The organism is uncultured Lutibacter sp. (genome assembly GCF_947493565.1).
GTDB lineage: Bacteria > Bacteroidota > Bacteroidia > Flavobacteriales > Flavobacteriaceae > Lutibacter > Lutibacter aestuarii.
Genome location: NZ_CANLRG010000004.1, coordinates 1 through 115,343, shown reverse-complemented (window position 1 = coordinate 115,343; position 115,343 = coordinate 1). Strand labels below are relative to the sequence as shown.

Sequence of the window (115,343 nt, the reverse complement as noted above, 5' to 3'; positions counted from 1 at the left end):
CATTATCAGTGAAATAAAAGATTGTCCCTGCAGTAATATCTTCTAAAGCTACAAATGAGAATCCTTCAGTAGTATCGTTATTGACTCCAGTAATAGCTATTGAAGGAGTGATTGTAATTGAGTCATCATTTACAATTGTAGCAGTTGCAATGCTTGGGCTTCCAGCATCATAACCACTGCCAGCTGTTAAAGTAATTATGATATCTTCATCAGGTTCTAAAGTAGAATCACCTGTTGGTGTAATTGTTATTGTTTTTGAGTTGGTTCCACTAGCAATTACAGCGGTTCCAGTTGAAGCATTAAAAGTAGTAGCTCCAGATTGAGTATAATCAGTATTTAAAATTGCAGATCCACTAACTGAAAAATTTATAGTTGTATTTGTAGTTGCATTCGTATTTAAAGAAAAAGTGTAAGTAAATGATGAGCCACTATTTTCATTTAATGAAGTTGGAGAAACAGTTATAGTTGCTATTGGGTTTGCTCCAGATAAATTTAAATTTGTAAAAGGTACAATAGATAAATCTTGACTAGAAACGTTCCATAAATAATTGGTTGGGTTTTCAAGTGATGTTTTACTTACAGCATCTCTTAAAGAAGCAGGATTGAATTTGTATTCCACTCTATCGGGTCCAATATTAATATCTCCATCATCAGGAAATCCATCTACTACTATAGCATTAGGATGGTCTCCTCCCTGTGTAGGATTTTCATTAGCTGGGATAGTTCCTCCATTTTGACCAGGAGCTTGTCCTGAACCTGTAAATAGTACGGCATAAATTTCTCCAATTCCATTAATAGGATTGTCATCAGTATCAGTATATGCATAAATGCTATCTCCATTAGTAGCCAATTGAAAACTTTCAGTTGCTGCAGGAAATGTTGCAGTTCCACAAGCTCCTCCTCCGGAACAACTAACAGTAAATACATCGGTTGATGTGCCTGTTTCATCAACAAAAATGACCGTTCCTTTACTAATAATTGAAGTTGTAGTAAAAACAACTACTCCTTCACCTGTTGCAGCTCCGTTAAAGGTAAAAACGTTTGCAGTTGCATCGTATTCATTTGAAGTAAAATAAATTACTTCTCCTGAAGGCAAATCTTCCAAAGCAACAAAACTAAAACCATCAGTATTTGGAGATGATGAGTTATGATTGATACCAATAACTGCAACTTTTTGAGAAAATCCATGAGTTATTCCTATAAAAAGAACAACCATTAATGTAATAAAAGTATTTTTTTTCATAATAAATTTTTTAGGTACAGATATAAGGATTTTGCCAACCTGTTAGAGGTGACTTTTCAAGTTTTTGATACAAACTTTTATTTAATAAAGTATCTAGAGTTTTTATAACTGTATTTAGATAAGTAGTTTTATGATATTCAAATTTTAGGGGTTTAAATTGTACTATTAGAGATTCATTAAAATTATTGTAGATTAATGAATCTCTAGTTGTTGAAATTATTTTAGATTGCAAATATTTAGTAATTTTTATATGAAAATGATTTGAAGTATTACCAATACTTTCAATAATTAAAGTAGGAATATTATTTCCATTATTAGGATGATTCAAAGCTTGTTGTAAACCATTTAAAAAGTTTAACTCAAGTGATGGAAACATATCCGATTTAGGTAGTAATATTTCAACTTTAAAACTCATATAATTTTTAATCTCTAGAAGGGAAAATTCCGACAAGAGCTATTACAAAATTAATAGCTAAATAAGGTTGCATATTTGTATGAGGTTGATTACTCCCAGTAGCACCAATAGTTAATCCATTTAAATTGCTTCCAGAAGAAGATTCTTCACTAAATGCTCCAGAGTGAGCAGCAATATACTGACCAGAAGGGTTAGATTCACCACCTGTGCTAGTACTAACTGCAATTTGCCCATTATGACTATGGTTAGGCATTTGAGTTTGGTTTAAAGTTACGTCTTGCACGCCTCCTCTTTGTCCCAGAGGTCTAGGTGAAAGGCCAGGACCTGCACTTCCACCTCCAGAGTTAATAGGTACTCTACCACGTAAATCTGGTAAGGCAAAAGTAGTTATTCCATCTCCACCATAGGTAGTCCCTAAAATTGAAAATAATGCGCTGTTTTGTGAGATAGCTAGTAGTTGTCCGTTACAAAAAGCCCAACCTCTTGGGGCAAAGTTCCCTCCAAACATCATAATTTGTCCTAAAAATGGCTCCATAATTTTAATTTTTTAATAGTTAATAATGTAATTTTTATTTAATAATAAGTTCTGGCATGGCAATAGATATAAGAGTTCCATTAGACGTTGAAAGGGAACAGGTGCCATATTGGTCAATTACCGCTGTTAACTCTCCTCCTCCTTCATATCGGTAATAAGCTTCAACAGTACTGGTTCTTACCAAAACACCCCAAGTTTCTTTAATAAAAGGGTATCCAGCAATTTTTTTATCGCCAAGATCAATAAACGCCATTTCACCAATTCCAGGAATAGTTACATAAGAATTGCCTTGATTTTTTAAACAAGCAGAATCTCCTTGATCGTTAATAATTTTGTTTCCATTAACAGTGATTGCCCATGGATAGTTGTTTTTAATGTTTAATGTGTACATAAATCATTTATTTAAATAGTTAATATGAATGTCAATTTTTATGACAGTTTTTAAAATTTAATTAAAGAGTTATGTTAAATGTTATAGTTGAAGAGTTTTCAAATTCTTCAGTTATGGGAAAAAGGTGTTCATCTAGTAGTTGGTTGTCATACCAATGTTTATCTGTGATATGAGCTCCTGTACTATTTATGACTAGTTCTGTGAAATAATAAGTTTCACTATTAGAAATTTTAAAATATATTCTAGAAGATTTTCCATATTCTTTATTTGGAAAATCGGTAATAAAATGATAATTGCCTTTAGTATCTGTTTTTAATTTAGCTCTATGCTTATAGCTTTTAGAGTTTGGAGATAAATGCCAAACTTCAATACAAACATTTGGTAACAAATTAGTTCCAGTTTTATCAAAAATTTGACCTTTGATTGAAATTTGTTTACCAGATAAAAAAGGATTCCTTAAATCATTTTTTTCTTCAGCATATGAATTGTAACCTTCAAAAGGGCAATTAGAAAAAGAAAATGCATTTGCAAGTTGAATGTTTGAGAGTAGCGCTATGCTTGTAGAAGCTAAGACAGTTTTTTGCAAAAACTTCCTTCGGGAAGAATATTCCATAGTTTTTTTAGTTAGTTTGGCTAATATAAAAAAAAATTTAATAAATAATTGATTTTTAAAGTAATGTGTTAATAAATTAGATGCTTAAGATTAAAAAAAGAGCCTCAATTTTGAGGCTCTTTTTTTGTGAAATAATATAATATAATTATAATCTACTTAGGATCTAAAATTCCATCTATACGTTTAGCAATATCTTGCAAGTGGTATTTTTTTATAGTATTTGTTGTAGCATTTGCAGCTCTTTGTGCATCTCTTTTAATTCTGTTAAGCTCTCCACGAACCACAGGAATAATATCAGATTGTTTTACAGTTACTGCTGTACTTTTTATATAACTTGAACCTTTAAAACTTTTTGAGTCTTTAGCATTCATCAAATACGCTAATCTTTCAACATGTGCTCTTTGAAGATTTCTTCTATAAGTATCAATATTTTTTCCAGTACGTAACTCAGACCAAATTCCATTTCGTAAATCAGACATCATTGAAATTAGCGAATAGGCTTCAGAACCATTCAAAGTTTCATTTTCAATCATACGCATCATTCTTCCTAAAGAAAGAATATTGTTTAAAGTTCTAACTTGAATACTTCTAATTCTTTCAGTAACTCCAGAATATTCAGTTCTGCCAATTATATTTTTATCGATAAGCCAGGTTGGAGTATCAAATAATTCTGTATTGATAAATTTTAAACAGTTTTTTTGATGTGCTTTATCTACATGCGTATATACATTTCCTTCTTGGTCATAGGTTTTATAATTTTCATAAACACCACCTAAATTAGAAGAAACATGTCCCATATATCTATTAAACTGAGAAACTACATGTCCATACATAGTTTCTAAATCATCGTAATTTTTACCTTTTTCAGCAGTCCAGTTAATTAAATTTGGAACAATTCTTTTTAGGTTAGCAATTCCATAAGAGCTAGCTTTAATGGCATCGTCTCCTAAATCTTCTGTTTGAGAACTTGGGTCAACAACATCACCAGCTTGTTGATGTCCAAAACGATATAATGGATCTCCAGCATGTTCTAAAATCCAGCTATCTAAAGTTTCTTTTTCATCTTCTGGTGTTTCTGCATCTAAAATTGGTCGATATCCCCATTTCATAGCATATTTGTCATATACCCCAATATTAGGATTCATTGCAACTCCTTTGTCTCCAGGTTGTGCAACATAATTAAAACGTGCATAATCCATAATAGATGGAGCAGTGCTATATTTTTGGGTAAATGTTGCTGAACGTAAAGAATCTACGGGGTAGGAAGCACTACTCCCCATATTATGAGGTAAACCTAAAGTATGACCAACTTCATGAGAAGAAACAAAACGAATTAAACGCCCCATAACTTCATCTTTAAATTCAGTAGTTTGAGCCTCAGGATTAATAGCTGCAGTTTGAACAAAGTACCAACCTTTTAATAAACTCATTACATTATGATACCAGTTGATATCAGATTCTAAAATTTCACCAGATCGAGGATCGCTCACGTGTGGACCATTTGCATTTGGAATAGGAGAGGCTAAATATCTTACAACAGAATAGCGGACATCTTCAGGACTCCAATCTGGATCTTCTTCTTTTGTAGGAGGGTCTTTAGCAATGATGGCATTTTTAAATCCTGCAGCTTCAAAAGCCACTTGCCAATCTTCAATACCATCTTTTATATATTGTCTCCATTTTTCAGGAGTTGCTCTATCAATGTAATATATAATTGGTTTTTTTGGTTCAACTAATTCACCACGTTTAAATTTCTCAATATCTTCATCTTTTACTTCCAATCTCCAACGATCTAAGTATGTTACTTTTTCACTTTTTTGAGCTTCAGAGCCATAATCAACTTGTGAGGTTGTAAACCAACCAACTCTTTCATCAAAAATTCTTCGTTTCATTGGAACTTTAGGTAATAGAATCATTGAATTACTCATTTCAACAGAAATAGTTCCAGTGCTTGAATTGGATGGAGGCGATCCTGCAGCATAAGTTTTTACGTGTCTTGTTTCAATATTTAATGGGTAGCTTTTTACACTTTCAATAAATGATTTTTTGGTATCTAATCGTGTAATTTTATAACCTTTTCTTTTATAGCTTGGTAAACCTAAGGCTTTAACATCTGTTGAAAATAATTCTGTTACATCAATTACAGTTGAAGTTTTATCATCATTAAATGCAGCTATTGGAAAAGCAAAGAGTACAGGTTCAAAGTTAGAGTTTACTACGGCTTCATGAATTGGAAGTTTTTCATCAGCAACTACATTATGAGAAACAACTCTTAACAAAATTTGTTTTCCTTTTTTTTGCCAACGCAAAACTTGTGTATTTGCTTTTTGACCTCCAAAATCACTATTATTTGAAGTGTTTTTTGCAATACGAGTTACCATAAGCATTTCTCTTTCTAATAATGAGTCTGGAATTTCAAATAAATATTTATCATCAATAGAGTGAACTTTAAACAAACCTTCATCGGTTTTTGCATCTTTTGTTACAACCTTATTGTAAGGTTGAATGGCGCCCTTTTTTGGTTTTGGTGGTGGAGTAGGAGCAACAGTTTGATTTTTCTTTTTTTTCTTTTTTTGTGCTTCTGCATTAGAAGATACTCCAACTATTAACAGCACTGTTAATAGGCTAGTAAGAAGTTTTTTGGTCATTTTGAATATTAGTTTTTGTTTTGTAAAAATAATTCGACTAATATATCAAACCCAAATAAAAAACTTCTTAAATATATGTTAAAGAAAAACCCATTAATATTGCTATTAATGGGTTTATTAAGTACTTAAATAGAAGATTAAGTTTTATTTCTTTTTAATTGTTTTTGAATTTTTTTGATGGCAGCTTCAATAGGTTTTTCGGGCTCTATTACATTGTATTCTCCCCAAAATTCAGCATCTTCAAAACCAGATGCTTCATCGCTCATTATTACCGAAGATTTTAATCGGTCTTTTAATTTTATAGGTCTATTAGTTGTATTTTTTTCCCAGTTAGTAATGGCCATTTCAATGGTTGAGTAATAAACAGAGTTAAATAATTTTTTATCATAATCAACCTTAAACCCAAGTTGAATTCTACTGTAGCCATAATACCATTTGTTATTTGTTACTTTGTAATTAACCTGATAGCTAGCTTCAATAGGTATTACATTTGCCTTTCTAGGCTTTTTAAGTATAAATAACTTACCAGCTTTTTCTGGATTGTCTAAGTTTACTTTAAATTTAGCACTTGTTAGAGCTAAGGATTGTGCATCAATATATAATTTTCCGTAAAAAAAAGGTTCTGAAACAGATGATTTTTGTTTAAAATTAATTACATAAATAGGCCTGTTATCTATTTTGGTTGATTTATCAAAAGTGAATGTATAAATTTGACCCATATCTTCTGTAAAAATTAAATGTGGATTTTTCATAATATCCAAGTGCAAAGTACTAAAGGGACCTCCCCTTAATTTTAAAGCTATGGTGTCTAGTTTTCTATAATCGGTACTTTTTCTAGATTTATATAGTTTAAGTAAATCACTTCTAGAGGTATTATATGGTTGTTTATGTATTTCTACAACGGCTTCAGATAATGATACATAAGTTCTTCTTTTTTTGATGGTTTCTCTATAGAAAGCTGTCATATTAGTATCATCATTAAAATAGTTTTCACCACGACGTTTTAATGCTTCTTTAACCAAGGAAAGGGCATCTTTAGTGATAATTTTAACTTCAGATAGCTCCTCAATATAGGTGTCTAATTTTATGACATTATTTTTATTTTCAAGATTTTTTAGATTTATGACTTTACTAGTATAGCCCAAAAAAGAAACGGTTATGTGCTGTGAATTAATTTTTTTAGGAATTTTCAATAAAAACTTTCCTTGTGAGTTTGTTACTGTGCTTATATTAGTTCCATTAACAGTTATAGATGCAAAAATTAATGGTTTTTTGTGTTTACTATCCAAAACAATACCACGATATCTGTTAACACCTACGGTATCAATATAAGTTTTAGATGCGTAGCTGAATTGATAGCAACCAATTAATAATAAAAATATAAGAATTGGTTTAGCCAATTTTTTTACAAAAGGTATAGTATTAGTTACCATGGCTTTTTAAATTTAGTATTATAAGTATCTAAGTTACTAATTTTTAAATGAATGTAAAAGAAAAAAGGAGCTACATAACTGTAACTCCTCAATCTCTTTAATATTTGGGCTATTTTGAAGGAACTGGAAAGCCTCTGTCACGCATTAAGGCATCAATTTTAGCATCACGACCTCTAAATTTTCTATAGGCTTCAGCTGGATCCATTGAGTTTCTAGGAGCAAATAAATATTGTACCATTTTGGCAGCTAATTCTTTGTCATAAAAACCACTAGGAGCTTCTGCAAAAGCTTCAGCGGCATCAGCTGTTAAAACATCTGCCCACATATAACCATAATAAGCGGTTGCATATCCTTCTCCAGAAAATACATGCCCAAAATGAGGTGTTCTATGTCGCATAACCAATTCTTTTGGCATATTTAGTTCGTTTAAGGTTTCTTTTTCAAAAGCATCAACATCTATATTTGATGGATCAGCCATGTGAAATTTCATATCCATTATTGCAGAAGCTAAATATTCTGTAGTTGAAAATCCTTGATTAAAAGTTGAAGCTTTCTTAATTTTTTCAACCAATTTTTGAGGAATTACTTCTCCAGTTTTGTAATGAACTAAAAACTGATTAATTACTTTATCAGTAGATAACCAACGTTCTAATACTTGTGATTGGAATTCTGTATAATCTCTAACACCACTGTTTAAAGTTGGGTATTTTACATTAGATGAAAAGAAGTGTAAAGCATGTCCAAATTCATGTAAAAAAGTAGTCGCGTCATCCCAAGAAACTAAAAGAGCTTCACCAGGAGCGGGTTTTACAAAGTTTGAATTATTTGAAGCAAGTACTGTCTTTTTTCCATCGAATGTAGTATGACTTCTATAAGTTGTAGCCCAAGCTCCCGATCTTTTTCCAGGGCGTGCAAATGGATCTAAATACCACAATCCAATATGTTTGTTAGTTGATTTATCAGTAACTTCCCAAACTTTAACATCTTCCTGAAAAACAGGAACGCTTCCTTCAGCAACAGGAGTAAAATTATAATCAAACAATTCTCCAGCTACAAAAAATAAAGCTTGAGTTAATTTATCTAATTGTAAATATTGTTTAACTTCATCCGAGTCTAAATCATATTTTTGTTTTCTAACTTTTTCAGCATAAAATCTATAATCCCAAGGTTCAATAGTAATATTATCTCCTGCAGCATTTGCAACATTTTGCATATCTTTTACTTCTTCATGTACTCTAGCAATAGCTGCTGGCCAAACAGCATTCATTAAATTCATAGCATTTTCAGGAGTTTTAGCCATTCTGTTTTGTAAGCGCCAATCTCCAAAATTATCGTAACCCAATAAGCCTACACGTTCTTTTCTTAATTTTAAAATTTTAGCAATATTTTCATTATTATCAAATTCATCTCCATTGTCGCCTCTAGAATAATAGTTTGTCCAAACTTGTTTGCGTAATTCTCTTTCTGTTGAATAGGTTAAAAATGGATCCATATAAGATCTTGTGTTTGGAACTGCATATTTACCTTCTTGACCTTTATCTGAAGCGATTTTAGCCATAGATTTTATCATGCCTTCAGATAAGCCTCCAAGTTGATCTTTAGTTAAGTACACTACATAGTTTTCTTCATCTGCTAAAATGTTATTAGAAAAATTGGTATATAGTGTTGAAAGCTCTTTGTTGATTTCAGCATAACGAGCTTTTTTTTCATCATCAAGCTCAGCACCATTCATGGCAAATCCTTCATAAGTAAGCTGAACTACACGTTGTTGATCATCTTCTAAAGGAGTTTTTAATGAATTGTCATACACTGTTTTTATACGTTTAAAAAGCGCCTTATTTTGCGATATTTTTGAGTTGAATTCTGATAAAATAGGTGCCATTTCACCTTGAATTTTTCTAAACTCTGCAGAAGACGTATTTGAGCTCCAAATACCATAATAACTAAACACTCTATCTAAGGTTTCCCCAGCCTTTTCTAAAGGAACAATAGTGTTTTCAAAAGTTGGGGTTTCTACATTACTAGTGATGTCATCAATTTCTTGTAAATTTTCTTCCATTCCTTTTTCAAGCGCAGGCTTAATGTCATCAATGTTCATTTTATCAAAAGCAGGAACTCCACCGTAAGGTCCTGTCCATTCTTGCAATAAAACATTTTGAGTTTGCATTTTTTCTTCTTTTTCTTTGGTTTGATTGCAGCTTATTAAAACAGTTACCATACTAAAAATGGTAATTGTTTTAAACAGCGTTGCTGTTGTTTTTTGTATCATAATTATAACTTGTTTAAATAGATTGATTGAATAACATCAAAATTAACCATTTAGCCATTAAAAATTAAGTAGTAACCCCACTTTAGTGCGTATTTTTAGTTAATGAAATGTTAATTTTTAATAAAAAAGAAACTGCTAAAAAGTAATTCCTTTTAAATAAATTAGGTTATGGATTTATTGGAGGTAATGGATTAGGTACTAGATTTTCAATTGGTGGTGTAGAGTTTAGATATTCGAAAATCGATTTTAATTCATCGACAGTCATAGCGCTATACAATCTCCAGATCATTATCTTAAATGAAATTTTGGAATAACTTTATATTAAAAGAGGAATTACAATTGTAGTTCCTCTTTTTAGATTATAAATTATACTTTTTTAGCATCTAATTTTTCAATTACTTTACCATAAACAATTAATGAAATTGCCGAAAATAAGGCAATTCCAGCAAAGTAATACCATATATAATGTGCGTTTACAGAAGCTGCTTGCCAAGCTTCGTGAGTTTCAAATAATTTAGGTTCTGGACAATATTTTGAAAGTAAATATCCAGACAAACCAAAACCTACAACAGAAGAAATAAATGAATGTAAATGGCTGAAACCTAAGTACAATCCTTCTTCTCCTTTTGGAGCTTGTAAAGAGAAAAATTGTAAAAATCTAGGAGAAATAAACGATTCTGCTAAACCTTGTAAAACAATTCCTAAAACCATCATAAGAGCAATTGGATGCATGCTAATTATTCCAAGATCAATATCAGCTCCACTCATCAAATTTCCAGAAGCCATAACAAGTGCTGAAAGAGGCATAATAAACATACCAACAGTCATAGAAAATAAAGGAGTTTTACTAGCCATTAATCTTGTTACTAATGTAACGGTAAGTACTACAACTAGTGGGTTAACGTTGGCGTACCAAGATGGAGAAGCACCCTCTCCAGCCATTCTTAACACATATTTTGGCATAGTTGCATACAATTGATGTTGTACCATCCAAAAGCCGGTTATAATTAATATCAATGTTATTAATCTACCATTAGTAACTACTTTAATTAATGCCGTCCAAATTTCTTTAAGCGTTTTTCCTTTTCCTTCGGTTTTAGAAGATTTGTAGAAAAAAACAATCATAATTAAAGCAATAAATGTCATAGCTGCAGAGAAATAATTTAGGTAAACTAATCCCATATCTCCCATAGAAACTCGTAATGGTTTTACAATGGTCTTCCCAGAAAAAGCACCAATATTTACCATCATATAAAATATAGAAAACCCTAAAGCTCTGTTATTTTCTGTAGTTTCTTTTGCAACTGTTCCAGTAATTACAGATTTAATGAAGGATCCACCAATCATAATTACCAACATTATTGGTACAATAGACCATCTTTGTGCTGATTCTAATAAACCTGTAAATTTGATTCCGTCAGAATAATCAACTAATCCAATAGCTTCTAAAGTAGTTGGTAAAACCCCTAATCCAAAATATCCGATGCTTAATAATGTGAATGCTATTATTAAAGAAGATTTAAACCCAATTTTATCTGCCAATGCACCTGTAAAAGTTGGTAATAAATATAAACCTCCAGAAAATATACCAGAAATTAATGCGGCTTCTACATCAGAAAAGCCTAAAATTCTTGATAAATACAAAGTGATTACAATGAAAACACCATAATATGCACCTCTTTCTAAAAGTTCAACAATATTTGCTGTCCAAAAGGCACGCGTAAATCCTTTTAATTTTTTAAACATTTTTTCTAATTTTTAATAAACTGTCGCCGAAGATAAGAATTTATGGATAATTATTATTGTGTTTACAGTAGTTTAGATTGATTATAAAAAAATATAAAAAAAGGAACTACAGTTACGTAATTCCTTTTATTTTTATTTTGAAACTCTAAAGATTTTAAGATGTTATTTCAACAAATAAACCTTCGTCAGTATTATTAACCTTAGCTAATTTATGTTTGGTTAAACCTTTCATTGTTTTATCCCACTTTTTGTTGCTTAAACCACTTTGAGTTTTTAATTCTGATAACTCAATTTTTTCTGTTTTTTTAAGAATTTCAAAAACGGCTTTTTCATCGTCGTTTAATTCAACTGTAGGAGCTTTCTTTTCAGGTTTCATTTGTGGGAAAAATAGGACTTCTTGAATAGAGCTATTGTTGGTCATAAACATTGTTAATCTGTCTATTCCAATTCCAATTCCTGAGGTAGGAGGCATACCATATTCTAATGCACGTATAAAATCTTGATCAATAAACATGGCTTCATCGTCACCTTTTTCAGATAATTTTAATTGATCTTCAAAACGTTCTTTTTGATCAATAGGATCATTTAATTCAGAGTATGCATTTGCTAATTCTTTACCATTCACCATTAATTCAAAGCGCTCAGTTAATGCAGGGTTTGTTCTATGTTCTTTGGTAAGAGGGCTCATTTCTTTAGGATAATCGGTAATAAAAGTTGGTTGGATATAATGATGCTCACATTTTTCTCCAAATAATTCATCAATTAATTTTCCAACACCCATAGTTTCATCAACTTCAATACCAACTTTTTTACATACCTCTCTTAGTTCTACTTCATTCATTCCAGCAACATCATATCCTGTATGGATCTTTATTGCCTCTAAAATAGGCACTCTTGGATATGGAGCTTTAAAGCTTACTTTATTTTCACCAATTTGAACTTCGGTTGTACCGTTAGTGTCAATGGCAACTTTTTCTAATAAGTCTTCCGTCATTTTCATCATCCAGTTGTAGTCTTTATATGCAACATACAATTCCATTACAGTAAACTCTGGATTATGAGTTCTGTCCATTCCTTCATTTCTAAAGTCTTTAGCAAACTCATAAACAGCATCAAAACCACCAACAATTAAACGCTTTAAATATAGCTCATTAGCAATGCGTAGGTATAAAGGCATATCTAACGTGTTATGGTGAGTTATAAAAGGTCTTGCAGCAGCTCCACCTGGTATTGGTTGTAATATTGGAGTTTCAACTTCTAAATAACCACGGTTGTTAAAAAACTCACGCATTGAGTTGGTTATTTTTGTACGTTTAATAAACGTTTCTTTTACATGGTCGTTTACAATTAAATCTACATAACGTCTTCGATATCTTTGTTCAGCATCTGAAAAAGCATCATGAACTTTTCCATCGGCATCTGTTTTAACAACAGGTAAGGGTTTTAAGCTTTTAGAAAGAATAGTTAATTCTTTTACATTTACAGATTCTTCTCCTACTTTAGTTTTAAATACTTCTCCTTTTATACCAATAATATCTCCCATATCCAATAATTTTTTGAATACAGTATTGTATAAAGTTGCATCATCCTCATTGCAAATTTCATCTCTATTGATATAAATTTGCATTCTTCCACTAGAGTCTTTCAATTCAGCAAAAGAGGCTTTTCCCATAATTCGTCTACTCATCATTCTTCCAGCTAAAATCACTTCTTTACCTTCAAATTCATCAAACTTTGTAAGAATGTCATTTATGGTAGCTGTTGTTTTAAATTCTTCTGCAGGATAAGGATTGATACCTAATTCACGAAGTTTTTGTAATGATTCTCTTCTAACTATTTCAAGTGGTGTTAATTGCATACCTTGCTTTTTATAATTCGTTTATTAACAGTTTGCAAAGATACAATCAATTCAGAAATAACAGTAATTTAGAAAGAAAAAGTATTTAGAATTTGTAATCAAATAAAAATTTATATATTTGCCTATCGCTTCGAAAGCGATTTAGTTGTGTTGTTTGACGTTTAAAAGCGTCATGGTTTTTAAAACCGATGGAAAGCTTCCCGAAAAACCGGGACGCTTTTTTTATTTTTAAAGCTTTTTTAAACTAGAAAAATAAGCTTCTGTACTCCCAAAATATAGAAATATAGAAAGAGGTAAATACTACTGCTGCTACAAATTTTATAAAAGCTGAGGTTAAAAAACCAATAAAACTACCAAAGGCAGCTTTTAAAGCTTTTTTAGTATTGTTAGCATCTTTTATTAGTTCACCTATAAAAGCGCCAGCAAAAGGACCAATGATAATTCCAAAAGGGCCTAGAAACAAAATTCCGATGATTAATCCAACCATAGTTCCAATAACTCCATAGCGAGTACCTCCAAACTTTTTAGTTCCCATAGCAGGAATAAAGTAATCAATTAGCCAAATTAATATAGCAATAGCAAGGGTAATTCCCAAAAATGTCCAATTTAATGGAACTACATTGGTTAAATGAAGCAATAATAATCCAATCCAACTGGTAAAAGGGCCTGGCAAAACTGGTAAAAAGGAGCCAATAATACCTAACAGAGCAAATAAAAAACCTATGATTAAAAGAAATATGTCCATATAAAATTTATGTTTTCAAATATATAAAAGAAATTGAATTATCAATAATTGTGCAAATTTTTCAACTAAAAAATTAGTTTAAACTAATTTTTTAGTTATATTTGTTGTGTTGAACTAAAAATTTAGTTGAAAAATGGAGAAACAATTAACAAAAGCAGAAGAACAATTAATGCAAGTTTTATGGGACTTGGAAGAAGCATCTGTAAAAGAAATTATAACACAATTACCAACGCCAAAGCCGGCATATAACACGGTTTCAACAATTATTAGAATATTGGAAAATAAAAATTTTGTTGCTCATAAAGCCCAAGGAAGAGGGCATATATACTATCCTTTAATTAAAAAAACCGATTACAGTAATCAGAGTTTAAATAAACTTGTGGATGGATATTTTGGAGGGTCTTTTAAAAGTATGGTATCTTTTTTTGTGAAAAAAAATGATATTGATATTGTAGAACTAGAATCAATATTAGATAAAATTAATGACAAAAAGACAGAGAAATGATAAATTATATAATTCAAGTGCTACTTTTTCAAGCCTTATTTTTGGCAGTTTATGATTTCTTTTTGCAAAAAGAAACCTTTTTTAAGTGGAATAGAGTGTATTTATTAGTAACACCAATAATCTCTTTTTTAATTCCTTTTTTAAAATTTCAAAGCATTCAAAAATCCATTCCTCAAGACTATATTGTACAGTTGCCAATGGTATTTATAAACCCACAAATTGTTATTGAACAAAGTGTAACAAATAATTCATCAGTAAATTATATACTCATAGCTTTTTACATTGGGGTCACGGTTTTTACTATTTTATTTTTTACTCGTTTGTTAAAAATTGGTAAACTAATAGCTTCTAGCCAAGTAATAAAAAGAGAAAATTATAATTTAGTGATACTGAATGAGAAGCAGTCCGCTTTTTCATTTTTCAACTATATTTTTATAAATAAACATCTTTTAGAAAACAAAGAGCTAGATATTATTAAACACGAAATAGTTCATTGTAGAGAAAAGCACACCGTTGACTTATTACTATTTGAATTGCTAAAAATTGTGCTTTGGTTTAATCCAATAATATATGTATATCAAAATAGAATTACGCTTTTACATGAATACATTTCTGACAGTGAGGTAGTAAAAGAAACCGATAAAAAAACATATTTCAACAAGTTATTATCAGAAACTTTTAATGTTGAACATATTTCATTTGTCAATCAATTTTTTAAACATTCATTAATCAAAAAGAGAATCGTTATGATCGCTAAAGAAAAATCACAAAAAATGAAACAATTAAAGTATTTATTAATTATTCCGTTACTATTTGCTATGCTAATTTATACATCTTGTTCAGATGCTGAAAAAGATGAGTTATTAGAAATGGAAGAAGTTTTAAATAATAATAAAGATGTTACTGAAGGTAAATATTTGGATTTAGAGTTAGGAAAAGTTTTTGTTGGTAAAAATTTAAAAGGTAAAATTATTCCTTTTGATGAGTATACTAAAAAGGAGCAAGAAATGCACTCGAAGTTTAAAAGTATTGAAAATTCAATTTTTGATTTTTTAGTAGTAATTGATGAAAATGGAGAACGTATTCATTTTTTTAAAACTAATGAAAATGCTGTGCAACGTAAAACTAATTGGGAATATGTAGAAGGAGAAGATGTTCCATTTTCTGTGGTACAAAATGTGCCTGTATTTCCAGGTTGTGAAGGAACAGAAGAAGAACTAAGACAATGTTTACAAGAAAAAATAACAAAGCATGTAAATAAAAATTTCAATTTATCTTTGGCAAAGGGGTTAGGTTTATCAGAAGGTATTAAGAAGATTTTTGTAATGTTCAAAATTGATAAAGAAGGCAATATAGCAGAAGTTAAAGCCAGAGCTCCACATCAAGCATTAGTTGATGAAGCTAAAAGGGTTGTAAATTTATTGCCACAAATGAAACCAGGTACTTATAATAATAAAAGTATTGGAGTAAAATATAGTTTACCAATAGCTTTTAAGGTTAATTAATCATAATCTCTATGAAAAAGATTTTAGTACCATTATTATTTTTATTGGTAGTTTTAAAAACCGAAGCGCAATCTTCGGTTTTTACAGTTGTAGATAGCTTATTAATAAAAGGAAATTATCAATTAGCCATAGAGCTGTTAACTAAAAGCAAGCCCCAAACTTTTGAACTGTTAGAAAAAGCAGCAAGTATAAACCAAACTATTGGAAATGATACAAAGGCTATAGAACTCTATAAAAAAGCACTTACTTTTAATAATAGTGAAAGTTTAAAAATAAAATTGGGACAGGTTTATAATTCTGCTGGTTTAAGCTCTAAAGCAATTGAAGTTTACGAAAATATCATAAAAAAAGATTCTTCTAATTTATTAGTTCTAAATAATTTAGGAAAGTTGTATTTAGTCTTAAATAAACCAAAAAAAGCAGCACTAGTATATATTTATTTGAAGAAGAAAGATTCGCTAAATCCAAATTACCCATATCAATTAGCTGAAGCATTGTCCAAACAAAACGAGCTATTTAAAATGGGGCAAAGTTATTTAGATGCTTATAATTTAGACACTTTGCATATAAAAAGCATGTATGAATTAGCTAAGTTTTTTAAAAAACTTAAAATTAAAGATTCTACCATGTTATTTATTGATAAAGGATTAAAAATTGATAGTACTAATCTTAACTTTCTTCAATTAAAAGCTAATGAATTATATTTTACTAAAAAATTTGATGAAGCAATTAATTACTTAACGGTATTAGATAGCTTAAATTTTAGGTCTGTAAATACGTATGAAATGTTTGGAATGTGTTATTATAATTTAGAAAAGTTTGATTTAGCGGAAGCTAGTTTTAAAAAAGCTTTGAAAATAGAATATAATAATCCTAAAATACTATATAGATTGGCTAGTTTAGCTTATGAAAAGAACGATGCTAAACAAGCTAAAATGTATGCATCAATGTCAATTTTTCATTCCAAACCTGATATTGATAAACAACATTTTTTGCTAGCAGTTATATTTAAAGAAGAAAATGACTTAAAGAATGCTTTGATAAATTTTGAAAAAGCATTTCAAAATAATTATAATAATTATAAGGCATTGTTTGAACTTGCTAATACATCTGATGTTTATTATAAAGATAAAAAGACAGCTCTTAAGCATTATAAAAATTACTTAGCGCGTTTTGAAAGTAAAGATCCAAAAATGACTGAATTTGTAGAACAAAGAATTGATGTTATAAAAAAACAATACTTTATTGAAGGTGAAATTGTTGACTAAACTAAAATGTTGTATTTTCACATTGTGAATTTAAAACCAATGTTGAAACATTTTTTTAGGTTATTGTTTATAGGAATATTTTTAGTTTCTTGTACTTTTTTTGAACAACAAGCTAAAAATAGAGTATTAATTCAACAGGTAGATACCATTGTTGATTTTAACTCTGTTGATGCATTTCCTTTATTTCCTATGTGTAAAGACATTCCTTCTAGAGAAAAACAACAAATTTGTTTTCAATTAGAAATGGCACAACACATTTATGGCTCTTTAAAACAGTATCAACTAAATGCAAAAGAGATGGTTAATGATACTGTTTTGGTTAAATTAAAAGTAAATGCACTAGGAAAAACGAGTCTTTCTCATATCAATATTTCAGAAGAAACTAGCCAACTATTACCGGAGTTTGATAGTATTTTAAAAGTAAGTGTTGAAAATTTACCAACATTACAACCAGCTATAAAAAGGAATATGCCAGTTACTACAGAATTTATTCTACCAATTATTTTAAAAAATTAGGTATAAAAATTAGTTGTTAAGCATTTGCCAAAGAGTATCTTTTAACGCTACAAGACCTTGTTGAGCAACGGAAGAGATAAAAAGTGTTTTAATTCCTTTAGGCAACTCTTTTTTTATTTCTTCTTTTAGTTCATCATCAAGTAAATCAGATTTTGAAATAGCTAATAATCTATTTTTGTCTAATAGCTCGGGGTTGTGTTTTTTTAACTCATTTAAAAGAATTTCATATTCTTTTTTAATATCATTAGTATCTGCTGGAATTAAAAATAACAAAGTTGAATTTCTTTCTATATGACGTAAAAATCGATGTCCCAAGCCTTTTCCTTCTGCTGCACCTTCAATAATACCAGGTATGTCTGCAATAACAAATGTTTGAAAATCTCTATATTCAACAATTCCTAAATTTGGTTTTAGTGTAGTAAATGCATAATCTGCTATTTTAGGTTTCGCAGCTGTTAAGACAGAAAGTAAGGTAGATTTTCCTGCATTTGGAAAACCAACTAAACCTACATCAGCTAATACTTTTAATTCTAATTGAAACCAGCCTTCTTTACCATCAATGCCAGGTTGTGCATAACGTGGAGTTTGATTTGTTGAAGATTTAAAATTCCAGTTACCTAAACCTCCCATACCACCTTCTAATAGAATTTGTTGCGTATTTTCAGTAGTAATTTCAAAAAGAATTTCTTGTGTTTCACCATCTCTAACAATGGTACCTAAAGGAACATCAATGTAAACATCTTGCCCATCTTTTCCAGTACTTCTTTGTTTACTTCCATCACCACCATGTTCAGCTTTAAAATGCCTTTTAAATTTAAGGGGGAACAGTGTCCACATGTTTTTATTTCCACGAAGAATTACATGACCTCCACGACCACCATCTCCACCATCAGGACCACCTTTAGCAATATACTTTTCTCTATGCAAGTGCGCAGAGCCTCTACCTCCTTTACCAGATGAAGCATATATTTTTATGTAGTCAACAAAATTCCCTTCAGTCATTATTTTCTTTTTTTAATTGTTGATGTTTTTTTAAGGTTTCAATTAAAGCGTATCTAAAACGTTACTTAAACGGTTTGTGATTTCATTAATTTCACCAACACCATTGATACCAAAGTATTTGTTTTGAGCTTGATAATAATCTTTTAAAATAGCTGTTTTGTTATGATATTCTTGAAATCTGTGACGAATTTTGGTTTCATCAGTATCATCTGATCTACCACTTGTTTTACCTCTTCCTAAAATACGTTGAACTAATAAATCTTCAGGAACTTCTAAAGCTACCATACCGCTTATAGATTCTCCTTTATCACTTAGAAACTCGTCTAATGCTTTTGCTTGAGACTCGGTTCTTGGGAATCCATCAAAGATAAATCCTTTTGCTTCAGGATGTTTTTCCACTTCAGATTTTAACATTTCAATAGTTACATTGTCGGGAACTAAATCTCCATCATCCATATACGATTTTGCTAGGATACCAAGTTCGGTTTCATTTTTAATATTATATCTAAAAACATCTCCTGTTGATATATGAACAAGTTCATATTTTTCTTTTAAGATGGTTGCTTGCGTGCCTTTTCCTGCACCAGGAGGTCCAAATAAAACAATATTTTTCATTGTTGGTTTTTTAGTTAGTTGGTAAATATCAGCCAAATTTCTTCCTAAATTATCATAATCTAATCCATATCCTACAATAAATTTGTCTGGGATTGGCAACCCAATATAATTTATAGGTAATTCTTTTTTAAATACATCTGGTTTAAAGAACAGCGTAGCTACTTTAAGTTGTTTTAACTTTTTGTTTCTAAAAATATCATATATTTCTTGGAGTGTATTTCCAGTATCAATAATGTCTTCTAAAATTACGACAGTTCTACCTTCAAGATTTTGATTTAAACCAACAAGTTGTTTAATTTTTCCAGTTGAATTAGTGCCTTCATACGAAGCAAGTTTTACAAAAGAAACTTCACAATTACCATTATATTTTCTTACAAAATCTGCAACAAACATAAAACATCCATTTAAAATTCCAATAAAAATTGGAGTTTCATTTTGACAGTCGTTAGTTACTTGTTTTACTAAACTTTGTATTGCTTCTTCAATCTGTTCTTCAGATATATATTTTTTAAAATATTTATCGTGTAATTTAATAATGCTCATTATTCAACTTTGTTACAAATTTAATAATCAAAAAATAAGAATGGTTTTTATTTCAAAGATATTTGCTAATTTGAAATACAAAAACCGTTTTGACCTCTCAAAACGGTTTTTGCTATATGTGTTTTAAAAATAGCTTATTTTTTCTTTTTATCTAATTTATTGATAGCATCATACATTAATGGTGATGCAATAAATAGGGATGAGTAAGTACCAACTACTACACCAACTATAAGTGCAAACATAAATCCTTTAATAGAATCTCCACCAAATAAGAAGATGGCTAATAATACTACTAATGTAGTTAAAGAAGTATTAATCGTTCTACCTAAAGTACTACTTAGTGCTTTGTCTACCACTGTAGAGAATTTCCAAGAAGTATGTATTCCAGCAAATTCACGAATTCTATCAAAAATTACCACCGTATCATTCAATGAGTAACCTACTACAGTTAATATTGCTGCAATAAACGATTGTCCAATTTCCATATCAAAAGGTAATATTTTATAGAATATTGAAAATAATGATAATACAATTAATACATCGTGGAATACTGCTAATACAGCACCTAAACTATATTGCCATTTTCTAAATCTGAATAAAATGTATAAGAATACTACAAGTAGAGAACCTAATATTGCCCATCCTGCAGCAGTTTTAATATCATCGGCTATGGTTGGTTCAACTTTTATTGAACTCATTATTCCTGCTTTTTTATCACCATCAAATCCAGGTTTAAATTCATCCATTGTTAAACCTTCTGGTAAATAACTTGTTAACCCTTTAAATAATAAATCTTGAACTTCATCATCAATATGATTTCCTTCTTCTTCAATTTTATATTTGGTTGTTATTTTTAATTGACTAGCTTCACCATAAGTTTTTACTTCTGGAGCACTTCCAAAAGCATCTTTCAAGGTATTAGCTACGTCTGATGCACTAGTTGGATTCTCAAATTTAACTACGTATGTTCTACCTCCAACAAAATCAACCCCATAATTTAAGCCATTTGTTACTAACGAAGCAACACCTAAAATAATAACAGCTCCAGAGATGATGTAAGCAATTTTACGTTTTTTCAAAAATTCTACATCAATATTTGCAAATAAGTTTTTGGTCATACTAGTGTTGAAAGTAAATAACTTCCCTTTTGCAGCATACCAATCAATTAATAATCTAGTGATAAATATAGCTGTGAATAAAGAAGTAACGATACCCACCATTAAAGTATATGCAAAACCTTTTACAGGCCCAGTACCAAATACATATAAAATAATACCTGTTAACATGGTAGTAATGTTAGCATCAATAATAGCAGATAAGGCTCCTTTAAAACTAAATCCATGATTTATAGAAGCTTTTAAGCCTTTACCTTTGTTAAGTTCTTCTTTAATTCTTTCAAAAATAATTACGTTAGCATCTACTGACATACCAATTGTTAGTATGATACCAGCAATACCTGGTAAGGTAAGTACAGCTCCAAACGCAGTTAAAATACCAAAAATGAATAATAAGTTTACTAATAAAGCAATATCTGCAAAAGCACCTGCTTTACCGTAGTAAAAAATCATCCATAAAAGAACTAATAATAATGCTAATGCAAAAGAACTCATACTACTATCAATTGCTTTTTGACCTAGTGAAGGACCAACAACTTCAGACTGAATAATATGAGCAGCTGCTGGAAGTTTACCAGCTTTTAATACGTTTGCAATATCTTGTGCTTCACTAACAGTCATACTTCCACCAGAGATTGAAGTTCTACCCGTAGTAATTGCAACATTTACAGATGGCGCAGTATGTACATAATCATCTAAAACTACAGCTACAAATTTACCTACATTTTCGGTAGTCATTTTAGCCCATTGTCTAGTTCCTGTAGCATTCATGGTCATACTTACTTCTGGTTTACCAGTTTGACCGTATTCCTGACTAGCGTCTTCAATAACATCACCTTCAATAGGAGCAACATCTTCACGGTTAGATTTAATACCGTACAAGTAAATTAATTCAGTATTTTCACCGGTATTAGTTTTTGCAGTAAATGATTTAGAGTCCCATAAGAATTTTGCATACTTCATGTCATTACTTAATAATGCTCTAACCTCTCTCATTGCTAAATAAGAATTTACCTTAGCAGTATCAGCTAATTTTGCTGTGGCAATTACTGAAGAAACTTGATTTTGACTTTGAGGAACACTCGGCGTTAAAACTGTAAATAAGTTATTAACTTGTTTTGTTGCTATAGAATCAGAAACTTCTCCTAATAAATCATCTAAATTATCTTCTTTATCAGCAGCTGTTTCTTTTTTATCAGCTTCATTTTTTAATAAGTTTTCAATTACAGAATTTGCTTGAAAAAAGAAATTAGCAGTTTCTTGGTTAGAGTAAACTTCCCAAAATTGTAATTCAGCAGTACTTTGTAATAATTTTTTTACACGGTCTATATCTTTGGCTCCAGGTAATTCGATTAATATACGACCTGATTTTCCAATTCTTTGAATGTTAGGTTGTGTAACTCCAAATTTATCAATACGACTTCTTAAAACTTCAAAGGCGGTATTTACAGAACCTGTCACTTCATTTTCAATGATAGGCATTACTTCCTCATCAGTTAGGTTGAAGTTAATTTTTTCACGTAAAGACTTATTTCCAAAAATACTTGGATCGCTTAATTTTACTTCACCATTACTTAATTTTTCAAATTCATTAAAAAATAAATTTAAAAAAGTGTCATCACTCTTTTTTTGAGCTTCAGTAGCTTTTGCTAAAGCTTCATTAAAAGTTGGATTTTTTGATTCATTCGATAGTCCAATTAAAATATCTTTTACAGAAACCTGTAAAATTGCATTAATACCACCTTTTAAATCTAAACCTAAGTTAAGTTCTTTATCTTTAATGTCATTGTAGCTAAATTTTGCAAAACCTAAATCAATAATTGGTTGGTTTGCAACAGAGTCTAAATAAACTCTTTCTAAATCAGCCATTTCTCTTCCATCGTTCGATCTGGCTTCTGCATACATTTTTGCTTTATCTTCAACACCATTTGTAAACCAAGTAAATGATAATTGGTATAAACTTACTAATCCGAATAGAATAGCGAATAACTTTATAAGTCCTTTGTTTTGCATTTTAAATTAATTTGATATATAATTCATTTGTAATAAACGTGCAAATATATAATTTCAAATAGGAACTGACAATTCTTTTTTGGCTTTTTGTAATTAATCAACTTGAGATTTAAATTTATACTTATTCTCAATAATGAATTTTATATATTTGTTTCTCAAATTTAAAAATATGAAATACTTATCAGATATAGAAATTGCTCAAAATAACAATATTGTACATATTAGAGAAATAGCAGCCAAACTTGGTATAGAAGAAGACGATATAGAGATGTTTGGAAAATACAAAGCAAAACTTCCTTTATCATTTATAGACGAAGAAAAAATTAAGCAAAACAACTTAATTTTAGTTACTGCAATTACCCCAACACCTGCGGGTGAAGGAAAAACTACAGTATCAATTGGCTTAACTGAAGGTTTAAATAAAATAGGTAAGCAAGCTACAGTTGTTTTAAGAGAGCCATCTTTGGGTCCTGTTTTTGGTATCAAAGGAGGAGCTGCAGGAGGAGGCTATTCTCAAGTAGTGCCTATGGAAGATATAAACTTGCATTTTACCGGTGATTTTAATGCGGTTGAAAAAGCTAATAATTTATTATCGGCTTTAATTGATAATAACCTACAAAGTAAATGTTGTAGTTTTAATTTAGATCCAAGAACTATTTTATGGAAGCGTGTTATTGATATGAATGACAGATCCTTAAGAAATATTATTATAGGGCTAGGAGGAACTGCAAATGGTATTCCAAGAGAAGATGGTTTTAATATTACACCGGCCTCTGAGGTTATGGCAATACTTTGTATGGCTACTGATTTTGAAGATTTAAAAAAGAGGTTAGGAGATATTTTTATTGGTTTTACTTTTGATAAAAAGCCAATTTTTGCTCGTGATTTAAAGGCAGAAAATGCAATGGCAATTTTATTAAAGTATGCCTTAAAGCCTAATTTAGTTCAAACCTTAGAAAAAAATCCAGCAATTATTCATGGTGGACCATTTGCAAATATTGCTCAAGGAACAAATACAATTATTGCTACTAAAATGGGATTGTCATTGTCAAATTATGTGGTAACTGAAGCTGGTTTTGGAGCAGACTTAGGTGCTGAAAAGTTTTTAAACATTAAATGTGTTTCAGGAGAGCTGAGCCCAAAAGCTGTGGTGTTAGTAGCTACTATTAGAGCGCTTCGTCATCATGGAGGTGCACAAAAAGATGAATACAATATTCCAAATTTAGAATTCGTTCAAAATGGTTTTTGTAATTTAGAAAAGCATATAGAAAATATTAGAAAATTTAAAATTGAGCCAGTTGTAGCAATTAATACTTTTTCAAATGATTCGTATGAAGAGATTGATTTTATTATTGAAAAATGCGCGGCTTTAGGTGTACAAGCTGTTGTTTCAGACGGATGGGCAAAAGGTGGAAACGGCACCAAAAAATTAGCAGAAGCCGTAGTAAAAGTAGTGGATTCTAATAAATCTAATTTTGAACCTTTGTACGACTGGAATTCTCCAGTTAAAGAAAAAATAGAAAAAATTGCTAAAGAAATTTATGGCGCAACCGCTGTAGACTTTGACAAAAAAGCAAAATTAAATTTAAAACGAATTGACCGTTTAGGTTTTAATGATTTTGCTATTTGTATGGCTAAAACTCAAAAATCTTTTTCTGATAACGAAAATTTAGTAGGAAGACCTGAAAATTTTACAGTTACTGTTCGTGAAATAGAAATTGCCGCAGGGGCTAAATTTATTATTCCTATTTTAGGACAAATGATGCGTATGCCAGGATTACCTGGTACACCAGCATCTGAAAATATGACAATTGATAATGAAGGTGTTATTTCAGGGTTGTCTTAAAACAAATAGAATCTAACCAAACTTTAATTTAAGGTCTTGTTATTTATTTTTAACAAGACCTTTATTATTTATTAAAATAAAAGGCTGCTATACAGCAGCCTTTTTTAGTATAATTTTTTTAGAATACTAGTTTAATAAAGCATTTGTTTTTTTAACACCTTCAGCACTTTCTTCAATTTTAGCTTTTTCAGCTTCAGATAATTCTATTTCAACAATTTTTTCAATTCCGTTTTTACCAATAATACAAGGGACACCTATTGAAATATCTGTTAAACCATATTCACCATCTAATAAAGCTGAGCATGGAAACATTTTTTTAGAATCTAAAGCAATAGCTTGTACCATAGCCGAAACTGCTGCTCCTGGAGCATACCAAGCACTTGTTCCTAGTAATTTTGTTAAAGTAGCTCCACCTACTTTAGTGTCTTCAACAACTTGTTGCATTCTTTCTTCTGATAAAAATTCAGATACTTTAACACTGTTACGAGCTGCTTTTCCAATTAAAGGCACCATACCTGTATCACTATGACCTCCAATTACCATACCATCAACATCAGATGCAGGACAACCTAAAGCTTCTGCTAAACGGAATTTAAAACGTGCACTATCTAAAGCGCCTCCCATACCTATAATTCTGTTTTTAGGCAAACCTGTAGCTTTATGAGCTAAATAAGCCATTGTATCCATTGGATTACTTACTACAATTATTATAACATTTGGTGAATGTTCAATTAAACTTGTTGCAACAGATTTAACAATGCCAGCGTTAATTCCAATTAACTCCTCACGAGTCATTCCAGGTTTTCTTGGAATACCGCTTGTAATTACTGCTACATCACTACCAGCTGTTTTAGAATAATCGTTTGTTACACCTGTTATTTTAGTGTCAAAACCATTTAGTGAGGCACATTGCATTAAGTCCATAGCTTTACCTTCAGCAAAACCCTCTTTTATATCAATCAACATTACCTCAGATGCGAAATTTTTTATAGCTATGTACTCAGCGCAACTTGCACCTACAGCACCAGCTCCTACTACTGTTACTTTCATATTTTTGTGTTGTATTTAAATATTTAATATTACTGTAAAAATAAGAATTTTTATATTAATTAAGTGTAACAATTTTAATTAACTACGAAATCGTTTTTAGATAAGTTTGTAACTATAATTGAGCTAATTGAAACATTTAATTTTTCTGATTTATTCAAAAAAAAAACCGTCTAAATGACGGTTTTAAAATGTTGTGAATTAAAGTAATTATGCGTCTATTTTTGCATAAACGGCATTCTTTTCTATAAACTCTCTTCTTGGAGGTACTTCATCTCCCATAAGCATCGAAAATACTCTATCTGCTTCTGTTAAATTATCAATAGTTACTTGGCGTAATGTTCTAAACTCTGGATTCATAGTGGTGTCCCAAAGTTGTTCAGCATTCATCTCTCCAAGACCCTTGTAACGTTGAATATTAACACTTCCTCCCATATTTAAAGCTATTAAATCACGTTGATTGTCATTCCAAGCATATTCTCTTTTTTGCCCTTTTTTTACTAAATATAAAGGAGGTGTTGCAATATAAACGTGTCCATTTTCAATTAGTTCTTTCATATATCTAAAGAAAAATGTAAGAATTAAGGTTGCAATATGGCTACCATCTACATCGGCATCACACATAATTACTATTTTATTATAACGAAGTTTTGATAAATTTAACGCTCTTGGATCTTCTTCTGTTCCAATAGAAACTCCTAAAGCGGTAAACATATTTTTAATTTCTTCGTTTTCAAAAACTTTATGTTGCATAGCTTTTTCAACGTTCAAAATTTTACCTCTTAATGGTAAAATAGCTTGAAAGTTTCTATCACGTCCTTGTTTTGCTGTACCACCTGCTGAATCTCCCTCAACTAAGAAAATTTCACATTTTTCAGGGTCAGTTTCAGAACAATCACTTAGCTTACCAGGTAAACCTCCAATAGACATTACTGTTTTACGCTGAACCAATTCACGAGCTTTTCGAGCTGCATGACGTGCTTGTGCTGCTAATATAACTTTTTGAACAATGGTTTTGGCATCGTTAGGGTTTTCTTCTAAATAGTCTTGTAACATTTCAGATACAGCTTGACTTACTGCAGCGGTAACTTCACGATTTCCTAATTTGGTTTTAGTTTGCCCTTCAAATTGTGGCTCTGCTACTTTAACAGAAATGATAGCAGTTAATCCTTCACGAAAATCATCTCCAGCTATTTCAAACTTCAGCTTGTCTAACATTCCTGAAGACTCTGCGTATTTTTTAAGTGTATTGGTTAATCCACGTCTAAACCCTGATAAATGTGTTCCTCCTTCATGGGTGTTAATGTTATTTACATATGAATGTAAGTTTTCATTATAGGAAGTATTATACACCATAGCTACTTCAACAGGAATATCATTTTTTTCGCCTTCCATTGAAATAACACCTTGTATTAACTGTTCACGAGTAGCATCAAGATATTTCACAAACTCAGGCAAACCTTCATCGCTGTAAAATTTTTCTAACGGATGGTTTCCTTCTTCGTCAGTGACTCTATTATCAGTAAGGGTAATCATTAAGCCTTTATTTAAAAAACTTAATTCACGTAATCTTGTAGCTAAAGTGTCGTAATTATATTCTGTAGTTTGTGTAAAAATTGATTTATCTGGAGTAAAAGTAACCATAGTACCTTTTTCTTCAGTTTCACCAATAGTTTTTACAGGATATAAAGCTTTTCCTCTTTCATATTCTTGCTCCCATATTTTACCATCTTTATAAACGGTGGCTTTTAAATGGTCAGAGAGTGCATTTACACAAGAAACACCAACGCCGTGTAAACCTCCAGAAACTTTATAAGAATCTTTATCAAATTTACCACCAGCACCAATTTTAGTCATTACAACTTCTAAAGCAGAAACCCCTTCCTTTTTATGAATGTCAACTGGAATACCGCGTCCATTATCTTTTACAGATATAGAATTGTCTTTATTAATAATTACGTGAATGGTATCGCAATGGCCAGCCATTGCTTCATCAATTGAGTTGTCAACAACTTCATAAACTAAATGGTGTAATCCTCTTATTCCTACGTCGCCAATATACATAGATGGTCGCATACGTACATGCTCCATTCCTTCTAAAGCTTGAATACTATCAGCTGAATAATTATGTTTTTTTATTTCGTCACTCATATTACAATATATTATTTCAATAACACACAAATATAAGAAAATGATGATTGTTATCTTGTTTTTAAGACCTGCTTCTTTTTAAGTTATTAACAATTTACTAAAAGTCTAAAAATGCTTTAAAACGCTTCTAAACGCTTTTAAAATTAAAATGAAGTTTTTAATTGACGTTTGCAAAATTTAAAAATAAAGAAAATGCCTTATAAAGGCCGAATTTAGTTTGTTATAATTTAAGTTTTATGTTTAATAAATTCAAATTGTGCTAAAATATTCAATTTAAGTATTGTTATTTAAGTTCTTATGTTAAAAAATGTTGTAAAGAAAAATAACATTAAATGATACATCATATATAGAATAATATTATTTTTGCGGATGCAACAAAAGGTACTTATATTAGATTTCGGTTCGCAATACACGCAGTTGATTGCCCGAAGAGTTAGAGAACTTAACATTTTTTGTGAAATTTTTCCTTTTAATAGTAAAAATTTCGAATTAACTAATTACAAAGCAGTCATCCTTTCTGGAAGCCCTTCTTCCGTTAGAACAGAAGAGGCCCCTAAACCTGATTTGTCTAAGATAAAAGGGAAATTACCTTTATTAGGTGTTTGTTTTGGTGCTCAATATATGGCTCATAATTATGGAGGTAAAGTAGCAGCGTCTAATACCAGAGAGTACGGAAGAGCAAATCTTTCTTTTGTAAAAAGTAATGAATCTTTTTTTGAAGGCGTAAATGAAGGAAGTCAAGTATGGATGAGTCACAGTGATACCATTGTTGATTTACCTGAAAATGCCGAATTGATTGCTTCTACTCATGATGTTAAAAACGCGGCTTTTAAACTTACCAATGAAACTACTTTTGGAATCCAGTTTCACCCAGAAGTTTATCATTCCAAGGATGGATTAAAAATTTTAAGTAACTTCTTAGTAAATATTGCAAAAGTTAAACAAGATTGGACACCAGATTCATTTGTAGAGTCAACGGTTCAAAAATTAAAAGAACAATTAGGAAACGATAAAGTTGTTTTAGGTTTGTCTGGAGGTGTAGATTCTACAGTGGCAGCAACATTATTAAGCAAAGCAATTGGAGATAACTTATACTGTATTTTTGTAAATAATGGCTTACTTCGTAAAAATGAGTTTGAAAATGTGTTGAGCCAATACAAAGGAATGGGATTAAACGTTAAAGGTGTTGATGCTTCGGCACGTTTTTTGAAAGAACTTGCAGAAGAAGCAGATCCAGAAGGAAAACGCAAAATAATTGGTCGTGTTTTTATTGAAGTATTTGATGATGAAGCTCATTTAATTGAAGATGTAAAATGGTTAGCACAAGGAACTATTTATCCTGATGTTATTGAATCTGTTTCAGCAACAGGAGGCCCTTCAGCTACTATCAAGTCACATCATAATGTTGGAGGATTGCCAGATTTTATGAAGCTAAAAATAGTAGAACCTTTAAAAATGTTATTTAAAGATGAGGTGAGAAGAGTAGGTGCTTCTTTGGGAATTGATTCAGAATTATTAGGCAGACATCCATTTCCTGGACCAGGTTTGGCAATTCGTATTTTAGGTGATATTACTGCTGAAAAAGTGAGAATTTTACAAGAAGTAGATGCTATTTTTATTAATGGATTGAAAGAATGGGGATTGTATAATGATGTTTGGCAAGCTGGAGCTATATTATTACCAGTAAACTCAGTTGGTGTTATGGGTGATGAAAGAACTTATGAGAAAGTAGTGGCCTTAAGAGCTGTAGAATCTACAGATGGAATGACTGCGGATTGGGTAAATTTACCGTATGAATTTTTACAAAAAACATCCAACCAAATAATAAATGGAGTAAAAGGCGTTAATAGAGTAGTGTATGATATTAGTTCAAAGCCACCAGCAACTATTGAATGGGAATAGGATAACCCTTAAATATAATTTATAAATGAAAAAACTCAAGCTTATAACATTTCTTTTTTTGTTGTTTTCAATTGTAACAATTGCACAACAAAAAAAGTATGTTTCTTATACTGTTAAAAAAGGTGAAACCATTAAGAGTATTGCTAAGCGATATGATTTATCAACAAGAGATTTACTTCGTTTAAATCCTGATGAAAGTAGAAGACCAAAACCTGGGACAGTGATTGTAGTACCGAATCTTAATTATGGAAAAACAATAATAACTGAAGCTGAAAGTTCTAAGGAAGTAGAAAAATTTTATACCGTAAAACCTAAAGAAACAGTATTTGGAATTTCTAAAAAATTTGGAATTACAATTGAAGAATTAAAAGCTGCTAATTTTGGTTTAATAGGAGGGTTAAAAATTGGGATGAGATTAAGAATTCCTGAATCAAAAAAGTCTGAACCATTAGACCTATCAAATTATGTAATTCATACAGTTGTAAAGGATGATACATTTTTTAAATTAACAAGGTTATATGAAGTTACAGAAGCGCAATTAAAACAATTAAATCCTGAACTGAAAGACGGATTAAAGTTAGGTATGGTTTTAAAAATAAAACCACTTTCGGTAGAAAATATAAAAGGAGAAAATGATGCTGGTTATTTTGTTGAAAACATTGATATTTCAAAAAAGTTGAATGTAGCTGTTATGCTTCCGTATCAAATAAATAAATATACAGATTCAACAAGAATTCAAAATTTCAAAAAAAACAATTCATTATTAACAATAGTTTCAGATGTTCATTTAGGAGTTCAAATGGCAATAGATTCTTTAAAACATAAAGGTTTAGCAATTCAGGTAAATTATTATGATACTGAAAATTCTAATTATAAATTACAGTATCTTGTTAATAAAAATGATTTTAGCAACGTAGATGTTATTTTAGGACCATTATTTTTTGAGAAGGCACATTGGTTGGCAAAGCATGTAAACGCTCCAGTAGTGGCTCCTGTTTTTTCTAAAAATCAAATAAGCTTATCGGCAGGTAACTTGATTAAATCTGCACCAAATACAGAATTGTTAGATGAAAAATTAATGGACTATTTAAAAGACCAATATAAAGGAGAGGACATTATTATAATTAATGATGGAAAAGCTGAAACTCAAACTAAATTATGGAGAACGGTAAATAAGTTTAAAACTTTTGACTCTATTCAAAATATTACGGTCATTAAACCAGAAAAAGGATATATTGATAGTGAAAAAGTTGGTGAAAAATTAAATGAAAAATCAATTAACTGGGTAGTTTTAATTAGTGATGATACGGTGATAACTTCTTCAGCAATTAATAGTTTAAAAACTTATATTGAGACATTTAATATTAAATTTATAGCTTTTAATAAAGGAGATAATTTTGATTCTATTGATAATAATTTATTAGGAAGATTGAACTTTTTATTTCCATCAATGGAATATTTAGATATGGATGCTACTGCAAAGAATTTCTATAAATCTTATAAATCAAAATATTTTGCATATCCATCTAAATATGCTACAAGAGGTTTTGATGTAACCTATGATATTCTTATTCGTTTGGCTTCTGAAGGTTCTCTTGAAGAAGGTTTGAAAGCAGGTAAATCACAAAGGGTGTCATCTGTATTTAATTATGATAAAAAACTTTTTGGCAGTTTTGAGAATCATGCGGTTTATTTAATACAATATACTAAAGAGTTATTACCAATAATAATAAAGTAATAGCGCGTACTGTTCTGTTATTTATAATAAAAAAGGCAACCATTTGGTTGCCTTTTTTATTATAAATAATGAATTATATTTTTTTCAATTGTTGTTTTAACATTTTAATTTGCTCTGTTAAAACTCCTTGAGAATCTAATTTTTTAGCTTCATTTACTAAGGTGGTAGCTTCTCTTTTACGTCTTTTAGACATAGCAATTCCAGCCAATTGTAGTTTTGCCATTGCAATATCATGTTTCATATTTAACCCTAAACTTAATGCTTTTTTAAAAAATTTCTCAGCTTGAGTTAGGTTGGTTTGAGAAACCATAATTCCTTGTAAAAAATTATAATATCCTTCCTGTTTTTTTATTAAAGCAGAACTTGGATTTTTAATATAGGATAACCATTTACTTGCACCCGCAAAATTTTGTTTTCTTAATTGTAAAAATGCAAGTAATATAAATTCATTTTTAAAGTAGAACAGTACAAAAATACCTGCTAATAAAATTAATGAAATGCCATTCATTATATTTTCATCAACAAATTGAAATACGGACCACACTAAGATTCCTGCTGCAATTACTAATTTTATATACTTATTAAACATTGATAATTTTTTTAATGGATTGCAAAGTTACATTTTTGCAACGATTTTAGTTATTTTTTATAATGTTTTTTATGTTGTATATAAGCTAAAACAGAGATAACAGCTACAATAGCTACGGAGTAATAAACAAATGTAGGTGTAATAGCTTTATCTCCACTTGCATAAGAATGTAAACCTGATAAGTAGAAGTTCACTCCAAAATAGGTCATTAAAATAGAAGCAAACGCAGCTACTGAAAATAAATTAAAAACAAATCTACTTCTTAAGCCTGGAACTAATCGTAAGTGTAAAACAAAAGCGTAAATCATAATACTTATTAAAGCCCAAGTTTCCTTTGGATCCCAGCCCCAATAACGTCCCCAACTTTCATTTGCCCATTGTCCGCCTAAAAAGTTTCCAATAGTTAACATCACCAAACCAACAGTTAAAGCCATTTCATTAATAATGGTCATTTCTTTAATCATTAAACCAATTTTTTGTTTATTCTTTTTGGTTGTCAATATCATTAATAAAAGTGCAATTAAGCCTAATATCATTCCTAAAGCAAATGGGCCATAACTTGCAACTATTATTGATACGTGAATCATTAACCAATAAGAATTTAGTACAGGTTGTAGATTTGCAATTTCTGGATCCATCCAATTCCAATGCGCAACCATTAAAATAAATGCTGTTAAAAAGGCCGTTGCAGCAATAGTCATTGATGATTTTTTTCCAAAAATTAATCCAAACAGCATAGTTGCCCATCCAACGTAAATCATAGATTCGTAGGCGTTACTCCAAGGGGCATTTCCACTTACTATCCAGCGAGCGATTAAACCTCCTGTATGTAATAGAAAAAGCCCAATAATTATAACAATACTTGCTTTAATTAAAAAGTTGATGGTTTTATTATTTCTAAAAATTTGGAAGATTACAAAAAAGAACATTAATGTTCCAATGTACATATAATAGCTATATATAGTTTTAAATATATCGTATTTGTTGTAAGCAATTTCTAAGTCAATTTTATGTTCTTTTGGATATACTTCACTTCCATATTTTTTTTGAAAATTAGTAATGCCTTGTAAAATTTCATCAGATTTTGAATAATCTTTAGATACGTTAGAATCTGACAAAGTTTGAAGGTAAATAGGGAGTATTTGGCGAACAAATACTGAGTCTTGACCTTTAAAATGAGCAGATTGTATGTTATTATGAGATACCCAAGTATTATTAGAATCGTTTGGAATAGGGAAAATTCTTAAAATATCTCCAGTAATAGCTGAATAGAGTAAGTTAACTCTTCTGTCTACATTTATTACATCTTTTTCAAATTTACTTTTAATATTACTTTTTTGAGCTTCTTGTTGAATTTGAGAAATTTTATACATTCCTTTTGAATCAAAAAAGTTAGCAAGTGTTGCATCTCTTTGATCGTGAGGGATTCCTATAATATCACGTAATTTTGTGTTTCCTTTTTCAATATAAATAATTGGAATTTGGAACCATAATCTTGGATTTTGTTGAATAGATAAAAATACTTGAGTCGCATTCATATCTTTATAAGTATCATGTTTACTAACTTTTCTCAACAATTCAGAAGCATAGGTATGTACTGGTTTCATTCTACCTCCAGCATCTTGTATAATTACTTTGCTAAAGTTTTCAGCATGGTTTACATCAATTTTGTTAACCGCTAAAGCTGAATCAATTTGTTTTTCGGTTAATGAATGATTGTGTTGTTGAGCAAAAGATATGGTTGAAATTAGTAAAATAGCAATGGTAGTTAAAGTAGCTTTTTTTGTTCTAATTTTTTGTAAATTTTTTCTTAGGAAGTCAAAACGCGTATTTTTCATAAATAAAATTAAAATCAATCCAGCATATAATAAGAAATAACCTATGTAAGTAATTGTTGAGCCCCAAAAATCATGATTTACAGATAAGTGAGTTTCTTCATATTCTGGGGTAATATTGTAACTTGATTGAAAGAATTTATACCCTTTATAATTTAAAATATTATTCATAAAAATTCTAAAATCAAATGTTTCAGAAGGGGCTATTACTGTAACCTCACTAGCATAAGACATTGCGCTTTCCGAACCTGGGTATTTATCAAGCTGAAAATCGTTTAATTTAATACTAAATGGTAATTTCATTTGCATTGCTCCATAGCTCATTCTAAAGTTTAAATTCCCAATAGAGAATTGGGTTGGAGGTTGAATTGCAAATTTACCTCCTACCATTTTAACCTGTTTTGTTTCACCACCAGCAGTAACGTCAAAAGTTAATTGGGCTAAGGTATTTTGATCTTTATCACCTGAGATTGTTTTATACTCTCCTTTAATACCTGCATTGGGAACAACAAATTGTAACCCTGCGATTGAATGAACAGCTAAAATTGAAAAATCTTGTAATGAATCTTTTACAATAGTTCCTTCAAAATTATCAGCCATTCTAAAAAACTGACCTTCTACAGCAGATTGAATTTTAATTTTTCCATCAATGGTTTTAAAATCAATGGTATTTTTATTAGGAGTGTCATAACCAACCATAACGCCATGAATAAGTTCAGAAGTTCCTTTTTTTACGTAATGATTGTGTCTTCCACCACCACCAGACTCAACAAATAGCATATATTCATCGCCCGTTTCACTTTCTTCAAAAACTTCTTGTGCGTTAGGAATGTAGTTAGTTAATTTAACAGAAACATCCGTACCTTTAAAATCTGTATTATAAGTATAATTGTTTGAGCCTATGGCAGATAATAAAATAGGATGGTGTACAGGTGTTTTTTGTTCTTTACCATCATTAACAACAATGCTTATATAATTTTTTTCGGAAAGGAAAGTATTACTTACTTGCCCTTCTTTTATAGGCATTATTCCTTCAAAACTAATATAGCGAGTAATACCAGCTCCAATAATTATTAAAAAGAAAGCTAAATGAAAAGCGAGTACTACTAATTTTTCTTTTCTTAATAGTTTGTATTTAAAAATGTTACCAAAAAAGTTAATAGCAAAAAATATCATTATACCTTCAAACCACCAAGCATTATATACTAAAGCTTTGGCCGTTTCAGTGCCATAATCGTTTTCAATAAATGTTGCCACTCCCATTGCAGCAGCAAAAACAAGAAACAAAATAGCCATTAAACGTGTTGAATAAATAAGTGAAAGTAGTTTGTTCATTACAGATGTTTTATTATTAAAAATAATGTTGTGCAAAAATAATGATAATTGTCATATTAGCCATTTATAATTTTGAATTTAAAACAATTATCTTCCTATTTTAACATTGCACCAAAGATAAGTGTAACTTTTATCACAATTAATGACTATTGTCATTAAAATTTGTTCACTTTTTTTAAAAATTTAACTTATAAAAATGAAAAAAATGTAAATTTGTATGCAAGTATATTATTGAATGAAAGTTTTAAACATTTATAAAATATATCTTAATATTTATCTAAATATTAAACGCCCAGAATGCTATATTAAATAGCTCCTTAACTTATTTTAAAATGGGCAAACTATTGGTTTGTCACAATTACATCTAATTTTTCAATTTAAATTTATTATTATGGAATTACCATATGCAGAACCATATAAAATTAAAATGGTAGAGCAGTTAAAACGCTCTACAAAAGAACAACGATTAAAATGGATTAAAAAGGCGCATTATAACTTATTTAATCTGGATTCAGATAAAGTTTTTATAGACGTATTAACTGATTCTGGAACTGGAGCTATGAGCGATAAACAATGGGCAGAAATGATGATTGGAGATGAGAGTTACGCAGGGTCTAAATCTTTTACTAAATTAAAGAAAACGGTAAAAAAAATTACAGGATTTAAATATTTTTTACCTACTCACCAAGGTAGAGCTGCGGAAAATGTTTTGTTTTCTGCTATGGTAAAAGAAGGAGATATAGTTCCTGGAAACTCTCATTTTGATACAACAAAAGGTCATATTGAATTTAGAAAAGCAACTGCTGTAGATTGTACGATTGATGAAGCGTTTGATACGTCAATTATACATCCTTTTAAAGGCAATATTGATTTAAATAAATTAGAAAAGGTATTTAAGTCAAATCCAAAAGAAAAAATACCATTTGTAATATTAACAATTACTTGTAATAGTGCAGGAGGTCAACCTGTTTCAGTGCAAAATACTAAAGAAGTATCAGCATTATGTAAACAATATGGAGTACCATTATATTTTGATGCTGCTCGTTTTGCAGAAAACGCCTATTTTATCAAAAAAAGAGAAGCTGGATATGAAGATAAATCAATTAAAGAAATTGTAAAAGAAGTTTTTTCTTATGGAGATGGTATGACCATTAGTGCTAAAAAAGACGGCTTGGTTAATATGGGAGGATTTATAGCGCTTAATAACAAAGAAGTATTTAAAAAAGCTACTGTTTTTAACATTATGTACGAAGGTTTTATAACTTATGGAGGTATGAATGGTAGAGATATGGGAGCTTTAGCCATTGGTTTAGATGAATCTACTGAATTTAATTACTTAGAGAGTAGGGTAGAGCAAATAGCTTATTTAGGAAAAAAATTAGTAGAATATGGAGTTCCAGTACAACAACCATTTGGAGGACATGCTATTTTTTTAGATGCCAATAAGTTTGTTCCAACTATTCCAAGGGAAGAATATAGAGCACAAGCCTTAGCAATTGAATTATATGTAGTTGGAGGAATTAGAGGAGTTGAAATTGGTACGGTGCTAGCTGATAGAGATCCTTTTACAAGAAAAAATAGGTATCCCGATCTAGAATTAGTGCGTTTAGCAATTCCTAGAAGAACCTATACAAATAATCATATGGATTATATTGCTGCAACACTTAAAAATATTTATGATTCAAGAGAAGGGGCAAAATCAGGATACAGAATTATTGATGAAGCGCCTATTATGAGGCACTTTACTGTTAAATTTGAAAAAATATAATACCAACTACTCTTTTTTTTATATTTTTGCTCAAAATATGAATTAATGAGTTATGATGTTATCACGTGCTAGTAAATATGCTATATTATCTACGTTGTTCTTAGCTGAACATTCGAATGAAAATAGAAAAATAAGTGTCAAAGAAATTTCAGAAAGTATTGAGGTTCCTAGTCCTTTTTTAGCAAAATTATTTCAACAACTAGTACGTGGTAAAATCATTTCCTCTACAAAAGGTCCTAACGGAGGGTTTTATTTGTCTGAAAAAAACAAAAAAAAATCTGTTATAGATATTATTGAAAATATTGATGGATTAACTAAATTAAATGACTGCTTTTTAGGCTTGCATAAATGTGACGCTGTAAATCCTTGTCCTGTTCATTTTATTGTAGAACCTTTTAAAAATAGTATTCTAGGAAAGTTCAGAGATAAAACTATTATGGAATTTGCAGAAGAAATTGCTGAAAAAGGTAGAGTACTTACATTAAAAGATATAGAACCAAAACCTATTAAAAAATAATAATTTTTATGACAAAAATCATATATTATATAAATGTAATCAAATACATTTGTCAAAATAAAAGATAAAAAGGTCTTTTAATATTAATAAAACTAACAAAACTCGAAAAACATGTTATCTAAAAAACAAGCAAGAGCTTTTTTCCTAGGAGGTACTTTGGTAACGTTCTTAATTTTTATAGGACTTACTATATACTCTTTATCTGAAGGAGCTGATCAAACAAATCATGAGAATATAACTGCAGAAGTAGTAAGAGGTAAAGAAATCTGGGAATCTAATAATTGTATGGGGTGTCATACTATTTTAGGAGAAGGTGCTTATTATGCTCCAGAATTGACAAAAGTTGTTGATCGATTAAATCAAAAATATGATGGAAATGGAGAAGAAGTAATAAAAGGAATTTTAATGTCTAAAGGACCTTGGCAACCAAATGGTAGAAAAATGGTAGCTTATGGAATGACAGAAGATGAAGCAAGTGATGTAGTCGCATTTTTTAAGTGGATTGGAGAGATAGACTTAAATGGTTTTGATAGAATAGTTTCTCCTTTAGCAAAAGACAAAATTAACAACTAAACAACATATTATGAAATATAAATCACAAAAGGTAGCATATTGGTTTTTTGCACTTTCAATGCTATTACTAGTTTTACAAATTACCTATGGTTTTATTATGGGATTTGCACGCATTGGGTTTGATAATTTACACGAATTTATTCCTTTTAATACCGCAAGAGCAGTACATACCAATTTATTAGTAGTTTGGTTATTGTCTGGTTTTATGGGAGCAGCCTATTATATCATTCCTGAAGAGGCACAACGCGAATTAGTAAGTGTTAAACTAGCTTATGTACAATTAATAAGCTTAGCAGTTGTAGGGGTAGTTGCCATAGTTGGGTATCATTTTAACTATTGGGAAGGAAGAAAATTTTTAGAAATTCCACGTCCGTTAGATTACTTAGTGGTAGTGAATGTGTTACTATTTTTAGGCCTAATTTTAGTGACGTTATTTAAAGGTAAAAAGCAAACAACAACAGCCTTAGTACTTTCTATGGGATTATTGTTTGCTGCATTATTGTATTTACCTGGAATGCTTCCTTTTGATAGTCAAGTAACAGATTCATTTTTCCGTTGGTGGGTAGTTCATTTATGGGTTGAAGGTGTTTGGGAATTAATTATGGGAGGTATTTTATCTTTCTTATTAATTAAATTAACAGGTGTTGATAGAGAAGTTATTGAAAAGTGGCTATATGTAATTGTAGGTTTAACGTTCTTATCTGGAGTTTTAGGAACTGGTCACCACTATTACTATATAGGTGTAAATAAAATTTGGTTGATTGTAGGAGGAATTTTCTCAGCACTAGAACCATTGGCATTTTTAGCAATGGCATTATTTGCGGTAAATATGTATAGAAAAGGAGAGAAAAAACATCCGAATAAATTAGCTTTATATTGGACTTTAGGTGCTGCTATTGTTTCATTTATTGGCGCAGGATTATTAGGGTTTGCTCATACGCTACCGCAAACAAATTTATATACACATGGTACTTTAGTTACAGCAATGCATGGCCACTTGGCATTTTGGGGAGCATATGCAATGATTGTTTTAGCAATTATAAGTTATAGTTTACCAAATATGACAGGTAGAAAATTATATGATAGTTCTATAGGTAGAATGGCCTATTGGTTTTCAAACATAGGTATGATTGGGATGACGGTTGCTTTTGGTGTTGCAGGTGTTGCACAAGTTTATTTAGAACGAAAGTTTGGTATGGAATTTATGCAAGTTCAAAAAGAAATTAGTATTCATTTTGTAGTATTAGTTATTTGTGCATCTTTCTTTGCAACAGGTGTTGTAATGTATATTATTGACTTCTACAAACATGGGACTCCAACTGATGAAGCATTAGAAATTAAACAATAAAAGTATTAAGTAAAAAGTATCTAAATTAATCAACCCCATTTTATTAAATAATAAAAGTTGAAACGTTTTAAATCTGATTTGTCAACAAAATATTTAATAATAAATAAGATACTGAAATTTTAATTGTAGTTTTTTTAGATTGATTTCCAGAGTTGAAGATGATTAGTTTCCATACTATATAACAAATAAAATCTGAAACTCTGGTTTTCTATTTAATAGTATCAATCATTCGTATGAAAAATCAATCACCATATTATAAAGCCATAGGAAAAGAAGTTGAAGTTTTTGAACTAACCTATGCAAGTAAAATTCCTTTTTTATTAAAAGGACCAACAGGTACTGGAAAATCTAGATTTATTGAGTTTATTGCTCATAAATTAAATAAAAAACTAATTACTATTAGTTGCCATGAAGAAACCTCTTCAACTGATTTAATAGGAAGATATATTATAAAAGGAGCAGAAACGGTTTGGTTAGATGGTCCATTAACTACTGCTGTAAAAGAAGGCGCAATCATTTATTTAGATGAAATAGCTGAAGCAAGACCCGATGTAATTGTTGCCATACACTCTTTAACTGATCACCGACGTGAATTGTTTATCGATAAGCTTGGTGAAACTATTAAGGCTCATGAAGATTTTATGCTGGTTGCTTCTTTTAATCCTGGCTATCAAAAAGGATTTAAAGAATTAAAACCTTCAACTAGACAACGTTTTATAGCTGTTTCATTTGCATACCCAAAAGCTACATTAGAAGCTGAAATATTGGTAAATGAGACTGGAATAGATGCCAATACTGCTAAAAAATTGGTCAATATTGCTACAAAAATTAGAAATTTAACAGAACTAGGTTTAACTGAAACAGTTTCAACGCGTTTATTGGTAGATGCTGCCAAATTAATTCATAATGGGTTGCCAAAAAGGCTATCCGTTGAAGTTGCTATTGTTGAACCTTTAACTGACGATTTAGAAGTTATTGAAGCTTTAAAAGATTTATGTAACCTAATGATTTGATTTTAAGTTGTGTTTGAACCAGATGAATATATATTTACAAAACTTGCTCATTACTTTAAAAAGAGAAAACTAAAGAAAGAGGAAGCTGTTGCACATGCAGTTTTATTAAACGATTTAAAACCACGTTTAACTATTTTTGCTAGAGCAATAACTGGACAAGCTATTGAATTGTACCCTGCGGAAAGAGAAGGTGGCTACAAAAATAACAACTTCTTTTTACCTTCAAAATTTTCAGAATTTACTACAGTAGATGATAATATTTCTTATTACTTGTTTAGAATATTGTATTTGTCAGTCCAAAAAACCTTAAATTTAAATTGGAATGATGAGGTGGAACATGAATTGATGGAATCTCAACAAAAAGCTCAAAAAACTTCATCTAAAGTACTAGAAATTTTATTTGAACAGTTTCCAATTACCAAAAAATATCATCAAAAATTTTACACGTATTATATTGAAAAGGCAAACAATACCGATGTGGATTTTTCTTTTTTATATGGAAAATGGATGAAAAATAATCCTGAAGAAACTTCTAAAGATCAATTAAAAAATTTTACAGATAAGGTTAAAAAAGCGGATGATGAAAAACCGAAAACCATTTTAAAGTCTAATGCTGTTGAAGAAATCATCTCAGTTCAAGTAGATTTAAAACAGCAAGAAGATGCCGTTTTACAACATCAATTTGAAAAAGTGGAAACCGCAGAAGAATTTGCTGGTAATTTTAGAGATTTTGATGGAGATGATGAATTAGATGATCACTCAAATGCATTGGATGAGATAAATATGAAATATACAGTACGTGTAGATGATACAGCACATTCAGTATATCAAGCAGATTTTATTGAAAACACCACAGTTTCTGAAAGTGCTGAAATTGATAATAAAGGATATCATATTAAATATGATGAATGGGATTATTCTAAACGTTGTTATAAAAAAGACTTTTGTAAAGTATATCCAAAAACTTTATTGAAAAATAATGTTGAATATTATAAAAAAACATTAAATCAAAACCAGTCAACATTAATTGGGTTAAGAAAAATGTTAACTACGGTAAATAATAAATTTCAACAACAACGCAGGCAAACACAAGGTGAAGAATTTGATATTGACGCTATTATCGATTTGTTTGTTGATGTTAACTCAGGTCATACACCTTCAGAAAAAATATATTTGTCCAAACGGAAAAAAGAAAAAGATTTATCTATTTTATTATTGTTAGATGTAAGCCTATCAAGTGATAGTTATGCGGCAGGAAACAGAGTAATTGATGTTGAAAAGCAAGTTTCAATTTTATTTGGAGAGATTTTGAATGAGTTTCATATCGATTTTTCAATTGATTGTTTTTATTCTAAAACTAGAAATCATTCATCCTATATTACTATTAAAGATTTTGATGAAGAATGGAGTAAAGCAAAATTTAAAGTAGGTTCTGTTGAACCCAGCGGTTATACAAGAATTGGGGCTGCTTTACGTCATTCAGGAGCTCTGTTAGATAAACGAGACACAAAAAATAAATGGGTAATTTTAATTTCAGACGGAAAACCTAATGATTATGATAAATACGAAGGTAAGTATGGAGTAAATGATGTAAAACAAGCCTTAAGAGAATTAAACGAAAAACAAATAAATTCATATGCCTTAGCCATCGAAGCGCAAGCAAAGTATTACTTACCTCAAATGTTTGGACAAAACCATTATCAAATATTAACAACACCTGTAGAATTACTTAAAGCAATGGTGCAATTGTATGAAAAAATTAAACATCAAAGTTAAATATGGAATCTTTAAAAGTCAATTATAAAAATTTGTATTACCCTCCTGGAGGAATTTTAATATGGATCGTAATTTTTTTAGAATTAATCACTTTTGGTATGGCACTAATCGCTATGGTTATGTACAGTAAAGAAGAACCTCAAGTATTTCATACTTCTAGATTATTATTAAATACCACCTTTGGAGCAATAAATACAGTATTTTTATTAACTAGTGGTTTTTTTATGGCGAATTCTGTAAAAAAATTAAAAGCATTTAAAATCAATCAAGCATCAACCTATTTAAAATTAACTATGCTTGGTGGTTTCTTATTTTTACTGTTAAAAAGTGTAGAATATTATACAAAAATTGATGCTGGACTTACACTTAGTTATAACACATTTTTCTCTTTTTATTGGATGTTAACTTTATTTCATGTAATTCATGTCATAGTTGGGTTGGTAATTTTGGCTATAGCACTTGTAAGTTTACAGAAAAAGAAAGATAAAATAAATTTAGAAGATTTTGAGGCAAGTGCTGCATTTTGGCATATGTGCGATTTAATTTGGCTGCTGTTATTCCCAATAATTTATTTAATATTTTAAGATGAAAAAAAACGTATTTTTATGGGTTTGGATAATACTTATACTTTTAACTATGAGTACAGCACTAATCTCAAATTCGGTTTTAAGTATTTCTATTTCTGCACTACTTATTTTAGGATTGTCAAGTTTAAAATTTATTGGAGTTTCATTTTATTTTATGGAATTACGTAAAGCACATGCCTTGTGGAAAGTGTCATTAATTGTTTATGTTTTAATTTTTATGGTAATTACTATGCTGTTTATTTAAGTCAGTTTCAATTGTAAAAAAAGTTTTTGAAAGTTGATAAAAGTCAGTAATTAAATTTTTTTATGCTTGTATTTTCGCATTGTAAAAGATAAAGAGGTCTTTAAATATTAAAAATAAGCATACAATTAAAATACATAACAATGAGAAAAATTTTATTTATAACAATTTTAGCTACATTAACTGTAACAACATTAACAGCTCAACAGTTCGATTTATCAGCTGAATTACGTCCTCGTTATGAGAACAAACATGGTTTTGGGAAACTATTACAAACAGATGCTGACGGTTCAAATTTTGTATCGCAACGTACTCGTTTAAATTTCAATTTTGAACAAGATAAAATTAAATTGGGGATTTCTCTTCAAAATGTAAGAGTTTGGGGAGATATTAGTACCCTAGGTACTGATGATAACGCAACAATGTTACACGAAGCTTGGGCTGAAGCATTATTATCTGAAAATATTTCTTTAAAATTTGGTCGTCAAGAAATTGTGTATGATGACAGTAGAATATTTGGAAATGTAGGTTGGGCGCAACAAGGAAGAAGTCATGATGCGATGTTGGCGAAATTTAAAGTTTCTGAAAACAGTAAATTAGATGTAGGTTTTGCTTTAAATTCTGATAGCCAATCAGGAGTAGATAATTTATATAGCAATGTTGCGGGTTATAAAACTTTTCAGTACGCTTGGTTTAATACCAAAATAACTAAAGTAGGTTTAAGCTTTTTAGTGTTAAATAACGGAGTAGAGTTTATGGAAGCTAATAATCAAAAGGTAGATTATTCTCAAACATTAGGTTCTCATATTAAATATAATGAAGGAAAATTTAGCTCAGATTTTTCAATCTACTTTCAAACGGGGCAGTTGAATGGTAACGATGTTAGTGCTAACTACTTTGCAGGAAATTTAAAATACAAAGCTTCAACAGAGTTTACTTTAGGTATTGGCGCTGAATATTTATCAGGAAAAGATATGAATGATGCAAGTTCTGATGTAAAATCTTTCAATCCGTTGTTTGGAACCAATCATAAGTTTAATGGTTGGATGGATTATTTTTATGTTGGTAACCACATAGGGTCTGTTGGTTTAGTTGATATTAATGGGGTTGTTGCTTACAAAAAAGATAAATTTTCAGCAACATTAGTACCTCATTTCTTTTCTTCAGCTGCTGATGTTTACAATGGAGGAACAAAAGTTGATAATAATTTAGGTACTGAAATAGATTTAAATTTAGGATATAAAATAGCAAGCAATATAATGTTTAATGTTGGATATTCTAAAATGTTTGCTAAAGAAGCGATGGAAGTTCTTAAAGGAGGAGATAAAGATGAAAATAATTCTTGGGCTTGGATTATGTTTACTTTCAAACCAAAGTTATTTTCTTCAAAATAAAATATTTAAAACTTTAGTTAGTAGTTTTAGTTTAAAACCAGTACTTCGATTTTATATCCAAAGTACTGGTTTTTCTAGTCTAATTTACACGTGTCATTCCTTTGAAAGTAAAACTCAATTGTTTACTTTGGAATTATTCACAAGAACAATTTTTAAGATGAAGGCGTTAATCTAACAATCCCTAAATTTTGAACAGCAACATAAATATAGCCATCTGGAGCTTGACGTACACAACGTACGCGACCAATATTTTCTATTAGTTTTTCTTCTTTAACTACTTTGTTGTTTTCTATAACACATCGTGTAACATATTGAAATTTTAACGAACCTACCAATACATTTCCTTTCCATTCTGGGTATTTATTACTAGTAACAAATGTCATTCCGCTTGGAGCAATAGAAGGTGTCCAGTGGTGTATTGGATCTTCCATTCCTTTAATAGAGGTCTTATCTGTAAATTTTGTACCGCTATAATTAACTCCAAAAGATGCTTTAGGCCATCCAAAATTTTTACCAGCTTTTATAATATTTATTTCATCACCACCTTTAGGACCGTGTTCGTGTGCCCAAATTTCTCCAGTTTCGGGATGCATTGCCATTCCTTGCGGATTTCTATGACCATAAGAATAAATTGCTTTTATAGCATTTTTAGTGTTGTAAAACGGATTATCTGTTGGTATTGTTCCATCGCTATTTATTCTGTAAATTTTACCAGCTTCTTTAGTTATATCTTGTGGTAAAACATCTCTGTTGTATCTATCTCCAATTGAAAAATATAAATAGCCTTTTTTATCAAATTCAATACGAGAACCAAAATGGGTTCCGCTTTGTGTATTTGGAGTTGCTTTATAGATAACTTGAGTTTCAACCAAAGCATCGTTTTTTAATTTAGCTCTCATTATAGTTGTGTTTCCTCCATTTCCATCATTTTCAATATTTGCAGCGTAGGATAAATATAACCAACCATTTTCGGCATAATTTGGATCTAATTCTATATCTAATAAACCACCTTGGCCTCTAAAATATACTTCTGGTACATTTTTAATATTGGTTTTTACTCCGTTTTTAAAATGAATTAACTCCCCCTTTAATTCTGTAATTAAAATAGAATTATCGGGTAAAAATGCCATACTCCAAGGAATATCCATATCACTAACAATAGTTTCAACTTCAAATTTAAATTTGTTATTGTTTAAGGTTTGAAGTGCTAATTTTTCTGAAGGTTTTTCTTTACAAGAAATAATTAGAACTGTTATTAAACTGAAAAATATATTTGAATATTTCATAAGTTATAAATTTCATTAATAATATCGGCGGTTGAGCGGGGTCGAAGCCAATTATAGTTTAATCGAATTAAGTTAATGCTGTTATTTTCACCTTCCATCTTTGGTCAAAATAAACTTTTGTAGGAATCTATTTTTATAACGATTGAATTCCTGCCTGCACTTCGAATCCGCTCAGTGATCACTCTGGAATAGCAGCATTAATTATGATATTAACAAATATAATTATTTTTTATTTTAACACCGTAAATTCAATTGCTGAAGATGTAAAAACAGTATGTGTTTGTGTTTTAAAATCTTCGGCTTTTGCTTTAAAAATATTGTCAACATAGGTTTGGGGATTCAAATCTATTAACGGAAACCAGGTACTTTGCACTTGTATTTGTAATTTATGTCCTTTTTTAAACGTATGATGCACATCTTGTAATTTAATTTCAACAGCAGTTTTTTTGTTGGGTATAAAAGGTTCTGGATATGTAAAACTATTTCTAAATTTTCCTCGCATAACTTCGCTTCTAACCATTAAATGATAATTACTCATTTTTAGGTGATTTTGCATGTCCTTATTATTTTCTTCACTATCAGCTGGGTGCACATCAATAACTTTTACTATCCAATCGGCATCGGTTCCAGTAGTTGCCACTTGTAATTTTGCTAAAATGTCACCACACATTGTCATATCTTTTTCTAAAACTTCGGTTTCAAAAACTAATACGTCGCTTCTTCTAGCGGCAAAACGCTGGTCATCGGTCATATATTTTCGAGGAGTAAATACTGTTTTAATATCTTCTGTATAAGGAACAGGTTTTTTAATGTTACTTATAAACTGAATACCTTTTTCATTTCCTTTTTCAATAGCTAATTTTTGATCTTCAGCTAAATAAAAGGTTTGTTTTTTAGAATTTTTTGGAGGCCAAACATTGTAGGTATTCCATTCTTTTTTTCCTGTATCATACACATATGCTTCTGGTAAACCAGTATTTTTATCACCGGTACCTTTTAAGAAGTGATTAAAAAATTTAGTTTCAATTTCTTTTTGATATTTAATAGATATGGAGTCTCCAAAATAATAATTTCCAACACTGTTTTTAGGTTTTGTGCTAGCCCATTGTCCATGACTCCAAGGACCAAAAACAATGGTATTGTAATTATCTTTATTATAGTGTTCAATGGTTTTATAAGTTTCTAATGGTCCATATAAATCTTCAGCATCAAACTCACCAGCCACAATCATAGTAGCAACGTGAGATTTTATATTTTTTAAATGTTGAATAATACCTTTGCTTTGCCAAACTTCATCGTAATTAGGATGTTCTTTTAATTCTTTCCAAAAAAAGTCACTTGCATTGTCACTGTTTTTTAAAGCTGGGTTGTCCAATTTTTTATATTCAAAATAGAGGTCTAAGTTACTTAAAGGGCCTGCATCTAAAAAAAACTGGTACTGGTCTTTGGTTTTAAGGTCAGGAATTTTATACCAAGCTTTATCTGTGGGAGTATCTTTTGGAGTTCCAAAAAGAGGAGTTGCTCTAAAATAACTTAGTAGATAGGCACCGTTATGATGAAAATCATCAAAAAAGAAATCACCAATACAAGCTTGAGGAGATGCAGCTTTTAAAGCAGGGTGCGCATCAATAGTTGAATAGGTACTATAAAATCCAGGATATGAGATTCCCCAAGTTCCTACGTTGCCATTATTGTTTTCAACATTTTTTACTAGCCAATCAATAGTATCATAAGTATCGGAACTTTCATCAACATCGGTGCTATCTTTTTTATTTGGAATGTAAGCACGCATATTATCATAAGTTCCTTCGCTCATCCATCTACCTCTAACATCTTGATATACCACAATGTTTCCTTCTTTCATTAAATGTTCGTTAGGGGCAATCTTAGTTTTAAATTTATCAGCACCATAAGGCCTAACACTATAAGGCGTACGTTGTAATAAAATAGGGTATTTTTTGCTTTTGTCTTTTGGGGTATAAATGGAAGTAAACAATTTTATGCCATCACGCATGGTAATAGAGGTTTCTATTTTATCGTAATTTTCTTGTACATAATTGGTTTTTTCTTTATCATTTGGAGTGTTTTGTAGATTATTTTTTTCACAAGAAAATAACGCAATACTTATTAATACTAGTAGTATTGCTTTAAAAGCATAGTTTTTCATTTAAAAATTGATTAGTTAGTTGGTAAAACTACAAAAAATGTAAATTTAATTTGTTAACATTTTTGTTAAAACCAATATCAAAATAAAGAACTTATTTAAGTTTTAATATATTTAAAAATAATAGCACCCAACCGCTAATTAAAAGTAGGCCACCGATAGGAGTTATGGGACCTAAAAAACGTAGTTTATGGTTTTTGGCAGTTGATACTACCAAGCCATAAATACTAAATGAAAATAAAATGATTCCGACAATAAAACAATACACCATGTATTTTTCTGAAGTTGTATCTAAATTAAAATTAAAGCCAATACTAAGTAAAACAATGGCATGGTACATTTGGTATTTTACACCAGTTTCAAAACTTTTAAGTTGATCTTTTGTTAAAATTTTAGTAAGTGCGTGTGCACCAAAAGCACCAAAAGCAACAGCTAAACCACCAAATAGAGTGGCAGTAAGTAAGGTAAATTGAATCATTTGAATAATGAATTAATTTTTTTGCTAAAGTAACTATAAAATATAAAATGTTTAAGAGCAAATCTTACACTCTTTTTTACTCTTATGTTCACCAATTAAATATCCAAATTCATTTAATTTATAATTACAGCAATCTATAAAACCTTGTTGTAAGAGTTTTCTACCACGTTGAATTTTAGATTTTGCTCCTGATAATGAAATGTTCAATTGTTGAGCAACTTCAGCTTGTTTGAAGCCTTTAATTTCACTTAAAAAAATTGCTTTTTTATAAGTAGGGGGCAAATTTTTAATTAAAGGTAAAATACAGTCTTTAGCAGAGTGTTCTTCGTGTATTTCAGCTTCAGCTATCACAGGTATTTCAATTTCTAAGTTGGAGCTTTTATTGCTTTTTTTGAAATAATCTATGATAACGTTGTTGGCAATTGTGAAAATCCAAGACTTTATACTTTGTTGTTTTTTAAGGCTATGGATGTTTAAATGTATTTTAATAAAAACTTCTTGTAATATATCATCTACAGCATCACGATCTTTTATACGACTCCGTATAAAAGATTTAAGAGAGGCAGAAAATTCTTTCCAAATAACAGTTGTTTCCATAAAAAGTTTAAACCCTATTTTTATATTAAAGATAGGGTTTTAGTTATTAACAAGTACAATTTGTACAGTTACAAGATTCACAAGTGCAATTAGCACATTCTCCATTTTTGCAAGATTCACAAGTACAAGTGCATTCAGAATTTTTCATAATTATAAATTTTTAAGTTCTATATATTAGACAGCATTCCTTATAAAAAGACGCAAAAAACAATGTTAAATTTCAAAATTAAATAAAAAGATGTTGATAATGTAATAATTACTTACATAAAATTCAAAAAACAATATTTATTATTATTATTTGTAACTAATTTGTTAAATTATGTTTGTTAAAATAAACATATAAGTCACTTTTGCATTGTAATTAATGATAAATAGTAAAAGCATGTGTGGAATAGTTTGTGCATTTGATTTAAAAGAGAAGTCGGAAATATTAAGACCGCAGTTGTTAGAAATGTCTAAAAAAATTCGTCATAGAGGACCAGATTGGAGCGGGATTTATGCTGATGAAAAGGCCATTTTAGCGCATGAGCGCTTGGCAATTGTTGACCCAGCTTCTGGAAAACAACCTTTATTTAGTGAAAATAAAAAATTAGTATTAGCAGCTAATGGTGAAATATATAATCATAGAGAATTGCGTAAGCAGTTTGAAGGAACTTATAATTTTCAAACAGAATCAGATTGTGAAGTTATTTTAGCCTTATATCAACAAAAAGGAGCAAGTTTTATTGATGAAATGAATGGTATTTTTGGTTTTGCTTTGTATGATGTTGAAAATGATGAGTACTTTGTAGCTAGAGACCACATGGGAATTATTCCTTTGTATATAGGATGGGATCAAAACGGAACATTTTATGTTGCTTCAGAATTAAAGGCTTTGGAAGGTGTTTGTACTAAAATTGAATTATTTCCTCCAGGACATTACTTGTCTAGTAAAGATGGAGAATTAACAAAATGGTACAGTCGAGATTGGATGGAGTATAAAGCAGTTAAAGAAAACCAAACTAGTATTGATGAGTTACACGATGCTTTAGAAGCAGCAGTGCACCGCCAATTAATGTCTGATGTGCCTTATGGAGTGCTATTATCAGGAGGACTAGATTCTTCAGTAACTTCAGCGATTGCTAAAAAATATGCTGCAAAAAGAATAGAATCTGACGATACACAAGCCGCTTGGTGGCCACAGTTACATTCATTTTCTGTTGGACTGGAGGGGTCTCCAGATTTGGCTGCAGCACAAAAAGTAGCAGATCATATAGGAACGGTGCATCATGAAATTAAATTTACCATACAAGAAGGTTTAGATGCTATTAGAGATGTAATTTACAACCTTGAAACTTATGATATCACCACAATTAGAGCTTCAACACCTATGTACTTAATGGCAAGAGTTATTAAATCTATGGGAATTAAAATGGTACTTTCTGGAGAAGGAGCGGATGAATTGTTTGGTGGCTATTTGTACTTTCATAAGGCTCCAAATGCTGAAGAATTTCACGAAGAAACTGTTAGAAAATTAAGCAAGCTACATATGTACGATTGTTTAAGAGCAAATAAAAGTTTAGCTTCATGGGGTATTGAGGGACGTGTACCATTTTTAGATAAAGAGTTTATAGATGTTGCAATGCGTATAAACCCACAAGATAAAATGATTAATGGAGAGCGCATGGAAAAATGGGTAATTAGAAAAGCTTTTGAAAGCTATTTACCTGAAAGTGTTGCCTGGAGGCAAAAAGAACAATTTTCTGATGGAGTAGGGTATAGCTGGATTGATACTTTAAAAGAAGTTGTTGCTGCAGAAGTAACTGATGAACAATTGGCAAATGCAAAATATAAGTTTCCAATTCAAACACCTACTAACAAGGAAGAGTTTTACTATCGCTCAATTTTTGCAGAACATTTTCCTAGTGATACAGCAGCATTAAGTGTTCCTCAAGAAGCTTCAGTTGCTTGCAGTACTAAAATAGCATTGGAATGGGATGAAAGTTTTAAAAATATGAACGACCCTTCTGGTAGAGCTGTAGCACAAGTTCATGATGATGCTTACATAAAATAATAACCCTAAAACATGCGCATATAAGTTGTTTTACATGCGCATGTTTTGGAGTTTATATGCGCATACTTATTAATTTGCATGCTAATACTTTGTAATTTGTATGCGTATAAATTTATCTTTGCAAAAAAGAAAAAGTTGAATGTTGCATATAGAACTACAAGATAAATTATTTCCTACGTTAAAAAAATATTTTGGTTACGACAGTTTTAGAGATCAACAACAATCCATAGTTGAGTCTGTTCTTTCTAAAAATGATAACCTAGTAATTATGCCAACAGGTGGAGGAAAATCTATTTGTTTTCAACTACCAGCGCTACTTTTTGAGGGCTTAACCTTGGTAATTTCTCCTTTAATAGCTTTAATGAAAGACCAAGTAGATGGCTTAAACGCAAATGGAATTTCAGCTAATTTTTTTAATAGCAGTCAAGAAAGTCTTGAACAAACCAAAATTTTTGAAAAAGTAATCAATAAACAAATCAAGTTGTTATATGTAGCTCCAGAAAGTTTATCCTTGCTTCAAAATATACTAACTGAAAATTATATAAGTTGTATTGCCATTGATGAAGCTCACTGTATTTCTTCTTGGGGACATGATTTTAGACCTTCTTATCAACAACTGGGGTTTTTAAAAAAAGTATTACCAAATACACCAATAATAGCACTTACAGCAACGGCAGATAAAGCTACTAGAACAGATATTTTAGAGCAATTAAATATTTCAAATGCAACACAGTTTCTTTCTTCATTTGATAGAAAAAATATTGAGTTAGAAGTACGTCCAGCTAATGATAGAGTGTTGCAAATAATTAAATTTATTCGTAAAAAGCCTCATGAAGCGGGTATTATTTATTGTTTAAGTAGAAAATCAACGGAGCAATTAGCAACAAAGTTACAGCAAAATGGAATTTCTGCAGTAGCGTATCATGCAGGGTTAAATTTTGAAGAACGAACCAAAGCTCAAGAAAATTTTATCTACGATAAAATTCAAGTGGTTTGTGCTACCATTGCATTTGGAATGGGTATTGATAAATCTAATGTTCGTTGGGTAATTCATTACAATATGCCCAAAAATATTGAAGGTTATTATCAAGAAATTGGACGTTGTGGTAGAGATGGTTTACCAGCAAATGCATTACTGTTTCATAGTTACGCCGACGTAATTCAGTTACGTAAATTTATGAATGGTGCAAGTAATGAAGAGGTTCAATTAGCAAAATTAGAGCGCATGAAACAATTCTCTGAAGCTACCACTTGTAGAAGAAAAATTTTATTGAGTTATTTTGGAGAATTACTTTCTGAAAATTGTGAAAATTGCGATGTATGTAAAAATCCTCCTCAATTTTTTAATGGAACGATTATTGCCCAAAAAGCACTTTCAGTAATATCTAGACTAAAAGAGATTGAAGCAGTTGGAACGGTTATAGATGTTTTAAGAGGGGCACATAATGCCACTATTTTAGAGAAGGGATACAATCAACTAAAATCTCATGGAGTTGGAAGTGATATTTCATGGAGAGATTGGCAACAATACATTATTCAGTTAATTAATCAGGGATATTGTGAAATAGCTTTTCATAAAAATAATGCACTACAATTAACCGATTTTTCTAAAAAAGTATTGTTTGAGAAGGAGGTTGTAGAGTTAACGAAGCCAATTGAAGTTCAAGAACAAAAAAATGTTCAAACAGCACCAAAAGTGGCTAAAGCTAAAAAAGATTCGTTATTTGAACGGCTACGTAAATTACGTCAAGAAATTGCCTTATCAGAAAATATTCCAGCTTATTTGGTATTTAGCGATGCTACGCTGAAAGAGATGGAACGAGCTCGTCCAATGTGCGAAGCAGATTTTTTAGAAATTAGTGGAGTGGGGCAGCGAAAGTTAGAAGTTTATGGAGAAGATTTTATAGCAGAAATTGTGGCTTTTTCTAACGAAAAAATAAAAACTCATAAAAAGAAAGACACTTATAAAGTAACTTATGAATTGTATAAAGAAGGGTTATCAATCGATGAAATTTCTGTAAAAAGAAACCTAAAGGCAACCACTATTTTTTCTCATTTAGCAAAATTATATTCAGATGGAAAAGCTATTAATATTTATGATTTTATAACTAAAGATGAAGTTGTTAAAGTTAGAAAAGCAAAAGAAAAATTAGAAAGCCCACAAGCTTTAAAACCTTATTTTGAGTATTTTGAGGAAAAAATAGCCTATTTTAAAATCCGATTAGCATTAACAATAATTGATAGTGAAGGCAGTGTTTAAAGATGTGTTTTTTTAGTTAATGGATTGTTTTCTACTACATTAGATAAAACGATATGAGTTCTGCATTCACCATAGGTTATTAATCGATCGATAAATTGTTCCAAATGTTTTTGATTTTTTAAAACTACTTCCATAACAATATTTTCATTCCCAGTGATTCTATAACAATTAACGACTTCTTTAAAGTCTTTAACTTTTTCAATAAAAGGTTTTAATCTTCCCATAAAAGCACGTAGAGTGATGATTGCTTTTAATTGATGACCCGTTTCAAAATAGGAAACTTTGGCATAATATCCTTCAATAATTCCAAGATCTTCCATTTTACGTATACGCTCAGCAACTGCTGGAGATGTGATGCCAACTTTACGCGCAATTTCGGTATTGGACTGTCGAGCGTTTTGTTGTAAACAGCTTAGTATTTTCCAACTTAAATCATCAACTTTCATAATTAAAGATTTTATTAGTAAATATATTAAAAATTAAACTTAATTAGTTTTATATCTTTAAATAATAAATATAATAAAAATTATTTCTTGGTAAATTTGTTATAAAACTTGAAAGAAGTCTAAGATAAAAATGAGTGAACAAGGGTTGAATCAGTTAGTTATTTATAGAAAATCGTTAGATATTTTTAATTTATCTAGGCGAATAGCTGCTTATATTACCAATGACAAAGATATAATTTCAATGTATAGGTCTGGAAGTAAAACAGATAACTATGCTGATAATTTAGTGATGAATGCTTTTAGATTAGTGCCTAAAGTTGTAGAAACTGAAACACAAGTAAATCCAACTACCAAATTAAAATATGCGCAATCGCTTCATTATTTTATTGATAGGCTTTACCAAGATTGTTTAAACCTTGAAAGTACTAAAATTCAAGGGGTAGATTTTGTAAGAATGTTAAGAAAAGAATTAATAATGCTTCGAAAAATTCATAGACGTTATGTGAAATCAATATTAAAAGTTTAATAAAAAAAAGTCATTTCAGTTTTTATTGAAATGACTTTTTTCATTTAAGATTTCATAGAATTACATATTCCTTCTGTATTGACCACCAACTTCAAACAAAGCTTCTGTAATTTCTCCAATAGAACATACTTTACAAGCTTCCATCAACTGATCAAATATGTTTTGATTGGTAATTGCTTTGTGTTTTAATGTGGCAATTTGCTCTTTAACTTTTGTTTGATTTCCTTTGTTTAAATTTTCAACAACTTTAATTTGATACTGTTTTTCTTTTTCTGTAGCTCTAATGACTTCTTGAGGTAATACAGTTGGAGAGCCTTTGCTGCTTAAAAAAGTATTGACTCCAATAATTGGAAAGTCACCATTGTGTTTTAGGGTTTCGTAGTACAAACTTTCTTCTTGAATTTTGCTTCGTTGGTACATAGTTTCCATAGCACCTAGCACTCCACCGCGTTCGGTAATTCTATCAAACTCTTGATAAACGGCTTCTTCAACTAAATCGGTTAATTCTTCAATAATAAAGGCACCTTGTATAGGGTTTTCATTTTTGGTTAATCCTAATTCTTTATTGATTATTAATTGAATGGCCATAGCTCTACGTACACTTTCTTCGGTAGGGGTAGTTATAGCTTCATCATACGCGTTGGTGTGTAAACTATTGCAATTGTCATAGATGGCATATAAAGCTTGAAGAGTGGTTCTAATATCATTAAAATCAATTTCTTGTGCATGTAAGCTTCTCCCAGAGGTTTGAATATGATATTTTAACATTTGTGCTCTTGAATTAGCATCATATTTAAGTTTCATAGCTTTTGCCCATATTTTACGAGCTACTCTACCAATTACAGCATATTCTGGATCGATACCATTTGAGAAAAAGAATGATAAGTTTGGTCCAAACTTATTGATATCCATACCTCTAGATAAGTAATATTCAACATAGGTAAACCCATTGGCTAATGTAAATGCTAATTGAGAAATTGGATTGGCTCCTGCCTCTGCAATATGGTATCCTGAAATTGAAACAGAATAAAAATTACGAACGTTATTTTTTATAAAATATTCTTGAACATCACCCATTAAACGAAGTGCAAACTCTGTTGAAAAAATACAAGTATTTTGAGCTTGGTCTTCTTTTAGAATATCAGCTTGAACAGTTCCTCGAACTTTAGCAATGGTTTCGGTTTTAATTTTGTCATAAATTTCTTTAGGTAAAACTTCGTCGCCAGTTACACCTAAAAGAAGCAAGCCTAAGCCGTTATTTCCTTCTGGTAAATCGCCTTGGTAAGTAGGTCTTTCAACACCTTTTTCTTTATAAATTTCGGTAATTTTTGTTGCTACCTCTTTTTCTAAGCCATTTTTAAGAATGTATTTCTCACATTCTTGATCAATGGCTGCATTCATAAAAAATCCTAACATCATAGGAGCAGGACCATTAATGGTCATAGAAACTGAAGTTAGCGGATTGGTTAGTTCAAAACCAGAATATAGTTTTTTTGCATCATCTAAACAACAAATAGAAACTCCAGCATTTCCAATTTTTCCGTAGATATCAGGTCTAATATGTGGATCATTTCCATATAAAGTAACCGAATCAAAAGCGGTAGATAATCTTTTAGCGGACATTCCTAAACTTACGTAATGAAAGCGTCTGTTGGTTCTTTCAGGACCACCTTCACCAGCAAACATTCTAGTAGGGTCTTCTCCAGTTCTTTTAAATGGGAATAGCCCTGCTGTATAAGGGAACTCTCCAGGTACATTTTCTTCTAAGCTCCAATATAAAATATCACCCCAGGCTTCGTATTTAGGTAAGGATATTTTTGGAATTTGGAGATGAGAAAGCGATTCGCTATGCGTTTTTATATTTATTTCTTTATCTCTTACTTTATACGAATACACTTCATTTTTGTAGGATTGTTTTTTTGACTCCCAATTTAAAATGATGTTCCAGTTATAAGGGTTTAAATCCATTTTAACTTTTGAAAACTCCTTGAAAAGAAGAGATATAAGTTCTTTAGTGTTTTTGTTTTCAATATGGTGTAAAACTTCTTCATTCAGTCCAACTTTTGATAATTCTATGGTTTTATTAGAAATGGTTTCTACGGTTTTATAAATACCATAAAGTTTTTGAGCAATTTCTTTTTGTTTTAAACTAGTTTGGCTATAAGCTCTGTTGTTTTCAGTAATTTCTGATAAATAGCGTGTTCTGTTTGGAGGAATAATAAATTGTTTGTTGCTTTTATCTCCGTTTATTTTAAATGAAGTTTTAAAAGTAACGTTAGTTTTCTGGTTTAATTTGTCAATTAAAACCTTGTATAATTCATTGGTTCCTGGATCATTAAATTGAGAAGCAATAGTTCCATAAACAGGCATGTCTTCAATATGCTCACTCCATAAGTTATGGTTGCGTTGATATTGTTTTTTAACATCGCGTAAGGCATCCAATGCGCCTCGTTTGTCAAATTTATTAAGAGCAATAACATCTGCAAAATCAATCATGTCAATTTTTTCTAATTGAGTAGCAGCTCCATATTCAGGCGTCATCACATACAATGAAACATCAGAATGATCTAAAATTTCGGTATCACTTTGTCCAATACCTGACGTTTCCAAGATAACTAAATCAAATTCAGCAACCTTTAAAATAGCTACCGCATCACTTACATGTTTAGAGAGTGCTAAATTAGATTGTCTTGTGGCTAATGAACGCATATAAACACGTTCGTTTTTAATAGAATTCATTCTAATTCTATCCCCTAATAAAGCTCCGCCTGTTTTTCTTTTTGAAGGATCCACAGAAACAATTGCAATTGTTTTTTCTGGAAAATCTAATAAAAACCTTCTTACTAATTCATCTACTGTAGAAGATTTTCCAGAACCTCCAGTTCCTGTTATTCCTAAAACAGGAATGTTAGTTTCGTTAGCTTTTGTTCTTATTGTATTGATAAAATCGATGTGTTTTTCAGAAAAATTTTCAACAGCAGAAATTGCTTTTGCCAACTTCATATCATCTTTATGAACGAGTTCTGAAGCTGAAAAGTCGATATGTTTACCCGTTGGAAAATCACATTTCTCAATCATATCATTAATCATTCCTTGCAATCCCATTTCACGACCATCATCTGGAGCGTAAATACGTGTAATTCCGTAATTCATGAGTTCCTCAATCTCTTTAGGAAGAATAACACCACCACCGCCACCAAATATTTTAATTTGAGGAGCACCTTTTTCTTGAAGTAAATCAAACATGTATTTAAAATACTCTGCATGTCCACCTTGGTACGATGTCATTGCAATGGCATTAGCATCTTCTTGAATGGCGCAATTAACAACTTCTTCAACACTTCTGTCATGTCCTAAATGAATAACTTCAACTCCAGTAGCTTGTATAATTCTACGCATAATGTTTATAGCTGCATCATGACCATCAAATAAAGAGGCTGCAGTTACAATTCTAACTTTATTTTTTGGTGTATAAGGTGTTATTTTTTTCATAAATGTTTTAAAAAAATTGGTTTGCAATTTAGTTAAAATTACTAAATGTGTTTTAAGTGTAATTTATAGCTTTTATTATGAAAGTAAAAGTATATTGTGAAAACTTATGAATAGACTAAATAAAAATATTTAAAGTTTAAATACTAATTGAATACATTGGAGATTTTTAAAAAAAGTAAAGGTTTTATATTTTGAATAATATTAATCATTTTAATTAATATATAGTTAATTTTTAAAATTTTAATGAGAATTCTAATTTTAACAAAATAGAGTAAATAAAAATCAAAACAAATTTATAGTATATTTGTAATTCAATTAATATTTGTATAAATATCTTGGATATTTTTCACTTCACATATAAAAAATGTATTGCCTTAACTCATTTTAGAGTGGATATTCGTTATCCATAGTTTTAGTTTTTTACTAAAAAATATACAATCACCTAATACTAAATATTATGACATTTAAAGAGATAATACAACAAGGAATTCCTACTGAATTACCTTCAGTAAAACCATATGAAAAAGAAATAAATCACGCACCTAAACGAAAAGAAATTCTTACAAAGGCAGAAAAAGAGTTAGCTATTAAAAATGCTTTGCGTTATTTTGATGAAAGACATCATAAAGTTTTATCGAAAGAATTTGCCAGTGAATTAAAAGAATATGGTAGAATTTATATGTACCGTTTTCGTCCAGATTATAAAATGTACGCACGTCCAATAAGTGAGTACCCTGGAAGATGTGAACAAGCGAAAGCTATTATGCATATGATTCAAAATAATTTAGATTATGCTGTAGCTCAGCACCCTCATGAATTAATTACCTATGGAGGTAATGGTGCGGTTTTTCAAAATTGGGCTCAATATCTTTTGTGTATGCAGTATTTATCTGAAATGACAGATGATCAAACTTTAGTGATGTATTCAGGTCATCCTATGGGGTTATTTCCATCGCATAAAAATGCACCAAGAGTAGTAGTAACCAATGGGATGATGATTCCAAATTACAGTAAACAAGATGATTGGGAAAAATTTAATGTGTTAGGTGTTACTCAATACGGACAAATGACAGCAGGAAGTTATATGTACATTGGCCCACAAGGAATTGTACATGGAACAACCATTACAGTTTTAAATGCAGGTAGAAAAATTGCAAAACACAATGAAGACTTATCTGGCAAACTGTTTTTAACATCAGGTTTAGGAGGTATGAGTGGTGCACAGCCTAAAGCTGGAAATATAGCAGGATGCATTACTGTTTGCGCTGAAGTAAATCCAAAAATTACAGAAATACGATTATCACAAGGTTGGATTGATGAAAAAATAACTCATTTGGATAAGTTGGTTGAAAGAGTGAAAAAAGCTAAAGAAGCCAAAGAAGTAGTTTCGATTGCTTATCTAGGCAATATAGTTGATGTTTGGGAAAAGTTTGCAGATGAAAATATCTATGTTGATTTAGGTTCGGATCAAACATCTCTCCATAACCCTTGGGCCGGAGGGTATTATCCAGTAGGTATTTCATTTGAAGAAGCTAATAAAATGATGGCAAATGAACCTGAAGAATTTAAAGAAAAGGTTCAAGAAAGTTTAAGAAGACAAGCTGAAGCTATTAATAAACATACAGAAAAAGGAACCTACTTTTTTGATTATGGAAATGCTTTTTTATTAGAAGCAAGTAGAGCAGGAGCTGATATTATGGCTGAAAATGGAATTGACTTTAAATACCCATCTTATGTGCAAGACATTATGGGGCCTATGTGCTTCGATTATGGTTTTGGACCGTTTAGGTGGGTGTGTACTAGTGCAAACCCAATAGATTTAGAAAAAACAGATGCAATTGCTTGTGAAGTTTTAGAGGAAATAATGAAAAACTCACCTCTTGAAATTCAACAGCAAATGGCAGATAATATTCAATGGATTAAAGGAGCTCAAGAAAATAAATTAGTGGTTGGTTCACAAGCTCGTATTTTATATGCCGATGCAGAAGGAAGAATGAAAATAGCAGAAGCTTTTAATAACGCGATTAAAAATAACGAAATAGTTGAACCAATTGTACTTGGAAGAGATCACCATGACGTTTCAGGTACCGATTCGCCTTACAGAGAAACTTCAAATATTTATGATGGATCTAAGTTTACAGCAGATATGGCGATACAAAATGTTATAGGAGACAGTTTTAGAGGAGCTACTTGGGTTTCTATCCATAATGGAGGAGGAGTTGGCTGGGGAGAAGTTATAAATGGTGGATTTGGTATGGTTCTTGATGGTAGTATAGAAGCAGAAAAGCGTTTAAAAAGCATGCTTTTTTGGGATGTTAATAATGGTATTGCTAGAAGAAATTGGGCTAGAAATAATGGCGCTACATTTGCAATTAAAAGAGCAATGGAGGTTGAACCAAAATTAAAAGTTACTTTACCAAATTTAGTAGATGATACCTTATTAAAAGATTTATTTTAATATTTAAATTTTTTTAAAAAATGAAAGCCATAAAATTACTTCCGTTAATGCTACTTTTTTTAGTTGCATCTTGTAATTCTATTAGAGTTACTTCAGATTATGATACTTCTACCGATTTTTCAAAGTATAAAACATTTGCTTTCTATAAAAAAGGAATAGATAAAGTTGATATTTCAGATTTAGATAAACGTAGAATTTTAAAAGCTGTTGAAAATGAAATGTTAGCCAAAGGTTTTACAAAATCTGAAAAACCAGATGTGTTGGTAAATATATTTACAAAATCGCGTCAAAAAGTAGATATCTATAATGATAATATGTATTTTGGGTGGCATCCTTGGTATTATGGACCTAACTATGGAATGCATATTTCAAAATATACCGAAGGGACTTTGTTTATAGATTTGATTGATGCTAAGAAAAAAGAATTGGCTTGGCAAGGTATTGGAAGTGGCGCTTTAAATACCTCAGGTGATGTGATTAAAAAGGAAGAAAAAATAAAAGAATTTGTAGCAGAAATAATGGCAAAGTATCCTCCTAGCGTGGAATAAAAAATATTCAATTACAAAAAACGTTCTAATTAAATTAGAACGTTTTTTGTTTACATTTGTACCATGGAATATAAAAAATTAATACCTTTAGAAGAAGGAGATTATTATATTAACAAGCAAGGATTTAGAGTTTTTACAGAAAAATATCACTTAAAGAGAGGGTATTGCTGTAAAAATGGTTGTAAGCATTGTCCGTACGCTTATGATAAAAAAACAGATTCATTTTTAAAATAAATAAAAGACTATGATTAAGAAATTATTTTTAATAGTACTATTAATTCAATTTACAGCTTGTGCAGAATTACAACAAGTGGTAAATCAACTTCCAAATACAGGAATAACTAACGATCAAATTGGAAATGGTTTAAAGCAAGCTTTGCATAATGGAATTACCAATCAGGTAAGTAAACTAGCAGTTAAGGATGGGTTTTTTAAAAATGAATTAACAAGAATTTTATTGCCTGAAGAATTACAAAAAGTAGACAATACTTTACGTAAAATAGGCTTATCTAAATTAGCAGATGAAGGCTTGAAAGTTTTAAATAGAGCAGCTGAAGATGCTGTTGGTGAAGCTATTCCTATTTTTGTTGATGCCATTAAAGGAATGACCTTTATAGATGCTAAAAATATTTTATTAGGCGAAAAGAATGCTGCAACAATGTATTTGCAGAATAAAACATCAGAAGCATTATATCAAAAATTTAATCCTATAATAGCCAATTCTTTTCAAAAAGTTGGAGCAGATAAAATTTGGGAAAATTTAATTACAAAATACAATAACTTACCATTAACAGCTAATGTAAACCCGAACTTAACAGATTATGTAACACAAGAAGCTTTAAAAGGAGTGTTTACTATGGTTGAAGTTGAAGAAAAGGAAATTAGAGCAAATGTTAACAAGCGCTCAACAGAACTCTTGAAAAGAGTTTTTGCATTACAAGATTAAAAATGACTTTCTAATTTTTTATGCAATTCTTTAAAATAATCTAAAGCTAATAAGGTTCTTGAACCTGGCCAACTAAACATTTCTCCATCACCAAAAACGGTAATTGAACGATTGGTATAAGTGCCAATTTCTAATGCATGTTCATCTTTAAAAGGGAAAGGTTCTGAAGATAAGATAATTACATCGGGATCACCTTCATGTCTAATTCTGTTTATCTCAACTTTTGGATACCGGCTCATATTTGAATAAATGTTTTCAAATTTATTTAAAGCCAACATTTCATTAATATAGGTTTCATTAGCAGCAACCATATAAGGTTTTCCCCATATAAAATAAGCAACTTTTCTAATAGGTTTATCTTTGATAAACTGTTTAAAATCTTTTAGTTTAAAATCAATTTTGTGTGCTAAGTTATCGGCTTCAGTTCTTCTGTTAAATATGGTGCCGAGCCTTAAAATTAAATCTATTGAGTGTTGTAGTGTTATAATATCTGAAAAATAGGTAGGAGCAATTTTTTCTAACTCAGGAAGAAATTCATAGCTATTTTCTTCTTTGTTACACAAAATAAAATCAGGTTTAAGTGCTCTTATTTTTTCAAAATCAACCTTTTTTGTGCCTCCAACTATTTTTTTTGTAGATTTTAAATGATAGGGATGTACACAAAATTTTGTGATACCAACTAATTCATTCTCTAATGCCAAATCGCAAAGTAATTCTGTTTGTGAAGGAACTAATGATATAATTTTTTTTGGAGTTGATTTTAAGGTGATTTCTCGTCCTATTTGATCCTTAAAGTACTTCATATTTATATATAAATAAAGATACAAAAGTACTTAAAATATGTACGAGAATAAATTTGTTTCTTATTTTTTTAAAGCATTTTGAAGTATCATATATGCTTCTTTAGCACCAGACATTTTTGCCCATTTTAAAGCAGTATCACCATTACAGTTTCTGGTTTTTAAGTTAGCTCCATTTGTTATTAAAAGTTTTAAAATTTCAACCCTATTATGTCTAGCAGCGTACATTAATGGAGTTAATTTTAAAGATTTTTCGTTGACATCAGCTCCTTGTTCAATTAATTTTTTTACAGCTTTATAATTCCCAATTTGAATTAATCTACAAAAACTAGCCATTTTATATGGGTTGTAGTGATGATAAGTTTTTTTTGGGCTTTTATTGTTCTTTTCTGATTTTGTAATAGGTAATGAAATTGAATTATTAATATTAGAAATATTACCTGCTTGAATTATTGAAATAGAAATAAAAAAAATCGTAAATATTAATAGTTTTTTCATAGTTTTATATAGTAGCTCATTAAATATATACCTAAAAGACGATACTTTTATGTACATGTTACAGCATTAACACTTTATTAACTTGACTTTAACAGACAAACGATAAAAGTTGTTAATTATTCTTAAATCAATTAATTATTGTCAGGAAAAATTATTGAAGTTGTAATACCTTTTAAGTTTTTATTATTTTTCATCGAAAATTTGTACTTATCACCATAAATAATTTTTAGTCGATCAATGGTATTTTTTATTCCGTTACCATATACAACATTTTTTAAGGGAGCTCCATCATTTTCAATACTCAATACAATATTGCTTTTTCTTTTTTTAATGGATATATTAATTGTTAGTGATTCTGTGTTATAAGAATATCCATGTTTTATTGAGTTTTCAATTATAGGTAATAAAATTAAACTTGGTACTAAGGTGTTTTGTATTTTAGTATTAATTTGTACAGTTATTTTTAAATTGTCTGAAAATCTTAAAGCCATAATATCTAAATATCGTTTGCTTATTTTTAATTCTTCTTCTAATGGAATTAGGCTAGTATCTTTCAAGTCAAGTAAATCTCTTAATAAATCTCCAAAATCAGCAACAGTATCTTGAGCTAGTTTAGTGTTGGTTTCTATTAATGAAGAAATACTATTAAGCGTATTAAATAAGAAATGGGGGTGTAGCTTGTATTTTAAAATATTTAATTTGGCATTTGTTAGTTGGTTGCTAAGTTGTGCTTTTTCTAATTTACTTCTTTCAGTTTGTTGAAAATAATAGTAGGAATAAACAATACTTATCATTGAAAAATAAATAAGAAAATTTAAGTCGATAACAGATACGATACCAGCTAAATAGTTATCAACATTAATTTCTGATAACTCAATTTGACCAGTAACAAAAAATATTAAAGAAGATGAAAAATAAATGACAAAACCTATAAATAGTGAAAAAAATGAGTGAATTGCAACAATATATTTCCACTTATATTTTTTTAAAATCATTAGTTTGGTTGTCATAGCAATTATTGACATAAAGAGTAGTACGATCACCCAATCTAATAAAATACTTTCTAATAAAATTTCTTTCCAAGTAGAAAATTCATATCCAAAACTATTAGTTTTTAAGTAATAGATTTTGAATAAAGAGATTAAAGAAGTAGCCGTATAAAAAAGGATTAAAATTTTAAGTAGTTTCGTGTCTATATATTTTCTCATTTTTTAAAGCCCCATTTTTGTTAAAAAATCTTTTTTATAACTTTTACTTATTCTAAACAATTTTGAATCAGTCATTTTAACATCAATTTCACCATAGTTAGAATGGATTAATTCAGCAACTTCATTTAAATTAATGATAGTTGAACGATGAATTCTAATAAACTGTTGAGGGTTCAATGTTTCTATTAAATTACTAAGAGATTCTCTAAGTAAATATTTTTTTTCATTGTTAAAAATTTCTGCATAATACCCAGAAGCTATAATATATTTAATTTCATTTGACTTTATGAAAAAAACTTTATTTCCTAATTTGATAGGTAATTTTTCAGAATAATTTTTTGTACTAGTTTCACTAGTTTTAATATATTTAACTAAATTTTCAAGCTTATCTTCAAAAGGCTTATAATCTTTATTATCAATATATTTTAAAATATTATTTACAGATTTAAAAAAACGATCGTCTTTATAAGGTTTTAGTAAGTAATCGAATGCAAAGTAATCAAAAGCCTTAAGCGCATGTTCATTATAAGCTGTGACAAATATTACGATAGGTTTAGGATCCATAGAGATTTTTTCAAGAATATCAAAACCTGTCATATCCGTCATTTGGATATCCAAAAAAATTAAATTGGGTTGAAGTTCATCAATTTTATTTATAGCATCTTTTCCATTCGAACATTCGCCTAAAATTTCAATTTTGTTGACTTCTTTTAATAAATTTTTTAAACGTAATCTAGCTAAAGCTTCATCGTCAATAATTAATGTTTTAATAACCATTTTAATTTTTAAATTCGGATAATTTTTTTGATTTTAATTACAAATTAAATGTTTTCTAAATAGTAATTGATTTGGCAAATGTTAATTTAAACCTAAAAACCAATAATTTAAATCATTTATAATTGATTTCAAATCAAAAATAAGTGTTTTCAAATCTTTTTTAATTAATTTTTAATCAAATGAAATCGTTGATTAATGCAATAATACCTAGAGTGTGTTAAATTATACACAAAAAAAATGTAGCTAAGCGGTTGTAAAATACTTAAAATAAGATTAGCTAATTTCATTTAACAAATACTTGTAGTTCAATTCAAAATTGTAAGCACTCACTTCACAGCTGCTATAAACTTTTTTATACCTCAATATATTTAGCTCAATATTAATTTAAAATGAAATTCATGAATCGAAGTTACAAAATTCTAATTTCTCTTATGTTTATTGTTGGTACATGCTTTAGCATGTATGCACAAGAGAAAATGGTAACAGGTACAGTAGTATCTGAACAAGATGGCCCATTACCTGGGGTCAATGTATTTATTAAAAATACAACAAAAGGTGTTTTAACAGATTTTGATGGTAAATATTCTATTTCTGCTAATACGGGAGATATCTTAGTATTTAGTTTTATTGGAATGCAAACTGTTGAAAAAACTGTTGGTGACTCTAATATTTTAAACGTTACTTTAAAAGAAAGTGCCGAACAGTTAGAAGAAGTAGTAGTAACTGCTTTAGGAATCAAAAGAGAGAAAGGGTCTATTGGTTCTGCTACAACAATTGTAGGTTATGAGGAATTAAATAAAAGTTCTCAAACAAATTTAGCAGATGCTATTAAAGGTAAAGTTGCAGGAGTTGTTATTTCAAGTGCATCGACAGATCCTGGAGCGTCTTCAGGTGTTATTATTAGAGGTTTTAGTACCATAGGTGGTAGTAATCAACCTTTATACGTAGTAGATGGAGTACCAGTTAATAATGCTTCAACTTTTTCGAATAGTTTAAATGGAGCGTATGATTTTGGTAGGGGGTCTGGTGAAATTAACCCAGAAGATATTGAATCTATTTCCATTCTTAAAGGTGCTTCTAGTACAGCCTTATATGGATCAAGAGCGGCGAATGGGGTTGTTTTAATTACAACTAAAAAAGGATCTAAATCAAAATTAACAGTAGATTTTTCTACCAGTGCAATGTTTAGTGACGTACTTAGAACTCCAAAATATCAAAGTGAATTTGGTCAAGGATGGGATGGTCAACATTATTTAGGAGAAAATGGTTCTTGGGGACCTCGTTTTACTGGAGAAAATTTACTTTGGGGAAATGTAGTTAACAATTCTCAAAAAGTAAAACCGTATTCTTTTCAAAAAGACCAATTAAGAAACTTTTTTGATGTTGGAACAAACTATATAACTAGCTTAGCCATTTCAGGAGGTTCTGATACAACTACAGGTAGAATTTCCTATAATAATACTAGTGCAGATGGTATTTATCCAACTAAGGCAGATTCAAATGAACGTAATACATTGGCACTATCATTTAATTCTAAAATGGATTTTCTATCGTTTGGAGGAAATTTAAATTATGTAAATGTTCGGGGTTCAGGGGTAGCAGCTGGTCAAGGTACAACTGTATATAATAACTTAATGCAGATACCTACTGATTTAGACATTACTGAATTTAAAGATTATAAAAATGATCCATTTAATAATGTTTCCAATTATTACACAGCGTTTGGCATTACAAATCCATATTTTTCTTTAAATGAAGATGGAGCAAAATTTAAAAAAGAAAGATTGTATGGATCATTCAACGTAAGTGCTGAACTTAATGATTGGGCAAATGTTTCTTATAGGTTAGGGGTAGATCAATCCAGTGATAATACTAGAGTTTGGACAGCAATTATAGATGCAGATCCTGGAAGTCCAAATGATGGATCTAGTACAGAGCAACCCGGTTCATATGGTGAAGTAGATAATTTTATTAAACAATTAAATCACGATTTAATTTTTGATTTAAAATTTGATGTAAATGAGGAGTTTAAAATAGAATCTACTTTTGGAGCTAATTATAATGAAAGAACCACATCATCATTATCCGCTTCAGTTACATCACAAGATATCCCTAATTTTTATTCACTATCTAACTCTTCTGACCCAGCAACAACTGCTTCTACAAGAACAAAGAGAAGACTTTTTGGTATATTAAATTCAACTACGTTTTCATATAATGATATGTTATATTTAACAACCAATGTTAGAAATGATTGGTATTCAACTCTTCCAGAAGAAAATAGATCGGTTCTTTATGGAGGTGCAAATGCATCTTGGTTAATTACTAATACTTTTCCTAATATTAAAAATGTAGTTAATTATGCTAAATTAAGAGTTGGTTATGGAGAAACAGGTGTAGATACAGCTCCTTATCAAATATTACCTGTATTTGTGCTAGGATCAACAGATAATCAAGGTTTTAGAAATCTTAATTTTCCAGTAGGAGGTTTAAACGCATGGGAAGTTGGTAACAGAGCAGCAAATCCAAATTTAAAACCAGAAAGAAGAAAAGAATTTGAAATAGGTACTGAACTATCTTTCTTGAAAAACAGAGTAAATTTAGATTTTACGTATTACGATGCTAAAGTTGAAAATCAAATTTTATCACTGCCTTTAGCTGCAACATCTGGATATACAAATCAAACAGCAAATATTGGTACTATATCAAATAAAGGTATTGAAGCATTATTAAAAGTTAGCATATTTAAAAATAGCGAAGGTTTTAGTTGGGATACGGCGATTAATTTTTCAACAAATGATGCCATTTTACAAAAATTAGATGATAGAATTGAACAATTAGCTTTAGGAGGATTAAGCACTATTGGCTTGGTTGCTAAAGAAGGTTATCCATTAGCTTTAATTGAAGGGACTGTACCATTAAGAGACCCAGATGGTAATATAGTTGTTGATAATAATGGGATTCCTATTGCTTCTCCAACAAAAGAAATTTATGGAGATACTCAATATGACTATACTTTAGGTTTAACAAATCAATTTTCTTATAAAAATTTCTCTTTTGGATTTACGGTTGATACCAGACAAGGAGGATTGATGTATGGTAGAACAGCAGAAATTACTAGGTTTACTGGTAATTCAATTACTACAACAATTAATGATAGAAGGCCTTATATAATTCCAGGCTCAGTTCAACAAGTTGATGATGGAAATGGTAATATTTCCTATGTTTCAAATACAACTGCAATTGATACTGAGCATTGGGATGATTATTACAGAGCATCAGCAACTGATAGAGATAACGTGTTTAGTAAATCTTTTGTAAAGTTAAGAGAAGTTACATTTAGTTATAATTTTTCAAATGAATTTTTAGATAAAACACCGTTTGATAATTTATCTCTAACCTTAGTGGGTAGAAACCTACTGCTATTTACACCTGAGTCAAACCAGTATATTGATCCAGAGGTGTCTACATTTGGGACTGATCTTGGTAGTCAGTTTGGTGAATTTAGTGCCAACCCTACAACAAGAAGTGTTGGTTTAACTCTTAAAGCTAAATTTTAATAATGAAAATAATGAATACAATGAAAAAAATTATAGGAATATTTGTTCTTTTTGCTTTGCTTACTGCTTGCGAAAAAGAATTAGATATCAACACTGATCCTAACACACCTACAGACGTTAATAAAAGTTTGGTGCTAACAGCAGCACAAGGTTCTTTAGTGACGGGATTAGGAGGACAATTAACAAATTTAGGTGGATTTTTAGCTCAATATCATACCCAATCTCCAAGTGCAAGTCAATATACAAATATTGATACTTACAATATGAATACGGATTATTCAAACAGATTGTGGAATGAGTTATATGCAGGTTGTTTAAATGATTTAAATTATGTTATTGAAAAGTCAACAGAAGATGGTGATACTGGAACTTTATTAATAGCTACACTTCTTAGAGTTTATACTTTTCAAGTATTAACCGATTTATATGGTGATATACCTTATTCTGAAGCGCTTCAAGGAGAAGATAATATTACTCCTAATATAGATAGTGGTAGCGATATTTATACCGGACTGATTTCTGAATTAAACGAGGCAGTTTCAAATTACACATCCAATCCAGTTCAATCAACAGTTGGAACTCAAGATGCAATTTATGGAGCAAATATGAGTGATTGGATAAAGTTTGCAAACACTTTAAAATTAAAACTTTATATAAGAATGTCATATACAAACATGGCTAATGCTGGTCAAGTTATGGCTCTTATTAATGAGGGTAATTTTATTACATCGGATGCTAAATTTGACTTATATGAAGATGCTCAAAATAAAGCAAATCCTTTTTATGATGTGCAATTGGATAGATTAGGTGATGTAAATAATGTAGCTAGTTCTTCATTATTAGAATTTTTATCAGAAAATGCGGATCCTAGACTTAATGTTGTTTTTAGAAGGAATGATGCAAATATATTTAGAGGTTTAGACCAAGGTGATAGAGGAAGTTTTGCTTCGGAAGTAGCTGCAAATTTCTCAAGACCAAATGTAACTTCTGAAACCCCAGTTTATTTAATGACAGTAGCTGAAAGTAAATTTTTACAAGCAGAAGCGGCTATTAGATATGCTGGAGGTGTTAATGCAGCACAACTATATAATGAAGGTGTTGAAAATTCATTTATCACTTATGGTTTAAGTGCTTCTGATGCACAAGCATTAATTGGAACAGGTGGAATTTATGAATACATTCCTTCGACAGATATTGAAGAAGCTCTTAGACAAGTAATGATACAAAAATGGGTGTCATTAGCTTATGTTAATAATATTGAAGGCTTTTTCGAGTCAAATAGAACTCATTATCCAGAAACAGTAACAATAGGTAGTGAAAATTATGTTGAAGGAAATTTTGTAGTCTCAGTTAGTTCAGTTTTAACAGGAAATCAAACACCTAATACTATTTTTTATCCTGATACTGAGGTGACTAAAAATCCAAATATTACCCAAAAAGGTTCTATTACAGAGAAGATTTGGTGGGATCAAAAATAATAGAGTTTAAAATTAAATAAGAATACAATGAAATATAAAAATAAAATATTAAAACTATTTTCAGTCTTGCTTGTCTTATTGATAGCTTCTTGTACTGAGGAAGATCCTATAAAATCAACAATTACTAGTTTTCCAACATTTGAATATGATGAGTTAGTAATAGTTACAATAGGCACTTCATATACTCCAACAGCGAAAGCTTTTGAAGGTGATACTGAAATTGATGTTGTTATTGATGGAGTTGCTGATACAAATACTGTTGGTGTTTATAATTATACATTTTCAGCAACTAATTCTGACGGATATGAGGGAAGTGCTACACAAACAATTGTAGTTCATGATCCTACAATTGTTGGAACCGATGTTTCTGGAGAAATACAAGACGTTAATAGACCAACTAGAGATGGTGTTATTACCTTAGTTCAAGGAACAACAAGTATATTTTACGCATCAGATTTTGGATTTGGAGGAACATTCCCTGTATATTTTCAAATGGATGGAGACATGATATCTGAAATTCCTCAAAACTATGTTTTTGGAGCTGAATCAGTTGATTTAACTTACGATCCAGTAACTAAAATATTTACAACTTTAATTCACCCTCAAGGGTTTGGTTATACATTTGAATATAAATAATATAAAAATTTAACAATGAAATATATAAAATTATTAATATTAGGTTTGCTGTTGGTAACTGCCTGTTCTCCTAATGAAGAATATGAAGATTTTACTGTAGAAAAGTCATCAGTTTCAGCTATGGCAAGTGATTGGTGGGTAATTGCTCTTGAACCAGATGGAGTAACTCCAGCTTTTGGAGGAGATTATGTATTAGTAACCACTTCAAATTCAGTAGAAGATGATGGTTCAACAATGATAATTGATGATCATCAAAATTATTTTGAATTTAGAACAAAAATTGATGTTAATGTTTCAAGCTTAACTTTTACAGGTAAGGATAATGTAGAATTATACTATGATGGTGAAATACTATTAACTAATGGAAGTATAACTAAAGATTCATTTACAACAACAACAGGTAGAACTGTTGATGAAATTTATTTTGAAGCTGAGTTTGATTGGTATCCTGGTACCACATTTATCTTTAAAGGACATAAGAGAACAGGATTCTTAGAAGATGAGAATCCACATTACTAATTTATTTAAAAAAGAGGTTGTTTAAACAACCTCTTTTTTTTTGAAACTAGATAGTTTACTTCAAAATTTAAGTAATTCATATCAATTTTATAAGAGTCACTCTTTTTTCCAAGTATTTTAGTTTACAAATTACAAAACTTTGTTTTCAGATGTATAATTGTTTGAATTAATTTACAAAACTGAAAAACAACAACGTAATTGTTTGAATTATATAAGCCAAGGAGTCATTAACCTTGGCTTTTTTTGTGTAGAATTTGCTCCATTTCTTGTTGAAGTTTAAAAGCTTCATCTTTAGCTTTTAATGCAAAACCTTTGTCATTTCCAGCATAAATAATTCCTCTCGAAGAATTGATCAATAACCCACAATTATTATTTAAGCCATATTTACAAACATCTTGTAAATTTCCACCTTGAGCACCTACACCTGGAACTAATAAAAAATGATTAGGTACTATCTGTCTAATATCTTTAAAGTACTCAGCTTTGGTTGCTCCAACAACAAACATTAAGTTTTCAGAATTTTTCCAAGTTAATGCAGTTTTTAAAACTTCTTTATATAATTCGCTATTATCTGTTTTAAGTCCTTGAAAATCTAAACCACCTTTATTTGACGTTAATGCCAAAAGTATGGTGTGCTTATTGTTAAAAGCTAAAAAAGGTTCTACAGAATCGCTACCCATATACGGAGCTACTGTAACTGAATCAAAATTTAAATCTTCAAAAAAAGCTTTAGCATACATCGTTGAGGTATTTCCAATGTCACCACGTTTAGCATCGGCAATGGTAAAAATTTCGGGATATTTTTCATTAATATAATTAATGGTTTTTTCTAACGCTACCCAGCCTTTAATACCATAAGCTTCATAAAATGCAGTGTTGGGTTTATAAGCTACCGCTAAATGATGAGTAGCGTCAATAATTTGTTTATTAAATTCAAAAATAGGATCGCTTTCAGAAAGAAGGTGCGTTGGAATTTTTGCCAAATCCACATCTAAACCAATACATAAAAAAGATTTTTTTTGCTGTATTTGTGAAATAAGTTCTAGTTTGTTCATAGGTTTTAATAAAGAATTATGCAAAAGTACTAATTTTAACTTTTTGATGTTCAAAAATGAGTTTTAATTAGTGTTTTGGTTTGATTATCAATCGAAAACGATTGCGTAAACATCCCTATTTTTAAATATATTTATAAGCTATAAATTGTAAATTTGTATGATTAATTAGAACGGTAAAAAGTAAAAAATAATAAAATGAGAAAACAAATAGTAGCAGGTAACTGGAAAATGAATAATGATTTAGATGCTTCTAAATCGTTGGTTAAAAAGATTATAAAAAAAGTTAAAAAAACAACTTTAAAAAATACAAGAGTTATTGTAGCACCTACATTTGTTAGCTTACAAAAAGTGGCAAGTAAGGCAAAAGGAACTAAAGTAGAGGTTGCTGCACAAAACATGCATCAAGCTAAAAGTGGAGCCTATACTGGAGAAGTTTCTGCAGAGATGTTAAAATCTGTAGATGTAACAACTGTAATTTTAGGACATTCTGAACGTAGAGAATATTTTGGTGAAACAGATGCTATTTTAGCTGAAAAGGTAAATACTGCTTTAGAAAATAAAATGGAAGTTATTTTTTGCTTTGGAGAGGTTTTAGAAGATAGAAAATCAGGAAAACACTTTGAGGTTGTTGAAAGTCAAATTAAAAATGCATTATTTCATTTAGATGCTTCGGCTTGGAAACATATAATTTTAGCTTACGAACCAGTTTGGGCTATTGGAACTGGAGAAACAGCTTCACCTGAACAAGCACAAGAAATGCACGCTTTTATTAGAAAAATTATTACTGATAAATACAATAATGAGATTGCAGAAAATGTTTCAATTTTATATGGCGGAAGCGTGAAACCTGCAAATGCCAAAGAAATTTTTTCGAATCCAGATGTGGATGGAGGACTTATTGGAGGTGCAGCTTTAAATGCAGATGATTTTTTAGCATTGGTAAATTCATTTTAAGTAAAACTTAAATTTAGTATAAATATTAATACGGTTTTCTTTCATTAGGAAAGGAAACCGTATTTTTGCATTTTTAAAATAAGAAAATAATGATTAAATATATCGGTTACACGTTTACAGTTGCGCCTAAAGAGCCAGCTACAGAAATTTTAATAGCTCAATTAGGTTTTGCAGGTTTTGAAAGTTTTGTTGAGAATGAAGATGGTGTAACGGCTTATATTCAAGAAAACGATTGGAATGAACAGATTTTAAACACGATTCAAATTTTAAACTCAGAAGAATTTAATTTTACTATTAAAGAAGAGGTAATTGAGCAAATAAATTGGAATAGTGAATGGGAAAAGAATTTTAACCCAATACAAGTTGATGGAAAAGTGAGTGTTAGAGCACCATTTCACGAGAATCCAAACTTAGAATTTGATATTGTTATTGAACCCAAAATGAGCTTTGGTACGGGTCACCATGAAACAACACATATGATGATTCAACATTTGTTAAGTTTAGATTTAGCAAATAAAAAAGTACTGGATATGGGTTGTGGAACTGGAATACTAGCAATTTTTACTGAAATGAAAGGAGCAAAACCAATTGATGCCATTGATATTGACACTTGGTGTTATGAAAATTCCTTAGAGAATGTTCAGAGAAACAATTGTAAACATATTACCGTTTTTGAAGGAGATGCAACGTTGTTGATCAACAAAAAATACGATGTAATTATAGCAAATATTAATAGAAATATTTTGTTAAATGACATGCAAGCCTATATGAATTGTTTAAATAAAGATGGAATCATTTTATTTAGTGGTTTTTATAAAGAAGATATTCCAATTATTGATGCTGAAGTTTCCAAGTATCAGTTAAAGCTAGACACTGTAATTGAGCGTAATAACTGGGTGGCTTTGAAATATTTAAAATAATTTTTTATTTTAGCACTATGAGTACAAAAAGAAAAATACAAGAAGATATTGATGTTTGTGAAAAAGAAATAAATCAAAACGAAATAGTATTGTTTAATGATGATGTAAATACTTTTGATCACGTAATAGATTCGTTGATTGAAATTTGTGATCATACATTAGAACAAGCAGAACAATGTGCATTACTAGTTCATTATAAGGGTAAATGCACAGTTAAAACAGGAGAATATAACGATTTAAAACCTCGTTGTACTAGGCTTTTAACAAAGGGGTTATCTGCAGAAATCATATAAAAAAAGTCTATAGTTTAAACTATAGACTTTTTCCAAAGAGTTACTAACCAAAAGAACATTAAATATCAAAATGAATTTTTAAAAAAATGTGTAACTCTTTTAACTTTTGACGTATCTTTTTAATTAACCTTACAAAATTTTATTTTTTTATAAAGGTATGTTTCCATGTTTTCTTTTTGGCCTAACAACCTCTTTTCCTTCAAGCATTTGGAAAGCTTTTATTAATTTTCGGCGCGTGTTTTTAGGATAAATGACTTCATCGATAAATCCTCTTCTTGCCGCTCTATATGGATCTGCAAATTTATAAGCATATTCAGCTTCTTTTTCTTTCCACTTAGCTTCTGGGTTTGATGCAGCTTTTATTTCATTCTTAAAAATTATTTCAGCAGCACCTTTGGCACCCATAACAGCAATTTCAGCAGTTGGCCAAGCAAAATTCATATCTGCTCCAATGTGTTTAGAGTTCATTACATCATATGCTCCTCCATAAGCTTTTCTAGTGATTAATGTAACTCTTGGAACAGTAGCTTCACTTAATGCATATAATAATTTAGCTCCATTTTTAATGATGCCATTCCATTCTTGATCCGTTCCAGGTAAAAAACCAGGAACATCAACTAAAACCAATAATGGAATATTAAAACAATCACAAAAACGTGTAAATCTAGCGCCTTTTATAGAGCTATTTACATCTAAACAACCAGCTAAAAACATAGGCTGGTTAGCTACAATTCCAATACTTCTTCCTGCAATTCTTGCAAAACCTACAATAATATTTTCAGCAAAATCTTTTTGAATTTCAAAAAAAGAATCATCATCAATAATGCCTTTAATAACATCATGCATATCATAAGGTTTATTGGTGTTTTCAGGTACTAAATTTTCTAAATTTAAACGTAATTCATCTCCCAATTCATAGGGTAATTTTTTTGTGGATGATTTATTGTTTTGAGGGATATAACTTATTAAGGTTTTAATATCTTCTAAGCACTGAATGTCATTTGCTGAAGTAATGTGTGTAACGCCAGATTTTGTGGCATGCGTGCTAGCACCTCCTAACTCTTCTGAAGTTACTTCTTCATTTGTTACGGTTTTAACTACGTTTGGGCCAGTTACAAACATATAGCTAGTGTCTTGTACCATTAGTGTAAAATCTGTCATAGCTGGTGAATAAACAGCTCCTCCTGCACACGGTCCCATAATGGCTGAAATTTGTGGAATTACTCCAGAAGATTGTACATTTCTATAAAAAATATCTGCATATCCACCTAATGAACGAACTCCTTCTTGAATTCTTGCTCCACCAGAATCATTTAAACCTATACAAGGTGCGCCAACTTTAACCGCTTGATCCATAATTTTACAAATTTTTTCAGCATGTGTTTCAGATAAAGCGCCTCCAAAAACTGTAAAATCTTGAGCAAAAACATATACCAACCTTCCGTCAATGGTTCCATAACCAGTTACAACACCATCACCAAAATAAATTTGATTTTCCATTCCAAAATCGGTTGTTCTATGTGTAACTAATACACCCATTTCTTCAAAAGAACCTTCGTCTAGTAGGTAGTTAATGCGCTCTCTTGCAGTTAATTTTTTCTTAGAATGTTGTTTTTTTATTCTTTCTTCACCACCTCCTAAGTGCGCTAAAGCAACTCTTTTATCTAATTTTTCAATTTTAGTTTCTTTTTGAGTTTCCATAGTTTTTTGCTTAGTTTGTATTTGGTATTTTTAATTGCTTTTGTTCTTCTAAATAAATGTTTAGTCCAATTAAAGCTGCTAATTTGGCTTCTTCTTCAATTTCATGTTTTAGTTTTTCTGCAGAATAATAATTTTTTACAAAATGAGTATCAAAATTTCCAGTTCTAAAGGCTTCATGTTCGCAAACAAATTTTCCAAAAGGTAAAGTTGTCATAGCTCCCGATATTTTATAATCATTTATAGCTTCAATCATTATTTGGATAGCTTCTATACGTGTTTTTCCATAGGTAATTAGTTTGGAAAGCATAGGATCATAATAAATTGGAATATCCATTCCTTCCTCAAAGCCATCATCAACTCTTATCCCTTTTCCAACAGGAATTTTATAGGTGCTTAAGTTTCCAACGCTAGGTAAAAAATTATTTAATGGATCTTCAGCATAAACCCTTAACTCTAAGGCATGGCCATTAATTTTAAGGTCTTTTTGTTTGATTTGCAAGGCTTCACCACAAGCAATTCTTATTTGTTGTTCTACTAAATCTACTCCAGAAATTAGTTCGGTTACAGGGTGTTCAACTTGTAGGCGAGTATTCATTTCTAAAAAATAGAATTTTAGTTCTTTGTCTATTAAAAATTCAACAGTTCCTGCTCCTAAATAATCGCAAGATTTTGCAACCAATATAGCTGCTTTGCCCATTTCTTCTCTTAATTCAGGAGATAAAATTGATGAAGGAGCTTCTTCAATCACTTTTTGATGACGACGCTGGATACTACACTCTCTTTCAAAAAAATGAAGAATAGTTCCATGACTATCGGCTAAAACTTGAATTTCAATATGGCGTGGAGAGGTAATGTATTTTTCAATAAAAACGGCTCCATTTCCAAAAGCTGAAGTAGCCTCGCTAATGGCTCTAGCCATTTGTTCTTCAATAGCGGCTTCTTTTTCAACAATACGCATGCCTTTACCACCACCTCCAGCAGCAGCTTTAATTAAAATAGGAAAACCAATTTGACGAGCAATTTTTGATGCTTCAATAGGATCGGTTACTGCTTTATCTATTCCAGGGACCATAGGGATATTGTAATTTTTTACAGCTTCTTTAGCTGCTAATTTATCTCCCATCATTTGAATAGACTTAGATTTAGGGCCAATAAATATAAGCCCACTTTTTTCAACTTCTTCAGCAAAACTGGCATTTTCACTTAAAAAACCGTAGCCAGGATGTATACCATCTACATTTAGTTTTTTTGCTTCTTCAATAATTTTCCCTCCTAAAAGATATGATTTATTAGATGGTGCTTCTCCAATGCAAACAGATTCATCTGCAAATCTTACATGAGGAGCATTTCTATCAACTTCAGAATATACAGCAACTGTTTTAATTCCCATCTTTTTTGCTGTTTTCATTACTCTAATGGCTATTTCTCCTCTATTTGCAATAAGTATTTTTTTCATTTGAACATTTTTTAAGTTCTTTACTAAAGTTACTGTAGAATTAAGCCATCTCTATCATTAATTCACCTTTTTCAACGGTGTTACCACTTTTGGTGTTGATGGCTTTTATAGTTCCATCTTTTGGAGCACCAATGGTGTTTTCCATTTTCATAGCTTCTAAAATCATTAAAGTTTCCCCTTCTTTAACTTTTTGACCTTCTTTAACATTTATACTTAAAATCATTCCTGGCATTGGAGCTTTAATATTATTTTCTTTTTTTGCGGCTCCAACTGAAAATCCCATTTTATTGATTAAGGAGTCTAGTTGATCAGAGATTTTAATTTTGTAACTATGTTTATTTACTTTAATAACATATTGTTTTTGATAAAAATGAGATTGCTCTAATTCTATATCAAATGATTTGTTATTATTTATTAAATGAAATTTGGATTTAGATAATTTTAAAAGGTCTAAACTTTTTGCGTCCGAATCTTTAAATTCGTAGAGGTAAGATTCATCAACTTTCACTTTAAATTTTTTTTCCATAACGGTTAAAATTAGTTGAAATGTATTGAATCATATAAAGTTATTAAATAATTTATTATGAAAACACAAATAATGAATATATTTTTTACATAATATGCTTTTTTTGCTATTTTATAGAGTTTTTTTTAAGAATATGTTAAGAAAAAAGAGTTAAAAGCAGTTTTTTTTAAATAATAGTTTCTTGAAGTATTTTTAAAGAAAACAAGTAAATGAATCTAAAAGTTTGAATTTTGTTTAAAAGAAGATTAAATATTTTGAGGTATTTACATAAAATTAAAAATCAATAATTTTAGTTTATTTTTTTTCCTTGAGTTGTAAAAGATAAACCTTGTTGACCTGTGGTAGATATCATAACAGCTTCAAATAAAGGTTCATTTAAAGTTGGGTTTATCATCCAATGAAAAACAAAATTAGCACCTGTTCCGCCTTCTTTGTCGCTTTCATCTATTACAATTTCAACAGTTTCTAAAGGTGAAATATAAATTGTTTTGTTAAAGTAAGTTCTTATTAAATTTCCTTTGGTATTATAATAGTCAGCTTTTTGAATGTATATGGTATCTTTTAAATTGGTATTTCTAATACTTATAGTTGCTGTTAAATCATGTGTTCTATGTTCGGTACTGTTGTATATTTGAGAATATACTGCTAAGTAGGTTTTACCAAATTTTAAAGTATCACTTAGTGAATTATAAATGGTTCTTTTATTCCAATTTACAGGTGAAATTGAACTGATTTCTTTTTTATTTTCACAAGAAGAAATCATTGAAACAATAACGAATAATACAACTGCTGCTTTTCTCATAATTAGAATTTTAAGCGTGATAAAAATACAATAAAGTTCCGATTTTTTATATTAGAATTTATTATAAAACTTTTCTAAATGGTTCAATATGAATTAATACATCATTTAAATTAGGTATTTTTTCTTGTAACCTGTCTTTTAAATTATGTGAAATTAAGTGCCCTTCTTTAACAGAAATTTCTCCACTAACAATAGCGTGTAAATCTACATGATATTTCATTCCAGTTTTTCTAACAAAGCATTTTTCTGTTCCTAAAACGCCTTCAACGGTAATAGCAATATTTCTAATTTCTTCAATTAAATCATCATGCACGTGTTCATCCATAATTTCACCCAAGGCAGGTCTAAATATTAAGTACGCGTTGTAAATTATAAATGCAGAAGCAAAAAGTGCAGCCCAATCATCAGCAGCTTCAAAACCTTCCCCAAAAATTAATGCTATAGAAATGCCTATAAAAGCAGTAATAGAAGTTATTGCATCGCTACGGTGATGCCAAGCATCAGCTTTTAATGAAGTACTATTGGTTTGAATACTTTTGTGAAGTACAATTCTGTATGAAATTTCTTTCCAAATTATTATAATTCCTAAAACAATTAAGGTCCAAGGTTTAGGTGCTTTTTGTGGTGAAAGTATTTGATGAATACTTTCATAAGCAATTACAGTAGCTGAAATTATTAAAAAGCCCACCACTAAAAAAGTGATTAGCGGTTCAATTCTACCATGACCATATGGATGATTTTCATCAGGGGGTTTGTTGGCATATTTAATACCTAAGAATACTAAAAATGATGAAAATATATCGGTTGTGGATTCTATTGCATCGGCAATTAAAGCATATGAATTTCCTAAGATACCAGCAGCAGCTTTTATTAGAGCTAATAAAAGGTTACTTAAAATGCTTAAGTAAGTTGTTTTTAAAGCGATTTTTGGGTTGTTCATTTTTAAAAATAGTGCTACAAATATCTGAAATAATTAAAGAATTAATTTACTTTTTTAAAATTATTATGGTATGTATTTCATTTATGTTATTCGGTTTTTTATAATTTTTATGGAAAATATCAATGATTTTGAAAGAGTAATTTTTCAATACTTTTTTTAATGATTTTAATTGATGATAATAAAAATATGTTCGGGCACCACTACTGCCAGAAATAAAACCAGAATTACTAGGGTCTCCTTCTACAAAACTAAGGTATAGTATTCCTGAATTGTTTAGTAAATTATTACAATCGTTAATTAATTTAATACAATCTTTATTTGAAAAATATGGAATACAAAAGCCGCAAACTATGGCGTCAAAAGAATCTTTTAGCAGATGGATTTTTCTGCCATCCATTATTTCAAATTCAGCTATCGGATTATTTTTTTTGGCTAATTGGATCATATTTTCAGAAACATCAATACCTTTTAATTTTAATTGAGGGTTTTGTGTTAACAGGTATTTACTAATATTACCTGGTCCACAACCTATTTCAAGTACTTTAGCTTTTTTTTAGGTATAGATTCAACTAAAATTTGATAAGTATCGTTGTAGATATCTAAATCCATAAACTTATCTTGATAAAATTTAGCAATAGTATTCCAAGTAATAAATGTTTCTTTATATGTATCCATAAAAAAAACTTTTTGATACTAAATATGTTGATCAATTAAAATAGTATTACCATCAGGATCTTTGACTACAATGCTTCCAGGACCTAAAGTTTTTTCGTCCACTTCACGTTCTAATTGAATGTTTTTACTTTTAAGGTGTTGTTGAATTAATCGAATATCATCATATTTTGTTAAGACATTAGCATTTTCATCCCAGCCTGGATTGAATGTTAAAATGTTGTTTTCAAACATTCCTTGAAACAAGCCAATTAGTGATTTCTCATTTTTCATAATCAAATAATTATTTTCAATTGCTCCAGCAAAAACACTAAACCCAAGGTGTTCATAAAATTCTTTTGAAGCCTTGAGGTTTTTAACAGCAAGACTTATTGAAAATGCTCCTAAATTCATAATGTTTACAGATTTACTAATTATTCAGCTAAAGTTACTAAAAATATGTTTTTGAACTAAATCTCGATTTCGTTAATTTTTTTAATCAATTCAAGTGTTTTAGATTTTAGTTGAGTTTTTAAAACCTGTTTTTTTTCCGTTTGGCTATCTTGTATCATAGAGTGTGTAGAATTTTTAGGTATTGATGTATGGAGTTTAACTAATTTATTTCCAAGGTCAACTAATTCCAAAAAAGTATTAATGTTTTTTGGATAAGGCATTGGTGGATATATTAACTTAAAAAAATCTTTATGTTTTTCTTTATATATTGAAGAATGCAATACCGCATATATATAATGAAACAAATCTTTTAAAGTAAATGTGGTTTTAAAATCGTTAGTAAGTTCTGTACTATTAATAAAGCAAAGGTTGGTTTGAGTTTCATTTTCTTTTAAAAAAATAAGACTTGTTTTTTTAGAAATCCTATCAATTATTTGATTGTCAAATTTTGAAGAATTATAAAACTTATTTTTTGTGTTCTCTTTATTATTTAAAGGGTTATTTGTGTAAAATTGATTTGTAATGCCTTTAAAATTAAACTGAAATTTATTGGTAATTAAATATTGGTTAAAGTGTGTTTCAGTTTTCATTTTAACAAGATCAATTTTTTAAATCATCAGAAAAATGTCCTTTATGTTTTCCTTTTGAGAATTTTTGAGTATTAAATTTTAATGATTTTCCTTTTGGAATAGTTAAACTTTTCCAATGGTCAGATTTAATCATTTTACCAATGTAAACAATTTGTCCAATATGATAAGCATAATGTGCTAATTGTCTGTTTACTGCATCAATAATAGTATGTGATTGATTTCGTATATAAATTTCGGTATTGAAGTTATTTGGAGTTATTTTATTTAAAGCATTAAATAAACAATTCCAGCCTTCTTCCCATTTTATTAAAAGCTCTTTTTTAGTTTTTATAACAGCTTCAAATTCTCGGCCTCTATTTCTCCATTCTTTTTCACCATCAGAATGTAGAAAATCTGTCCAACGAGATTTCATATTTCCAGACAGGTGGTTGACAATAATTGCGATGGAATTACTTTCTGTATTATACTGCCAAAACAAATCAGATTCTTCAAGTTGCTCAAAAGTTTTTTCTCCAACAGCTTTGTAATATTCAAATTGCTGAATACAACTTTTGAGGCAAATTAACCCCATTTATTTGAAGTTTTAGTTTATTCTTTAAGTTGAAAATCTATAGTTGAAACAACTCTTACAATTTTTATTTCTGGAGTGTTTTGGTCTCTATCATTGATAGAAAATAATCCTTGTCTAGCGACTCTGATTTCACCCACTTCAGAATTAGAATCACGTGCAAATTTTTCTGCAACTTCTCGAGCATTTTTAGTAGCCTCTTCAATCATAGAAGGTTTTAATTCATTTAACCCTGTAAAAATATATTCAATAGGTCTCCAGCTATTTTTTGATCCTAATAAAATATCTTTTGAAATAAGTTCAAGTGATTCTATTAATGCTTTTTGAAGTTTTTTTATATCTTTTGTTCTAACTGTAAATTCCGATTTAGCTAAATATCTATATTCGTTTTTTTGATAGCTAGAATTGTAGATATTAGCCTTTGCATCATTTATATTTGCAATTCCTTTGGAAAGTTCACTTTCATCAAAACCTTGTTTTATAAAGAAATTATACACTTCTTCATTTTGTTTTTCAATCTCAGTTTTTAATAATTTCAAGTCATTTCCTGTCAACATAATGTGCATTGGCCAAACAGCTAGATCAGCTGAAACTTCACGTTCAGATAAACCTTTTACTTGTACATAGCGATCGTATTTTTTTCCAGTCTTGTGCATGTTTCCAATAAAGAGTCCTGCAATTACTATTGATGCTCCAAGTAATAAAGTTTTTATCCAGTCTAAGTTTTTCATAATATTTTTTTTAGAGTTATTGATTATAATAAGTTAAAATTACAATTTGGATATTTAAATAAAGTTAGTTTAAAGTTAATATTATTTATGATTTTTAAAAATAATAACTTTGTAAATGTTAACAATTACTATGCCGAAAAGATATTTAAAATTATAGATAAATTTTAAAAACAGAAAAATGTTATTTAAACTTAAAAACCACTTAAATTTTAAATTTAAGCGGTTTTATTGCTAATTCTTATAAGTATTAGTGAACTCGATAGGATTTTTTCACCATAGCTTAAAGAGAACAAATCGAAAATGAATTCCGATTAGGAATTTACAGTAATGAACTAAGGCTGTTATTGGCAATATGTTTAATTACAAGTGTCACTCAATTCTTGAGAATAAGATAGTGAAACTTTTGGAATTTTCTAACCATTTCGGATTTTGAAGCATGTTAAATTTGGATTTCTGTCCACTTTCAAATCAATTAATTCTTGATTATAGCTTACATCAAGGCTAGTAAGCAAGTTACTTAAACTGAATAGATGCTTTATTTCATAATATTGTTATTTATTATTAATATTCTTCAATATATTTTCTTTTATGGGTTTAAAGGCTACCCAATAAATATCACCTTTATTTTCGCCTCCTCTATGGAAAAATAAATAGTTGCCATCTGGTGAGACACTTGCAGTCATTTCAGTTTGATTAGTGTTTATTTTTGGTCCTAAGTTATAAGGCTTTGACCAAATACCATTTTTATTAAAGCTGATGTATAAATCACTTCCACCAAATCCTAAATCGCTCTTGAAATCATAAATCATATAGCTTTCATTTTGAGCAATGTATGAATGAGCTATCCATTTTCCAGAAGTATTAATTTCTTTTCCCATTCTTTTAAAGCTTTTATATTGACCGTTTTCCTTAACCGAGTTATAAATAACCCAATCTTCTGGTTTGTCTCCTTTTTCTCCTGTAGTGAAGTATAAATTACCATTTTCTGTAGACGTTAAGTACATTATTATTGATTTATCTAAAAATGGTTTCTCTAACGGTACTGGTGTACTCCAGCCATTTGCTTCTCTCTTACTATACCATTGGTATAATCCAGATGATTTAATTGAATCGTATAGTGGTCTTGTACTACCAAAATATAGCTTATCTCCATTAGGGTTAATATGAGGCTCGAAATCCCACCCTTCAGTAGCTGTAAAAAATGCTGTTTCTGGGTTGGACCACTTACCATCAATTAACTTCATGGTATAAATTTTATTGTCCTCCCCATTTTTTCTTCGTGTAAAATATATTTCATCCATTTCTGGCGTAAACGTAATGGCAAACTCATAGTTATCAGTCGAAATAATCCCTTCCCCAAAAACTAATGGAGCATCTGTTGGAATGTTAGAATCTAGCAGAATTAAATTTGATTGAGTTTCTTTGATACAAGAAAAGAAAAGGAAGACTAATAATTGTAATGTAATGTTAACTCTTTTCATTTTTTTATTGTTTAATTTTTAAGAACAAAACATTTTTCGCTCTACTGCTAGATACCTCAAACCCTATAACATCATTAACCGAGTTTCTTACGAAAACCACTTTCAGAAACGAACCTTTATTACCGAGGAAATAGTCCTTTTTAATAGCTTTTAATTTAAAATCACCCAGTCTTGTGTGTTTTGCCACTAACAGATCTTCTTTAACATAAAATGAGTAATACGCATTTAATTCAGAACTGTAATACCTTCCTATGAATTCTTGAAGTGTAGTTGCATTGTAATGTGCAGGACGATATTTTTCCGAATAAATCTGAGAGCCATCATCCAGTGTAATTATCATCTGGTTATTTGTAAAAGAGATACCAACATAGCTATCAATATTCATTTCAAAAGTATGTTCGCCAACGGGTACTAAAGCGGTATTGCCATTTTTTGTAATGAAACGTAAGGTGTCATTTTCTACTTTTATTTTTCTAGAATATTGGTCGCCTTCATCCCAATAATGACCCTCATAACGCATTAACTCCGCAGGTGTTTTTGATATTGGTTTTTGATGTGGCAACTTTTTAACTGTTGGCTTTTTGTCCGTTTTATGGGTAGTATATTGTTCTAAACAAATATCCATGATGTCATACACCATTCTAGCACCATTGATTTCACCATTTGTGTTTGCAAAAACTAGACTAAAATTTAATTCTGGAAAAGTTGCCAAATAGGCCTGATAACTTGCGTCTTGACCACTATGTTCTATACGTTTAAACCCTTTATACGTATTAATAAACAAACCATTTGCATAGCCATAGGTTTCTCCATTATTCAAATACTGTAAGGTTTGAATTTTATTAAAGATAACTTCGTTACCCACTTTTTTTGTGTCATAATTAATTGCCCATTTACTCAAATCTGTAATTGTTGTATTGAGATTGGTAGCACCAACACTGAAGTTATTAAATAGATCTTCTACGTAAATTGAATCAACTTTGAAATAGGAAAGACTTTTATTTTTAATAACCTGTCCTTCTTTATCTACAAATTTAGAATCATACATCTGTAGGGGTTCAAAAATGCGCTTATGAGTAAATTCTACAAAAGACATCTTCGATACTCTAGCTACAATTTCTGCTAACAATGCATAGTTTGCATTGCTATACATATGTTTTTCGTTGGGTTTGAAATTTAAGGTCTTTTGATTAAAAATAATATTCAATACTTGTTCATTGGTAATCACATCATCTAATGTCCAACCTGAGAGGCGTAATAGGTTATACTTATCTTTTAATCCACTTGTGTGATTTAGTAAATGACTAATGGTTATTTTAGGTTCAAATTTATGCATCTCAGGAAGGTAGATTCTAATATCATCTTCTAAAGAAAGTTTTCCTTCATCTTCCAGTAAGAGAATGGCAAATGCGGTAAACTGTTTAGAAACTGAAGCCACATGAAAAGAAGTCTCTTTGTGAATCGGTATTTCATAATCAAGATTGGCCAATCCAAAGTACTTTTCATATATCAATTGATTGTTTTTTACAAGCCCAATGGCAGCGCCTGGTTCATTCTCATTATAATTACTTAAAAGACTATCGATTTTAGTTGTTATGTGATGGATGTTGATTTGCTCATTATTGTTTTGAGCAGATACAATTGCACTACATAAAACAAGTAGGGCAGTTGTTATTATTTTAAAAGTTTTTCTCATTTCAATTATTTTTAAATCTAACTCCAAATTCCAGTTGCCGCAGTTTCCTTAGCAAAGGTTTCAAAGTCTTTTGCAGGCCTACCCAATACTTCGGCAACATCATTGGAAACTTCTTGGTTGTCTGGATTGCCTAATACTTCTTTAAATAAATAACCAAAGAGCCAAATATAAGAGTTCGGCAAGCCAGCTTTTCGCATACCTTCTTTAAACTCATCAATAGAAATAGGCACAAATTGAATGTGTTTATCAATGGCTTCAGACATAATGCTTACTACCTCCTTAAAGGTTCTTTTTTGTGGTCCTGTAACCGTTATGGTTTGTCCATTATATGCATCATCGACAATCACTTTGGAAACGACGTCAGCGATATCATCAGTATCAACAAACGGAATTTTAACCTCTGATCTGGGTAGTGCAACAACACCATTTAGGACGAATTCTAAAAAGGCACCTTCACTAAAATTTTGATTAAACCAGGATGCTCTTACCAAAGTGTAATTGAGGCCGGAATTGGCGACGATATCCTCACAAGCTTCTGCTTCTGTTTCTCCTTTACCAGAGAGTAATACCACTTTTTCTAATCCTGCCTCTAAAGCTTTTTCTGTGAGTATTGTTATGGCATCTCTTGAACCTGGCATAGCCAAATCTGGATAATATACGATGTAGGCTCTATCCATATTTTTCAAAGCTGAGCTATAGGTGTCTATATCTTCCCAATTAAAATTTGGATTTGTTTTTCTACCCACAACGCGTACGTTGTGCCCAGATTGTTTTAAATTTTCTGCAACTCGGCTACCAGTTTTTCCATTTCCTCCTATAACTAAAATGTTTTGTTTCATAATATTTACGTTTTATATAGTTTGATTTTGTTTATTAATTCCTGCTTTGATATACCAATACAGTACTGTTATGGCTAGAAATTCTAAGCCTATAAACCAAAAGCCTACATCTGTGAAAAATTGATGATAGGAACCCCCATTTGGGATAATAAAAACAGGAACAGTAATTAAAGCATCTAAAACTGTTGCGGTTAAAAAGAAAGTTTGTCCTACCCAATATCCATGAGTGTTTGTTTCTTTTTTGTAATATTGTTTTGCTCCAAACCATACTAATGGTATTACTGAGATAAAAAGCAGCATATTTGCTTGTTGTTCTGCATTTTCTAAAATGAAGATATTTGATGAGAGTGTAAATACACTTACTCCTAGAATCCAGATAATAATGCCAATACTAATAGCTCTTAAATATTTCATGATTTTTTGTTTTATAAGTTTTGTAATTTGATTCTGTTTGAATTAAGGTTTTGGTAACATTTCTATTTAATGATTATCATACCTAAAAAAATAAAGTAAGTGATTTGGTTATCTTTACTTGAGTGGTTAAATTGATAACACAAAGGTGCGAAGTGATCAAAAGAATTTTTTGACTCTTAAAGACAAACTTTTGACATTTTACGCCAAAAGTAATTTTAGATTTTTTTTCTGAATTCTGAAGGGGTAAGTTCAGTCCATTTTTTAAAGGCACGATTAAAAGCACTTTGCTCAGAAAAACCTGTTAAGAATGCAATTTCGCCTATACTCTCAGTATTTTTGTGTAGCATTTCTTTTGCTATTTTTTCTTGAGTTTTTTTAACTAAATCACGATAGCTAACTCCAGCTTCAGAAAGTCTTCGAGTAAGTGTTCGATTACTCATTGCTGTAAGGTCACTAATGTAATGTATACTTGGAATACCAGTTGGAAGGGCATCTTTTATTAGTGTTTCTACATCATGAACAAACTTATTACCAGGAATTTTTATACCTTTAGTTTTCTCATCAACTTGTTGAAGTAAATAGCTATGGATACTAGCATCTGCTTTAGCTGTTCGTAGCCTTAGATCTTCTGTTTTATAGCTTATGGAGTACTGTGATTGCTCAAATAAGATAGAACAATTAAAAGCTTTTTTATGACTAGTAAGATCTTTTGGTTTTTTATGTTTGAAGCTTACCTGAATAGGGGAAATCTCTTTTTCAGACATGGCTTGTAAAACCACCACTGTTGCAGATAAACTAGCCTCAGTTGATAATTCCATGCCTCTTCTATGAGCTTCCCTATTGAGGATAATATGAGAAACATTTCCTACTTTTTGGATTTGCCATAAAAATGTATTAGACAATAGTTTAAAGTAGCGTTCGCTACGTTCGAAAATTTCACCTAATCTAGAACAAGTTCGCCAAGAAAGTCCTAAAACGCCATAATCTTCGATTATCATTTTTTGGCCTACTCTTACCGCAAAACCGCGTCCAAGCTTATCAGCAAGTAATTCATGTAAGGATAAGAATTCTTCTGCTGAAACTACTTGCAAATGATCTACAGCGTTAATTGGTTTTGATAAATCCATAAAATCTTCTATCGACATGCCTTCCTCTATAGCACAATTTAGCATTTTTATATATAGATTTATAGAAAAGTATTTCATGCATTTAAAAATACTAAAATATTTTATTTTAATTTTTTTAAATTATTACTAACGGTCTTATTTGTTTATAGAACTAATTGGAATACCAGGTTGAACCCTTTAAAGGAAATAGTTTAAGTTGTCTAATTTTTAGTCAATCTATTTCAAGAAAGTACAGTTGAGATTTTTTTAGAGAACGGATTTTATATGATTGTGTAACTGGAAAATCGGAGATTTTTCGGACGTAGCTAATCGCTTGTTGAATGTTAGTCGTTTATATTAGTTCAAATGTAAGCATAAATTATATAAGGTGTTGGGTAATGTATTTTTTATTCAGGAGTATTCTCTTTAATCTCAAATGAATATTCTTTTTCTATTATTTTTTTTCACTTTCTGTTAAATTCTCAAATTGTTTTTTGAACTTTTGCTCTGATAATTCATTTCTCAATTTACTGAATACAAATTCAAATGAATTGATGAATTTTACATAATCTCCATAGTTTACACCTCGATTAGCATCGATAATAATTTAACTTTTAATAATATCATTTATTTTATTGAAGTGCTATTTAAATTATTGAATTTTAATCAACCTATTTAAGGAAAGTACAATGATTAATGACTTACGTTGTCTACTTTCATATGTTTATCTAAAAATTTGTACACTAAATTAAATTGTTTTAATGGTTCAATATGTCCTCCATTTAATATAACGTGTTTTTTATAGTGTTTGAAATTATTAGCATTTAATCTTTCTATTATTTTTTGTGACATTTCTGTAGCTGGCCATTGGTCATCATCCTTTCCTGATATAATCAAAATAGGTCCATTAATATTTTCGACTGCTATTTCCGCTCTTTTTACTGCTTGTTTATCTTCTAGCATCATACTATAAGCAGTATATAAATCGCCTTTAATTGCTGGTGAAATTGTTTTCAATGGAGCAGGCACATATGGAATTTCTTTGCTTTTATATGTCCAAGAAGATGTGTTTGCATATAATGTTAAGGCTGGAAAACTAACATGAGAAGTAGATGCTGCTATTACACCTTTAAATTCGTTATATCTACTAGCTAAATTTAAAACCAACTCGCCTCCACGGGAGCCACCGAACAAAATTATTTTTGTCTCATCAATTTTCGAATGTTTTGCAATTGATAAAATGGTATCTCTTATTGCGTCAAGTGAAATTCTGTCCAAATATTTTGGAGTTCCATTTGTCTTAAAATAGCCAATGGCCAAAACGGCATAGCCTTTTTGATTTAAACTATCGCGTTTACTCTTTAAATAGCTTCTTGACCAATCGTTACCTCCACCTCCAAAACCCACAAACAAGGGCTGTTTGTTAGCTTTACCTAAATACAATTTTGCTTCTACCACTCCATGTCTGCCGGATAGTTTCGGCACATATGTAAAAAGGTAAAGTAATCCTAAACTTAGGACAAGGATAAGAATTATGCCTATGATTTTAATTTTTGTTTTCATGAGAATTATGGTTAAAATTTAACTTTAAAGTACATTCCAATTTGTTGTGTATTAATGTTGGGAATAAGTATAATATTATCATACTTTTTAAAGGGATTCCAGTTTTTTAAAGGTTCGAAGTGATAAACCAATTTTGTAACTAAAATTCCCAAACCAGCTCCTACCAATACATCTGATATCCAATGTTTGTTGTTTACAACACGAAGACTGCCAACCAAAGATGTAAGGGCATAACCACTATATGCAAATATTGTAGCTGTGTCTTTAAATTCCTCATACAAAACACTAGCATTTGTAAAAGAGAAGGAGGTGTGCCCTGAGGGGAAAGCATGATTAGACCCATCAGGGCGTTGTTTATTGAATAATCTTTTTCCAGTATGTGTAAGGCTTGCAGTAATTATATTAGCAATAGCTAAGTATTTGGTTTGATCAAACCAATGATTTTTAGATTTTATTTTGAGTAAATCTGCGGTGTACAATTCTACGATGGGTACATATTGAATTATATCATCTATGGGGAGCGTAAAACCAATTTCTCTTACGGTACCATCGTGGAGGCTGTTTTTAAGCTTTTTTTCAAGTCGGCTGCCCGATAGGGCTGACCCGACCAAAATTATTGAAGCAGGAAGTATAATTTCTTTTATTTTTAGCTTGTTTTTATTAGATTGTGTAACCAATGTATCTAGTGCTTGTTGTCCTTGAGCCAAATAGGGTAATACTAAAATGGCGAGTAGTAAAAAAGGTTTAAAATAATTCATAGTTATTTTTTTGTTAATCTTTTAAATCCGTAGTATATAATGCCACAACAAATGAATAGTCCAGCAATTGCGGGAATTAAAATTGATTTTCCAGATTCACCTGCGTTTTCAATACTCCATACCATTTTCCCTGTAGCCATTAAACCGATTACAGCTACTCCAAGCACTAAGCTGCGCTTCCAAAAGGCTAGCCCTAGTGTTATAAATGAAATTGGAATGGTTAAGGTTAGCAATATTTTTTCCGTATTCCATTGCCCGTAAAGGTATTCTTTCTCAAATTCTAAAAATTCTACTACGCTTTTACTTACAATTTCGGGTTTTGGAAACCAAAACATACTGGTAAACAGGGCGAAGATTGAAATCATCATACCAGAAAACTTTTTTCTAAAAGCAAAATAGCAGAACGGAACTAAAAACAATGGTCTTAAATACCAACTCCATTGATTATGGTGGCGTTCAAAAACCCAATCAAAAAATAGCTTATTAGTCATTGCCAACACAATGAAACCCACTGTGAGGATTAAAAAAAGGCTTCCTAAAATAATATCTGTTTTTCTGTCTTTTGTTGTCATCTTTATTATGAGGTTAGGTGAGTGAATTTTGTTTTATTTCTTCAACCAAAAAACCTAAAGGAATAAGTAATAGTCCAAAATAACAAAACCAAAATGCGAAAAAGTTTTCATAATTCATTTGACTGTTTAGTATTGGAAGCTCATAGAGCCCTTCACTTATTCTAAAATAGAATTTATGGGCAAACCCTGTAAACTGTTTGCCAAATACATAGGGTGATGTACCTAATAAAGAATGTACCACACCCAAAAAAATTAAAACTCTTCCGTTGCTTATTTTCATACTCCACATATAGTTTTATCAATAGTATAGGTTTCTATCATTTGTTTCTGTAAAACCTTTTCTGGTGAATATTTCAAAATGATATTTCTAAGTAACTCCAATGGTTTATTGGTAATGGCCATTTTGGAGGTTAATCGTGATTGCTCCACAAGCTTTTTTACTTTCGTTTTTCTAAGGTTGTAAAAATTGTTGAATGCAACATCAAAGGCGTTTGATTGATGGATGAGATTGGATAGGTAAAATGCATCTTCCATTGCCTGTGCACCACCTTGTCCTAAATCTGGTGTCATGGCATGTGCAGCATCTCCAATTAAGCAAATGGTGTTGGTATGCCATTTGTTCATCCATTCTAGGTCTGATAAATCGCCTCGTATTATTTTGTTGGCGGAAGTGTTTTGTATTAACGTGGTTACAATAGGATGGTGCTGAGAAAACAATTCAATTAGTTTAGTTTTAACAGTTTCTCTATTCTCTTGTAGATTGGGTTCACTTAGCATTACGGCAAACCAGTAGGTTTTTCCATTTTCCAGTTTGGAAACGCCAAACTGAAGTTTTTTGCCCCAAAGTGTAAATCCGGCAGAGACCAGATTATTATCAAGCTCAAAGTCAGCTACTCCACGCCAACAGGTTTGTCCGGAATATCGAAGTTTACTTTTAGGAAATATTTGTTGTCTCACCTTGGAGTTAATTCCATCTGCACCTATTATCACATTGGTTATCTGAGTAGATTGATCGTGAAAATTAATTGTATATGAGTGGTCACTGTTTTGGAAATACGATTCAAATCCCTTGTTCAATTGTATATTTGCTTTATTATTAATAAAGGAATAGAGTATTTTCTGTAACACCCCTCGATGTATGGCTAATGTGGTGTAGCCGAACATATCTTTTACAAAGTCTTGACTTGAGTCTCGGATAGGCTGTAGTTTGTGGTTTGTTAATAAAATTTTATTAAATGAATTTCCCGAACGTTGTATGCTATGCAATAGGCTGGGGTTAATCCATTCTAGAACTTGTAGTGCGTTTGGTGAAAGCCATATTCCTGCCCCAACTGTTTTTAATTTATTTACTTTTTCATAAAGAGTATATTCTATGCCTAATTTTTCAAAGCACAGTGCTGTGGTTAACCCACCAATTCCTCCTCCAATAATTGATATGTTTTTCATTTTATGATGTTATTTTAATAACCAAAACCTCCTAGTTTTTATTTTATGCGTTCTTTTCTCCTAGTTTTTCAACCTTTTTTAGCCATTTTGTCCGGAATTTATCTTTTGAGAGTCTAATAGGACCTATAGTTGTTATTTTAACAGACTTAACTCCAATGAATTTTAATGTTAACTTTTTCATAGCGTTGTGATTGGGATTTCCATAAAACCACTTATAGTACCAACTTGGCTGGTCTAGTGTGCAAATTATTCTTGATGTTTTAGAAATAAATAGCTTATCCCACCAAAGCGAATTTTGTCGTTTTTGAAACGCAAATCCAGGAAGTAATACCCTGTCTAAAAAACCTTTCATAATAGCTGGTACCGAGCCCCACCAAATGGGATAAACCCAAACAATATGGTTTGCCCATTTTAATTTTTCCTGAGCTTCCTTAAGGTCGGGTTCTAATTCAGTTCTTTTTCTATATCCGAACTCTAAATTTAGATTAAAGTTTAGCTCTCGGATATTTATTGTTTTAACTGTTGCTTTAGTGGTTAAAGCACCTTTAATGTAAGAATTAGATAGTGCATAATTGTAACTTTCTTTATCAGGATGCCCATTAATAACCAATATCTTTTTCATATGTTTAGAAATAGGTTTTTACTTTTTGTTCTATTAATAAATTAGGTGCTAATTTTTTTGTGTTAAAATATTTAAACAACGCAAAGGAAGCTGGGACTGTTAAAAAAAAGAAGCATATAGCAAATGTTAGACTACTAGCCAGTATTGCTATTAATTGGGATATTTCTGAACCAAAATATTGTTCTTGTAGCAAAAAATATTGATAGGTAGATAAAGAATATTCGTAGAAACGAATGGTTGTTTCGTAAACAAGCCAAGCAGGGTAGAACCATTTTCTAAAAGATGTCCACCATTTTCCCCAAATTGATTTATTGATAGTTTTTTTTTCTTCCATTTGTTTAACTTTTAATACAAAGATCAGATTAATGGAAGTATCTTCATTTGATATAAATCAAATTCGAACTTTAGAGTTGCGAATTCTGCTTAGCGTTTCAAGTGTAATGCCTAAATATGAAGCAATATGTGTTAGAGCTATTCTTTGTGTAATGTCAGGGTAAAGACTTATTAAGCTTTGATATCTTTCTTCTGCTTTAGAAAATTGGATGGTATGCAATCTTTCACAAAGACCTAACATAGTTTCAGTAACAACTTTACTAATAAACCGTTCAAAATCATGATACTTATTTGAGAGATTCTCAACTGTATCTTGTGAAAACTCAAGAGCCATTGAATCTTCTACAAACTCTACATAATGAGGACTAGGTGCTTTGCTAAAAAAACTTACTATGGAAGCCATAAATTGATTTTCAAAAGTGAACCAGTCTGATATGTCTTTCCCATCTTTTAAATAGTATGCTCTTGCACAACCATTTATAATTAAATAAGCCTTTTTAGAATACTGACCTTCTCGTACGACAACTTCTCCTTTTCTAAAAGTTTTAATCTCACAATTTTTAATGAATTCATTTTGACATTCTTTGGTAAGAGAAGAATATGATTGTTCTAATTTTTTAAAAAGAAGTTCTATGTTCATTTTCTTAATTGGCTATGGTTTAGTAGAACCAAAGTTGTGATTTGGTTTTTGTAATTTTTTGCTTGTTAAATATACTCATTTTAAGGTTTAAAAATATTTTAATTTAGTGAATGAAGTTTTTTTTGTGTGGTGTTGGAAACTATAATTTTTATAACAGATTTTTCAAATCTTGACGTCCAATTATTGCTATAATCTCAACAACTTTATCATTCTCATTTATCTTAAAATAAATTGAATCTGAACCACAAGCACATTTTCTATATCCTATTCTAATATAATCAACTGATTCAAATGAATACGGACTTTTTGAAATCCTATCAAAATATTCAAAAAAGAAATTAAAATAGTCATCTGCTTGTGTTTCTCCAAATGTTCTTATTCTGTAATGATGAATTCTTATTAAATCTTCTTTTGCTGTATTACTCAGCCTATAATTAGCCATTCAATAAAGATTTTGATTGAGCTAAAATTTGCTTTTTAGAATCAGAAGTGAATCCACTTTTTTCAGCTCTTTCCAGTTTAGAGCTAATCCAATCTATTTGAGCTTGTTGTTGCCTTGCTTGTCTAATCAAATCATTAACTAATTCACTTTTACTTGAATATTCTTTACTTTCAATTTGAGCTTTTAACCAATCATCATTTGGTTCAGTAAATGAAATACTTTGTCTTGCCATAATTTTTATTTTGATGTAAATATACATCAAAAATGCATCTAATCTAAATTTTAGTTTTCAGTTTTAAAGTCATTCATTATTGTTGCCAATGGTCTTCTTTATTTAACATTCATTAAATTAGAGAAGAAAAGAGGAGAACTAAAACAGTCTTTAAGATAATAGGCTAATTAGACATGCTAGTTCTCTTTTCTTAGAACCAATTGGAATACTAGGTTATCAGAACCCATTAAAAGAAATAGTTTATGCAACATAATTTTAATAAATAAATATGAAAGTATGAAAAATTATCAAGAAAGTGTAGGAATAGATGTTTCCAAAACAACCTAGATGTAAGTTGTTATTTATGCAAGAAACACAAGGTTTTTAAAAATGATATAAATGGTTATCGCTCTATGTTAAATGGTGAAAAAAGCAAACAGGGAGTATTTCTGTTTTTTTATACCTGATATTTAAATTTATGTAACATTTATTCAAGATTGAAAACTATTAATTACAATTTATATATTTGGTTAATGGAGTGATTTAAACATCTAAATTTAATAAATATTAACGGAATGGTAAACCCGTACTTATTTTGAGTATGACACTAAACATTGTCATGGTGAAAAGCTAATTTATAGGAATCTTTTAATTCAAATGTTATTTATTACTCTTTTGAAGTTTAAAAATATGATTGTTTGGATTTTGAATAAATAATTAACCACCAAGATATAACCAAAAGTGCTTAGTCTTATAAAATAAATTGGCTCTTAATTGTAAAATAGCTAAATTTAACAACCCAAAAATTGCAACATCAAAGCATAAACATAAAAAGTACATTTATTTTAAGTTAAAAGAATAAACGTATATGCTATAAGTATATAAAAAGTTAACTACAATTTTAACAAACAAAGCAATGAAAATTATTATAAAGCTTACCATTCTATCAAGTTTAATTTTATTGATTTCTTGTAAAAACGGAAATAAAAATCAAAACTTAAAAGAGAATAAATCCTTATCAAAACAAGAAATACTTAAAGACTTTAACACATTTGAAGCCATTTATCAAAAAGCAAATTCCGGGCTTTACAAGTACCGTTCAAAGTACCAAATTGACAGTGCTTTTACAGAAAATAAGGCAAAAATAACAGACAGTTTATCATACAGAGAATTTTATAATCTATTATGGAATGTAATTGACTATACAGGCAGTTGTCACAACCATCTCGATTTCTCAAATTCGCTATTTGATAGTTTAAGCAAAGAGAAAATATTTTTTCCAATTCCTTTAAAATATATTGACGGAAAGTTATTTACAAATCTCGCATACGAAAACATTCCTCTTGGAAGCGAAATAATCTCTGTTAACAACATAAAGGCAAAAAGTTTTTTAGGACAAGTTTCAAAATACAGAAGTACAGACGGTTATAATAAATCGGGGAAATACAAGTGGGTTGAAACAGATTATTTACCGTCATACATTTACTTTGCATTAGGAAAACAAGAAGAATACACTATTGAATACAAACAATATAACTCCAACGAAATCGAAAAGATAAAAGTTAAAAGCACTACCTATTCCGACTTTTATGAAAATTTTAATAACAGGCACTCTAAAAAATTAGAAGTTCAGAACAATAAAGAATACTCCTATAAATTTATAGATAGTGTAAAAACAGGATTTTTAACTGTTAAATCCTTTGCAATGGGCGAATTAGAAACGGAAGGACATAAAAAATATGCTGCTTTTTTAGATTCTGTATTCGTAACAATTAAAAACCAAGAAGTAAAAAACCTAATTGTTGACATTCGCGGAAACGGTGGGGGAAATGGTATAAACATATTGCTTCTTTATTCATATTTAACACAAAGAACGTTTCAGGAAAATATTTCAGCATACACATTATTTCAAGAGATCCCTTTTCAAGAATATTACATCTATGATGACGTTGAAGATTTAACAAATTTCTTTAAAGAAACACATGCTGTATTCAATAACAATAAATACTATCAAACTCCTAAGTTTAATGAAGTGTGGAAGCCTAACACAAATGCTTTTCAAGGAGAGATCGTTTTGTTGATTGACCCGTTTGTAGCTTCAGCAGGTTCACATTTCTCGAGTTGGATGAAAAGTGATGAAGATCCAATAATCATTGGGGAAGAAACAATGGGAGGATATTACGGTCATACAGGACATATGCCAATGACTTACGAACTTCCAAACTCAAAATTTCTATTAACATTTTCAGTTGTTGACCTTAAACAAGATGTTAAAGAATTGCCAGATGAAAAATTTGGTGATGGTGTTATACCCGATTTTAAAATTGGTCAGTCTTATGAAGACTTTATAAACAATAAAGATACTCAGCTGAATTTTGCCATTGAAAAAATAAAAAAACTGTAGCTACATTGTATAAGTGTAATGCGAGATAAAGCACTAAAATCAAACAAATTGAATATTAACAAACATAAGATTAAACCTATATCAATATAATACAAAACATAGTTGAAGATTAAAATTTAAATAAAAATGACTTTTAGAGAAGCAAATAAAGCCGATATAAAACAGATTCAAGTAGTAAGAAATTCTGTAACCGAAAATACACTGTCAAATCCTGAATTAGTAACTGATGCTGATTGTTTGGAATTTATTACAAAAAGAGGAAAAGGTTGGGTGTGTGAAATTGACAATCAAATTGTTGGATTTTCAATAGTGGACTTAAAAGAAAATAATATTTGGGCACTATTTGTACACCCTAACCATGACAAACAAGGAATTGGAAGACAATTGCATGACTTGATGTTAAATTGGTACTTTAATAAAACTTCTAAAAATGTTTGGTTGGGAACTGCACCTAACACAAGAGCAGAAATTTTTTATAGAAAATCGGGTTGGAAAAAAGTTGGAACTCACGGAAAAGGAGAAATAAAATTTGAAATGACATTTGAAAACTGGAAAAATAAAAGTACAGCAAGTAATAATGTATAACCAAAATTGTTGGATTCACTAAAATAGAATAATTCTAAACCTTAAAATGAGTATATTTAACAAACAAAAATTGCACCATAAAAAACACTTATTCTTTAATAAAAATAGGGGTAAATGTTATGGTATAAGAATGTAACAAGTTGTAACACATTTATGAAAAAGATTTTAATACTTATTTTAATTACATCAAACCTTATTTTTTCACAGGAGAGTGAAATAAACAAACTTATTGAATTAGGTTCAGAGGAATTTCAAAATAATAATATTATAAAAGCTAATGAACTATTTGAAAAAGCACTTAAAATTGACTCTCTGAATAAAGATGTTTTATTCAATTTAGCAGCAACAGAATTAAGATTAAATAATAAAAGCAAAGCTTGTAAACTTTGGCAAAAAGGATATAAACTTAAAGATTATGGAGCACGAGAATTAGTCCTAAAATATTGTGGACAAATTGAATATAGTGAATTTATGTTTAAGGAGGATGTTGACTCTGAACCTAAATTCATTTTTAAAGACAAAGAACTACCTATAAATATAGACTCAAAATTAAATCCAAAATTAACATCGCTATTTTTAAAAGAAAGTAAAAAATCAAAGGTTATAAAAAATTATAAAAACCAAAAAATCTTATTAATATTCAACATTAATAAAAATGGAAAATTTGAAATTAAAGCTATAAAAGACAAACCAGATGAACTAAAATTTGAAATAGAAAGAATATTTAATGAGATAGTAACTTTTATTCCATCAAAATATAAAGGACTAAACACTGAATACTGGGGAGGATACGCTTTCCCAATATATTTTAATTAAATGCATTACAACACCTCATAAAATTTATGCTTACATTTAACTAAATAGCAAAACAACAAGCATTCAACTAACAATTTGCTACGTAATTTTAAAAATGGAAAAGAAGTAATTTCAACGAAGCCATGGCTAAATCAAATATCCTAGAAAAAGCGATAAAAAAATCTATGGAATTGTATCGATAAAGGAATGCTAAATTGGTATGAATTGATTCGTGATCATTTAGCATCAAATTAAATGATTGTATAAAAACGACAAATCCCTACAAATATAGAAATTGCAGGGATTTAGAACTCTTTAAGAGCTTTAAAAGTGACCTCGACAGGATTCAAACCTGTAACCTTCTGAGCCGTAATCAGATGCGCTATTCAGTTGCGCCACGAGGCCGTTTTGAGGGTGCAAATATAATATTTTTTAATTATTTACAAACTATTTTTTGTAACAAAATATCGCCATCCAATAATAGCAAGTTGCCATTTTTTAGCTTTGGCCATATCTAATCTTTTTTTCGTAAAGCTTGGAAGTGTTGCTTTATTAACTTTAGCTAAAAATTTAAAAAGTTCTTTTTTCATTAAGTAAAAGTACAGAATAAAAAAAATTCCACAAAACTTGGAATCTTTTCTGTAAAAACAATCGATTGTTATAAATAGAATTTTAAAAAAGGAACTATTAAATTAGATAGCTAATTAAATTAAGTATTAATTGAATAATTACCATAAAAATTGTTATCATATTTTAAGTTTTAAAGGTTAATAAATTAGTTGTTGAATTAATTCTAATTTTAAGATATGATAATTTTATCCTATGTTACAAATATTTTAATAAGAATTTATCAATTTGACTTTCAATTTGAAATTAAATAATAAAAATGATTTGTTGTTGTTACTTTTATTCTACAAATAAGTTTTAAATAGTAATTTAAAATGTGTTTTAAGTTTTAAATAGTAAGTAAGTAAAGGGGGTTTTATCTGTATTTTTTTAAAGTAATGGAATTTTGATTATAAAAGCTAGTAAAAAAGATCAATTTGATTATTTTTAAGTTTGTAACTATTAATAATTTTAACTCTTTAGAATTTTAAATTGTTATGGTTATTGCTTTTTTGTTAAATCATAATCGAGGGGAAGCATATCAGAGATTCTTTTTAAGGATAAATTACCAGCCCAAGAGATTGCCTTAGGTGGCATATGGTTACCATTTTTATCAATATAAAAAACACCACTCCCATTTTTTAATTGAAATTGTATTTTAGATTGGTCAGTTTTGTTGTAAAGTATGTCTAAACTTTCAACGTTAACATTTACTTTGGTTAATCCATTTTGAGTATGTAGTGTAAAATATTTATAAGGTAGCGTTGGCCAACTTTTATAATAGATTTCAAACTTATTTTCAGTTAAACGTTTATTTGCTAAAGATTTCATAAAGTGGATAGAAGATCCATTATATGCTTTTTTTCTATTTTTGATTGTTTTAGATGTTACTTTTTTTCGTAAATTTTTAAAAAAGCTATACCCCTCGTTATAAACACTTTTAATAAGTCTAAAGCCATTTAAGCTTGTATGAAATTTGACTTCAAATTCTGTTAAATTATAGTTTATTTGGTAGCCTAAAAATTTATTTTTTATAATAATTGGTTGGTTACAATATGCCGAAAGAGTTTTGGTTGCATCATTGTACATAAGTTGTATATCTTTTTCATTTTCAATGGTACAATATTTTGCATTTTCAGATGTACCCAAAAATTCATTTTTAAATATTTGCAACTTTTTTTTTCTGCTCCATTTATCGGGTGATATAATTACTTCATTAAGTTGTTGAGTTTCTTCTTCTAAATATATTTTAAGTTTTTTAGAAAGGTCTTTTGATGCAATTAAAATAGTTTTAAAACCTGTATAGCTTATAATTAATGGAGTGTTAGTAATTTTAGCTAAATTTAATTCAAAATAACCATTAAAATCACTAACATCTCCAATAGTGGTTCCATTTAAATATATAGATGCTCCAGGTAAGACTTCATTTGTAGTTTTGTTATAAATAGTTCCAGAAATTGTTTGAGCGTAATTTATGAAACTAATAAAAAATAAAGTAAACAGTATGAAGCATTTTTTCATAAATAATTAATTCTTAGTAGTTATTAAAATAACACCATCTTTTGCTTTTTTACCGTATTTTTCTGTGGCTGATTCTCCTTTTAATACTTCAATTTTTTTAATTTTATTAGGGGCAAGTTTATCCATTTCTTTTTTTGATGCTTCTTTCCCATCAATATAAATTAAAGGCTCTTTTTCATTGTCACCTATGAATACAAAGTTTTCTTTTTTAGTAACTTTATAGTTTTTCCCTTTTTCATCGTCAGTTTCGATAATATAAATTTGTTCACTGGCATTGTCTTCATTAACCTCTTCAATGATTTTTACAACTTCATTACCATCTTTAGATTTGATGACTTCTACCTTAATTTCTTTATTTTCATTTTTGTCAACCCAAGTTTTATCCCCTTTTTTTCTAATCACAATTTTTTCTGTTTCAACTACTACATTGTCATCTTTAGAATGTAGTTTAACATTTTCTCCGTCAGAGGTTACTACGACATAATTTCCTTTGTTATTTTTATGTTTTGTTATCTGGGTGTTACCATTTTCTTGAATTTTATATGCATAACCTTTTTGGTAAACCATTTTTCCGTTGCCAATCTGCAAATCATCGTTTTCTGAATCGTAAGAAATTTTAATAGGATTAATAGGAGTGTCTCCAGAAATGGAATAATTGGCTTGACTTCCTTTAGATTTGGCTGTAATTTTAATTGCTGTAATTTCTCCTTCCGAATTTCTTTTAATTCCTTTAAAAGTTAAATTAACATTGAACTCTTTTTCGAAAAATGTTTGTTCTTTTTTTAAAGTCTCTTCTTTTGAATTTTTATCTATAACTAATTCAACTTTAAGTTTGTTAACTTCTTCAAGTTGTACTAGTTTTTTTTCTTGAGCAATTGTTTTGGTATTGAATATAAATACAAACGCTGTTAACAACGGAATTAATAAAGCGTATTTCCATTGGTTTCTATTAGTGGATGGGTTTTTGTGTAGCATAATGATTCGTTTTTTAATTAATGAATTGTAAAAATTATTTGTAATGTCAGCACAATAGGATATCTGACTTGTTTTTAGTAAGGTAAATTGATAGAGTTTATGATTTTCAGCTAATTCTAATGCATATTTATCTGCTAAATATTCTAAATTTTGTTCTACAGCTTTTTTAAAAAGCCAAACAAAAGGGTTGAACCATAATACAATTACTAAAATATGAGCAAGCAGTGTATCAAGCGAGTGCCATTGTATGGCATGGGCTTTTTCATGGTTTATTATTTGCTCTAATTCTTCAGAAGTAAATTTTTCATTATTAAAAATAATAATATTGAAAAATGAAAATGGTGAAATGTTTTTAGAAGTTTCAATAAAATAATATTTATCTTCTTTTACAGCAGGATGTTTTGCTATTAAATAGCCTAAAGAAATTAATTGAAATAAAAACTTAAGTAAAAAAAAGAGTACACCTATTAAGTATATACTGCTAATTATGAAGATCCAATTTATTTGTGGATCTTTTACAATTTGATTAGAAGTTTCAACAAATTCTATATTGTTAAACTGATTAGCAACATTCTCAACGTAAATAGGTACTTCAATTAATGGCAGAGATATTACAATTAGTAAACCAATTAAAAAATAGGATCTTATGGATTTAAAAAAGGTTTCATTTTTTAAAAAAAGTTGGTAAAATAAAAATAATAAAATTACCAATCCACTGGCTTTAAGTAAATAATCCATAATATTTATTTTTTACTTTCAATAATTTTTATAATTTCCCTAAGTTCATCAGCACTAATTTTTTCTTCTTTAGCAAAAAAAGAAACTACATTTTTATAAGAATCTTCAAAATAATTTTGAATTGCTGTTGAAAAGAATCTTTTTCTATAGTCTTCTTTTGAAATGGCAGGGTAGTACCTATGAGTATTTCCAAAAGTCTCATGCTTAATAAAACCTTTGTCTTCCATTTTTCTTATAACAGTTGATACGGTATTGTAGTGTGGTTTAGGTTTAGGTAACTCAGCAACAACTTCTTTTACAAATGCCTTTTTTAACTTCCATAAAACGTGTATTATTTCCTCTTCTTTGTTAGTTAGTTTATCCATGACTAATATTTTTTATCAAATATAAACTATTAAATTAGTTGTGCAACTATAAAAATAGTTATTTAACAAAACCTTAAGTTTTTCAAATTGGTTTAATGTTGTTGTAGCCTTTTAAAATCTTATATATTTGCAAAAAATATTATTTAATGAATTTACTTTTGGTTGTTATTGGGTTGGTGTTTTTAATTTTAGGAGGAAACTGGTTGTTAAAATCTGCAGTAGGTTTTTCATTGCGTTTGCAAATTCCAAAAATTGTGATTGGAATGACTGTTGTATCTTTTGCAACATCTGCACCTGAATTAATTGTGAGCGTAAAATCAGCTTTAGAAGGACATGCAGATATTGCCTTTGGAAATGTTATAGGCTCAAATATTGCAAATTTAGGTTTGGTGTTAGCAATTACCATTATACTTTCTACAATAAGTGTAGAAAAGAGTTTTTATAAAACAGATTGGCCGGTAATGATGATAGCTTCTTTATTATTATATGGGTTTATTGTTTTTGATGGTGAGTTACAGCGCTATGAAGGAATTATACTATTTTCTTTTTTGATAATATTTTTAATTTATTTATTAAGATTTCAAAAACCTGCAGTTGTTGACGAATTGCCCGAGGATGATGTAGAATTACCATTATATAAAGATGTACTTTTTTTGGTAATTGGAGGAGTAGGATTATGGGCTGGTTCAGAATTGTTAATAAATGGTGCTGTTGGTTTGGCTGAAAACTTTAATGTTAGTGAGCGAATAATTGGGGTTACTGTGGTCTCTATTGGAACAAGTATTCCAGAATTAGCAGCATCAGTAATTGCAGTCTTAAAAAAAGAAAAAGCAATTTCTTTAGGAAATTTAATAGGGTCAAATGTATTTAATATTCTAGCTGTACTTGGGTTGACATCAATTATTACTCCTATAAAAATTACAGATAGTGGATTATTATCGAATGATATTTTTTGGATGTTAGCTATTTCATTGTTGGTTTTACCACTTAATTTTGTACCGACTAAAATGAAATTGGGTTGGAAAGAAGGTTTAATTTTAGGAGCCTTATATGCTATATTTGTTTTTAAGATGTTTTATTAATTTTGAAAATTTAAAAAATTGTAGTTTAAAAGTAATAATCATCTAAAAATAGAGGTGGTTATTAACAAAATTTAAAATATTTAAACATTACCCCTATTTTTTTAGGGGGTAATTTTTTTTTAAATCATTTTTAAGTTAGATTTGCACTGTTAAAAATAGTGTATTAATTCTAAATTAATTAAAATGTCTAAAATTAGATTTCAAGCTTTAAAGGAAGCTTCAAATAGAAAACCAATTAAAGTTGTTGAAGATACTAGAAGATCAGAACTTTTTGGATTGAATGTATTTAATGAAAACACCATGCGTCAATATTTGACTAAGGAAGCATTTAAAGGTGTGATAAATGCAGTAAAACATGGGACAAAGATTGACCGTAAAATAGCAGACCAAGTGGCTTCTTCTATGAAAGAATGGGCATTGTCTAAAGGAGTTACACACTACACACATTGGTTTCAGCCATTAACAGGAGCAACTGCAGAAAAGCATGATGCTTTTTTTGAAACTATTGGAGATGGTATGGCAATTGAAAAATTTGGAGGAAGTCAGCTAGTTCAACAAGAACCAGATGCTTCAAGTTTCCCAAATGGAGGAATTAGAAATACCTTTGAAGCACGTGGTTATACTGCTTGGGATCCAACATCACCAGCATATATTTATGGAACAACTTTATGTATTCCAACGGTATTTGTATCATACACAGGTGAAGCATTAGATTATAAAACACCTTTATTAAGAGCCTTGCACGCAGTAGATGACGCTGCAACAGCAGTTTGTAAATATTTTGATAAAAATGTAAAAAAAGTGACTTCATCTTTAGGATGGGAGCAAGAATACTTTTTAATTGATAAAGCGTTAGCTAATAGCAGGCCAGATATTACTTTAACAGGAAGAACTCTTTTAGGACACTCTCCTGCAAAAGGGCAGCAGTTAGACGATCATTATTTTGGGTCTATTCCAAGTAGAGCTTTAAATTATATGAGAGATTTAGAAACTGAATGTATGCTTTTGGGTATTCCGGTAAAAACTCGTCATAATGAGGTAGCTCCTAATCAGTTTGAATTAGCGCCAATTTATGAAGAGTCTAATTTAGCAGTAGACCATAACTCTTTATTGATGGATGTTATGGGGAAAGTGGCGTCACGTCATAATTTAAAAGTATTACTACATGAAAAACCATTTGCAGGAGTAAATGGTTCAGGAAAGCATAATAACTGGTCATTATCAACAAATACTGGAATAAATTTATTAGCACCAGGTAAAACTCCAATGAGCAATCTTCAATTTTTAACATTCTTTATCAACACAATAAAGGCAGTGTACGATAATGAAGAGTTGTTAAGAGCAGCTATTGCTTCGTCTAGTAATGATCATAGATTAGGAGCAAACGAGGCTCCACCAGCAATTATTTCAGTTTTTATAGGAGAACAATTAACAAAAGTTTTAGCTGAATTAGAAGGCGTAACTAATGGAAAACTTTCTCCGAAAGAAAAAACTGATCTTAAATTAAATGTTGTTGGTAAAATTCCAGACGTATTGTTAGATAATACCGATAGAAATAGAACTTCTCCATTTGCATTTACTGGTAATAAGTTTGAATTTAGAGCAGTTGGATCAACCGCAAACTGTGCAAATCCAATGACCGTTTTAAATACGATTGTAGCCAAACAATTAAAAGAATTTAAAGGTGAAGTTGATGTGCTAATTGAAACTAAAGATTTAAAGAAGGATGAAGCTATTTTTAATGTACTTAGAGAGTATATTAAAGCATCAAGAAATGTATTGTTTGAAGGTAATGGTTATGGTGAAGCTTGGGAAAAAGAAGCAAAAAAACGTGGGCTTAGCAATAATAAAACCACACCAGAAGCTTTAAAAGCTAGAATTTCTAAAAAAACCATTGCTTTATTTGATGAAATGAATGTAATGAGTCCGGTAGAGGTTGAAGCTCGTTATGAAATTGAGATTGAAGAATATACGAAGCGTATTCAAATAGAATCTCGTGTTTTAGGAGATATTGCAGGTAACCATGTAATTCCAACGGCTGTTCGTTATCAAAATATGCTTATTGAAAATGTAGTGGGATTGAAGGATATTTTTGGAAAAGATTTTGAAAAACAAGCTGGAGAACAAATCAAATTAATAAAGAAAATATCTGAGCATATTGAAGTAATACATGCTAAAGTTGACGCTATGATTGATGCTCGTAAAAAAGCAAATAATATTGAAGATGCAGTAAAAAAGGCAGATGCTTATTGCTTTAAAGTAAAACCATTTTTTGAAGAAATCAGATATCACTGTGATAAACTGGAGTTGATGATTGATGATGAATTATGGCCATTAACTAAATATAGAGAGTTACTATTTACAAGATAACTTTTAAAATCAAAAACAAAAATCCTGCATAATAGCAGGATTTTTTATTTTTTATTAAAATGCAAATGGTTGATTCAGTTTTTTTATGTTTCATTAATTGAAAATTAAAAATTACTTTTGCAAAACAATATAACAACACACTAATGAGTTCAGAAATAAGTAAAAGGTACAGTCAAAGAGGAGTGTCAGCATCAAAAGAAGATGTACATAATGCTATAAAAAATGTTGATAAAGGATTGTTTCCAAAAGCATTTTGTAAAATTGTACCAGACTATTTAACAGGAGATGAAAATTATTGTTTAATAATGCACGCAGATGGAGCAGGAACAAAATCGTCATTAGCTTATATGTATTGGAAAGAAACTGGAGACATTTCTGTATGGAAAGGCATCGCTCAAGATGCATTGATTATGAATATTGATGATTTATTATGTGTTGGTGCTACCAATAATATTATGCTTTCTTCTACAATTGGGAGAAATAAAAATGTAATTCCAGGAGAGGTAATTTCTGCAATTATTAATGGCTCTGAAGAGTTGTTGAGTGATTTAAAAGAATTTGGAGTTGAAATTCATTCAACTGGAGGTGAAACAGCTGATGTTGGAGATTTGGTGAGAACTATAATTGTAGATTCTACCGTAACTGCCCGTATGAAAAGAACGGATGTTATCGATAATGCAAATATTAAACCGGGTGATGTAATTGTTGGTTTAGAATCTTTTGGTCAAGCAACTTATGAAAATGGATATAATGGAGGAATGGGGTCTAACGGATTAACTTCAGCTCGTCACGATGTTTTTAATAAGTATTTAGCAAAAAAATACCCAGAAAGTTTTGATGCAGCAGTTCCTGAAGATTTAGTGTATTCAGGAGAAATGAAATTAACTGATTCTGTAGAAAACGCTCCAATTGATGCAGGAAAATTAGTTCTTTCCCCAACAAGAACTTATGCACCAATCATAAAAAAAATATTGGAAAAATATACTTCAAATAACATTCATGGAATGGTGCATTGTAGTGGTGGAGCACAAACAAAAATTCTTCATTTTGTTGACAATTTACATATTGTTAAAGACAATATGTTTCCGGTACCACCGCTTTTTAAATTAATTCAAGAGCAAAGTAATACGGATTGGAAAGAAATGTATCAAGTATTTAATTGTGGTCACCGTATGGAATTGTATGTTTCGCCTGAAATAGCAGATGATTTAATGGCTATTTCTAAAAGTTTTAATGTAAATGCTCAAATTATAGGTAGGGTAGAAGCTTCTGAAACTAAAAAGTTGACCATTAAAAGTGAATATGGAGTTTTTGAGTATTAAAAATTCAGATACCTATATAATTCTAAATCACTTAAGTTTTTGATTTCTTTAGACCAACCATCTTTTAATAAATATAATGTATCAGTTATATCAATAATATATTTATGCATATGATCGGTAACAATAATCGCTTTATGTTGTTTTTCTTTATGTATTAAATTTATAATACGATTAATATACACTGGAGCTATATGTGAAAAAGGCTCATCGAGCAAAATAAATTTTGCATTTGATTTTAATATTAAAAAGGTTTCAATGATTCTTTTTTCTCCACCTGAAAGTAATTTGAATTTCTGATTTTTTAAGTTAATAAGTTCAGGGAAAAGTGTGTAAAAGTTATTTATATCAATATTAGAATGATAAAATGCATTCTGGACTGTCATTGATTTAGGGATAAAATGAAACTGAGGCAAGTATTTTACTTCATTAGAGGTTAAAAAAGGTTTAGAAAATCGTTTTCCATTTATTCTTAAAGATTTAAAAGAAGGTTGTAATTCTCCAAAAATAATTCGAAGCAATGTGCTTTTACCACAACCATTATTCCCAAAAATTCCAGTAACAGTTCCTTGTTCAGCTTTTAAGTAAATTCCATTTAAAATTGGTTTATTCTTAAATGATATTTCTACACTATCAATTTCTAAAAAATCCATAAAACTATAAATGTAAATATAAATAAAATGATAGTATCTATTAAAAAAGTACTAGTGTATAATTGAATTTGAGTTATTCCACTATTAAAATAAAAATATAAGTTTTCTTTTTTCCGATTGTTCATCCATTCAAGAAACCAAATCATGATTAAAATAAACAATTTTGAAAATACCGCAGCGATTAAAAAGCTAATTCCCAAACTTTTTATTTGAAAACTAAAAAACAATGTTGCAATACTTGGGATTATAGCTATTGATTGATAATATTTCAAAAATAACCGAATCTTTTTCATAGATAGTTTAATACTAATTTGATAAAGGTAACAAATATTGAATTGATAATTCTCAAGAAATTATTGTAAATTTGCATTCCAATTAAAAAAATACATGTTAGATAAGTTAAGAATAGTAAAACAACGATTTGATGAAGTTTCCGATTTAATTATCCAGCCAGATATTATTTCGGATCAAAAACGTTATATCGCCATCAATAAAGAATACAAAGATTTAAGTACGGTAATAGATGTTATTAACGAATACGAACGGTTGTTAAGTAATATTGAAGAAGCAAAAGAAATTATAGCCGATGGATCAGACGAAGAGATGACAGAGATGGCTAAAATGGAATTGGAAGAGGCTAACGAAAAAATTCCTCAGTTAGAGGAAAAAATAAAATTTATGCTTATTCCAAAAGACCCTGAAGATGCTAAAAATGTCATTGTTGAAATTAGAGCTGGTACTGGAGGTGATGAGGCAAGTATTTTTGCAGGTGATTTGTATAGAATGTATACAAAATACTGTTCAGATAAAGGTTGGAGAACAGAAGTTGAAGATATTAGTGAAGGAACTTCTGGAGGATTTAAAGAAATTATTTTTAGTGTTTCAGGAACTGATGTTTACGGTGATATGAAGTTTGAATCTGGTGTTCATCGTGTGCAACGTGTGCCACAAACCGAAACTCAAGGACGTGTTCATACTTCAGCTGCTACAGTAATGGTATTGCCAGAAGCTGAAGAGTTTGATGTGGAGCTAAAACCTAGTGATATTCGGGTAGATTATTTCTGTGCTTCAGGTCCAGGGGGGCAATCTGTAAATACGACTTATTCTGCAGTTCGTTTAACTCATATTCCTACTGGATTGGTAGCGCAATGTCAAGATCAAAAATCGCAACATAAAAATAAAGACAAAGCGATGAAAGTACTTCGTTCTCGTTTATATGAACAAGAATTGGAGAAAAAATTAGCTGAAGATTCTGCTAAAAGAAATTCTTTGGTGGCTAGTGGAGATCGTTCAGCAAAAATTAGAACATACAACTATCCGCAAGGTCGTGTAACTGAACATAGAATTGGGCTAACCTTATACGATTTACAAAATGTAATTAACGGTGATATTCACAAAATTATTGAAGAATTGAAACTTGCTGAAAATACAGAAAAGTTAAAAGAGTTAGGAGAAGTACTTTAATTTTTTTGTTTCTCAAAACATTTAAAGCAAGAATATTTTTATTCTTGCTTTTTTTGTGTCAAAATCAAAAAATTTCATCATTAATAAGTTAATCAAACCATGTATATTTGCGCCTTTCAAAAATAATTTAGTAAAATGATAACAGTTAACGATATTTCAGTACAGTTTGGAGGAACCACATTATTTAGTAACGTATCATTTTCAATAAATGAAAATGATAAAATTGCTTTGATGGGGAAAAATGGGGCTGGAAAATCTACCCTATTAAAAATAATTGCAGGCGTAAATAAGCCAAATACTGGAAATATTTCAGCGCCAAAAGAAACAAAAATAGCATATTTACCACAACATTTATTGACAAAAGATGAGGCTACAGTTTTTGAAGAAACTTCCAAAGCATTTGCTGAAATATTTGAAATGAAGAGTGAAATAGATAAAATTAATGAAACTTTAACCGTTAGAACAGATTATGAAAGTGATGAATACATGACTTTGATTGAGCGCGTTTCTGAATTAAGTGAAAAATTTTATGCTATTGAAGAAATTAACTATGAAGCCGAAGTTGAAAAAGTATTAAAGGGATTAGGGTTTGAGCGTAAAGACTTTACTCGTGCTACTTCCGAATTTTCAGGAGGATGGAGAATGAGAATTGAATTGGCTAAAATTTTATTACAAAAGCCAGATTTAATTTTATTAGATGAACCCACCAATCATATCGACATTGAAAGTGTGCAATGGTTAGAAGATTTCTTAATCAATTCAGCCAAAGCAGTCATTGTAATTTCACACGATAGAGCTTTTGTAGATAATATTACCAATAGAACTATTGAGGTAACAATGGGGCGAATTTATGATTATAAAGCCAATTATACCCATTATTTAGAATTGCGAAAAGATAGAAGAGAACATCAACAAAAAGCCTATGATGAACAGCAAAAAATGATTGCTGAAAATATGGAATTTATTGAACGTTTTAAAGGGACTTATTCAAAAACTAATCAAGTACAATCCAGAGTTAGAATGCTAGAGAAATTACAACTGGTTGAAGTTGATGAGGTAGATTCATCGGCTTTACGATTAAAATTTCCACCAGCTCCAAGAAGTGGTCAATATCCTGTTGTTGTAAATGAATTATCTAAAAACTATGACCAACATATAGTTTTTACAAATGCTAATTTGGTAATTGAACGAGGGCAAAAAGTTGCATTTGTAGGAAAAAATGGAGAAGGAAAATCAACCATGATTAAAGCAATTATGGGAGAAATAGATTTTGAAGGAAGTTTAGAGGTAGGACATAATGCAAAAATTGGTTATTTCGCACAAAATCAAGCATCATTATTAGATGAAGAATTAACGGTTTTTGAAACCATTGATCAAATAGCAGTAGGAGATATTAGAACAAAAATAAAAGATTTATTAGGCGCCTTTATGTTTAGTGGAGACAATACCAGTAAAAAAGTTAAAGTACTTTCGGGAGGTGAGAAAACACGTTTGGCAATGATTAAATTATTGTTGGAACCTGTAAATGTTCTAATTTTAGATGAACCTACAAATCATTTAGATATGAGAACCAAAGATATTATTAAAAAAGCATTGAAAGATTTTGATGGTACATTAATTTTAGTATCTCATGATAGAGATTTTTTAGATGGTTTAGCTGAAAAGGTTTTCGAGTTTGGGAATAAACGTGTTAAAGAACATTTTGAAACTATCACTAGTTTTATGGAACATAAAAAAATGGAGAGTTTAAGGGAAATTGAGAAATAAACAACTAAAAAACCCAATCGAAAGATTGGGTTTTTTATATATAAGCAAGAAATTAAAAAATCTATTTTACGGTATCAACAATTGCCTTAAAAGCTTCTGGATTGTTCATCGCTAAATCTGCAAGTACCTTACGGTTCAATTCAATATTATTAGCTTTTACTTTACCCATAAACTGTGAGTAAGACATTCCATACTGACGAGCTCCAGCGTTAATACGTTGAATCCATAAAGCACGGAAAGTTCTTTTTTTGTTTTTACGGTCTCTGTAAGAATATAGCATTCCTTTTTCAACCGCATTTTTTGCTACTGTGTAAACGTTTTTTCTACGTCCAAAGTAACCTTTTGCTTGCTTCAATATCTTTTTTCTTCTAGCTCTTGAAGCAACTGAATTTACTGATCTTGGCATAATTCGTTTGTTTTTTTGTAGTAGGCGTCAAATCTAATATTTGAACTTGTATTGGCACTACTCCAAGGTTAATAATTAAATTCCCTGTAACTTTATTATTTTAAAGTTAACTGTTGTAAAATGTTAGCTTCATCTGATTTATGAACTAAACCAGCGTGAGTTAACTTTAATTTACGTTTTTTACTTTTCTTAGTCAAAATGTGACTTTTGAAAGCGTGTTTTCTTTTAATTTTTCCAGAACCAGTAAGCTTAAAACGCTTCTTAGCACTAGATTTTGTTTTCATTTTAGGCATCTTTCTTCTACTTTTTTATCTTGCTTAATATTTTTTCGAGTGCAAAAGTAATCTTTAATTTGATTATTTTAAACAATCGAAGTATTATTTCTTTTTTGGAGCAATGTACATAATCATACGTTTACCTTCTAATTTAGGCATTTGCTCAACTTTTCCGTATTCTTCAAGTTCTGTAGCTAATCTTAAAAGTAAAATATGTCCTTGATCTTTATAAATAATAGATCTTCCTTTAAAAAACACAAATGCTTTTAACTTAGCACCATCTTGTAAAAACTTTAAAGCATGTTTCTTTTTAAATTCAAAATCGTGCTCATCAGTATTTGGACCAAATCTAATTTCTTTTACTACAACTTTAGATGCTTTAGCTTTTTGGGCTTTTTCTCTCTTTTTTTGTTCGTATAGAAATTTTTTATAGTCTATTATTTTACAAACCGGAGGTACCGCTTTTGGTGAAATTTCAACCAAATCTAGTTCTTGTTCTTTAGCAAGTGATTTTGCTTTAGCTAATGGATATACACCAATTTCTACGTTATCACCTACTAAACGTACTTCGTCAACATGAGTTATTTTTTCATTAATTCTATGTTGATCTTCTTTAATTACTCTCCAAGGTTTTCTTCCCCCTGATTTTCTTTTTATTGCTATGACTTTAGATTTTAAATTAAACTTAAAATTGTTGTAATGTACTATTTATTTCTTTATTTAAAAAAGATACGAAATCATTTATTGAAAATGTTCCTATGTCTCCTTCTCCTTGTTTTCTTACAGAAACAATTCCATCTTTTTCTTCTTGTTCACCAACAATCAACATAAATGGAATTTTATTTAACTCAGCATCTCTAATCTTTCTACCTGTTTTTTCACTTCTGTCATCTATAAGGGCGCGAATTTCGGAATTTTCTAACAAATCTAAAACTTTTTCAGCATATTTTTGATATTTTTCACTGATTGGCAATATAATAACTTGCTCTGGAGTTAGCCATAATGGGAATTTTCCACCTGTGTGTTCTAATAGAACAGCAATGAATCTTTCCATTGAACCAAATGGAGCACGGTGAATCATTACAGGTCTGTGTAATTGGTTGTCGGCTCCTTTATAAGTTAAATCAAATCGTTCAGGTAAGTTGTAGTCTACTTGGATAGTTCCAAGCTGCCAACTTCTACCTAAAGCATCTTTTACCATAAAATCTAACTTAGGGCCATAAAAAGCAGCTTCTCCATATTCAATTACATAATCCAATCCTTTTTCTTTGGCAGCATTTATAATGGCATTTTCAGCCTTTTCCCAATTTTCATCGCTTCCTATATATTTATCTTTATTTTCTTTATCTCTTAAAGATACTTGCGCTGTAAAATTATCAAAACTTAAAGAGTTTAATACATACAATGAGAGGTCAATTACATTTTTAAACTCCTGATCTAATTGGTCAGGTGTGCAAAAAATATGCGCATCGTCTTGAGTAAACCCTCTTACACGAGTCAATCCATGTAACTCTCCACTTTGTTCATATCTATAAACGGTACCAAATTCGGCAAATCTTTTAGGTAATTCTTTATATGAATAAGGTTTATGGTTAAAAATTTCACAGTGGTGCGGGCAGTTCATAGGTTTTAATAAAAACTCTTCACCTTCTTTTGGAGTGTGTATAGGTTGAAAACTGTCTTCTCCATATTTTTCATAATGTCCAGAAGTAACGTATAATTCTTTTTGACCAATATGAGGAGTCATTACCATTTCGTACCCAGCTTTTTTCTGAGCTTTCTTTAAAAAACTTTCTAATCGATCTCTTAGAGCAGCACCTTTAGGCAACCAAAGAGGTAATCCTTGTCCTACTTTTGAAGAAAAGGCAAACAGTTCTAATTCTTTTCCTAATTTTCTATGATCGCGCTGTTTGGCTTCTTCTAACAACTCTAAATACTCTGTAAGCATTTTTTGTTTAGGAAAAGAAACACCATAAATTCTGGTTAATTGATTGTTTTTTTCATCTCCTCTCCAATAAGCACCAGCAGCACTCATTACTTTAACGGCTTTAATAATACCTGTATTGGGAATGTGTCCTCCACGACATAAATCAGTAAAGTCTGAATGATCACAAAAAGTAATCTCACCATCATTTAAATTCTCTATTAACTCTACCTTATATTGATTTTCTTCTTTTTTATATTTTAAAAGTGCATCAGCTTTACTAACTTCACGCATCTTAAATTCATGTTTTCCTCTAGCCAATTCTAAGAATTTCTTTTCAATAGTTGGAAAATCTTTTTCTGAAACTATATTATTACCAAAATCAATATCATAATAAAAGCCATTTTCAATAGCTGGTCCTATGGTTAACTTTACATTTGGATACAAATGTTGAATAGCTTGCGCAAGTACATGAGCCGAAGAGTGCCAAAAAGCTTTTTTACCTTCAGTATCATTAAATGTATAAAGAATTAAACTGCCATCCTCATTAAGCGGTGTTGAAGTCTCAATAGTAGTATCATTAAATTGTGCCGAAATTACATTTCGAGCAAATCCTTCGCTTATAGATTTTGCAACATCCATTGGAGTGCTTCCTCTTTTAAATTCTCTTTTAGAACCGTCTGGTAATGTTATTTGAATCATATTTTTTTATTAGAAGTGCAAAGATATTAGAAAACTATCAGATGCGCAATACGTTTTTCTTATACCATATTACATGTTATAGATATTATCGAAAAGATATGTAAAAGTATTGAAAATTAAGTTTCAATTTTTTAGAAGTTAAAAGCCATACTTTCAGAGAAGTAAACTTGAAGTTAAATTTTTCTCAAAAAAAGGTTAAAAAAAGTTTGTATAGGAATAAAAAAGAGTGGTATATTTGCAGCCGCTAACAAGGGAATGGGT

At 30.0% G+C, this 115,343-nt stretch carries 103 protein-coding genes and 1 tRNA gene (1 of these 104 running past the window's edge); 38 read left to right on the top strand and 66 right to left on the bottom strand.

Annotation, left to right across the window (positions count from 1 at the left end; translation table 11 throughout):
• The 12 genes from Q0714_RS06085 to Q0714_RS06030 form a co-directional block, all read right to left on the bottom strand.
• Window positions 1-1,243: the start of a gliding motility-associated C-terminal domain-containing protein gene (locus Q0714_RS06085; RefSeq protein ID WP_298263527.1), read on the bottom strand. It extends 5,885 nt beyond the left edge of the window; the window shows 1,243 of its 7,128 coding nt (coding positions 1-1,243); the start codon lies at window positions 1,241-1,243; its stop codon lies beyond the left edge, outside the window.
• A 10-nt stretch (window positions 1,244-1,253) separates the two neighbouring features.
• Window positions 1,254-1,658, bottom strand: a complete 405-nt coding sequence (locus tag Q0714_RS06080; protein ID WP_298263525.1) for a hypothetical protein — start codon at window positions 1,656-1,658, stop codon at window positions 1,254-1,256.
• 7 nt (window positions 1,659-1,665) lie between these two features.
• Window positions 1,666-2,193: a phage tail protein gene (locus Q0714_RS06075; RefSeq protein ID WP_298263524.1), complete on the bottom strand. Its 528-nt coding sequence runs from the start codon at window positions 2,191-2,193 to the stop codon at window positions 1,666-1,668.
• A gap of 34 nt (window positions 2,194-2,227) precedes the next feature.
• A complete protein-coding gene (locus tag Q0714_RS06070) occupies window positions 2,228-2,584 on the bottom strand; it encodes a hypothetical protein (RefSeq protein ID WP_298263522.1) in 357 nt (118 codons plus the stop codon).
• A gap of 61 nt (window positions 2,585-2,645) precedes the next feature.
• Window positions 2,646-3,197, bottom strand: coding sequence for a hypothetical protein (locus Q0714_RS06065; protein ID WP_298263521.1), 552 nt, complete (start codon window positions 3,195-3,197; stop codon window positions 2,646-2,648).
• A gap of 152 nt (window positions 3,198-3,349) precedes the next feature.
• Window positions 3,350-5,845, bottom strand: coding sequence for a zinc-dependent metalloprotease (locus tag Q0714_RS06060; RefSeq protein ID WP_298263520.1), 2,496 nt, complete (start codon window positions 5,843-5,845; stop codon window positions 3,350-3,352).
• 137 nt (window positions 5,846-5,982) lie between these two features.
• Entirely contained in the window at window positions 5,983-7,278 is a 1,296-nt protein-coding gene (locus Q0714_RS06055; RefSeq protein WP_298263518.1) for a carboxypeptidase-like regulatory domain-containing protein, read from the bottom strand.
• Between the two features lie 109 nt (window positions 7,279-7,387).
• Entirely contained in the window at window positions 7,388-9,496 is a 2,109-nt protein-coding gene (locus Q0714_RS06050; RefSeq protein WP_298263783.1) for a M3 family metallopeptidase, read from the bottom strand.
• A 217-nt stretch (window positions 9,497-9,713) separates the two neighbouring features.
• Window positions 9,714-9,836, bottom strand: a complete 123-nt coding sequence (locus tag Q0714_RS06045) for a hypothetical protein (protein ID WP_298263517.1) — start codon at window positions 9,834-9,836, stop codon at window positions 9,714-9,716.
• 77 nt (window positions 9,837-9,913) lie between these two features.
• A complete protein-coding gene (locus Q0714_RS06040; RefSeq protein WP_298263516.1) occupies window positions 9,914-11,293 on the bottom strand; it encodes an MFS transporter in 1,380 nt (459 codons plus the stop codon).
• 154 nt (window positions 11,294-11,447) lie between these two features.
• A complete protein-coding gene (lysS, locus tag Q0714_RS06035) occupies window positions 11,448-13,151 on the bottom strand; it encodes a lysine--tRNA ligase (protein ID WP_298263515.1) in 1,704 nt (567 codons plus the stop codon).
• Between the two features lie 244 nt (window positions 13,152-13,395).
• Window positions 13,396-13,896 carry a DUF456 domain-containing protein gene (locus tag Q0714_RS06030; RefSeq protein WP_298263513.1) on the bottom strand — a complete coding sequence of 167 codons (501 nt, stop codon included), beginning with the start codon at window positions 13,894-13,896 and terminating at the stop codon, window positions 13,396-13,398.
• Between the two features lie 133 nt (window positions 13,897-14,029).
• Here Q0714_RS06030 and Q0714_RS06025 point away from each other — a divergent pair, with 133 nt between their 5' ends.
• The 4 genes from Q0714_RS06025 to Q0714_RS06010 are packed head-to-tail and all read left to right on the top strand — an operon-like array spanning window position 14,030 to window position 17,690.
• Window positions 14,030-14,401, top strand: coding sequence for a BlaI/MecI/CopY family transcriptional regulator (locus Q0714_RS06025; protein WP_298263512.1), 372 nt, complete (start codon window positions 14,030-14,032; stop codon window positions 14,399-14,401).
• On the top strand, window positions 14,398-15,906 hold the full coding sequence (locus Q0714_RS06020) for a M56 family metallopeptidase (protein ID WP_298263511.1): 1,509 nt from the start codon (window positions 14,398-14,400) through the stop codon (window positions 15,904-15,906). Before Q0714_RS06025 ends, Q0714_RS06020 begins: the two co-directional genes overlap by 4 nt.
• A gap of 11 nt (window positions 15,907-15,917) precedes the next feature.
• Complete coding sequence (locus tag Q0714_RS06015; protein WP_298263510.1) at window positions 15,918-17,174, top strand: tetratricopeptide repeat protein; 1,257 nt, start codon at window positions 15,918-15,920, stop codon at window positions 17,172-17,174.
• Window positions 17,175-17,213: 39 nt separating this feature from the next.
• On the top strand, window positions 17,214-17,690 hold the full coding sequence (locus Q0714_RS06010; protein ID WP_298263509.1) for a hypothetical protein: 477 nt from the start codon (window positions 17,214-17,216) through the stop codon (window positions 17,688-17,690).
• A gap of 9 nt (window positions 17,691-17,699) precedes the next feature.
• Here Q0714_RS06010 and obgE read toward each other — a convergent pair whose 3' ends face one another.
• From obgE to secDF, 3 genes are all read right to left on the bottom strand, one after another.
• Entirely contained in the window at window positions 17,700-18,692 is a 993-nt protein-coding gene (obgE, locus tag Q0714_RS06005) for a GTPase ObgE (RefSeq protein WP_298263508.1), read from the bottom strand.
• Between the two features lie 42 nt (window positions 18,693-18,734).
• The gene (locus Q0714_RS06000) at window positions 18,735-19,850 is read right to left on the bottom strand and encodes an adenylate kinase (protein WP_298263506.1); all 1,116 of its coding nucleotides are present in this window, start codon (window positions 19,848-19,850) and stop codon (window positions 18,735-18,737) included.
• A 134-nt stretch (window positions 19,851-19,984) separates the two neighbouring features.
• Window positions 19,985-22,978, bottom strand: a complete 2,994-nt coding sequence (gene secDF / locus Q0714_RS05995; protein ID WP_298263505.1) for a protein translocase subunit SecDF — start codon at window positions 22,976-22,978, stop codon at window positions 19,985-19,987.
• Window positions 22,979-23,147: 169 nt separating this feature from the next.
• Here secDF and Q0714_RS05990 point away from each other — a divergent pair, with 169 nt between their 5' ends.
• Window positions 23,148-24,824: a formate--tetrahydrofolate ligase gene (locus Q0714_RS05990; RefSeq protein ID WP_298263503.1), complete on the top strand. Its 1,677-nt coding sequence runs from the start codon at window positions 23,148-23,150 to the stop codon at window positions 24,822-24,824.
• Window positions 24,825-24,950: 126 nt separating this feature from the next.
• Here the strand turns inward: Q0714_RS05990 and mdh are convergent, their stop codons facing one another.
• A complete protein-coding gene (mdh, locus tag Q0714_RS05985; RefSeq protein WP_298263502.1) occupies window positions 24,951-25,874 on the bottom strand; it encodes a malate dehydrogenase in 924 nt (307 codons plus the stop codon).
• 207 nt (window positions 25,875-26,081) lie between these two features.
• Entirely contained in the window at window positions 26,082-28,022 is a 1,941-nt protein-coding gene (gyrB, locus tag Q0714_RS05980; protein ID WP_298263501.1) for a DNA topoisomerase (ATP-hydrolyzing) subunit B, read from the bottom strand.
• Between the two features lie 369 nt (window positions 28,023-28,391).
• Between gyrB and guaA the strand changes: the two genes are divergently transcribed.
• Both guaA and Q0714_RS05970 read left to right on the top strand, forming a co-directional pair.
• On the top strand, window positions 28,392-29,924 hold the full coding sequence (gene guaA, locus Q0714_RS05975; protein ID WP_298263500.1) for a glutamine-hydrolyzing GMP synthase: 1,533 nt from the start codon (window positions 28,392-28,394) through the stop codon (window positions 29,922-29,924).
• Window positions 29,925-29,949: 25 nt separating this feature from the next.
• Window positions 29,950-31,662, top strand: a complete 1,713-nt coding sequence (locus Q0714_RS05970; RefSeq protein ID WP_298263499.1) for a LysM peptidoglycan-binding domain-containing protein — start codon at window positions 29,950-29,952, stop codon at window positions 31,660-31,662.
• Between the two features lie 73 nt (window positions 31,663-31,735).
• On the opposite strand, the gene Q0714_RS05965 is transcribed toward Q0714_RS05970, so the two are convergent.
• Complete coding sequence (locus Q0714_RS05965) at window positions 31,736-32,251, bottom strand: DUF2892 domain-containing protein (protein ID WP_298263498.1); 516 nt, start codon at window positions 32,249-32,251, stop codon at window positions 31,736-31,738.
• A 50-nt stretch (window positions 32,252-32,301) separates the two neighbouring features.
• Window positions 32,302-35,421, bottom strand: coding sequence for a cytochrome c biogenesis protein (gene ccsA / locus Q0714_RS05960; RefSeq protein WP_298263497.1), 3,120 nt, complete (start codon window positions 35,419-35,421; stop codon window positions 32,302-32,304).
• A 391-nt stretch (window positions 35,422-35,812) separates the two neighbouring features.
• Here ccsA and Q0714_RS05955 point away from each other — a divergent pair, with 391 nt between their 5' ends.
• From Q0714_RS05955 to Q0714_RS05915, 9 genes are all read left to right on the top strand, one after another.
• A complete protein-coding gene (locus Q0714_RS05955) occupies window positions 35,813-37,189 on the top strand; it encodes a tryptophanase (RefSeq protein ID WP_298263495.1) in 1,377 nt (458 codons plus the stop codon).
• Window positions 37,190-37,241: 52 nt separating this feature from the next.
• Window positions 37,242-37,706 (top strand): Rrf2 family transcriptional regulator, encoded by a 465-nt coding sequence (locus Q0714_RS05950; protein WP_298263493.1) that lies wholly within the window; start codon window positions 37,242-37,244, stop codon window positions 37,704-37,706.
• 111 nt (window positions 37,707-37,817) lie between these two features.
• On the top strand, window positions 37,818-38,279 hold the full coding sequence (locus Q0714_RS05945) for a cytochrome c (RefSeq protein WP_298263491.1): 462 nt from the start codon (window positions 37,818-37,820) through the stop codon (window positions 38,277-38,279).
• Between the two features lie 10 nt (window positions 38,280-38,289).
• Window positions 38,290-39,627, top strand: a complete 1,338-nt coding sequence (locus Q0714_RS05940; protein WP_298263489.1) for a cbb3-type cytochrome c oxidase subunit I — start codon at window positions 38,290-38,292, stop codon at window positions 39,625-39,627.
• 233 nt (window positions 39,628-39,860) lie between these two features.
• Window positions 39,861-40,640, top strand: a complete 780-nt coding sequence (locus Q0714_RS05935; protein ID WP_298263488.1) for a CbbQ/NirQ/NorQ/GpvN family protein — start codon at window positions 39,861-39,863, stop codon at window positions 40,638-40,640.
• 9 nt (window positions 40,641-40,649) lie between these two features.
• Complete coding sequence (locus Q0714_RS05930; protein ID WP_298263486.1) at window positions 40,650-42,416, top strand: VWA domain-containing protein; 1,767 nt, start codon at window positions 40,650-40,652, stop codon at window positions 42,414-42,416.
• 2 nt (window positions 42,417-42,418) lie between these two features.
• On the top strand, window positions 42,419-43,000 hold the full coding sequence (locus tag Q0714_RS05925) for a cytochrome c oxidase subunit 3 (protein ID WP_298263484.1): 582 nt from the start codon (window positions 42,419-42,421) through the stop codon (window positions 42,998-43,000).
• Between the two features lies 1 nt (window position 43,001).
• The gene (locus Q0714_RS05920; protein ID WP_298263483.1) at window positions 43,002-43,247 is read left to right on the top strand and encodes a cytochrome C oxidase subunit IV family protein; all 246 of its coding nucleotides are present in this window, start codon (window positions 43,002-43,004) and stop codon (window positions 43,245-43,247) included.
• A 140-nt stretch (window positions 43,248-43,387) separates the two neighbouring features.
• A complete protein-coding gene (locus tag Q0714_RS05915; RefSeq protein WP_298263482.1) occupies window positions 43,388-44,638 on the top strand; it encodes an alginate export family protein in 1,251 nt (416 codons plus the stop codon).
• Window positions 44,639-44,790: 152 nt separating this feature from the next.
• On the opposite strand, the gene Q0714_RS05910 is transcribed toward Q0714_RS05915, so the two are convergent.
• The 4 genes from Q0714_RS05910 to sigZ form a co-directional block, all read right to left on the bottom strand.
• Window positions 44,791-45,924 (bottom strand): PQQ-dependent sugar dehydrogenase, encoded by a 1,134-nt coding sequence (locus Q0714_RS05910; RefSeq protein WP_298263480.1) that lies wholly within the window; start codon window positions 45,922-45,924, stop codon window positions 44,791-44,793.
• 229 nt (window positions 45,925-46,153) lie between these two features.
• Window positions 46,154-48,091, bottom strand: coding sequence for a CocE/NonD family hydrolase (locus Q0714_RS05905; RefSeq protein ID WP_298263479.1), 1,938 nt, complete (start codon window positions 48,089-48,091; stop codon window positions 46,154-46,156).
• Between the two features lie 91 nt (window positions 48,092-48,182).
• Entirely contained in the window at window positions 48,183-48,566 is a 384-nt protein-coding gene (locus tag Q0714_RS05900; protein ID WP_298263477.1) for a DUF423 domain-containing protein, read from the bottom strand.
• Between the two features lie 51 nt (window positions 48,567-48,617).
• Window positions 48,618-49,163, bottom strand: a complete 546-nt coding sequence (sigZ, locus tag Q0714_RS05895; RefSeq protein ID WP_298263476.1) for an RNA polymerase sigma factor SigZ — start codon at window positions 49,161-49,163, stop codon at window positions 48,618-48,620.
• Window positions 49,164-49,545: 382 nt separating this feature from the next.
• Between sigZ and asnB the strand changes: the two genes are divergently transcribed.
• Together asnB and recQ are read left to right on the top strand one after the other, a co-directional pair.
• Window positions 49,546-51,216 (top strand): asparagine synthase B, encoded by a 1,671-nt coding sequence (asnB, locus tag Q0714_RS05890; protein WP_298263475.1) that lies wholly within the window; start codon window positions 49,546-49,548, stop codon window positions 51,214-51,216.
• Between the two features lie 139 nt (window positions 51,217-51,355).
• Entirely contained in the window at window positions 51,356-53,476 is a 2,121-nt protein-coding gene (gene recQ, locus Q0714_RS05885) for a DNA helicase RecQ (protein WP_298263473.1), read from the top strand.
• Here the strand turns inward: recQ and Q0714_RS05880 are convergent.
• Window positions 53,473-53,922, bottom strand: coding sequence for an Lrp/AsnC family transcriptional regulator (locus Q0714_RS05880; protein WP_298263472.1), 450 nt, complete (start codon window positions 53,920-53,922; stop codon window positions 53,473-53,475). The genes recQ and Q0714_RS05880 overlap by 4 nt on opposite strands.
• Window positions 53,923-54,052: 130 nt before the next feature.
• Here Q0714_RS05880 and Q0714_RS05875 point away from each other — a divergent pair, with 130 nt between their 5' ends.
• A complete protein-coding gene (locus Q0714_RS05875; protein ID WP_298263471.1) occupies window positions 54,053-54,448 on the top strand; it encodes a hypothetical protein in 396 nt (131 codons plus the stop codon).
• A gap of 60 nt (window positions 54,449-54,508) precedes the next feature.
• Here Q0714_RS05875 and Q0714_RS05870 read toward each other — a convergent pair whose 3' ends face one another.
• Window positions 54,509-57,940 (bottom strand): methylmalonyl-CoA mutase family protein, encoded by a 3,432-nt coding sequence (locus Q0714_RS05870; protein WP_298263470.1) that lies wholly within the window; start codon window positions 57,938-57,940, stop codon window positions 54,509-54,511.
• Window positions 57,941-58,397: 457 nt separating this feature from the next.
• Between Q0714_RS05870 and Q0714_RS05865 the strand changes: the two genes are divergently transcribed.
• From Q0714_RS05865 to Q0714_RS05850, 4 genes are all read left to right on the top strand, one after another.
• On the top strand, window positions 58,398-60,398 hold the full coding sequence (locus Q0714_RS05865) for a urocanate hydratase (protein WP_298263468.1): 2,001 nt from the start codon (window positions 58,398-58,400) through the stop codon (window positions 60,396-60,398).
• Between the two features lie 20 nt (window positions 60,399-60,418).
• Window positions 60,419-60,946: a DUF4136 domain-containing protein gene (locus Q0714_RS05860; RefSeq protein ID WP_298263466.1), complete on the top strand. Its 528-nt coding sequence runs from the start codon at window positions 60,419-60,421 to the stop codon at window positions 60,944-60,946.
• A gap of 63 nt (window positions 60,947-61,009) precedes the next feature.
• Window positions 61,010-61,180, top strand: coding sequence for a DUF5522 domain-containing protein (locus Q0714_RS05855; protein WP_298263465.1), 171 nt, complete (start codon window positions 61,010-61,012; stop codon window positions 61,178-61,180).
• A 10-nt stretch (window positions 61,181-61,190) separates the two neighbouring features.
• Entirely contained in the window at window positions 61,191-61,892 is a 702-nt protein-coding gene (locus Q0714_RS05850) for a DUF4197 domain-containing protein (protein ID WP_298263463.1), read from the top strand.
• Here Q0714_RS05850 and Q0714_RS05845 read toward each other — a convergent pair.
• The 4 genes from Q0714_RS05845 to Q0714_RS05830 all read right to left on the bottom strand — a co-directional run bounded on the left by Q0714_RS05845 (window position 61,889) and on the right by Q0714_RS05830 (window position 65,175).
• The gene (locus Q0714_RS05845; RefSeq protein ID WP_298263462.1) at window positions 61,889-62,695 is read right to left on the bottom strand and encodes an ABC transporter substrate-binding protein; all 807 of its coding nucleotides are present in this window, start codon (window positions 62,693-62,695) and stop codon (window positions 61,889-61,891) included. The genes Q0714_RS05850 and Q0714_RS05845 overlap by 4 nt on opposite strands.
• Before the next feature lie 60 nt (window positions 62,696-62,755).
• The gene (locus Q0714_RS05840; protein ID WP_298263461.1) at window positions 62,756-63,190 is read right to left on the bottom strand and encodes an ankyrin repeat domain-containing protein; all 435 of its coding nucleotides are present in this window, start codon (window positions 63,188-63,190) and stop codon (window positions 62,756-62,758) included.
• 131 nt (window positions 63,191-63,321) lie between these two features.
• Complete coding sequence (locus tag Q0714_RS05835; protein ID WP_298263460.1) at window positions 63,322-64,398, bottom strand: sensor histidine kinase; 1,077 nt, start codon at window positions 64,396-64,398, stop codon at window positions 63,322-63,324.
• 3 nt (window positions 64,399-64,401) lie between these two features.
• A complete protein-coding gene (locus Q0714_RS05830) occupies window positions 64,402-65,175 on the bottom strand; it encodes a LytTR family DNA-binding domain-containing protein (protein ID WP_298263458.1) in 774 nt (257 codons plus the stop codon).
• A gap of 398 nt (window positions 65,176-65,573) precedes the next feature.
• Between Q0714_RS05830 and Q0714_RS05825 the strand changes: the two genes are divergently transcribed.
• Genes Q0714_RS05825 through Q0714_RS05810 form a run of 4 tightly spaced genes read left to right on the top strand, consistent with a single transcriptional unit; the run spans window position 65,574 to window position 71,368 of the window.
• Window positions 65,574-68,735 (top strand): SusC/RagA family TonB-linked outer membrane protein, encoded by a 3,162-nt coding sequence (locus Q0714_RS05825; RefSeq protein ID WP_298263457.1) that lies wholly within the window; start codon window positions 65,574-65,576, stop codon window positions 68,733-68,735.
• 20 nt (window positions 68,736-68,755) lie between these two features.
• Window positions 68,756-70,213, top strand: a complete 1,458-nt coding sequence (locus Q0714_RS05820) for a SusD/RagB family nutrient-binding outer membrane lipoprotein (protein ID WP_298263455.1) — start codon at window positions 68,756-68,758, stop codon at window positions 70,211-70,213.
• A 27-nt stretch (window positions 70,214-70,240) separates the two neighbouring features.
• Window positions 70,241-70,849, top strand: a complete 609-nt coding sequence (locus tag Q0714_RS05815; protein WP_298263453.1) for an immunoglobulin-like domain-containing protein — start codon at window positions 70,241-70,243, stop codon at window positions 70,847-70,849.
• 15 nt (window positions 70,850-70,864) lie between these two features.
• Window positions 70,865-71,368: a lipid-binding protein gene (locus Q0714_RS05810; RefSeq protein ID WP_298263452.1), complete on the top strand. Its 504-nt coding sequence runs from the start codon at window positions 70,865-70,867 to the stop codon at window positions 71,366-71,368.
• A 227-nt stretch (window positions 71,369-71,595) separates the two neighbouring features.
• Here Q0714_RS05810 and pyrF read toward each other — a convergent pair whose 3' ends face one another.
• The gene (gene pyrF / locus Q0714_RS05805; protein WP_298263450.1) at window positions 71,596-72,423 is read right to left on the bottom strand and encodes an orotidine-5'-phosphate decarboxylase; all 828 of its coding nucleotides are present in this window, start codon (window positions 72,421-72,423) and stop codon (window positions 71,596-71,598) included.
• 195 nt (window positions 72,424-72,618) lie between these two features.
• On the opposite strand from pyrF, the gene tpiA reads away from it, so the two are divergent.
• The 3 genes from tpiA (at window position 72,619) to Q0714_RS05790 (ending at window position 74,590) form a co-directional block, all read left to right on the top strand.
• On the top strand, window positions 72,619-73,377 hold the full coding sequence (tpiA, locus tag Q0714_RS05800) for a triose-phosphate isomerase (RefSeq protein WP_298263449.1): 759 nt from the start codon (window positions 72,619-72,621) through the stop codon (window positions 73,375-73,377).
• 86 nt (window positions 73,378-73,463) lie between these two features.
• Window positions 73,464-74,297, top strand: coding sequence for a 50S ribosomal protein L11 methyltransferase (gene prmA / locus Q0714_RS05795; RefSeq protein WP_298263782.1), 834 nt, complete (start codon window positions 73,464-73,466; stop codon window positions 74,295-74,297).
• Window positions 74,298-74,314: 17 nt separating this feature from the next.
• Window positions 74,315-74,590 carry an ATP-dependent Clp protease adaptor ClpS gene (locus Q0714_RS05790; protein WP_298263447.1) on the top strand — a complete coding sequence of 92 codons (276 nt, stop codon included), beginning with the start codon at window positions 74,315-74,317 and terminating at the stop codon, window positions 74,588-74,590.
• A 147-nt stretch (window positions 74,591-74,737) separates the two neighbouring features.
• Here Q0714_RS05790 and Q0714_RS05785 read toward each other — a convergent pair whose 3' ends face one another.
• The 26 genes from Q0714_RS05785 to Q0714_RS05660 all read right to left on the bottom strand — a co-directional run bounded on the left by Q0714_RS05785 (window position 74,738) and on the right by Q0714_RS05660 (window position 95,152).
• Window positions 74,738-76,291: an acyl-CoA carboxylase subunit beta gene (locus Q0714_RS05785; protein ID WP_298263446.1), complete on the bottom strand. Its 1,554-nt coding sequence runs from the start codon at window positions 76,289-76,291 to the stop codon at window positions 74,738-74,740.
• 10 nt (window positions 76,292-76,301) lie between these two features.
• Window positions 76,302-77,747 carry an acetyl/propionyl/methylcrotonyl-CoA carboxylase subunit alpha gene (locus Q0714_RS05780; protein WP_298263445.1) on the bottom strand — a complete coding sequence of 482 codons (1,446 nt, stop codon included), beginning with the start codon at window positions 77,745-77,747 and terminating at the stop codon, window positions 76,302-76,304.
• A 40-nt stretch (window positions 77,748-77,787) separates the two neighbouring features.
• The gene (locus Q0714_RS05775; protein ID WP_298263444.1) at window positions 77,788-78,273 is read right to left on the bottom strand and encodes an acetyl-CoA carboxylase biotin carboxyl carrier protein subunit; all 486 of its coding nucleotides are present in this window, start codon (window positions 78,271-78,273) and stop codon (window positions 77,788-77,790) included.
• 289 nt (window positions 78,274-78,562) lie between these two features.
• The gene (locus tag Q0714_RS05770) at window positions 78,563-79,075 is read right to left on the bottom strand and encodes a DUF3124 domain-containing protein (protein ID WP_298263443.1); all 513 of its coding nucleotides are present in this window, start codon (window positions 79,073-79,075) and stop codon (window positions 78,563-78,565) included.
• Between the two features lie 61 nt (window positions 79,076-79,136).
• Window positions 79,137-80,015 carry a cation diffusion facilitator family transporter gene (locus Q0714_RS05765; RefSeq protein WP_298263442.1) on the bottom strand — a complete coding sequence of 293 codons (879 nt, stop codon included), beginning with the start codon at window positions 80,013-80,015 and terminating at the stop codon, window positions 79,137-79,139.
• A gap of 46 nt (window positions 80,016-80,061) precedes the next feature.
• Complete coding sequence (locus Q0714_RS05760; RefSeq protein ID WP_298263780.1) at window positions 80,062-80,514, bottom strand: class I SAM-dependent methyltransferase; 453 nt, start codon at window positions 80,512-80,514, stop codon at window positions 80,062-80,064.
• A gap of 29 nt (window positions 80,515-80,543) precedes the next feature.
• Window positions 80,544-80,690, bottom strand: a complete 147-nt coding sequence (locus Q0714_RS05755) for a hypothetical protein (protein WP_298263440.1) — start codon at window positions 80,688-80,690, stop codon at window positions 80,544-80,546.
• Between the two features lie 18 nt (window positions 80,691-80,708).
• Entirely contained in the window at window positions 80,709-81,080 is a 372-nt protein-coding gene (locus Q0714_RS05750; protein ID WP_298263439.1) for a VOC family protein, read from the bottom strand.
• A gap of 56 nt (window positions 81,081-81,136) precedes the next feature.
• Window positions 81,137-81,709 (bottom strand): type ISP restriction/modification enzyme, encoded by a 573-nt coding sequence (locus tag Q0714_RS05745; RefSeq protein WP_298263438.1) that lies wholly within the window; start codon window positions 81,707-81,709, stop codon window positions 81,137-81,139.
• A gap of 10 nt (window positions 81,710-81,719) precedes the next feature.
• A complete protein-coding gene (locus tag Q0714_RS05740) occupies window positions 81,720-82,280 on the bottom strand; it encodes a DUF1572 family protein (protein ID WP_298263437.1) in 561 nt (186 codons plus the stop codon).
• Between the two features lie 17 nt (window positions 82,281-82,297).
• Window positions 82,298-83,008 (bottom strand): SIMPL domain-containing protein, encoded by a 711-nt coding sequence (locus Q0714_RS05735; RefSeq protein WP_298263436.1) that lies wholly within the window; start codon window positions 83,006-83,008, stop codon window positions 82,298-82,300.
• A 551-nt stretch (window positions 83,009-83,559) separates the two neighbouring features.
• Complete coding sequence (locus Q0714_RS05730) at window positions 83,560-84,489, bottom strand: hypothetical protein (RefSeq protein ID WP_298263434.1); 930 nt, start codon at window positions 84,487-84,489, stop codon at window positions 83,560-83,562.
• Between the two features lie 4 nt (window positions 84,490-84,493).
• Window positions 84,494-86,185, bottom strand: a complete 1,692-nt coding sequence (locus tag Q0714_RS05725) for a serine hydrolase (RefSeq protein ID WP_298263433.1) — start codon at window positions 86,183-86,185, stop codon at window positions 84,494-84,496.
• Window positions 86,186-86,202: 17 nt separating this feature from the next.
• A complete protein-coding gene (locus Q0714_RS05720; protein ID WP_298263432.1) occupies window positions 86,203-87,024 on the bottom strand; it encodes an NmrA family NAD(P)-binding protein in 822 nt (273 codons plus the stop codon).
• Window positions 87,025-87,036: 12 nt separating this feature from the next.
• Complete coding sequence (locus Q0714_RS05715; protein ID WP_298263430.1) at window positions 87,037-87,438, bottom strand: DUF5367 family protein; 402 nt, start codon at window positions 87,436-87,438, stop codon at window positions 87,037-87,039.
• Window positions 87,439-87,653: 215 nt separating this feature from the next.
• A complete protein-coding gene (locus tag Q0714_RS05710; protein ID WP_298263428.1) occupies window positions 87,654-88,583 on the bottom strand; it encodes an AraC family transcriptional regulator in 930 nt (309 codons plus the stop codon).
• Between the two features lie 654 nt (window positions 88,584-89,237).
• Window positions 89,238-90,029 carry an acyl-CoA thioester hydrolase/BAAT C-terminal domain-containing protein gene (locus Q0714_RS05705; RefSeq protein WP_298263427.1) on the bottom strand — a complete coding sequence of 264 codons (792 nt, stop codon included), beginning with the start codon at window positions 90,027-90,029 and terminating at the stop codon, window positions 89,238-89,240.
• An 89-nt stretch (window positions 90,030-90,118) separates the two neighbouring features.
• Entirely contained in the window at window positions 90,119-90,865 is a 747-nt protein-coding gene (locus Q0714_RS05700) for a phosphatase PAP2 family protein (RefSeq protein WP_298263426.1), read from the bottom strand.
• 2 nt (window positions 90,866-90,867) lie between these two features.
• Window positions 90,868-91,437: a hypothetical protein gene (locus Q0714_RS05695; RefSeq protein WP_298263425.1), complete on the bottom strand. Its 570-nt coding sequence runs from the start codon at window positions 91,435-91,437 to the stop codon at window positions 90,868-90,870.
• A gap of 13 nt (window positions 91,438-91,450) precedes the next feature.
• Complete coding sequence (locus Q0714_RS05690; protein WP_298263423.1) at window positions 91,451-91,717, bottom strand: hypothetical protein; 267 nt, start codon at window positions 91,715-91,717, stop codon at window positions 91,451-91,453.
• Window positions 91,714-92,883, bottom strand: a complete 1,170-nt coding sequence (locus Q0714_RS05685) for an FAD-dependent monooxygenase (protein ID WP_298263422.1) — start codon at window positions 92,881-92,883, stop codon at window positions 91,714-91,716. The genes Q0714_RS05690 and Q0714_RS05685 overlap by 4 nt, the downstream gene beginning before the upstream one ends.
• 43 nt (window positions 92,884-92,926) lie before the next feature.
• Window positions 92,927-93,505: an NAD(P)H-dependent oxidoreductase gene (locus Q0714_RS05680; protein WP_298263420.1), complete on the bottom strand. Its 579-nt coding sequence runs from the start codon at window positions 93,503-93,505 to the stop codon at window positions 92,927-92,929.
• Window positions 93,506-93,509: 4 nt separating this feature from the next.
• On the bottom strand, window positions 93,510-93,839 hold the full coding sequence (locus tag Q0714_RS05675; protein ID WP_298263419.1) for a hypothetical protein: 330 nt from the start codon (window positions 93,837-93,839) through the stop codon (window positions 93,510-93,512).
• A gap of 57 nt (window positions 93,840-93,896) precedes the next feature.
• Window positions 93,897-94,478: a Crp/Fnr family transcriptional regulator gene (locus Q0714_RS05670; RefSeq protein WP_298263418.1), complete on the bottom strand. Its 582-nt coding sequence runs from the start codon at window positions 94,476-94,478 to the stop codon at window positions 93,897-93,899.
• A gap of 148 nt (window positions 94,479-94,626) precedes the next feature.
• Entirely contained in the window at window positions 94,627-94,920 is a 294-nt protein-coding gene (locus Q0714_RS05665) for a type II toxin-antitoxin system RelE/ParE family toxin (RefSeq protein WP_298263416.1), read from the bottom strand.
• On the bottom strand, window positions 94,913-95,152 hold the full coding sequence (locus Q0714_RS05660; protein ID WP_298263415.1) for a type II toxin-antitoxin system ParD family antitoxin: 240 nt from the start codon (window positions 95,150-95,152) through the stop codon (window positions 94,913-94,915). The genes Q0714_RS05665 and Q0714_RS05660 overlap by 8 nt, the downstream gene beginning before the upstream one ends.
• Before the next feature lie 895 nt (window positions 95,153-96,047).
• Here Q0714_RS05660 and Q0714_RS05655 point away from each other — a divergent pair.
• The 3 genes from Q0714_RS05655 to Q0714_RS05645 all read left to right on the top strand — a co-directional run bounded on the left by Q0714_RS05655 (window position 96,048) and on the right by Q0714_RS05645 (window position 98,936).
• Window positions 96,048-97,535 carry a S41 family peptidase gene (locus Q0714_RS05655; RefSeq protein WP_298263414.1) on the top strand — a complete coding sequence of 496 codons (1,488 nt, stop codon included), beginning with the start codon at window positions 96,048-96,050 and terminating at the stop codon, window positions 97,533-97,535.
• 126 nt (window positions 97,536-97,661) lie between these two features.
• Window positions 97,662-98,120, top strand: a complete 459-nt coding sequence (locus Q0714_RS05650; RefSeq protein WP_298263413.1) for a GNAT family N-acetyltransferase — start codon at window positions 97,662-97,664, stop codon at window positions 98,118-98,120.
• Window positions 98,121-98,273: 153 nt separating this feature from the next.
• Window positions 98,274-98,936: a hypothetical protein gene (locus Q0714_RS05645; protein WP_298263412.1), complete on the top strand. Its 663-nt coding sequence runs from the start codon at window positions 98,274-98,276 to the stop codon at window positions 98,934-98,936.
• Between the two features lie 310 nt (window positions 98,937-99,246).
• Here the strand turns inward: Q0714_RS05645 and Q0714_RS05640 are convergent.
• From Q0714_RS05640 to Q0714_RS05620, 5 genes are all read right to left on the bottom strand, one after another.
• Window positions 99,247-99,320 (bottom strand) — tRNA-Arg (locus Q0714_RS05640).
• 35 nt (window positions 99,321-99,355) lie between these two features.
• The gene (locus Q0714_RS05635) at window positions 99,356-99,505 is read right to left on the bottom strand and encodes an SsrA-binding protein (protein WP_298263411.1); all 150 of its coding nucleotides are present in this window, start codon (window positions 99,503-99,505) and stop codon (window positions 99,356-99,358) included.
• A gap of 517 nt (window positions 99,506-100,022) precedes the next feature.
• A complete protein-coding gene (locus tag Q0714_RS05630) occupies window positions 100,023-101,042 on the bottom strand; it encodes a carboxypeptidase-like regulatory domain-containing protein (protein ID WP_298263410.1) in 1,020 nt (339 codons plus the stop codon).
• 6 nt (window positions 101,043-101,048) lie between these two features.
• Window positions 101,049-102,755 carry a M56 family metallopeptidase gene (locus tag Q0714_RS05625; RefSeq protein WP_298263408.1) on the bottom strand — a complete coding sequence of 569 codons (1,707 nt, stop codon included), beginning with the start codon at window positions 102,753-102,755 and terminating at the stop codon, window positions 101,049-101,051.
• Window positions 102,756-102,760: 5 nt separating this feature from the next.
• Window positions 102,761-103,120 (bottom strand): BlaI/MecI/CopY family transcriptional regulator, encoded by a 360-nt coding sequence (locus tag Q0714_RS05620; protein ID WP_298263407.1) that lies wholly within the window; start codon window positions 103,118-103,120, stop codon window positions 102,761-102,763.
• A 146-nt stretch (window positions 103,121-103,266) separates the two neighbouring features.
• Here Q0714_RS05620 and Q0714_RS05615 point away from each other — a divergent pair, with 146 nt between their 5' ends.
• The 3 genes from Q0714_RS05615 (at window position 103,267) to Q0714_RS05605 (ending at window position 107,894) form a co-directional block, all read left to right on the top strand.
• Window positions 103,267-104,202 (top strand): calcium/sodium antiporter, encoded by a 936-nt coding sequence (locus Q0714_RS05615; protein ID WP_298263405.1) that lies wholly within the window; start codon window positions 103,267-103,269, stop codon window positions 104,200-104,202.
• A 183-nt stretch (window positions 104,203-104,385) separates the two neighbouring features.
• Window positions 104,386-106,572 carry a glutamine synthetase III gene (locus Q0714_RS05610; RefSeq protein ID WP_298263403.1) on the top strand — a complete coding sequence of 729 codons (2,187 nt, stop codon included), beginning with the start codon at window positions 104,386-104,388 and terminating at the stop codon, window positions 106,570-106,572.
• 143 nt (window positions 106,573-106,715) lie between these two features.
• A complete protein-coding gene (locus Q0714_RS05605; RefSeq protein ID WP_298263402.1) occupies window positions 106,716-107,894 on the top strand; it encodes an AIR synthase related protein in 1,179 nt (392 codons plus the stop codon).
• On the opposite strand, the gene Q0714_RS05600 is transcribed toward Q0714_RS05605, so the two are convergent.
• Window positions 107,891-108,544: an ATP-binding cassette domain-containing protein gene (locus Q0714_RS05600; RefSeq protein WP_298263401.1), complete on the bottom strand. Its 654-nt coding sequence runs from the start codon at window positions 108,542-108,544 to the stop codon at window positions 107,891-107,893. The two genes, Q0714_RS05605 and Q0714_RS05600, sit on opposite strands and share 4 nt — an antisense overlap.
• Before the next feature lie 387 nt (window positions 108,545-108,931).
• Between Q0714_RS05600 and prfA the strand changes: the two genes are divergently transcribed.
• Both prfA and Q0714_RS05590 read left to right on the top strand, forming a co-directional pair.
• Entirely contained in the window at window positions 108,932-110,008 is a 1,077-nt protein-coding gene (gene prfA, locus Q0714_RS05595) for a peptide chain release factor 1 (protein ID WP_298263399.1), read from the top strand.
• A gap of 135 nt (window positions 110,009-110,143) precedes the next feature.
• A complete protein-coding gene (locus tag Q0714_RS05590) occupies window positions 110,144-111,775 on the top strand; it encodes an ABC-F family ATP-binding cassette domain-containing protein (RefSeq protein WP_298263397.1) in 1,632 nt (543 codons plus the stop codon).
• Window positions 111,776-111,836: 61 nt separating this feature from the next.
• Here Q0714_RS05590 and rplT read toward each other — a convergent pair whose 3' ends face one another.
• The 4 genes from rplT to thrS all read right to left on the bottom strand — a co-directional run bounded on the left by rplT (window position 111,837) and on the right by thrS (window position 115,082).
• Window positions 111,837-112,181 (bottom strand): 50S ribosomal protein L20, encoded by a 345-nt coding sequence (gene rplT, locus Q0714_RS05585; RefSeq protein ID WP_298263391.1) that lies wholly within the window; start codon window positions 112,179-112,181, stop codon window positions 111,837-111,839.
• A 95-nt stretch (window positions 112,182-112,276) separates the two neighbouring features.
• Window positions 112,277-112,474: a 50S ribosomal protein L35 gene (gene rpmI, locus Q0714_RS05580; protein WP_298263390.1), complete on the bottom strand. Its 198-nt coding sequence runs from the start codon at window positions 112,472-112,474 to the stop codon at window positions 112,277-112,279.
• A gap of 84 nt (window positions 112,475-112,558) precedes the next feature.
• Window positions 112,559-113,074: a translation initiation factor IF-3 gene (infC, locus tag Q0714_RS05575; protein ID WP_298263779.1), complete on the bottom strand. Its 516-nt coding sequence runs from the start codon at window positions 113,072-113,074 to the stop codon at window positions 112,559-112,561.
• Window positions 113,075-113,141: 67 nt separating this feature from the next.
• The gene (gene thrS, locus Q0714_RS05570) at window positions 113,142-115,082 is read right to left on the bottom strand and encodes a threonine--tRNA ligase (RefSeq protein WP_298263388.1); all 1,941 of its coding nucleotides are present in this window, start codon (window positions 115,080-115,082) and stop codon (window positions 113,142-113,144) included.
• Window positions 115,083-115,343: the final 261 nt, after the last annotated feature.

Bases quoted from the DNA above. Each gene is read 5' to 3' on its own strand.
- Q0714_RS05815 (WP_298263453.1), top strand. From the start codon at position 70,241: ATGAAATATAAAAATAAAATATTAAAACTATTTTCAGTCTTGCTTGTC.
- Q0714_RS05590 (WP_298263397.1), top strand. From the start codon at position 110,144: ATGATAACAGTTAACGATATTTCAGTACAGTTTGGAGGAACCACATTA.
- lysS (WP_298263515.1), bottom strand. From the start codon at position 13,151: ATGCAATTAACACCACTTGAAATAGTTAGAAGAGAATCATTACAAAAA.
- Q0714_RS05875 (WP_298263471.1), top strand. From the start codon at position 54,053: ATGAGTGAACAAGGGTTGAATCAGTTAGTTATTTATAGAAAATCGTTA.
- Q0714_RS05850 (WP_298263463.1), top strand. From the start codon at position 61,191: ATGATTAAGAAATTATTTTTAATAGTACTATTAATTCAATTTACAGCT.
- Q0714_RS05940 (WP_298263489.1), top strand. From the start codon at position 38,290: ATGAAATATAAATCACAAAAGGTAGCATATTGGTTTTTTGCACTTTCA.
- mdh (WP_298263502.1), bottom strand. From the start codon at position 25,874: ATGAAAGTAACAGTAGTAGGAGCTGGTGCTGTAGGTGCAAGTTGCGCT.
- Q0714_RS05855 (WP_298263465.1), top strand. From the start codon at position 61,010: ATGGAATATAAAAAATTAATACCTTTAGAAGAAGGAGATTATTATATT.
- Q0714_RS05880 (WP_298263472.1), bottom strand. From the start codon at position 53,922: ATGAAAGTTGATGATTTAAGTTGGAAAATACTAAGCTGTTTACAACAA.
- Q0714_RS06055 (WP_298263518.1), bottom strand. From the start codon at position 7,278: ATGGTAACTAATACTATACCTTTTGTAAAAAAATTGGCTAAACCAATT.
- guaA (WP_298263500.1), top strand. From the start codon at position 28,392: ATGCAACAAAAGGTACTTATATTAGATTTCGGTTCGCAATACACGCAG.
- Q0714_RS05825 (WP_298263457.1), top strand. From the start codon at position 65,574: ATGAATCGAAGTTACAAAATTCTAATTTCTCTTATGTTTATTGTTGGT.
- Q0714_RS06025 (WP_298263512.1), top strand. From the start codon at position 14,030: ATGGAGAAACAATTAACAAAAGCAGAAGAACAATTAATGCAAGTTTTA.
- Q0714_RS05750 (WP_298263439.1), bottom strand. From the start codon at position 81,080: ATGAATTTAGGAGCATTTTCAATAAGTCTTGCTGTTAAAAACCTCAAG.
- Q0714_RS05675 (WP_298263419.1), bottom strand. From the start codon at position 93,839: ATGGAAGAAAAAAAAACTATCAATAAATCAATTTGGGGAAAATGGTGG.
- Q0714_RS06000 (WP_298263506.1), bottom strand. From the start codon at position 19,850: ATGAGCATTATTAAATTACACGATAAATATTTTAAAAAATATATATCT.
- Q0714_RS05685 (WP_298263422.1), bottom strand. From the start codon at position 92,883: ATGAAAAACATATCAATTATTGGAGGAGGAATTGGTGGGTTAACCACA.
- Q0714_RS05785 (WP_298263446.1), bottom strand. From the start codon at position 76,291: ATGGAAACTCAAAAAGAAACTAAAATTGAAAAATTAGATAAAAGAGTT.
- Q0714_RS06020 (WP_298263511.1), top strand. From the start codon at position 14,398: ATGATAAATTATATAATTCAAGTGCTACTTTTTCAAGCCTTATTTTTG.
- Q0714_RS05690 (WP_298263423.1), bottom strand. From the start codon at position 91,717: ATGAAAATAAGCAACGGAAGAGTTTTAATTTTTTTGGGTGTGGTACAT.
- Q0714_RS05650 (WP_298263413.1), top strand. From the start codon at position 97,662: ATGACTTTTAGAGAAGCAAATAAAGCCGATATAAAACAGATTCAAGTA.
- thrS (WP_298263388.1), bottom strand. From the start codon at position 115,082: ATGATTCAAATAACATTACCAGACGGTTCTAAAAGAGAATTTAAAAGA.
- Q0714_RS06030 (WP_298263513.1), bottom strand. From the start codon at position 13,896: ATGGACATATTTCTTTTAATCATAGGTTTTTTATTTGCTCTGTTAGGT.
- recQ (WP_298263473.1), top strand. From the start codon at position 51,356: ATGTTGCATATAGAACTACAAGATAAATTATTTCCTACGTTAAAAAAA.
- Q0714_RS05735 (WP_298263436.1), bottom strand. From the start codon at position 83,008: ATGAAAAACTTAGACTGGATAAAAACTTTATTACTTGGAGCATCAATA.
- Q0714_RS05810 (WP_298263452.1), top strand. From the start codon at position 70,865: ATGAAATATATAAAATTATTAATATTAGGTTTGCTGTTGGTAACTGCC.
- gyrB (WP_298263501.1), bottom strand. From the start codon at position 28,022: ATGAGTGACGAAATAAAAAAACATAATTATTCAGCTGATAGTATTCAA.
- Q0714_RS05925 (WP_298263484.1), top strand. From the start codon at position 42,419: ATGGAATCTTTAAAAGTCAATTATAAAAATTTGTATTACCCTCCTGGA.
- Q0714_RS05970 (WP_298263499.1), top strand. From the start codon at position 29,950: ATGAAAAAACTCAAGCTTATAACATTTCTTTTTTTGTTGTTTTCAATT.
- Q0714_RS05630 (WP_298263410.1), bottom strand. From the start codon at position 101,042: ATGAAAAAATGCTTCATACTGTTTACTTTATTTTTTATTAGTTTCATA.
- rplT (WP_298263391.1), bottom strand. From the start codon at position 112,181: ATGCCAAGATCAGTAAATTCAGTTGCTTCAAGAGCTAGAAGAAAAAAG.
- Q0714_RS05945 (WP_298263491.1), top strand. From the start codon at position 37,818: ATGTTATCTAAAAAACAAGCAAGAGCTTTTTTCCTAGGAGGTACTTTG.
- Q0714_RS06050 (WP_298263783.1), bottom strand. From the start codon at position 9,496: ATGGTAACTGTTTTAATAAGCTGCAATCAAACCAAAGAAAAAGAAGAA.
- rpmI (WP_298263390.1), bottom strand. From the start codon at position 112,474: ATGCCTAAAATGAAAACAAAATCTAGTGCTAAGAAGCGTTTTAAGCTT.
- Q0714_RS06080 (WP_298263525.1), bottom strand. From the start codon at position 1,658: ATGAGTTTTAAAGTTGAAATATTACTACCTAAATCGGATATGTTTCCA.
- Q0714_RS05840 (WP_298263461.1), bottom strand. From the start codon at position 63,190: ATGAAAAAACTATTAATATTTACGATTTTTTTTATTTCTATTTCAATA.
- Q0714_RS06065 (WP_298263521.1), bottom strand. From the start codon at position 3,197: ATGGAATATTCTTCCCGAAGGAAGTTTTTGCAAAAAACTGTCTTAGCT.
- Q0714_RS05845 (WP_298263462.1), bottom strand. From the start codon at position 62,695: ATGAAGTACTTTAAGGATCAAATAGGACGAGAAATCACCTTAAAATCA.
- secDF (WP_298263505.1), bottom strand. From the start codon at position 22,978: ATGCAAAACAAAGGACTTATAAAGTTATTCGCTATTCTATTCGGATTA.
- Q0714_RS05835 (WP_298263460.1), bottom strand. From the start codon at position 64,398: ATGAGAAAATATATAGACACGAAACTACTTAAAATTTTAATCCTTTTT.
- prfA (WP_298263399.1), top strand. From the start codon at position 108,932: ATGTTAGATAAGTTAAGAATAGTAAAACAACGATTTGATGAAGTTTCC.
- pyrF (WP_298263450.1), bottom strand. From the start codon at position 72,423: ATGAACAAACTAGAACTTATTTCACAAATACAGCAAAAAAAATCTTTT.
- Q0714_RS05770 (WP_298263443.1), bottom strand. From the start codon at position 79,075: ATGAGAAAAGCAGCAGTTGTATTATTCGTTATTGTTTCAATGATTTCT.
- Q0714_RS05755 (WP_298263440.1), bottom strand. From the start codon at position 80,690: ATGGATACATATAAAGAAACATTTATTACTTGGAATACTATTGCTAAA.
- Q0714_RS05870 (WP_298263470.1), bottom strand. From the start codon at position 57,940: ATGAAAAAAATAACACCTTATACACCAAAAAATAAAGTTAGAATTGTA.
- Q0714_RS05830 (WP_298263458.1), bottom strand. From the start codon at position 65,175: ATGGTTATTAAAACATTAATTATTGACGATGAAGCTTTAGCTAGATTA.
- Q0714_RS05920 (WP_298263483.1), top strand. From the start codon at position 43,002: ATGAAAAAAAACGTATTTTTATGGGTTTGGATAATACTTATACTTTTA.
- Q0714_RS05670 (WP_298263418.1), bottom strand. From the start codon at position 94,478: ATGAACATAGAACTTCTTTTTAAAAAATTAGAACAATCATATTCTTCT.
- Q0714_RS05935 (WP_298263488.1), top strand. From the start codon at position 39,861: ATGAAAAATCAATCACCATATTATAAAGCCATAGGAAAAGAAGTTGAA.
- Q0714_RS05745 (WP_298263438.1), bottom strand. From the start codon at position 81,709: ATGAAAACTGAAACACACTTTAACCAATATTTAATTACCAATAAATTT.
- Q0714_RS06010 (WP_298263509.1), top strand. From the start codon at position 17,214: ATGTTGAAACATTTTTTTAGGTTATTGTTTATAGGAATATTTTTAGTT.
- Q0714_RS06015 (WP_298263510.1), top strand. From the start codon at position 15,918: ATGAAAAAGATTTTAGTACCATTATTATTTTTATTGGTAGTTTTAAAA.
- sigZ (WP_298263476.1), bottom strand. From the start codon at position 49,163: ATGGAAACAACTGTTATTTGGAAAGAATTTTCTGCCTCTCTTAAATCT.
- Q0714_RS05820 (WP_298263455.1), top strand. From the start codon at position 68,756: ATGAAAAAAATTATAGGAATATTTGTTCTTTTTGCTTTGCTTACTGCT.
- Q0714_RS05990 (WP_298263503.1), top strand. From the start codon at position 23,148: ATGAAATACTTATCAGATATAGAAATTGCTCAAAATAACAATATTGTA.
- ccsA (WP_298263497.1), bottom strand. From the start codon at position 35,421: ATGAACAAACTACTTTCACTTATTTATTCAACACGTTTAATGGCTATT.
- Q0714_RS06045 (WP_298263517.1), bottom strand. From the start codon at position 9,836: ATGATCTGGAGATTGTATAGCGCTATGACTGTCGATGAATTAAAATCG.
- Q0714_RS05710 (WP_298263428.1), bottom strand. From the start codon at position 88,583: ATGTCGATAGAAGATTTTATGGATTTATCAAAACCAATTAACGCTGTA.
- Q0714_RS05780 (WP_298263445.1), bottom strand. From the start codon at position 77,747: ATGAAAAAAATACTTATTGCAAATAGAGGAGAAATAGCCATTAGAGTA.
- Q0714_RS05645 (WP_298263412.1), top strand. From the start codon at position 98,274: ATGAAAAAGATTTTAATACTTATTTTAATTACATCAAACCTTATTTTT.
- Q0714_RS05790 (WP_298263447.1), top strand. From the start codon at position 74,315: ATGAGTACAAAAAGAAAAATACAAGAAGATATTGATGTTTGTGAAAAA.
- Q0714_RS05665 (WP_298263416.1), bottom strand. From the start codon at position 94,920: ATGGCTAATTATAGGCTGAGTAATACAGCAAAAGAAGATTTAATAAGA.
- Q0714_RS05765 (WP_298263442.1), bottom strand. From the start codon at position 80,015: ATGAACAACCCAAAAATCGCTTTAAAAACAACTTACTTAAGCATTTTA.
- Q0714_RS05720 (WP_298263432.1), bottom strand. From the start codon at position 87,024: ATGAAACAAAACATTTTAGTTATAGGAGGAAATGGAAAAACTGGTAGC.
- Q0714_RS05700 (WP_298263426.1), bottom strand. From the start codon at position 90,865: ATGAATTATTTTAAACCTTTTTTACTACTCGCCATTTTAGTATTACCC.
- Q0714_RS05695 (WP_298263425.1), bottom strand. From the start codon at position 91,437: ATGACAACAAAAGACAGAAAAACAGATATTATTTTAGGAAGCCTTTTT.
- Q0714_RS05910 (WP_298263480.1), bottom strand. From the start codon at position 45,924: ATGAAATATTCAAATATATTTTTCAGTTTAATAACAGTTCTAATTATT.
- Q0714_RS05725 (WP_298263433.1), bottom strand. From the start codon at position 86,185: ATGAGAAAAACTTTTAAAATAATAACAACTGCCCTACTTGTTTTATGT.
- Q0714_RS05715 (WP_298263430.1), bottom strand. From the start codon at position 87,438: ATGAAATATTTAAGAGCTATTAGTATTGGCATTATTATCTGGATTCTA.
- Q0714_RS06075 (WP_298263524.1), bottom strand. From the start codon at position 2,193: ATGGAGCCATTTTTAGGACAAATTATGATGTTTGGAGGGAACTTTGCC.
- Q0714_RS05915 (WP_298263482.1), top strand. From the start codon at position 43,388: ATGAGAAAAATTTTATTTATAACAATTTTAGCTACATTAACTGTAACA.
- Q0714_RS05660 (WP_298263415.1), bottom strand. From the start codon at position 95,152: ATGGCAAGACAAAGTATTTCATTTACTGAACCAAATGATGATTGGTTA.
- Q0714_RS05620 (WP_298263407.1), bottom strand. From the start codon at position 103,120: ATGGATAAACTAACTAACAAAGAAGAGGAAATAATACACGTTTTATGG.
- Q0714_RS05865 (WP_298263468.1), top strand. From the start codon at position 58,398: ATGACATTTAAAGAGATAATACAACAAGGAATTCCTACTGAATTACCT.
- Q0714_RS05965 (WP_298263498.1), bottom strand. From the start codon at position 32,251: ATGTTTAATAAGTATATAAAATTAGTAATTGCAGCAGGAATCTTAGTG.
- tpiA (WP_298263449.1), top strand. From the start codon at position 72,619: ATGAGAAAACAAATAGTAGCAGGTAACTGGAAAATGAATAATGATTTA.
- Q0714_RS05605 (WP_298263402.1), top strand. From the start codon at position 106,716: ATGAGTTCAGAAATAAGTAAAAGGTACAGTCAAAGAGGAGTGTCAGCA.
- Q0714_RS05775 (WP_298263444.1), bottom strand. From the start codon at position 78,273: ATGGAAAAAAAATTTAAAGTGAAAGTTGATGAATCTTACCTCTACGAA.
- Q0714_RS06070 (WP_298263522.1), bottom strand. From the start codon at position 2,584: ATGTACACATTAAACATTAAAAACAACTATCCATGGGCAATCACTGTT.
- asnB (WP_298263475.1), top strand. From the start codon at position 49,546: ATGTGTGGAATAGTTTGTGCATTTGATTTAAAAGAGAAGTCGGAAATA.
- Q0714_RS05600 (WP_298263401.1), bottom strand. From the start codon at position 108,544: ATGGATTTTTTAGAAATTGATAGTGTAGAAATATCATTTAAGAATAAA.
- Q0714_RS05860 (WP_298263466.1), top strand. From the start codon at position 60,419: ATGAAAGCCATAAAATTACTTCCGTTAATGCTACTTTTTTTAGTTGCA.
- Q0714_RS05950 (WP_298263493.1), top strand. From the start codon at position 37,242: ATGATGTTATCACGTGCTAGTAAATATGCTATATTATCTACGTTGTTC.
- Q0714_RS05680 (WP_298263420.1), bottom strand. From the start codon at position 93,505: ATGAAAAAGATATTGGTTATTAATGGGCATCCTGATAAAGAAAGTTAC.
- Q0714_RS05955 (WP_298263495.1), top strand. From the start codon at position 35,813: ATGGAATTACCATATGCAGAACCATATAAAATTAAAATGGTAGAGCAG.
- Q0714_RS05905 (WP_298263479.1), bottom strand. From the start codon at position 48,091: ATGAAAAACTATGCTTTTAAAGCAATACTACTAGTATTAATAAGTATT.
- Q0714_RS05635 (WP_298263411.1), bottom strand. From the start codon at position 99,505: ATGAAAAAAGAACTTTTTAAATTTTTAGCTAAAGTTAATAAAGCAACA.
- Q0714_RS05615 (WP_298263405.1), top strand. From the start codon at position 103,267: ATGAATTTACTTTTGGTTGTTATTGGGTTGGTGTTTTTAATTTTAGGA.
- Q0714_RS06040 (WP_298263516.1), bottom strand. From the start codon at position 11,293: ATGTTTAAAAAATTAAAAGGATTTACGCGTGCCTTTTGGACAGCAAAT.
- Q0714_RS05900 (WP_298263477.1), bottom strand. From the start codon at position 48,566: ATGATTCAATTTACCTTACTTACTGCCACTCTATTTGGTGGTTTAGCT.
- Q0714_RS05655 (WP_298263414.1), top strand. From the start codon at position 96,048: ATGAAAATTATTATAAAGCTTACCATTCTATCAAGTTTAATTTTATTG.
- Q0714_RS05740 (WP_298263437.1), bottom strand. From the start codon at position 82,280: ATGGGGTTAATTTGCCTCAAAAGTTGTATTCAGCAATTTGAATATTAC.
- Q0714_RS06060 (WP_298263520.1), bottom strand. From the start codon at position 5,845: ATGACCAAAAAACTTCTTACTAGCCTATTAACAGTGCTGTTAATAGTT.
- Q0714_RS05730 (WP_298263434.1), bottom strand. From the start codon at position 84,489: ATGAAAAGAGTTAACATTACATTACAATTATTAGTCTTCCTTTTCTTT.
- Q0714_RS05625 (WP_298263408.1), bottom strand. From the start codon at position 102,755: ATGGATTATTTACTTAAAGCCAGTGGATTGGTAATTTTATTATTTTTA.
- obgE (WP_298263508.1), bottom strand. From the start codon at position 18,692: ATGACTGAAGGGAATTTTGTTGACTACATAAAAATATATGCTTCATCT.
- Q0714_RS05610 (WP_298263403.1), top strand. From the start codon at position 104,386: ATGTCTAAAATTAGATTTCAAGCTTTAAAGGAAGCTTCAAATAGAAAA.